The organism is Mesorhizobium humile (assembly GCF_033977215.1).
GTDB classification, from domain to species: Bacteria; Pseudomonadota; Alphaproteobacteria; order Rhizobiales; family Rhizobiaceae; genus Mesorhizobium; species Mesorhizobium humile.
This window is the reverse complement of the sequence record NZ_JAVIIV010000001.1, coordinates 393,176-507,425: the sequence shown is the minus strand read 5'-3', so window position 1 is coordinate 507,425 and position 114,250 is coordinate 393,176. Positions and strand designations below refer to the sequence as shown.

General features: G+C 64.2%; 104 protein-coding genes and 1 tRNA gene (1 of these 105 only partly in view). 51 read left to right on the top strand and 54 right to left on the bottom strand.

The annotated features are described in order from the left end of the window. Positions 1-3 precede the first annotated feature (3 nt). Entirely contained in the window at positions 4-1,152 is a 1,149-nt protein-coding gene (gene dgoD, locus RFM52_RS02415; protein WP_320294247.1) for a galactonate dehydratase, read from the top strand. 28 nt (positions 1,153-1,180) lie between these two features. Here dgoD and RFM52_RS02410 read toward each other — a convergent pair whose 3' ends face one another. The 11 genes from RFM52_RS02410 to RFM52_RS02360 all read right to left on the bottom strand — a co-directional run bounded on the left by RFM52_RS02410 (position 1,181) and on the right by RFM52_RS02360 (position 11,266). Then, complete coding sequence (locus tag RFM52_RS02410) at positions 1,181-1,840, bottom strand: DUF2161 domain-containing phosphodiesterase (protein WP_320294246.1); 660 nt, start codon at positions 1,838-1,840, stop codon at positions 1,181-1,183. A 65-nt stretch (positions 1,841-1,905) separates the two neighbouring features. Further along, the gene (locus RFM52_RS02405; RefSeq protein ID WP_320294245.1) at positions 1,906-3,183 is read right to left on the bottom strand and encodes an L-fuconate dehydratase; all 1,278 of its coding nucleotides are present in this window, start codon (positions 3,181-3,183) and stop codon (positions 1,906-1,908) included. Between the two features lie 52 nt (positions 3,184-3,235). Beyond that, complete coding sequence (locus tag RFM52_RS02400) at positions 3,236-3,967, bottom strand: SDR family oxidoreductase (RefSeq protein WP_320294244.1); 732 nt, start codon at positions 3,965-3,967, stop codon at positions 3,236-3,238. 17 nt (positions 3,968-3,984) lie between these two features. After that, entirely contained in the window at positions 3,985-4,431 is a 447-nt protein-coding gene (locus tag RFM52_RS02395) for a MaoC/PaaZ C-terminal domain-containing protein (RefSeq protein ID WP_320294243.1), read from the bottom strand. An 8-nt stretch (positions 4,432-4,439) separates the two neighbouring features. Beyond that, the gene (locus RFM52_RS02390) at positions 4,440-5,513 is read right to left on the bottom strand and encodes a Gfo/Idh/MocA family protein (RefSeq protein WP_320294242.1); all 1,074 of its coding nucleotides are present in this window, start codon (positions 5,511-5,513) and stop codon (positions 4,440-4,442) included. After that, positions 5,506-5,835, bottom strand: a complete 330-nt coding sequence (locus RFM52_RS02385; RefSeq protein WP_320294241.1) for an L-rhamnose mutarotase — start codon at positions 5,833-5,835, stop codon at positions 5,506-5,508. Before RFM52_RS02385 ends, RFM52_RS02390 begins: the two co-directional genes overlap by 8 nt. A gap of 10 nt (positions 5,836-5,845) precedes the next feature. After that, complete coding sequence (locus tag RFM52_RS02380) at positions 5,846-6,958, bottom strand: mandelate racemase/muconate lactonizing enzyme family protein (RefSeq protein ID WP_320294240.1); 1,113 nt, start codon at positions 6,956-6,958, stop codon at positions 5,846-5,848. 2 nt (positions 6,959-6,960) lie between these two features. After that, positions 6,961-8,058, bottom strand: a complete 1,098-nt coding sequence (locus RFM52_RS02375) for an ABC transporter ATP-binding protein (protein ID WP_320294239.1) — start codon at positions 8,056-8,058, stop codon at positions 6,961-6,963. 4 nt (positions 8,059-8,062) lie between these two features. After that, the gene (locus tag RFM52_RS02370; protein WP_320294238.1) at positions 8,063-8,929 is read right to left on the bottom strand and encodes a carbohydrate ABC transporter permease; all 867 of its coding nucleotides are present in this window, start codon (positions 8,927-8,929) and stop codon (positions 8,063-8,065) included. 2 nt (positions 8,930-8,931) lie between these two features. Then, complete coding sequence (locus RFM52_RS02365) at positions 8,932-9,828, bottom strand: carbohydrate ABC transporter permease (protein ID WP_320294237.1); 897 nt, start codon at positions 9,826-9,828, stop codon at positions 8,932-8,934. A gap of 121 nt (positions 9,829-9,949) precedes the next feature. Continuing rightward, entirely contained in the window at positions 9,950-11,266 is a 1,317-nt protein-coding gene (locus tag RFM52_RS02360) for an ABC transporter substrate-binding protein (RefSeq protein WP_320294236.1), read from the bottom strand. Between the two features lie 165 nt (positions 11,267-11,431). Between RFM52_RS02360 and RFM52_RS02355 the strand changes: the two genes are divergently transcribed. Beyond that, the gene (locus RFM52_RS02355; RefSeq protein ID WP_320294235.1) at positions 11,432-12,220 is read left to right on the top strand and encodes an IclR family transcriptional regulator; all 789 of its coding nucleotides are present in this window, start codon (positions 11,432-11,434) and stop codon (positions 12,218-12,220) included. A gap of 170 nt (positions 12,221-12,390) precedes the next feature. After that, complete coding sequence (locus RFM52_RS02350; protein ID WP_320294234.1) at positions 12,391-13,230, top strand: amidohydrolase family protein; 840 nt, start codon at positions 12,391-12,393, stop codon at positions 13,228-13,230. Here RFM52_RS02350 and RFM52_RS02345 read toward each other — a convergent pair. Genes RFM52_RS02345 through RFM52_RS02335 form a run of 3 tightly spaced genes read right to left on the bottom strand, consistent with a single transcriptional unit; the run spans position 13,227 to position 16,084 of the window. Further along, positions 13,227-14,354, bottom strand: a complete 1,128-nt coding sequence (locus tag RFM52_RS02345) for an extracellular solute-binding protein (RefSeq protein ID WP_320294467.1) — start codon at positions 14,352-14,354, stop codon at positions 13,227-13,229. The genes RFM52_RS02350 and RFM52_RS02345 overlap by 4 nt on opposite strands. 14 nt (positions 14,355-14,368) lie before the next feature. Then, on the bottom strand, positions 14,369-15,529 hold the full coding sequence (locus tag RFM52_RS02340) for a CaiB/BaiF CoA transferase family protein (RefSeq protein WP_320294233.1): 1,161 nt from the start codon (positions 15,527-15,529) through the stop codon (positions 14,369-14,371). 3 nt (positions 15,530-15,532) lie between these two features. Next, positions 15,533-16,084, bottom strand: coding sequence for a MaoC family dehydratase (locus RFM52_RS02335; RefSeq protein WP_320294232.1), 552 nt, complete (start codon positions 16,082-16,084; stop codon positions 15,533-15,535). Between the two features lie 306 nt (positions 16,085-16,390). On the opposite strand from RFM52_RS02335, the gene RFM52_RS02330 reads away from it, so the two are divergent. Further along, positions 16,391-16,720 carry a beta-propeller fold lactonase family protein gene (locus RFM52_RS02330; RefSeq protein ID WP_320294231.1) on the top strand — a complete coding sequence of 110 codons (330 nt, stop codon included), beginning with the start codon at positions 16,391-16,393 and terminating at the stop codon, positions 16,718-16,720. A gap of 13 nt (positions 16,721-16,733) precedes the next feature. Here the strand turns inward: RFM52_RS02330 and RFM52_RS02325 are convergent, their stop codons facing one another. After that, positions 16,734-17,087, bottom strand: a complete 354-nt coding sequence (locus RFM52_RS02325) for a hypothetical protein (RefSeq protein ID WP_320294230.1) — start codon at positions 17,085-17,087, stop codon at positions 16,734-16,736. A 698-nt stretch (positions 17,088-17,785) separates the two neighbouring features. On the opposite strand from RFM52_RS02325, the gene RFM52_RS02315 reads away from it, so the two are divergent. After that, positions 17,786-18,328: a pentapeptide repeat-containing protein gene (locus RFM52_RS02315; RefSeq protein WP_320327829.1), complete on the top strand. Its 543-nt coding sequence runs from the start codon at positions 17,786-17,788 to the stop codon at positions 18,326-18,328. Positions 18,329-18,581: 253 nt separating this feature from the next. On the opposite strand, the gene RFM52_RS02310 is transcribed toward RFM52_RS02315, so the two are convergent. From RFM52_RS02310 to RFM52_RS02300, 3 genes are all read right to left on the bottom strand, one after another. Continuing rightward, entirely contained in the window at positions 18,582-19,013 is a 432-nt protein-coding gene (locus RFM52_RS02310) for a hypothetical protein (protein WP_320294228.1), read from the bottom strand. Positions 19,014-19,243: 230 nt separating this feature from the next. After that, positions 19,244-19,319, bottom strand: a tRNA-Ala gene (locus RFM52_RS02305). Positions 19,320-19,480: 161 nt separating this feature from the next. Beyond that, positions 19,481-19,876 carry a TIGR02300 family protein gene (locus tag RFM52_RS02300; RefSeq protein WP_320294227.1) on the bottom strand — a complete coding sequence of 132 codons (396 nt, stop codon included), beginning with the start codon at positions 19,874-19,876 and terminating at the stop codon, positions 19,481-19,483. A 196-nt stretch (positions 19,877-20,072) separates the two neighbouring features. Between RFM52_RS02300 and aroA the strand changes: the two genes are divergently transcribed. The 3 genes from aroA to rpsA all read left to right on the top strand — a co-directional run bounded on the left by aroA (position 20,073) and on the right by rpsA (position 24,073). Next, complete coding sequence (gene aroA, locus RFM52_RS02295) at positions 20,073-21,431, top strand: 3-phosphoshikimate 1-carboxyvinyltransferase (protein WP_320294226.1); 1,359 nt, start codon at positions 20,073-20,075, stop codon at positions 21,429-21,431. A gap of 100 nt (positions 21,432-21,531) precedes the next feature. Next, positions 21,532-22,182 (top strand): (d)CMP kinase, encoded by a 651-nt coding sequence (gene cmk, locus RFM52_RS02290; RefSeq protein WP_320294225.1) that lies wholly within the window; start codon positions 21,532-21,534, stop codon positions 22,180-22,182. A 193-nt stretch (positions 22,183-22,375) separates the two neighbouring features. Next, the gene (gene rpsA, locus RFM52_RS02285; protein ID WP_320294224.1) at positions 22,376-24,073 is read left to right on the top strand and encodes a 30S ribosomal protein S1; all 1,698 of its coding nucleotides are present in this window, start codon (positions 22,376-22,378) and stop codon (positions 24,071-24,073) included. 121 nt (positions 24,074-24,194) lie between these two features. Here rpsA and RFM52_RS02280 read toward each other — a convergent pair whose 3' ends face one another. The 4 genes from RFM52_RS02280 to RFM52_RS02265 form a co-directional block, all read right to left on the bottom strand. After that, positions 24,195-24,902, bottom strand: a complete 708-nt coding sequence (locus RFM52_RS02280) for an SDR family NAD(P)-dependent oxidoreductase (RefSeq protein WP_320294223.1) — start codon at positions 24,900-24,902, stop codon at positions 24,195-24,197. A 193-nt stretch (positions 24,903-25,095) separates the two neighbouring features. Continuing rightward, complete coding sequence (locus tag RFM52_RS02275; protein WP_320294222.1) at positions 25,096-26,676, bottom strand: 5-guanidino-2-oxopentanoate decarboxylase; 1,581 nt, start codon at positions 26,674-26,676, stop codon at positions 25,096-25,098. A gap of 119 nt (positions 26,677-26,795) precedes the next feature. Next, complete coding sequence (locus tag RFM52_RS02270) at positions 26,796-27,509, bottom strand: TetR family transcriptional regulator C-terminal domain-containing protein (RefSeq protein WP_320294221.1); 714 nt, start codon at positions 27,507-27,509, stop codon at positions 26,796-26,798. Next, positions 27,479-28,351 (bottom strand): dimethylarginine dimethylaminohydrolase family protein, encoded by an 873-nt coding sequence (locus tag RFM52_RS02265; RefSeq protein WP_320294220.1) that lies wholly within the window; start codon positions 28,349-28,351, stop codon positions 27,479-27,481. Before RFM52_RS02265 ends, RFM52_RS02270 begins: the two co-directional genes overlap by 31 nt. A 211-nt stretch (positions 28,352-28,562) precedes the next feature. Between RFM52_RS02265 and RFM52_RS02260 the strand changes: the two genes are divergently transcribed. The 6 genes from RFM52_RS02260 to RFM52_RS02235 all read left to right on the top strand — a co-directional run bounded on the left by RFM52_RS02260 (position 28,563) and on the right by RFM52_RS02235 (position 34,378). Next, a complete protein-coding gene (locus tag RFM52_RS02260) occupies positions 28,563-29,378 on the top strand; it encodes an ABC transporter ATP-binding protein (RefSeq protein WP_320294219.1) in 816 nt (271 codons plus the stop codon). Between the two features lie 57 nt (positions 29,379-29,435). Next, positions 29,436-30,233: a transporter substrate-binding domain-containing protein gene (locus RFM52_RS02255; protein ID WP_320294218.1), complete on the top strand. Its 798-nt coding sequence runs from the start codon at positions 29,436-29,438 to the stop codon at positions 30,231-30,233. 198 nt (positions 30,234-30,431) lie between these two features. After that, the gene (locus RFM52_RS02250) at positions 30,432-31,097 is read left to right on the top strand and encodes an ABC transporter permease (protein ID WP_320294466.1); all 666 of its coding nucleotides are present in this window, start codon (positions 30,432-30,434) and stop codon (positions 31,095-31,097) included. Further along, a complete protein-coding gene (locus RFM52_RS02245; protein ID WP_320294217.1) occupies positions 31,097-31,906 on the top strand; it encodes an ABC transporter permease in 810 nt (269 codons plus the stop codon). Before RFM52_RS02250 ends, RFM52_RS02245 begins: the two co-directional genes overlap by 1 nt. Before the next feature lie 104 nt (positions 31,907-32,010). Then, a complete protein-coding gene (locus RFM52_RS02240; protein ID WP_320294216.1) occupies positions 32,011-33,012 on the top strand; it encodes an Ldh family oxidoreductase in 1,002 nt (333 codons plus the stop codon). Positions 33,013-33,394: 382 nt separating this feature from the next. Further along, the gene (locus RFM52_RS02235) at positions 33,395-34,378 is read left to right on the top strand and encodes a complex I NDUFA9 subunit family protein (RefSeq protein WP_320294215.1); all 984 of its coding nucleotides are present in this window, start codon (positions 33,395-33,397) and stop codon (positions 34,376-34,378) included. A 94-nt stretch (positions 34,379-34,472) separates the two neighbouring features. Here the strand turns inward: RFM52_RS02235 and RFM52_RS02230 are convergent, their stop codons facing one another. Next, a complete protein-coding gene (locus RFM52_RS02230) occupies positions 34,473-35,843 on the bottom strand; it encodes a cytochrome P450 (RefSeq protein ID WP_320294214.1) in 1,371 nt (456 codons plus the stop codon). A 182-nt stretch (positions 35,844-36,025) separates the two neighbouring features. Here RFM52_RS02230 and RFM52_RS02225 point away from each other — a divergent pair, with 182 nt between their 5' ends. After that, positions 36,026-36,598, top strand: a complete 573-nt coding sequence (locus tag RFM52_RS02225; RefSeq protein ID WP_320294213.1) for an NADPH-dependent FMN reductase — start codon at positions 36,026-36,028, stop codon at positions 36,596-36,598. Between the two features lie 240 nt (positions 36,599-36,838). Beyond that, a complete protein-coding gene (gene gyrB, locus RFM52_RS02220) occupies positions 36,839-39,310 on the top strand; it encodes a DNA topoisomerase (ATP-hydrolyzing) subunit B (RefSeq protein ID WP_320294212.1) in 2,472 nt (823 codons plus the stop codon). Positions 39,311-39,386: 76 nt separating this feature from the next. On the opposite strand, the gene RFM52_RS02215 is transcribed toward gyrB, so the two are convergent. From RFM52_RS02215 to RFM52_RS02170, 10 genes are all read right to left on the bottom strand, one after another. Next, a complete protein-coding gene (locus RFM52_RS02215; protein WP_320294211.1) occupies positions 39,387-40,784 on the bottom strand; it encodes an NAD(P)(+) transhydrogenase (Re/Si-specific) subunit beta in 1,398 nt (465 codons plus the stop codon). 1 nt (position 40,785) lies between these two features. Next, a complete protein-coding gene (locus tag RFM52_RS02210; protein WP_320294210.1) occupies positions 40,786-41,205 on the bottom strand; it encodes an NAD(P) transhydrogenase subunit alpha part 2 in 420 nt (139 codons plus the stop codon). Next, entirely contained in the window at positions 41,205-42,458 is a 1,254-nt protein-coding gene (locus RFM52_RS02205; RefSeq protein WP_320294209.1) for a Re/Si-specific NAD(P)(+) transhydrogenase subunit alpha, read from the bottom strand. The genes RFM52_RS02210 and RFM52_RS02205 overlap by 1 nt, the downstream gene beginning before the upstream one ends. Positions 42,459-42,542: 84 nt before the next feature. After that, the gene (locus RFM52_RS02200) at positions 42,543-42,767 is read right to left on the bottom strand and encodes an aa3-type cytochrome c oxidase subunit IV (protein ID WP_320294208.1); all 225 of its coding nucleotides are present in this window, start codon (positions 42,765-42,767) and stop codon (positions 42,543-42,545) included. 150 nt (positions 42,768-42,917) lie between these two features. After that, complete coding sequence (locus RFM52_RS02195; RefSeq protein ID WP_127866594.1) at positions 42,918-43,067, bottom strand: DUF3096 domain-containing protein; 150 nt, start codon at positions 43,065-43,067, stop codon at positions 42,918-42,920. Positions 43,068-43,157: 90 nt separating this feature from the next. Next, positions 43,158-43,976, bottom strand: coding sequence for an N-acyl amino acid synthase FeeM domain-containing protein (locus tag RFM52_RS02190; protein WP_320294207.1), 819 nt, complete (start codon positions 43,974-43,976; stop codon positions 43,158-43,160). A gap of 344 nt (positions 43,977-44,320) precedes the next feature. Next, positions 44,321-46,636, bottom strand: a complete 2,316-nt coding sequence (locus RFM52_RS02185; RefSeq protein WP_320294206.1) for a putative bifunctional diguanylate cyclase/phosphodiesterase — start codon at positions 46,634-46,636, stop codon at positions 44,321-44,323. Positions 46,637-46,786: 150 nt separating this feature from the next. Beyond that, the gene (locus tag RFM52_RS02180; RefSeq protein ID WP_320327828.1) at positions 46,787-50,260 is read right to left on the bottom strand and encodes an indolepyruvate ferredoxin oxidoreductase family protein; all 3,474 of its coding nucleotides are present in this window, start codon (positions 50,258-50,260) and stop codon (positions 46,787-46,789) included. 299 nt (positions 50,261-50,559) lie between these two features. Further along, positions 50,560-51,090, bottom strand: a complete 531-nt coding sequence (locus RFM52_RS02175) for a hypothetical protein (protein ID WP_320294204.1) — start codon at positions 51,088-51,090, stop codon at positions 50,560-50,562. After that, complete coding sequence (locus RFM52_RS02170; protein ID WP_320294203.1) at positions 51,083-51,691, bottom strand: CGNR zinc finger domain-containing protein; 609 nt, start codon at positions 51,689-51,691, stop codon at positions 51,083-51,085. Before RFM52_RS02170 ends, RFM52_RS02175 begins: the two co-directional genes overlap by 8 nt. Before the next feature lie 93 nt (positions 51,692-51,784). Here RFM52_RS02170 and RFM52_RS02165 point away from each other — a divergent pair, with 93 nt between their 5' ends. The 4 genes from RFM52_RS02165 (at position 51,785) to RFM52_RS02150 (ending at position 56,353) form a co-directional block, all read left to right on the top strand. Beyond that, entirely contained in the window at positions 51,785-52,690 is a 906-nt protein-coding gene (locus RFM52_RS02165) for a branched-chain amino acid ABC transporter permease (RefSeq protein WP_320294202.1), read from the top strand. Between the two features lie 233 nt (positions 52,691-52,923). Further along, positions 52,924-53,529, top strand: coding sequence for a TRAP transporter small permease subunit (locus RFM52_RS02160; RefSeq protein ID WP_320294201.1), 606 nt, complete (start codon positions 52,924-52,926; stop codon positions 53,527-53,529). Beyond that, positions 53,526-55,313, top strand: coding sequence for a TRAP transporter large permease (locus RFM52_RS02155; RefSeq protein ID WP_320294200.1), 1,788 nt, complete (start codon positions 53,526-53,528; stop codon positions 55,311-55,313). Before RFM52_RS02160 ends, RFM52_RS02155 begins: the two co-directional genes overlap by 4 nt. An 11-nt stretch (positions 55,314-55,324) precedes the next feature. Further along, the gene (locus RFM52_RS02150; protein WP_320294199.1) at positions 55,325-56,353 is read left to right on the top strand and encodes a zinc-dependent alcohol dehydrogenase family protein; all 1,029 of its coding nucleotides are present in this window, start codon (positions 55,325-55,327) and stop codon (positions 56,351-56,353) included. Positions 56,354-56,517: 164 nt separating this feature from the next. Here RFM52_RS02150 and RFM52_RS02145 read toward each other — a convergent pair whose 3' ends face one another. Beyond that, entirely contained in the window at positions 56,518-57,627 is a 1,110-nt protein-coding gene (locus RFM52_RS02145; RefSeq protein WP_320294198.1) for a TRAP transporter substrate-binding protein, read from the bottom strand. A gap of 256 nt (positions 57,628-57,883) precedes the next feature. Here RFM52_RS02145 and RFM52_RS02140 point away from each other — a divergent pair, with 256 nt between their 5' ends. After that, positions 57,884-58,657 carry a gamma-glutamyl-gamma-aminobutyrate hydrolase family protein gene (locus RFM52_RS02140; RefSeq protein ID WP_320294197.1) on the top strand — a complete coding sequence of 258 codons (774 nt, stop codon included), beginning with the start codon at positions 57,884-57,886 and terminating at the stop codon, positions 58,655-58,657. A gap of 39 nt (positions 58,658-58,696) precedes the next feature. On the opposite strand, the gene RFM52_RS02135 is transcribed toward RFM52_RS02140, so the two are convergent. The 6 genes from RFM52_RS02135 to RFM52_RS02110 form a co-directional block, all read right to left on the bottom strand. Further along, positions 58,697-59,437 carry an outer membrane protein gene (locus RFM52_RS02135; RefSeq protein ID WP_320294196.1) on the bottom strand — a complete coding sequence of 247 codons (741 nt, stop codon included), beginning with the start codon at positions 59,435-59,437 and terminating at the stop codon, positions 58,697-58,699. Between the two features lie 45 nt (positions 59,438-59,482). Continuing rightward, positions 59,483-59,872: a hypothetical protein gene (locus RFM52_RS02130; protein WP_320294195.1), complete on the bottom strand. Its 390-nt coding sequence runs from the start codon at positions 59,870-59,872 to the stop codon at positions 59,483-59,485. A gap of 259 nt (positions 59,873-60,131) precedes the next feature. After that, positions 60,132-61,115 carry a 2-hydroxyacid dehydrogenase gene (locus RFM52_RS02125; RefSeq protein ID WP_320294194.1) on the bottom strand — a complete coding sequence of 328 codons (984 nt, stop codon included), beginning with the start codon at positions 61,113-61,115 and terminating at the stop codon, positions 60,132-60,134. Then, positions 61,112-62,134: a LacI family DNA-binding transcriptional regulator gene (locus RFM52_RS02120; RefSeq protein ID WP_320294465.1), complete on the bottom strand. Its 1,023-nt coding sequence runs from the start codon at positions 62,132-62,134 to the stop codon at positions 61,112-61,114. The genes RFM52_RS02125 and RFM52_RS02120 overlap by 4 nt, the downstream gene beginning before the upstream one ends. 71 nt (positions 62,135-62,205) lie before the next feature. After that, complete coding sequence (locus RFM52_RS02115; protein ID WP_320294464.1) at positions 62,206-63,090, bottom strand: DMT family transporter; 885 nt, start codon at positions 63,088-63,090, stop codon at positions 62,206-62,208. 416 nt (positions 63,091-63,506) lie between these two features. Continuing rightward, positions 63,507-63,914: a DUF2000 family protein gene (locus RFM52_RS02110; RefSeq protein ID WP_320294193.1), complete on the bottom strand. Its 408-nt coding sequence runs from the start codon at positions 63,912-63,914 to the stop codon at positions 63,507-63,509. 44 nt (positions 63,915-63,958) lie between these two features. Between RFM52_RS02110 and RFM52_RS02105 the strand changes: the two genes are divergently transcribed. After that, positions 63,959-64,825 (top strand): AraC family transcriptional regulator, encoded by an 867-nt coding sequence (locus RFM52_RS02105; protein ID WP_320294192.1) that lies wholly within the window; start codon positions 63,959-63,961, stop codon positions 64,823-64,825. A gap of 261 nt (positions 64,826-65,086) precedes the next feature. Here the strand turns inward: RFM52_RS02105 and RFM52_RS02100 are convergent, their stop codons facing one another. Further along, positions 65,087-65,560, bottom strand: coding sequence for a MarR family winged helix-turn-helix transcriptional regulator (locus RFM52_RS02100; RefSeq protein WP_320294463.1), 474 nt, complete (start codon positions 65,558-65,560; stop codon positions 65,087-65,089). Positions 65,561-65,933: 373 nt separating this feature from the next. Here RFM52_RS02100 and RFM52_RS02095 point away from each other — a divergent pair, with 373 nt between their 5' ends. The 5 genes from RFM52_RS02095 (at position 65,934) to RFM52_RS02075 (ending at position 71,861) form a co-directional block, all read left to right on the top strand. Next, positions 65,934-66,989, top strand: coding sequence for a CobW family GTP-binding protein (locus RFM52_RS02095; protein ID WP_320294191.1), 1,056 nt, complete (start codon positions 65,934-65,936; stop codon positions 66,987-66,989). A gap of 271 nt (positions 66,990-67,260) precedes the next feature. Continuing rightward, positions 67,261-68,235 carry a WD40 repeat domain-containing protein gene (locus RFM52_RS02090; protein WP_320294190.1) on the top strand — a complete coding sequence of 325 codons (975 nt, stop codon included), beginning with the start codon at positions 67,261-67,263 and terminating at the stop codon, positions 68,233-68,235. 81 nt (positions 68,236-68,316) lie between these two features. Continuing rightward, entirely contained in the window at positions 68,317-69,693 is a 1,377-nt protein-coding gene (locus RFM52_RS02085; protein ID WP_320294189.1) for an aspartate aminotransferase family protein, read from the top strand. 11 nt (positions 69,694-69,704) lie between these two features. Continuing rightward, positions 69,705-71,111 (top strand): glutamine synthetase family protein, encoded by a 1,407-nt coding sequence (locus RFM52_RS02080; protein WP_320294188.1) that lies wholly within the window; start codon positions 69,705-69,707, stop codon positions 71,109-71,111. 60 nt (positions 71,112-71,171) lie between these two features. Further along, positions 71,172-71,861 carry a UdgX family uracil-DNA binding protein gene (locus RFM52_RS02075; protein ID WP_320294187.1) on the top strand — a complete coding sequence of 230 codons (690 nt, stop codon included), beginning with the start codon at positions 71,172-71,174 and terminating at the stop codon, positions 71,859-71,861. Positions 71,862-72,151: 290 nt separating this feature from the next. On the opposite strand, the gene RFM52_RS02070 is transcribed toward RFM52_RS02075, so the two are convergent. The 4 genes from RFM52_RS02070 to RFM52_RS02055 all read right to left on the bottom strand — a co-directional run bounded on the left by RFM52_RS02070 (position 72,152) and on the right by RFM52_RS02055 (position 76,529). After that, positions 72,152-73,411, bottom strand: coding sequence for a glycerate kinase type-2 family protein (locus RFM52_RS02070; RefSeq protein WP_320294186.1), 1,260 nt, complete (start codon positions 73,409-73,411; stop codon positions 72,152-72,154). Then, the gene (locus RFM52_RS02065) at positions 73,408-73,911 is read right to left on the bottom strand and encodes a heme-degrading domain-containing protein (protein WP_320294185.1); all 504 of its coding nucleotides are present in this window, start codon (positions 73,909-73,911) and stop codon (positions 73,408-73,410) included. The genes RFM52_RS02070 and RFM52_RS02065 overlap by 4 nt, the downstream gene beginning before the upstream one ends. 75 nt (positions 73,912-73,986) lie before the next feature. Then, positions 73,987-75,300, bottom strand: coding sequence for a guanine deaminase (gene guaD, locus RFM52_RS02060; RefSeq protein ID WP_320294184.1), 1,314 nt, complete (start codon positions 75,298-75,300; stop codon positions 73,987-73,989). Positions 75,301-75,302: 2 nt separating this feature from the next. Beyond that, a complete protein-coding gene (locus tag RFM52_RS02055) occupies positions 75,303-76,529 on the bottom strand; it encodes a urate hydroxylase PuuD (protein ID WP_320294183.1) in 1,227 nt (408 codons plus the stop codon). Between the two features lie 277 nt (positions 76,530-76,806). Here RFM52_RS02055 and RFM52_RS02050 point away from each other — a divergent pair, with 277 nt between their 5' ends. The 3 genes from RFM52_RS02050 to RFM52_RS02040 all read left to right on the top strand — a co-directional run bounded on the left by RFM52_RS02050 (position 76,807) and on the right by RFM52_RS02040 (position 80,696). Beyond that, positions 76,807-77,727, top strand: coding sequence for a LysR family transcriptional regulator (locus RFM52_RS02050; RefSeq protein WP_320294182.1), 921 nt, complete (start codon positions 76,807-76,809; stop codon positions 77,725-77,727). A 756-nt stretch (positions 77,728-78,483) separates the two neighbouring features. Beyond that, entirely contained in the window at positions 78,484-79,449 is a 966-nt protein-coding gene (locus RFM52_RS02045) for an LLM class flavin-dependent oxidoreductase (RefSeq protein ID WP_320294181.1), read from the top strand. Beyond that, positions 79,446-80,696: an LLM class flavin-dependent oxidoreductase gene (locus tag RFM52_RS02040; protein ID WP_320294180.1), complete on the top strand. Its 1,251-nt coding sequence runs from the start codon at positions 79,446-79,448 to the stop codon at positions 80,694-80,696. The genes RFM52_RS02045 and RFM52_RS02040 overlap by 4 nt, the downstream gene beginning before the upstream one ends. A 4-nt stretch (positions 80,697-80,700) precedes the next feature. On the opposite strand, the gene RFM52_RS02035 is transcribed toward RFM52_RS02040, so the two are convergent. Continuing rightward, a complete protein-coding gene (locus RFM52_RS02035) occupies positions 80,701-81,531 on the bottom strand; it encodes a PhzF family phenazine biosynthesis protein (RefSeq protein WP_320294179.1) in 831 nt (276 codons plus the stop codon). 225 nt (positions 81,532-81,756) lie between these two features. On the opposite strand from RFM52_RS02035, the gene dps reads away from it, so the two are divergent. Beyond that, positions 81,757-82,245, top strand: coding sequence for a DNA starvation/stationary phase protection protein Dps (dps, locus tag RFM52_RS02030; protein ID WP_320212973.1), 489 nt, complete (start codon positions 81,757-81,759; stop codon positions 82,243-82,245). A 28-nt stretch (positions 82,246-82,273) separates the two neighbouring features. On the opposite strand, the gene xdhC is transcribed toward dps, so the two are convergent. The 4 genes from xdhC to uraH form a co-directional block, all read right to left on the bottom strand. Beyond that, positions 82,274-83,176, bottom strand: coding sequence for a xanthine dehydrogenase accessory protein XdhC (gene xdhC / locus RFM52_RS02025; RefSeq protein WP_320294462.1), 903 nt, complete (start codon positions 83,174-83,176; stop codon positions 82,274-82,276). Positions 83,177-83,290: 114 nt separating this feature from the next. Continuing rightward, a complete protein-coding gene (xdhB, locus tag RFM52_RS02020; RefSeq protein WP_320294178.1) occupies positions 83,291-85,654 on the bottom strand; it encodes a xanthine dehydrogenase molybdopterin binding subunit in 2,364 nt (787 codons plus the stop codon). After that, the gene (xdhA, locus tag RFM52_RS02015; RefSeq protein ID WP_320294177.1) at positions 85,654-87,129 is read right to left on the bottom strand and encodes a xanthine dehydrogenase small subunit; all 1,476 of its coding nucleotides are present in this window, start codon (positions 87,127-87,129) and stop codon (positions 85,654-85,656) included. Before xdhA ends, xdhB begins: the two co-directional genes overlap by 1 nt. A 3-nt stretch (positions 87,130-87,132) precedes the next feature. Further along, entirely contained in the window at positions 87,133-87,507 is a 375-nt protein-coding gene (gene uraH / locus RFM52_RS02010) for a hydroxyisourate hydrolase (protein ID WP_320294176.1), read from the bottom strand. Between the two features lie 186 nt (positions 87,508-87,693). Between uraH and puuE the strand changes: the two genes are divergently transcribed. The 4 genes from puuE to RFM52_RS01990 are packed head-to-tail and all read left to right on the top strand — an operon-like array spanning position 87,694 to position 91,085. Beyond that, complete coding sequence (gene puuE / locus RFM52_RS02005) at positions 87,694-89,118, top strand: allantoinase PuuE (protein WP_320294175.1); 1,425 nt, start codon at positions 87,694-87,696, stop codon at positions 89,116-89,118. A gap of 14 nt (positions 89,119-89,132) precedes the next feature. Next, a complete protein-coding gene (locus RFM52_RS02000) occupies positions 89,133-89,993 on the top strand; it encodes a bifunctional allantoicase/(S)-ureidoglycine aminohydrolase (RefSeq protein ID WP_320294174.1) in 861 nt (286 codons plus the stop codon). Continuing rightward, positions 89,990-90,481 (top strand): ureidoglycolate lyase, encoded by a 492-nt coding sequence (locus RFM52_RS01995; protein ID WP_320294173.1) that lies wholly within the window; start codon positions 89,990-89,992, stop codon positions 90,479-90,481. Before RFM52_RS02000 ends, RFM52_RS01995 begins: the two co-directional genes overlap by 4 nt. A gap of 10 nt (positions 90,482-90,491) precedes the next feature. Continuing rightward, positions 90,492-91,085: a nucleoside deaminase gene (locus RFM52_RS01990; RefSeq protein WP_320294172.1), complete on the top strand. Its 594-nt coding sequence runs from the start codon at positions 90,492-90,494 to the stop codon at positions 91,083-91,085. A 10-nt stretch (positions 91,086-91,095) separates the two neighbouring features. Here the strand turns inward: RFM52_RS01990 and RFM52_RS01985 are convergent, their stop codons facing one another. After that, positions 91,096-91,407: a BrnA antitoxin family protein gene (locus tag RFM52_RS01985; protein WP_320294171.1), complete on the bottom strand. Its 312-nt coding sequence runs from the start codon at positions 91,405-91,407 to the stop codon at positions 91,096-91,098. Then, complete coding sequence (locus RFM52_RS01980; protein ID WP_320294461.1) at positions 91,394-91,648, bottom strand: BrnT family toxin; 255 nt, start codon at positions 91,646-91,648, stop codon at positions 91,394-91,396. The genes RFM52_RS01985 and RFM52_RS01980 overlap by 14 nt, the downstream gene beginning before the upstream one ends. Positions 91,649-91,833: 185 nt before the next feature. Here RFM52_RS01980 and RFM52_RS01975 point away from each other — a divergent pair, with 185 nt between their 5' ends. The 10 genes from RFM52_RS01975 to RFM52_RS01930 all read left to right on the top strand — a co-directional run bounded on the left by RFM52_RS01975 (position 91,834) and on the right by RFM52_RS01930 (position 104,873). Next, on the top strand, positions 91,834-93,819 hold the full coding sequence (locus tag RFM52_RS01975; RefSeq protein ID WP_320294170.1) for a CocE/NonD family hydrolase: 1,986 nt from the start codon (positions 91,834-91,836) through the stop codon (positions 93,817-93,819). Between the two features lie 148 nt (positions 93,820-93,967). Further along, on the top strand, positions 93,968-95,557 hold the full coding sequence (locus tag RFM52_RS01970; RefSeq protein WP_320294169.1) for an ABC transporter substrate-binding protein: 1,590 nt from the start codon (positions 93,968-93,970) through the stop codon (positions 95,555-95,557). Between the two features lie 100 nt (positions 95,558-95,657). After that, positions 95,658-96,617 carry an ABC transporter permease gene (locus RFM52_RS01965; RefSeq protein ID WP_320294168.1) on the top strand — a complete coding sequence of 320 codons (960 nt, stop codon included), beginning with the start codon at positions 95,658-95,660 and terminating at the stop codon, positions 96,615-96,617. A 58-nt stretch (positions 96,618-96,675) separates the two neighbouring features. Continuing rightward, complete coding sequence (locus RFM52_RS01960; protein WP_320294167.1) at positions 96,676-97,497, top strand: ABC transporter permease; 822 nt, start codon at positions 96,676-96,678, stop codon at positions 97,495-97,497. Next, complete coding sequence (locus RFM52_RS01955) at positions 97,497-99,173, top strand: ABC transporter ATP-binding protein (RefSeq protein ID WP_320294166.1); 1,677 nt, start codon at positions 97,497-97,499, stop codon at positions 99,171-99,173. Before RFM52_RS01960 ends, RFM52_RS01955 begins: the two co-directional genes overlap by 1 nt. 231 nt (positions 99,174-99,404) lie before the next feature. Next, on the top strand, positions 99,405-100,994 hold the full coding sequence (locus RFM52_RS01950) for an ABC transporter substrate-binding protein (protein WP_320294165.1): 1,590 nt from the start codon (positions 99,405-99,407) through the stop codon (positions 100,992-100,994). A gap of 81 nt (positions 100,995-101,075) precedes the next feature. Beyond that, positions 101,076-101,915: an alkaline phosphatase family protein gene (locus tag RFM52_RS01945; protein WP_320294164.1), complete on the top strand. Its 840-nt coding sequence runs from the start codon at positions 101,076-101,078 to the stop codon at positions 101,913-101,915. A 279-nt stretch (positions 101,916-102,194) separates the two neighbouring features. Beyond that, the gene (locus RFM52_RS01940) at positions 102,195-102,761 is read left to right on the top strand and encodes a sigma-70 family RNA polymerase sigma factor (protein WP_320294163.1); all 567 of its coding nucleotides are present in this window, start codon (positions 102,195-102,197) and stop codon (positions 102,759-102,761) included. Continuing rightward, entirely contained in the window at positions 102,758-103,426 is a 669-nt protein-coding gene (locus RFM52_RS01935) for an anti-sigma factor (protein ID WP_320294162.1), read from the top strand. The genes RFM52_RS01940 and RFM52_RS01935 overlap by 4 nt, the downstream gene beginning before the upstream one ends. Next, a complete protein-coding gene (locus tag RFM52_RS01930; RefSeq protein ID WP_320294161.1) occupies positions 103,416-104,873 on the top strand; it encodes a S8 family serine peptidase in 1,458 nt (485 codons plus the stop codon). The genes RFM52_RS01935 and RFM52_RS01930 overlap by 11 nt, the downstream gene beginning before the upstream one ends. A 474-nt stretch (positions 104,874-105,347) precedes the next feature. On the opposite strand, the gene RFM52_RS01925 is transcribed toward RFM52_RS01930, so the two are convergent. Both RFM52_RS01925 and RFM52_RS01920 read right to left on the bottom strand, forming a co-directional pair. Then, positions 105,348-106,694, bottom strand: a complete 1,347-nt coding sequence (locus RFM52_RS01925) for an NAD(P)/FAD-dependent oxidoreductase (RefSeq protein WP_320294160.1) — start codon at positions 106,692-106,694, stop codon at positions 105,348-105,350. A gap of 145 nt (positions 106,695-106,839) precedes the next feature. Further along, positions 106,840-107,862: a LacI family DNA-binding transcriptional regulator gene (locus RFM52_RS01920; protein WP_320294159.1), complete on the bottom strand. Its 1,023-nt coding sequence runs from the start codon at positions 107,860-107,862 to the stop codon at positions 106,840-106,842. Between the two features lie 46 nt (positions 107,863-107,908). Here RFM52_RS01920 and RFM52_RS01915 point away from each other — a divergent pair, with 46 nt between their 5' ends. The 6 genes from RFM52_RS01915 to RFM52_RS01890 form a co-directional block, all read left to right on the top strand. Further along, the gene (locus RFM52_RS01915) at positions 107,909-108,226 is read left to right on the top strand and encodes a hypothetical protein (protein ID WP_320294158.1); all 318 of its coding nucleotides are present in this window, start codon (positions 107,909-107,911) and stop codon (positions 108,224-108,226) included. Beyond that, entirely contained in the window at positions 108,223-109,578 is a 1,356-nt protein-coding gene (locus tag RFM52_RS01910; RefSeq protein WP_320294157.1) for an ABC transporter substrate-binding protein, read from the top strand. The genes RFM52_RS01915 and RFM52_RS01910 overlap by 4 nt, the downstream gene beginning before the upstream one ends. Before the next feature lie 166 nt (positions 109,579-109,744). Further along, positions 109,745-110,758: a carbohydrate ABC transporter permease gene (locus RFM52_RS01905; protein WP_320294156.1), complete on the top strand. Its 1,014-nt coding sequence runs from the start codon at positions 109,745-109,747 to the stop codon at positions 110,756-110,758. Position 110,759: 1 nt separating this feature from the next. After that, positions 110,760-111,914, top strand: a complete 1,155-nt coding sequence (locus tag RFM52_RS01900; protein WP_320294155.1) for a carbohydrate ABC transporter permease — start codon at positions 110,760-110,762, stop codon at positions 111,912-111,914. Positions 111,915-111,918: 4 nt separating this feature from the next. Continuing rightward, a complete protein-coding gene (gene bglA, locus RFM52_RS01895) occupies positions 111,919-113,595 on the top strand; it encodes a beta-galactosidase BglA (protein ID WP_320294154.1) in 1,677 nt (558 codons plus the stop codon). 35 nt (positions 113,596-113,630) lie between these two features. Beyond that, positions 113,631-114,250 carry the 5' portion of an ABC transporter ATP-binding protein gene (locus RFM52_RS01890; RefSeq protein ID WP_320294153.1) on the top strand. It continues 493 nt past the right edge of the window, so only the first 620 of its 1,113 coding nucleotides appear in the window; its start codon is at positions 113,631-113,633; the stop codon falls past the right edge of the window.

Below are 114,250 nucleotides of genomic sequence, written 5' to 3'. Positions count from 1 at the left end.
CGCATGAAAATCACCGCCTTGACCACCTACATCGTTCCGCCGCGCTGGCTCTTCCTCAAGGTCGAGACCGATGCCGGCATCAGCGGCTGGGGCGAGCCTGTGGTCGAAGGCAAGGCGCTGACGGTCGAAGCGGCGGTCAAGGAACTGGCCGATTATCTGATCGGCAAGGATCCGCGCCTGATCGAGGATCATTGGACGGTGATGCATCGCGGCGGCTTCTATCGCGGCGGGCCGATCCTTATGAGCGCGATCGCCGGCATCGACCAGGCGCTGTGGGACATCAAGGGCAAGGCGCTCGGCGTTCCGGTGCATGAACTGCTCGGCGGCAAGCTGCGCGAGACGATCAAGGTCTATTCCTGGATCGGTGGCGACCGGCCGGCGGAAGTGGCGGCCGGCGCCAGGGACGTGGTGGCGCGCGGCTTCCAGGCGCTCAAGATGAACGGTACCGAGGAACTGCAGATCGTCGACAGCCATGACAGGATCGATGCCGCGGTCGAGCGGGTTGCCATGGTGCGCGAGGCGGTGGGCCCCAATATCGGCATCGCCGTCGATTTCCACGGCCGCGTGCACCGGCCGATGGCGCGTATGCTGGTCAAGGAACTGGAGCCATACCGGCTGATGTTCATCGAGGAGCCGGTGCTGAGCGAGAACCGCGAGGCGCTGAAGGAGATCGCCGCGCTCGGCTCGACGCCGATCGCGCTCGGCGAACGGCTCTACAGCCGCTGGGACTTCAAATCTGTGTTCGAGGAGGCGGTCGTCGACATCATCCAGCCCGATCTGTCGCATGCCGGCGGCATCACCGAATGCCGCAAGATCGCGGCGATGGCGGAAGCCTATGACGTGGCGGTGGCGCCGCATTGTCCGCTGGGACCCATCGCGCTTGCCGCATGCCTGCAGCTCGACGCCGTGAGCTACAACTGCTTCATCCAGGAGCAGAGCCTGGGCATCCATTACAATGCCGGCAACGACCTGCTCGACTACGCCGCCAACAAGGACGTGTTCCGCTATGAGGACGGCTATGTCGCCATTCCCGACGGTCCGGGCCTGGGGGTCGAGATTGACGAAGACTATGTGAAGGAGCGTGCCAAGGAAGGGCATCGCTGGCGCAACCCGGTCTGGCGCCACAAGGACGGCTCGTTCGCCGAGTGGTAAGCCGGCAAATTATTTCGCACTCGATTGCCTATAACGTCGCCGGCAAAGGTCCGATGGCGGCGAGACCGGCTTCGGTCAGCGCGTAGACACCGCGCTCGGCCCTGGCGAACCAGCCGTAGTAATTATGCAAAAGAATGCTGGCGGCGCGCGGCGAAAGGGTCTTGAGGTCGCGCGGCCGCTTCGGACCGTCGGCCATGGCGGCGGCGCAGGCCAGCGCCTCCTGGCGGTAAGCGGTCATGATCGGCTTCTTGCGCGTGCTGCCGCCGATGGACGGATCGCCCTTGCGGCGGTGATGCTCCTCGACCAGGCGCGAGCGCCGCCTGGGATCGCGGCGCGGCGGCAAGGCGGCGGGACTGAGCAGCAATTCCACCTCGCCCTTCTTGCCGACGCCCAATAGGCCGAAACCTAGACGACGGCAGAGCGCGCGGAAGCGGCGGTCGTGCTCCCGGCCCTTGCCGCGCGCCGACATCAGAGCGGCCAGCCAGACCTCGTCACAGGCCGCCGCACGGTCGACGGCTTGCAGGACGAGCTCGAGGTTGAATTGCAGCTTGAGCTCGCAGATGACGACGACATCCGGCTCACCGGTGCGCACGCCGACCACGTCGCAGCCGCCGATCTCGCCCTTGACGGCGAAATCCATGCTCTCGAGGAACCGCTTCACCGGCTCGTAGAGGGAAGTTTCCTGCATGGGCGATGCATAGCCGATTCGCGGCGGTCCGGTCGCGCGACAGCATGCCGTCGCGGGGATCAATGTCAGGCGCGATGCAGATAATCCTCGATCGATTGCGGCTTCATCTCGATCGAGAACCCGGGCGCCCTAGGCGGCATGTAGGCGGCGTCGCGGATCACGCAGGGCTCCAAAAAATGCTCGTGCAGATGGTCGACATATTCGATGACGCGACCGTCCTTGCTGCCTGACACCGCGACGTAGTCGATCATCGACAGATGCTGGACATATTCGCAAAGGCCGACGCCGCCGGCATGCGGCCAGACCGGCAGACCGAACTTGGCGGCGATCAGCAGCACCGCCAGGACCTCGTTCAGCCCACCCATGCGGCAGGAATCGATCTGCACGACGTCGATCGCGCCGCCGGCGATGAACTGCTTGAACATGATGCGGTTCTGGCACATCTCGCCGGTCGCGACCTTGATCGGCGCCACGGCCTTTCGGATCTTGGCATGGCCGGCGACGTCGTCCGGGCTGGTCGGCTCCTCGATGAAGAAGGGCTTGGCGAAGGCGAGGTCCGTGAGCCAGTCGATCGCCTGGTCGACCTCCCAGACCTGGTTGGCGTCGATCATCAGATAGCGGTCCGGGCCGATGACCTCGCGGGCGATCCTGAGACGCCGGACGTCGTCTTCGCGGTCGCGGCCAACCTTCAGCTTGATGTGGTTGAATCCATCGTCGATCGCCTCCTGGCAAAGACGCCGGAGCTTGTCGTCGGGATAGCCGAGCCAGCCGGCCGAGGTGGTGTAGCAGGCATAGCCCTCGCGCTCGAGTATGGCGATGCGCTCGGCCTTGCCAGCCTCGGCCTTCTTCAGGATCGCCAGCGCTTCGGCCGGTGTGATGGCGTCGGTGAGGTAGCGGAAATCGACGATGCGCACGATCTCTTCGGGGCTCATCTCGGCGACCAGGCGCCAGACCGGCTTGCCGGCTTCCTTGGCCCACAGGTCCCAGACCGCGTTGACTACGGCGCCGACCGCAAGATGCATGGCGCCCTTGTCCGGGCCGATCCAGCGCAACTGGCTGTCGCCGGTCACATGGTGCCAGAAACGGCCGGGATCCTCTTTCACCCAGTCGAGATCGAGCCCGACGACGAGGTGGCGCAGCGCTTCGATCGCGGCGCAGCAGATCTCGTTGCCACGGCCGATGGTGAAGGTGAGGCCATGGCCTTTCAGCGACGGGACATCGGTGTCGAGGATGACGTAGGCGGCCGAATAGTCCGGGTCCGGATTCATCGCGTCGGAGCCGTCGAGGCTTTGCGATGTCGGGAAGCGCAGGTCGAAGGTTCTGAGGTCCGTGATTTTCGTCATTGCTGCCTCTTAGCTGGCCTGCCTCGTAACGCAACTGGCGGCCGAAACGGCCTCAGATCGACCAGCCGCCGTCGATGTTATAGGCCTGCCCGGTCGTGTAGGTGGCGCCGGCCAGATAGACGGCGAGATCTGCGATCTCCTCCGGCGTGCCGATCCTGCCCATCGGCTGGCGGGCGATGAAAGCCGCGCGGGCCGCCTCATAGTCGCCCTGCGCCTGCATGCGGCCGTGAAGCGAGGGGCTCTCGACGGTGCCCGGGCAGATGGCGTTGCAGCGTATGCCCTTGGCGACATAGTCGGCGGCGATCGATTTGGTCAGGCCGATCACGGCCGCCTTGGTCACGCCGTAGGCGAAGCGGTTCGGCACGCCCTTCGGGGCGCCCGCCACCGACGCCATGTTGATGATCGAGCCGTCGCCGCGCTCCAGCATGCCGGGCAGCACGGCGCGGATGGTGCGGATCATGGCGCGTACATTGAGATTGAAGGCAAAGTCGAGGTCCTCGTCCTTCATCTCCAGGATCGAGCCGGCATGGACAAAGCCGGCGCAGTTGAACAGCGCGTCGACCCGGCCGATCTCGGCGAAGGCGGATTTCACCGCCTCGTCGTTCAGCACGTCGAGTTTTCGCGCCGCAATCCCGGGCGTCTTGCCAAGTTCGGCCAGGGCTGCCTCGTTGATGTCGGTGGCGTGGACGATGGCGCCGGCCTTTGCGAAAGCCAGGGCGCTTGCCCGTCCGATGCCCTGCGCGGCCGCCGTGACGACCACGACCTTGCCTGTGATATCAGCCATGTTCTTGTCTCCGTCTTTCAGCCGGGCCGTCGCTCGACGATGTAGATGTGATCCGCCGCCAGCACGACCTCGTCGCGCTGGTTCAAGACCTCGACGCGCTCGATGACGCGCCCGGCGTTTGGCCGTTTCGGGTCGTCCTCCTTGGCAGCGATCGTGGTGCGCGTGCGGATCGTGTCGCCGATGAAGACCGGCTTGATGAAGCGCAGCCTATCGTAGCCATAGGAGAAGGCGACGGGGTTGATCACGCTCGCGGTCAGCCCGACGCCGACCGAGAACACCAGCGTGCCATGCGCGATGCGCTGGCCGAAGGGCGTCGTCTTCATGAACTCGGCGTCCATGTGATGCGGAAAGAAATCGCCGGTATGGCCGGCATGGACGATGAAATCGGTCTCGGTGATGGTGCGGCCGCTGGTGAGGCGGGATGAACCGATCAGGTAGTCCTCGAAATAGGTGGTCTGTTCCATATCCCGCCTTATGGCTTTGCCGCCAGCGGCGTTGCCGGCGCCGCGCTCGATTTATAGGCGGCCTCGACCAGCGCCATGGTGTGCCAGGCGTCCTCGACGGAGCTGACAAGCTCGGCGTCTTCACCGGAAGCGAAGCGCTGGACATTGGCCATGCGGCCGACGAAGGCATCGGGGAACCATTCGCCGGCGAGCGGCACGCTGACCCAGTCCGATCCACCCTTGGGATGGATCTCCAGGATATCCGGCTCGCCGCGCGGATAGTCGAGGTTGAGGCCGAGCTTGACATAGGCAGCACCCTCGGTGCCGCAGATGCGGAACTCGCAGGCCTGGTAGCGGCGCCCGAATTTGTGGTCGTGGTTGATCGACAGCCCGCAGCGCACCGTGTCGCCATAGTCGAGGATGGCGCTGGTGCGGGTCTGCGCGACCTTGTGGTTGGGATGGCCGAGCGTCCTGGCGTGCACGCCCAGCGGATTGCCGAGAAGCTCGCGGATCAGGTCGAGATAATGGATCGAATGCATGGCGATCTCGACGCGCGGCGCCTTGAGCAGGAATTCCCAAAGCTGCCACGGTGTGTCGAGCGCCAGAAGCGCGTCGAAGTCCACCACCTCGCCCAGCCAGCCCTTGGCGATCGCGTCCTTCAGCGCCAGCATCATCGGCGCGAAGCGGAGCTGGAAGTTCACGGCAGCCTTCAGTTGCTTGGCGCGGCAGATTTCGAGGATTTCGGTCGCCTCGCCGAGATAGTTGCCCATCGGCTTCTGGATCAGCGCCACCGCGCCATCGGGCAGTGCCCTCAACACGTCGGCATGGCGACCAGGCGGCGTCGCGAGATCGAAGATCGCGTCCTTCACCGCCGCCGCTTCCTCGACCGAACGGAACGCCGTCACGCCCCATTTGTCGGCAAGCTTCTCAGCCTTCGCCTGATCCGGATCGTAGAGGCCGGAAATCGGGAAGCCGCCCTTGCGGTAGGCGGGAAAATGCGCGTCGCCGACAATCGAGCCGGCGCCGAAGGTGACGATCGGGCGCGGCTTCGAGGGTTTTGGCCAGGACTGTGCCAACGATGCCGGATCGAAGGCATCAGTCATGATGGAAGACCTCGTCCATCGTCGCCCACCACTCGCCTTCCTTGCGCGTTTCCAGCGGCTCCTGGCAAGGCATGCAGACCGACCACCATTCCTGGGTCTTCGGGTCGGCGGCCATCTTGGCCATGTCGGCGGCGTAGTCGGTGCCGTCATATTCGAAATAGGAGAACAGGAGGTTCTCCGGCCGCTTCAGGTAGATCGAATAGTTCTTGATGTTGCAGGCCGAGATCATGGCGAGAACGTCCGGCCACACGGCTGCGTGGAGGCGGACATATTCCTCGACCTTCTCGGGCTTTAAGCCCAGCACCATTCCCATGCGCTGCATATCCGCCTCCCTATTTCACGATCGCCGTGGTGAATTCGGCGATGCTTCTTGCCTTCACGGCGTCCCAGTCCCAGTCGATGCCGATGCCAGGTTCGCTAGGCGCCAGCGCATGACCATTCTCGATGCGCATTTTGGCGCCCGTCAACTCATCGAGTTGCGGGATGTATTCAACATATTTGCCGTTCTGGATAGCGCAGGTGAGGCTGACATGCAGTTCCATCAGGAAATGTGGGCAGACCGGCATGTCGAAGGCCTCCGCCGCATGGGCGACTTTCAGCCAGGGCGTGATGCCGCCGATGCGGCCGACATCAACCTGGACGATGTTGCAGCCGCCTTTCTGCATGTATTCGCGAAAGTGCCTGATGGAATAGAGCGACTCGCCGACGGCGATCGGCGTGGCAGTCGAATTCGACAGCCGCACATGGCCGTCGATGTCATCGGCCGGCAGCGGCTCCTCGATCCAGGCGAGGTCGAGCTCACGCAGCCGCTCGGCGCGGCGGATCGCCTCGTCGACGGAAAAGCCCTGGTTGCAGTCGGTCATGATCTCGTAGCCGTCGCCGACCGCGTTGCGCACGGCCGACAGCCGGGCGACGTCCTCGGAACCGTGCGGCTTGCCGATCTTGACCTTCGAGCCGGTGAAACCCTTGGCCTTCGCGGCGAGCGCGTCGTCAACCAGCGCCTGCGTCTCTATATGCAGCCAGCCGCCTTCGGTGGTGTAGAGCGGGCAGCGGTCCTTGGCGCCGCCGGCGAGTTTCCAGAGCGGCAGGTTCTGCTTCCTGGCGCGCAGATCCCAAAGCGCCGTGTCGATCGCGGCCAGCGCGATCGCCGTGATGGCGCCGATGGTGGTGGCGTGGGTGGCGAATTCGAGATCATGCCAGATCGCCTCGATCTGGTCGGCGTCGCGGCCGATCAGGCGGGGCGCCAGATGATCGGCCAGAAGCCGCATCACGGACGAGCCGCCGGTGCCGATCGTATAACTATAGCCGGTGCCCGACGCGCCGTCGGAATCGGTGATGGTGACGATCGGCGTTTCCTGGCTGACGAAGCTTTGGATGGCGTCCGTGCGCTTCACCTTCGGCACGAGGTCGACCATGCGCAGTTCGATTTTCTCGATTTTTGCCATGCTCAGCTCCTCAGCGACTTGCCGGTTTCGGCGGAGAACAGATGCGCGCGGCTCAAGTCGAAGCTCATGCCGATCCTGTCGCCGGCCTTCAGCGGCTTCGGATTAAGCATGCGCGACACCCAGTCGGTGCCGTTGAACTCGGCGAAGACCAGCGTCTCGTTGCCGAGCGGCTCGGTGATGCTGACCGGCAGCTCGACGCGGTGGACTTCGGTCTCGCCGCCGGAGCTCAGGCCGTGGCCGGTCGGATAGAAATCATCGGGGCGGATGCCGAACACGACCTTGTCGCCGACCGATGTCCTCGACTTGAACTGTCCAGGCAAAGGCAGGCTGTCGCCGCCGTTGAAGACAAGTTTGCCGTCGCTCACCGTCGCCTCGTGCAGGTTCATCGGCGGCGAGCCGATGAAGCCTGCGACGAAGCGGGTTGCCGGCCGGCTGAACACCTCGTCCGGCGTGCCGACCTGTTCGATATAGCCTGAGCGCATGATGACGATACGGTCGGCGAGCGTCATCGCCTCGACCTGGTCGTGGGTGACGTAGATGACCGTCGACTTCACCTTGGCGTGCAGCTTCTTGATCTCGGTGCGCATCTGCGTGCGCAGCTTGGCGTCGAGATTGGACAGCGGCTCGTCGAACAGGAAGACATCGGGATCGCGCACGATGGCGCGGCCCATGGCGACGCGCTGGCGCTGGCCGCCGGAGAGCTGCGAGGGACGGCGCTCAAGCAGTTCGTCGAGACCGAGGATGGCGGAGGCTTCCGCCACGCGCCGGTCCATGTCGTCCTTTGCCGCGCCGGCGATCTTGAGCGAGAAGCCGAGATTCTCGCGCACCGTCATATGCGGGTAGAGCGCGTAGGACTGGAACACCATGGAGATGTTGCGCGAGCGCGGCGGCAGGTCGTTGACCATGCGCCCGCCAATATCGATCTCGCCGCCGCTGATATCCTCGAGACCGGCGATCATGCGCAAGGTCGTCGACTTGCCGCAGCCGGAGGGACCGACCAGCGCGATGAACTCGCGGTCGGCGATCTCGAGATCGATGCCATGCACGATTTGGGTGTTGCCGTAGCGCTTGGTGAGCTTTTTCAGCGAAACCGTTGCCATGAAGTCAACCTTTCACCGCGCCGGAGGTGAGACCGCCGACAAGGTGTTTCTGGACAATGTAGGTGAGGGTCAGCGCCGGGATGATCATCACCACGGCCAGCGCGCACATGCCGCGCCAGTCGATGGTGAATTCGGCCGTGTAGTCGAGCAGCCCGACGGGCAGCGTCTTGGAATTGACGGAGCGGGTCAGCTGCGAGGCCAAGGCGAACTCGTTCCAGCAGGTGAGAAAGGCAAAGATGCCGGCGGAGGCGATGCCGGGCCGGGCCAGCGGGAATTCGACCTGCCAGAAGGCCTGCCAGCGCGTGCAGCCGTCGATCTGCGCGGCCTCGGCGAGGTCCTTCGGCACCTGGCGGAAGAAACCGTCGATCAGCCAGATGGTGAAAGGGATGTTCAACGCCACATAGGCGAGGATCATGCCGAAATGCGTGTCGATGATGCCGAGCCGCGCATAGACGAAGAACAGCGGCAGCGACATGGCGATGCCGGGCACGGTGCGCGTCAGCATCAGGCCGAGGAACATGCCGGACTTGCCGCGGAAGCGGTAGCGCGCGAAGGCGTAGCCGCCGGCCATGCCGATGGCCAGCGCGATCACCGTCGAGGAGACCGAGATGATCAGCGAGTTGCGGAAATAGTCGAGCACAGGAATGCCGCCCTTGCCGATGCCGCTGAACATGGCGATGTAGGCGTCGAAGGACAATTCTTGCGGGATCCACACCGGCGGCTTGGCCATGATCTCGACCGTGGGCCTCAGCGACGACAGCACGATCCAGATGCCCGGCAGGCAGATCAGGAGCATGGCGAGGAACAAGCCGACGCGGTGCGCGACGGTCAGCGCGCGGCGCATCAGGCGGGCGGAGGCGTTCTCGTCCATCGTCACCACTCCGCGCCGATCTGCGCACGCGCCGCGGCGAGCTTGTTGTAGAAGTAGACGGTGAAGGCGATCGAGAGCAGGATCGAGAAATAGGCCATGGCGTTGGCGAGACCCATGCGCGCGTCGCTATAGGCAGTCCGCCCGATCAGCGTCCACAACAGCTCGGTGCGGCCGGCCGGGCCGCCATCAGTCATGATCTTGACGATGTCATAGGCGCGCGCCACGTCGAGCGAGCGGATCGTCATGGCGATGTAGGCAAAGGGCATGACGAACGGCCAGGTCACATAGCGGAAGGTCTGCCATGGCGTGCAGCCATCAACGCGCGCCGCCTCGATCGGCTCCTTGGGCATGGCGAGCAGCCCGGCCAGGATCAAGATGGCGAAGATCGAGGTCGACGACCAGATCTCGGCGATCGAGATGGCGATGAAGGCGAGATGGCTTTCGATCAGCCACGGGATGGCGTCCTGCGTGATGCCCAACGACTGCAGCGCATTGTTCACCAGGCCGATATTGTCGTTGAACATGAACTTGAACTGGAAACCGACCAGGATCGGCGAGAACATCATCGGAAACATCATCAGCGTGCGCAGGATGCGCTGGCCGCGCGTCGCCTTCTCGACCAGCATCGCCAGGCCGAGGCCGAGCAGCATTTCGAGGTTGAGCGCGACGGTGAGCAAAAGCACCGTCCGGCCGAAAGCGTACCAGAAGTCCGGGTTGCTCAGGATCGAGACGTAGTTCCTGAAGCCGATCAGCACGAAGAAGGTTTCGGGCCTGGTCAGGCGAAATGGCGTGAAGCTGGAATAGAGCGACAAAAGCAGCGGCACGAGCACTACCGCCGCCAACACGACGAAGGCCGGCAGCAGAAGCAGTATCGGCGCGGATGGCTTGAAGCCCTTCATCGGGACCCTGTGAGCGAAGTGAGATGACCAAGCCGCGGCCGAAACCGGGTAATGACATTTTGCGCAGGCTTGAGCGGCCGCCTCCCCGGTTTGCGGGGAGGCGGCCGCGGGGGGTGGAAGCTTAGAGCTTGCCGGCGTCCTGGAGGATCTGCGTTGCCTTGGCGGCAGCCTCATCGAGCGCCTGCTTCGACGTCTTGTCGCCGAGGATGGCGGCCTGCAGCTCAGGATAGACGGCGTTGGATATCTCGATCCATTCCGGCGTCTGCGGCACAGGGAAGGCGTTCTTGGCGGCTTCCTGGAAGGCCTGCAGCACTTCGGTCTTGTACGGATCGGACTTCGCCTGCTCGAGGTCCCACTCCCAAACCTTGGTGCGGGTGGGCAGCGGGCCGGCCGCGGCTTCCAGCTTCTGGCTGTCCTCATTGGTCAGCCACCAGACCAGGGAGGCGGCAGCTTCCTTGTTGGCGCAGTTCTCAGTCACCGAGAAGCCATGCGCGCCGGACCAGCCGGAACGCTTGCCGGACGAACCCTTGGGCTGGACCTTGACCCCGACATTGCCGGCGACCTTGGACGACTTCGGGTCGTTGAAGAAGCCGGCCCAGCCCGGCCAGTCGAGGTTGATCGCCACCGTGCCCGAAGCGAAGCCCTGGCCGAGATCGTCCCACAGATAATTGGTGGTGCCGGCCGGCACGGCCTTGGCCTTGTAGAGGTTGACGAACCAGTCGAGCGCCTTGACGCCGGCCTCGGAGTTGAAGGCGGGCTTGCCATCCTTGTCGAGATATTCGCCGCCGTCGGCGATCACCATCTCGTAGAAGCGGCCGTTGATCGCCTCTTCCTTGCCGGCATATTGCGTGCCGTAGAAATCGGGCGGGCTGGCGAAGAATTCGGCCTGCTGCGCCATCTCGTCGAACGTGTCCGGCGGCGCCAGCTCCTCGCCATATTTGTCCTTGTAGGCCTTCTTCTTGGCTTCGTCCTTATAAAGGCTCTTCTGGTAATAGAGCGCCGAGACGTCGAACTGGGCGCGTGGCAGCATCACCAGCTTGCCGTCCAGCGTGCCGGCGGCGACGTTGGCCGGGACGAAGGCATCGATCTCTTCCTTCGGCAACAGCTTGGCGAGATCGGTGTAGATGCCGGGATATTGCGGCGCGAACGAGGTGTGGTTGGAGCCGACGCACCAGGTGATCGAGTTGGAGGCGATGTCCGACTTGATCTCCTTGTCGAGATCGAAGTGGTTCTTCTTCGACAGGATGTTGACCTTGGCGCCGGTCAGCTTCTCCCACTCGGGAATGCGCTCGTAGAGTTTCTCATATTGCTGGCCGCCGATCAGCTTGGCGTCGATCGTCACGCCCGGATATTTGCCGGGCAGATCGGCCGCAAACGCCGTGCCGCTCAGCAGCAGGCCAGCCAGGCCGGCGGAAATGCCTAGAACCAGTCTCGTCATGTTCTCCTCCCAACAGCCTGCGGCGACGGCCCGCCGGATGCGCAGCCGATCGCTCAAGCTTCATTCATATGCAAATAGCATTTTCATTCCCGGGTCAAGCCGATTATGCTTTGAGCGAAATGAAGTTCATGCATATATGCAGATCGAAATTCACTGGAGGGGCAGGTGGCAGAGGAAGAAGATGGGGACCGCTACCGCGCGCCGGCGCTCGACAAGGGGCTGGATATCCTCGAACTGCTGTCGAGCGTGGATGGCGGGCTGACGCAGGCGGAGATCGCCAAGCGGCTCGACCGCAGCCCGAACGAATTCTACCGGATGCTCGACCGCCTGGTGCGGCGCGGCTATGTCACCAAGATCGACGGCGACCGTTATTCGCTGACGCTCAAGCTTTTCGGCCTCGCGCAACTGCACGCGCCGGTGCGCCGGCTGGTGTCCTACGCGACGCCGATCATGCGGGAACTGGCCGAAACATCATGGCAGGCCAACCAGTTGGTGGTGTTCGACCGCGGCGCCGCCGTGGTTATCGCGCAGCAGGAAGCGCCGCGTTACTGGGGCATCTCGATCCGCGTCGGCTCGCATATCAGCCTGTTCGACACCGGATCCGGCCATGTGCTGCTCGCCTTCCGCTCGCCCGAAGAGCGCAAGATGATGATCGCCGAGCATCTGCAGAGCACCGAACAGTTCGCCCTGACGCCGGAGTTCTTCGCCCGCCTCGACCAGGTGCGCGACCGCGGTTACGAGATGATGGCGTCGCTGCAGACCGCCGGTGTCTACAATCTTTCGACGCCGGTGCTGGGGCCGGACGGCAGAGCCATCGCGGCGTTGACCATCCCCTATATCACCCTCGTCAACGCGCCCACGGCGCCCGATATCACGCTGACGATTCGTCATTTGCAGGACGCCGCTGCGAGGCTCTCGCAGCTCGCCGGATCCGATGTGCCGCAATCGCAGTAATTTCTTATTTGAATAATGAATTTTTAGGCGAGATAGTGCCTTAGAGCGGGATGGGTTCAAAAGCAGCCGGCCATCCCGCTCTAAGGCTTTGTTTCTTGGAGCATGATCTTATCCGAAAAGTCTGCAACTTTTCGGGATCATTCTCCAGCGCAACGGGAGGAGACGCCGCCATGATCATCGACACGCATCTGCACCTCATCGACCAGAGCGCGCTTCGCTATCCGTGGCTGGCCGGTGTGCCGGCGCTGAACCGCGATTTCTCCTATGAGGAATATGCCGCCGACGCGCGGCGCTCAGGCATCGAAGCGGTGTTGCATATGGAGGTCGATGTCGACCCCGCCGACATCGCCGCCGAGACGGCTTATGTGAAGTCGGTCGCCGGTCGGGCAGGCAGCCTGCTTAGAGGCGCCATCGCCTCGTGCCGGCCCGAGGAGGCCGGTTTCGAGTCCTATCTGGAATCGGTCAAGGCCGAGCCCTTCGTCAAGGGTTTCCGCCGCGTGCTGCATGTCGTGCCCGACGATCTGTCGGAAGGGGCACTGTTTCGCCAGAACATCAAGCGGCTTGCCGGCACCGGCCTGACCTTCGACCTCGTGGTGCTGCCGCATCAGATCCCGAAGGCGATGGCGCTGGCCGACCTCGCGCCCGACGTCCAGTTCGTCCTCGACCATTGCGGCGTGCCCGACATCAAGGGCAATGCGGAGCATCCGTGGCGTGAGCATATGGAAGCCATCGCCAAGCGTCCGAATGTCGTCGGTAAAATCTCCGGCGTTGTCGCCTATACCGACCCGGCGACCTGGACGGTCGAGACGCTCAAGCCCTATGTCGAGCACGCGATCCAGTGTTTCGGCTGGGACCGGGTGATCTGGGGCAGCGACTGGCCGGTTTGCACGTTGGGCGGTGGGCTGACCACATGGGTTGCTGCTACCCATGCGCTGTTGGCCGGGGCAAGCGACTCAGAGCGGACCCGCCTGCTTTCGGGCAATGCGCGCCGGCTGTGGCGGCTGGTTTAACCGGCGGCGGCCGGCGCGAAACTTTCCTTGAACAGGCGATTGATGTCGGCGACGACGCTCCTTGCGTCCTGCCTGCCGGCAAGGCCTTCATTGATGCGGTCCGAAGCCCGCTGCTGGAACGCCATGTAGCCGTCGTGGCGCGGGCGGACCCAGGCGCCTTCGAGCGTCGCGCGTGTGTCGCGATAGAAGTCGCCCGTCGCGGCGTTGACGGCATCGTCCTCCCAGGCCGCGGCATGACCGGGCTGGCCGCCAGCGGCGGCGTAAGGCCCGCGCTGCACGTCGCCGCTGGCGATCCAATAGGCGAAGTCGATTGCCGCCTCGCGCGCGGCGGAAAAGGCGGAGACGGCAATGCCGGTGCCGCCGAGCGCCGAGCCGACCGGGCTGGTGCCGCCGGCGACAGGCATGTCGGCAAAGGCGAGGCGGTGCGGCCGGAAACCCGCCACCGCATAGGGAACATAGCCGTAGATCAGCGGCGCGCAGGCGATGCGGGAATTGGCTTCCGCCATCCTTTCGAACACCGCGATCGGGTCCATGGTCAGGCATGCGGGATCGACCAGCACCGCGATCTCGCGCAGCATCTCGAAGGCGGTTTCGCCAGTCTCGCCATCGACAAGGTCAGCCGACCCGTCGACCACGCAAGGCCGGCCGAGATCGGCGGCAAGGGTATAGAAGCACATCAGCGAATGCGGTGGCCGGAGCGGCAAGAGCACGCGGCCCTGCTCGGCAAGCGCCAGCACTTCGGTCCAGATCGCCGGCGCGGCTTCGATCAGATCGGGCCGCCAGGCCTGCACCTGGGTGGCGGCATCGATCGGGAAAGCCCATTGCCGACCCTGCCAGGTGTAGCTCGGATAGGACCGGCCGACGCTTGCCCGCGCGAGTGCATTGCGGTCCGCCTCGCGTCCCGGCACATCGAGCGGCGCCAGACATTTTTCGGCGGTGATCTGGCCGACATGCGGATGGTCGATGACGATCAGATCATAGGCGCGGGCGAGCTCTTCCACCGGGAAGGACTCGAAATCCTGCAGCGAGCGTTTTTCCCAGTCGATCGAGATGCCGGTCTTTTCCTTCCACAGCGCCGAGCACGCCACCATCGGGTCATAGCCGCGCGGATGGCTCCAGGTCATGCCTTTCAACCGGATCACAGGCCGAACTCCGCACGGATCCTGTCGCTATGCTCGCCGATGCGGGGGGCAGCGCGATCCACCCTGGCGCGCGCGCCGTCGACGCGCAGCGGCGTGCGGGTGGTGAGGATCGAGACGTTGTCCTCGCGCGTCACGGTCTGCAGCATGTCGAGCGTCTTGAAGCCGTCGCTTTGCATCAGTTCCGGCCAGGTCAGCACCTTGGCGCACCAGACATCGGCGGGTTCGAGAATGGCCAGCCATTCGTCGATGGTTTTCCCGGCTATACGCCCGGCGATGATCGCCTTGATCTCGTCGCGAGCGGTGAACCAGGTCGCGGGCTTGTCGCGGAACGGGTCGAGCTCAGGCAATTCGAGCAGGTCGGCGATCTTCGGGATCGGCGTCATGGCAATAGCCAGATAGCCGTCCTTGGCCGGATAGACGCCGTAAGGCGCCGAGAGATAGGCATGCGCGCTGCGGAAGGACGAGCGCTTCGGCAGGCGGCGACCGTCATTGAGATGCGTGGTCATCACCTCGAACTGGAAATCGACCAGCGCCTCGAGCAGGCTGGTCTCGACGTGACCGCCCTGACCGGTGATGCCGCGCCGCACCAGCTTGGCGAGGATGCCTTGGGCGCACGCCGCGCCCGCCAGCATGTCGGCGATGGCCAGGCCGAACGGCACCGGCCCCTGCCCTTCGTCGCCATTCAGCCACATCACGCCGGAACGAGCCTGGGCGAGCAGATCCTGCCCCGGGCGCTTGACCCAGGGACCGTCCTCGCCATAGCCGCTGATCGAGGCATAGACGAGCCGGGGGTTGATCGTTCTCACATGCTCATAGTCGAGGCCGAGCCGCTCGATCACGCCCGGCCTGAAGTTCTGGATGAGCACGTCGGCCTTGGCGATCAGCGCGCACAGCATGGCGAGGTCGGCCTCGTTCTTGAGGTCGACGGCCAGGCTCTCCTTGCCGCGGTTGATGGCGTGGAAAATTGTCGAATCGCCGCCGATCTCGGTGTCGCTGAGATAGAGCCGGCGCGACAGGTCGCCGCCGTCGGGCCGCTCGATCTTGATGACGCGAGCGCCGAGATCGAGCAGGCGCAGCGAACAATAGGGACCCGACAGGAACTGGCTCATGTCGACGACGACGAGGCCGGTCAGCGGAAGTTCGTTTTCAGCGGCCACGGTTCACTTCTCTGTCTTGCCGACGAAATCGGCCGGGTTCTTGTATTTCACCGTCTGCAGATGCTCGCAGTAGAGCACCAGCTCTCCTTCACCCTTGAAGACTTCATAGCTGGCGCGGATCAGGCCCATGTCCTGGTAGCGCGGCTTTTTGTCGAGGTTGGTGCGGATCGAGTAGATGGTGTCGCCGATGAAGACCGGCTTGATGAAGCGCAGTCTGTCGTAGCCATAGGAAAAGGCGTTGATGCAATTGGTGGCGACCAGCCCGAGCCCGGCCGAGAACACGAAGGCGCCGGCCACCAGCCGCCTGCCGAAGATACCTTCCTTCTCGGCGAACATCTGGTCCTGCACGTAAGGATGGATATCCAGCACCAGCGCATTGAACATATGGCTTTCGCCCTCGGCGATGGTGCGGCGGAGCGAGCGGATTTTGTGGCCGACCTGCCAGTCCTCGTAGAACCAGTTTTCCGAATTCCAGACAGGGATGTCGGCATGCGCCTCGGGCATGTCGGCCGGGTGCGTCGAGGCGACACCGACGGTCGGCGAGAATGCGCTCATGCCTCGCTCCGAGACGTTCCCGCGCGGCCTGCAAGGCGGTTCCGGCCAGGATGCCGGATGGCGAGATGCATGATCGCTTTCCTCCCGTCAATTTTCTTTTGTGAATAATATTTTCACATATGGGATTACCTTGCAAGCGACGATCGGCGAAATTTTTGACGGCCGGTGCAGGCGGAGGGGCCGCCGGCCCTGAGCAGGCAGTCGCGGACAAGCCTACAAATGCCTGCTCAGGGATTGTTGTTTTTCGCAGGTTCTCTTCGCAAACCCGTGGGACACTTTTGCGGAACCTGCCTGGGAGGAAGATCGATGCAAAGCGCCTGTCCTGTCTTTGTCGGCAGCCTCAACCGCGAGGCGCCCTATTTCCAGGGCGCGCGGGGCGTCGGCCTCGGCGTCTACGCTTTCGGCGAGGCGACGCTTGCCGTGCAAAAGCTTGCCGAGACCGACGAGGTCGACAACCCGACCTTCCTGTCGGTGACGCCATCGGGCAGGCATCTGTTTTCGGCCAACCAGAACGCCGACCGCATCTCGATCTTCGCCCGCGACGAGACGAGCGGCCGGCTGACCGGCACCGGCCGTGCCATCGAGATCGGAACGCCGATGTGCGTGCGGATCACGCGGGACCCGCTTCGATCTTAACAGCCAAGCTTGCTTACTGGCTGACCCGGGCGAACGAGCCTGTATAGGTCTGCCCCGCCAACGCATAGGTAACGTTGAGCGTTCCTGGCGACGGCATCGTGGCGGTGATGTCGGCGCCGTTCGGCAGGCGCCCGAGTTTCAACGTGTTGCCGGAAATCCTGCCTGAGCCGTCGGCGACGCCTGGCTTGTTGTCGGCCAGGTTGCCCCATGCGTAGCTGGCCGTCACCTGCCCGCCCGAGGACACGGTCAGGACCGCCAGCTTGCCGTCATACATGCCGTTGAGCTGCCCGGCCCATATGCCGGAGAACGCGGCGTATTTGGCCGGTACGCCCTTGCCGGGCGGAACAACCGCGACCGTTTGATCCAACGCCGCCGAATTCGACAAAGCCGGAGCTTGAGCAGCAATGGCGGCCGGAGCTGGTTGCGGGTCGGCAACAGGTTGCGAGTTAGCAACAGGCTGTGTGTCCGGAGTGGATTGGCAGGCAACAAGAGCGGCCGCGATGCAAAGCATCGGCAAGAGATTGTTTGGTCGCGCAAGCAATCCGGATCGAACCCATCCCCGCGCCAGTTTCCCATCCAGAACCGGAATTCTCATAAGCATCCCTCTGACAGGAAGCCCCTTAGCCTAGTTGCCGCTGCCGGCATAGGGATTTCCTCGGGCGCTATCGTTCGTACCCCAAGCGAACAATCAGGCGAGCAGGTCGTCGCCGCCAAACCCACCGGATTTCGAGACTATCGCGGTCCGCCCCAAGCGCCCGCGACAGCGCCGTTCTCCCCATCCACGGTGCTGTTTTGTCTCCGATCACCAAGACGCCAGCCCCGTTCGGCCGTCGTTCATCCGCCCTATGGAGCCCGAGCTTGTCGAACAGCCGCCGAAGGGTGGTGAATGGGGCCATGAGGTCAAGTTCGACGGCTACCGGACCCAAGTCATCAAGGACGCTGACGGCATTACCAAGAACGGCTTCGACTGCCATGGACAACGCTCGTAATAGAGCACAAGGTGTCAACATATTAGCATCTCCGCATTTATTGACGCCGTCTCCCCGCTGAAAGAGGGATAAAATGATGTCCTCGTGGCTTGCAAAATCCGGTGGGGCTTTGGCCCTTCTCGAAATGTGCCTGTTGGATGCACATGCCTTCGATCAAAACTCCATCGCTTTGCTCAAGACCAACAAATCGTGCCCAGACTGCGATTTGTCCGAGGCACTGTTGGAGAATGTTTATCTGCCGGGAGCAATCCTGACGAATGCAAACCTGACGGACGCCCACTTGAAGGGAGCGAACCTTGGCTTTGTGAATTTCAAGGGCGCAAGGCTGACAGGTGCCGATCTGTCCGGAGTTGTCCTGACAAACGCACTCTTTTCCGATGCCGACCTGTCCGACGCAAATCTGTCGAATGCCTCGCTGCACGGCGCGGACCTCACGGGAGCGAACCTGACAGGCGCCAATCTTCGCGAGGCCCACCTCGAATTTGTGAAATTCAAGGGCGCCAACCTCAATAAAGCCGACCTTACCGGCGGGATGAACGCAGACGCAACTTTGTTGGCCGAGGCGAAACTTTGCGCCACAATTATGCCTGATGGCCACAAGGACAACAGCGGTTGTTAACCGAATTGCCTTGCGATCTCGGAAGGCCCAAGACGCCGAAGGGCCCGGTCTCAAATTAGCGCGGTCGCGCGTACGACAAGGATTGGCCCATCACCTGAGGGTCGCCCGGGAAACGTCGGCGATGTGATTGGCTGCGCTTTCCAGATCGGCTGCGATGTCATGACGGATCATGCCGCACTACCTGACACGGAAGAGAGCCTATGAGGCTTCCAACAACTCCCAAGCCCCACGAACGGGAAACCCTTTGGCGTACCTAGCTTCCCTTAGCGGCGGCCTCGATCTGCTTCGCAATGAAGCTGCGGAACCTTTCATCTGACATGTCAGCTATGTTCCCAACGCTTTCCGCCACCACACCTGGCGCAGACACCGAGACCTCTCCACTTACCGCAACGCTGATAGTGAACGTCCTACCGGCGGGGGCCTGCACCTCTGCGTTCCGGTAAATTTGAAACCGCACGGTTGGCGCTAACGCTTCGTCTTGGCGGAGCGGCTCTGTGTCTACGTCGACCGTTACGTCTTCTGCTACCTCGGCCTTCGCCGCCTCCAGCGCAGCAACCGCAACGTCGTTTAGCCAAGCCCTGGCCTGTGCGCCAAAGTCCACTGGAGCAATTTGCTCTTTCGCAGGGGCGCTTTGACGACCGTCCGCTTGCTTGCCCCGTTCAAGGGCTTCTGTGAATTTCGACATCTAAGCGCCTCCGATTGGTCAACAACGAGCCGGCACTAGGGTGGCCATGGCTCCTCCAATCGATACAACGCCTACAAGCGGCGGACGTTGCGCGGTGGGAACAGAACCGCAACTTCCCGGCCCATAGGGCACAGGAGCCGGCCTACTCTCCCAAAGGGGTCAGAAGTAAGGATCAGGGGGTCATTTCTGACCCTTCTAAGTATTTGATTTTATTAACATAGAGGACTGTTTGGTGGAGCCAATCGGAATCGAACCGACGACCTCTTGAATGCCATTCAAGCGCTCTCCCAACTGAGCTATGGCCCCACTCCCGGCAGTCGGCCGGCGCCGTTTCCGGCGAAGAGATCCGGCGCGGTTGGGAACCGCGCCGTCGTTTAGTGCTGGCGGCTTCTAGCGCCGCCTTCGGTCAAGATCAAGCCTTCAAAGACCGCTTTTTCGTCACAGGCCAAAATGGCCGGCAAACGAAATCAGACCTCGTCATCGTCGTCGCCGACGCCGATCATATCGGCGACGTCGTCGTCCTCTTCTTCTTCGTCGGCAAGGAAGGTGTCGTCCTCATCGTCGCCGAGATCGACATCCTCTTCATCATCGCCAAGATCGGGAAGATCGTCGCCGCCGCCCTTGGCCTCGTCGTCGGCCTCCTCGAGCGAGACGACTTCGGCACCGTCCTCTTCCTCGGCGTCTACTTCCTTCTCGGCGACTTCCTCATCCTCCTCGAGGGCGGAAATCTTGCCCTCGTCGAAATAGGAGCGCGGATAGCTCTTGCCGGTATAGGGCGAGACGATCGGATCCTTGTTGAGATCGTAGAATTTCCGACCCGTTTCGGGGTCGACACGCTTGGTGCCAAGTTCAGCTTTTGCCACAGCAGGCCTCGTCAATAAAAGAGTGGACCCCATAACCGCAGTTTTGAGCGCTGTCAAAGCCAAAAGCCGGCATTGCAAAATGCTCGTATTCGAAGGCCTCGCACAAGGGGATGACCATTGCAACGCACCGTGATACGAGACCGCCGCACCATGACGAACCGAGCCGGCCAGCCGGCATTTCATTTGGAAGACAAGGATGTCTCACTCCGCCGCCGCAAAGCCAGCCACGGCCCGCAAATCCCCTGCCCTTGCCGGCACCGCGCGCGTGCCGGGCGACAAATCGATCTCGCACCGCTCCTTCATGTTCGGCGGCCTTGCCTCCGGCGAAACCCGCATCACCGGCCTGCTCGAGGGCGAGGACGTGATGCGCACGGGCGCCGCCATGAAGGCGATGGGCGCGCATATCGAAAAGAACGGCGCCGAATGGGTGATCCGCGGCACCGGCAACGGCGCGTTGCTGCAGCCCGAAGGTCCGCTCGACTTCGGCAATGCCGGCACCGGCTCGCGCCTCACCATGGGCCTCGTCGGCACCTATGACATGGAGACGACCTTCATCGGCGATGCCTCGCTTTCCGGCCGGCCGATGGGCCGCGTGCTCGACCCGCTGCGCCAGATGGGCGTGCAGGTGCTGAAGGCAGCACCTGGCGACCGCATGCCGATCACGCTGCACGGCCCGAAGCATGCCGCGCCGATCACCTATCGCGTGCCGATGGCGTCGGCCCAAGTGAAGTCGGCGGTGCTGCTTGCCGGCCTCAACACGCCGGGCATCACGACGGTGATCGAACCGGTGATGACGCGCGACCATACCGAAAAGATGCTGAAAGGTTTTGGCGCCAATTTGACCGTCGAGACCGACGAGCGCGGCGTGCGCCATATCTTCATCGAAGGCCAGGGCAAGCTCACCGGGCAGACGATCGCCGTGCCGGGCGATCCTTCCTCGGCCGGCTTCCCGCTGGTGGCGGCGCTGATCGTGCCGGGCTCGGACATCTTGATCGAGAATGTGCTGATGAACCCGACCCGCACCGGGCTGCTCCTGACGCTGCAGGAAATGGGCGGGCGCATCGACATCCTCAACCCGCGCAATGCCGGCGGCGAGGACGTGGCGGACCTGCGCGTGCGCTCGTCGGAACTGAAAGGCGTGGTGGTGCCGCCCGAGCGCGCGCCGTCGATGATTGACGAATATCCGGTGCTGGCGGTGGCGGCGAGCTTCGCCGAGGGCGAGACGCTGATGCAGGGGCTGGAGGAATTGCGCGTCAAGGAATCCGACCGGCTCTCAGCGGTGGCCAATGGGCTGAAGCTCAACGGCGTCGATTGCACCGAGGGCGAGGCTTCGCTCGCCGTGCGCGGCAGACCCGGCGGCAAGGGCCTGGGTGCGCATCCGAACGGTCAGGACACGGTGGTGAAGACGCATCTCGACCACCGCATCGCCATGAGTTTCCTGGTGATGGGGCTGGCGACGGAGAAGCCGGTGACCATCGACGACGCCAACATGATCACGACAAGCTTTCCGGAGTTCATGGGATTGATGACGGGGCTGGGCGCGGAGATCGAGTAGGGGCGATGGGTCGAAGCCAAACTGAGACGCTGGCGGGACAGCGCGAAGGATCACGGCCCTCGTCTTGTTCCTTGCGCCCTCTGTTCAGGCCGACCAGCCAATGACCCACACCTTCACGATCGCCATCGACGGCCCTGCCGGTGCGGGCAAAGGCACCCTGGCCCGCCGGCTCGCCGACCATTACCGGCTGAACCTTCTCGACACCGGCCTCACCTATCGCGCGGTGGCGCACAAGCTGCTGGAACTCGGCCTGCCGCTCGACAATGTCTCGGCGGCCGAAACCGCAGCGCGGCAGGTGAACCTGTCGACCCTCGACCGCACGGTGCTGTCGGCGCATGCGGTGGGCGAGGCGGCCTCCAAGGTCGCGGTCATACCCACTGTGCGGCGTATCCTGGTGGAGAAGCAGCGGGCCTTCGCCAAGGCGCCGCCGGGCGCGGTGCTCGACGGCCGCGACATCGGCACGGTCGTGTGCCCCGATGCCGACATCAAGCTCTATGTCACGGCAAGCGCGGCGGTGCGGGCGCAACGCCGGCTGGCCGAGATCGAGAGCATGGGCGGCAGCGCCGATTTCGCGACGATCCTTGCCGATATCGAGCGTCGCGACGAGCGCGACATGGGCCGCGCCGACTCGCCCTTGAAGCCGGCAGCGGACGCGCACTTGCTTGATACCAGCGAAATGGCTATAGAAGCCGCGTTTCTGGCGGCGATGGCCATCGTTGACGAGGTCCTCACCAAGAGAAACAAGGCCTGATCAGGTTTTTCGGTTGCCGTCGGCGGCGAAAATACCCATATCGGGCACGAACCAGCCTGCCAGCATTCTTCATGCGCCGGACTTGCCGCCTGAACAGCGGCCAAGGGCTTTCAGCCCGGAACGCCGGCAGGCTCACGCAACGCTAACCCACGGCGCCCGCTCCGCCAGCGCGCGGAGCATTCCAGGAGAAACAATGTCAGTTGCTAATCCGTCTCGCGACGATTTCGCGAGCATGCTCGAAGAATCATTCACCGCCGGCCATTCCGGCGAGGGCCAGGTTGTCCGGGGCACGATCACCGCGATCGAAAAGGACATGGCCATCATCGATGTCGGCCTCAAGGTCGAAGGCCGCGTGCCGCTGAAGGAATTCGGCGCCAAGGGCAAAGAGTCCTCCCTCAAGGTCGGCGACACCGTCGAGGTCTATGTCGAGCGCATCGAGAACGCGCTTGGCGAAGCCATGCTGTCGCGCGAGAAGGCTCGCCGCGAGGAGAGCTGGGTGCGCCTCGAAGAGAAGTTCACCAAGGGTGAGCGCGTCGAAGGCGTCATCTTCAACCAGGTCAAGGGCGGCTTCACCGTCGACCTCGACGGCGCCGTGGCGTTCCTGCCGCGCAGCCAGGTCGATATCCGCCCGATCCGCGACGTCACCCCGCTGATGCACAACCCGCAGCCCTTCGAGATCCTCAAGATGGATCGCCGTCGCGGCAACATCGTGGTGTCGCGCCGCACCGTGCTCGAGGAGAGCCGCGCCGAACAGCGTTCGGAAATCGTGCAGAACCTCGAGGAAGGCCAGGTGGTCGAAGGCGTGGTCAAGAACATCACCGATTACGGTGCGTTCGTCGACCTCGGCGGCATCGACGGCCTGCTGCATGTCACCGACATGGCATGGCGTCGTGTCAACCATCCGACCGAGATCCTCAACATCGGCCAGACGGTCAAGGTGCAGATCATCCGCATCAACCAGGAAACCCACCGCATATCGCTCGGCATGAAGCAGCTCGAGTCGGATCCGTGGTCGGACATCGGCACCAAGTTCCCGATCGGCAAGAAGATCAAGGGCACCGTCACCAACATCACCGACTACGGCGCGTTCGTCGAGCTGGAGCCGGGCATCGAAGGCCTCATCCACGTTTCGGAAATGTCGTGGACGAAGAAGAACGTGCACCCCGGCAAGATCCTGTCGACGACGCAGGAAGTCGACGTGGTGGTGCTCGAGGTCGATCCGGCCAAGCGCCGCATCTCGCTCGGCCTCAAGCAGACGCTGGAAAACCCGTGGCAGGCTTTTGCCTCGAGCCATCCGGTCGGCAGCCAGGTCGAGGGCGAGGTCAAGAACAAGACCGAGTTCGGCCTGTTCATCGGCCTGGACGGCGACGTGGACGGCATGGTCCACCTTTCCGACCTCGACTGGACCCGTCCGGGCGAGCAGGTCATCGAAGAGTACAATCGCGGCGACATGGTCAAGGCGCAGGTGCTCGACGTCGACATCGAGAAGGAGCGCATCTCGCTCGGCATCAAGCAGCTGGCCCGTGACTCGGTCGGCGAAGCGGCCAACAGCGGCGAACTGCGCAAGAACGCCGTCGTCACCTGCGAGGTCATCGGCGTGAAGGATGGCGGTCTGGACGTGCGGCTGGTCGACAGCGGCATCGAGACCTTCATCAAGCGTTCCGATCTTTCGCGCGACCGCGACGAGCAGCGCCCCGAGCGCTTCACCGTCGGCCAGAAGGTCGACGCCCGCGTCATCGCCTTCGACAAGAAGACCCGCAAGCTGCAGGTCTCGATCAAGGCGCTGGAAATCGCCGAGGAGAAGGAAGCGGTCGCCCAGTACGGCTCGACCGACTCCGGCGCCTCGCTGGGCGATATCCTGGGCGCGGCGCTGAAGAAGCAGGGCAACTAGAGCATTCCAGGAAAACCGCTACGCGGTTTTCCGTCCGGAATTGCGTAAGCCCTTGCCGTCGAATAACAAAACCCCGCCGGATCGCTCCGGCGGGGTTTTTCTTTGTCGGATATCCGTGCGGTCAGGCGCGGCCGTAGAGCGGGACCAGCGTGCCGCTCATGGCCTGGTTTGCGGGCGAGGCCAGGTAAGCGATCGCTTCCGCCGCGGCTTCGAGGCTGACCCATTTGGCGAAATCGGCGTCGGGCATATCGGCGCGGTTGGCAGGCGTGTCGAGCGTCGAGGGCGCCACGGCGTTGACCAGGATGCCCTTGTGCTTCAACTCCTCGGCCATGGCCACCGTCATCGCCGCGACCGCCGCCTTGCTCGCGGCATAGGCGACCATGCCGGAGCCGCGCCTCGGCTCCAGCCCGGCGCGCGCGGTGACATTGACGATACGGCCGGCCGTATTGGACGACAACATCGAGCGCACAGCGGCGCGGCTGCACAGGAAGGCTGTGCGGGCGTTGGTGTCCATCATCTCGGCGAAGGAGGCCGACTCGATCTTTTCGACCGGCGCCATGGTGAAGCCGCCGGCAAGGTGGATAGAGGCCCAGAGCTCCGGGACCTGATGGTAGAAGGCTTCGACCTTGGCCGAATCCGACAGGTCGACATTATGCGCCAGATGCACGCTGGCGTGGGCTGCGTAAGGAAAATGCGGCGGGGCCGCCGCGTGGGCATTGGGCACGTGGCAGATCGCGCCTTGCTCCAGCAATCTGCCGACAACCGCGCCGCCGAGCGCCCCAGTGCCGCCCGTCACCACGACATGCCTGCCATTCAGCGTTTCCGTCATACTTCGACCGCTCCTGTCACTTTTTATGATTTCTTTTGGTTATGCCGCCCCAGATTGGAACGTCGCGCCTTTCGCGTCGTCACTCAATTGAAATATCGACATGGCAGGCGCCGCGTCTTTGCATGCGTCGAACCATGGCAGGCGGCATCGATTTGCCGGCGCTGCAATGGCAACCGGCAGACGCACCAGCCTTTCAGTCGACGGTGATTTCGATGACGCGCGGCTTGCCGGCCGCCCGCGCGCGCTTCAGCGCCACGGCAAGACCACCGGCCCCGGCCAGCCGCTCGGCCTCGATGCCATAGGCCTCGGCGAGCTTGCAGAAATCGGGCGGCGCCGGCGACACGCCGACCGGCTCGACGCCGACATCGAGCATCGACGTTTCGATCTCGCGATAGCCGCGGTTGTTCCAGACGACGAAGATCACGGGCGTTTCGGCGTCGAGCGCGGCGCCGATCTCGGGCAAGGTGAACTGGAAGCCGCCATCGCCGGTGAGGCACACCACGGGCGCTTGCGGAACGGCAAGCGCCGCGCCGATCGCCGCCGGCGGACCGTAACCCAGTGCGCCGAAACCGGTCGCGGCGTTGAACCAGCCGCCGGGACGGTCATGGTCGTAATAGAGATTGGCGGCGTAGATCGGCTGGGTCGAATCGCCGACGATGATGGTGCCCGGCAGCGCGTCGCGGATCGTTTCCACGGCATGAACCTGCGCCAGGTATTCGGGCTTCAGTTCGGCCAACGCTGCTTTCCGCGCGGCGGCCGCGCGAGCCTCGCCATCCTTCGCTTGAGGATGACCCGGCCCGATCGCCGCGAGCAGAGCCTCGATCGCTTCGGCGCAATCCGCCTGGATACCGACCGTCACCGGCCGGCGCGCGATCTGGTCGGCGCCGATATCGATGCGGATCAGGTTTTTCGGCAGCACGAAGCCGCCGTCGCCATAGCCGTCATAATCGGTCGGTCCGAACTCGGTGCCGGCCGCAATCACCAGATCGGCGTTCGCCATCAACGCGCGCACCGCTTTGAGGCTGGGGCTCGCCGGCACGCACAGCGGGTGGCCATGCAGCAGGCCGCGCGCATTGGCGGTCTCGACGACCGGCGCGCCAAGCGTCTCGGCCAGGCGCCGCAGCGCCGCGTCGGCCTTCCTTGCGCCGCCACCGGCGAGGATCAGCGGCCGGCGCGCCGCCTTGATGAGCTTTGCCGCTTCGGCAATCGCCGCCGGGGCCGGAGCGGGCGGCGTGGCGTTGCTCAGCGCCGCCGCGATATCGTCGGCGGGCTTCACCATGATGTCGGTGGGGATTTCGATATGGACCGGACCCGGACGTGAGGAAGAGAAAACGGCGAAGGCGCGGGCGAGAGCGCCCGGCAGCTGCGCGGCCTCGGTGACACGTTCGGAAAACAGCGCGACCTTTTCCATCATGCCGCGCTGATCCGGCAGCTCATGCAGGAAGCCCAGCCCCTTGCCCAGCGTATCGGTGGCGTTGACGCCCGAGATCACCAGCATCGGCACCGAATCGGCGCGCGCCTGGCCCATGGCGGTGATGGTGTTGGTCAGCCCCGGCCCGGTGATGACGAAGGCGACGCCCGGCCGCCCGCCGGCACGCGCATAGCCGTCGGCCATGAAGCCGGCGCCCTGCTCATGGCGCGGCGTGACATGGCGGATCTTCGAACGCGCCAGGCCGCGATAGAGCTCGACGGTGTGCACGCCCGGAATGCCGAAGACGGTGTCGACGCCATGCGCTTCGAGCAAGGTGATCAGCGCTTCGCCGATGGTGGTCATAGGTTTCCTCCCCTTTTGTTTCTTACGCAATTCCGGACGGAAAACCGCTCTCACTTTTCCTGGAATTGCGAGAGCATGATGCCGAAAAGTGTGAAGCGGTTTTCGGACGACATCATGCTCTATCTCTTTGATTTAGAGCCGGATTCAGATTCAGGTCGATTTGACCTGAAATCATCCGGCTCTAGCGGCCCAAGGCCGAGTTCGGCCTCGACGGCCTTGATGCCGATCGCCGCCAATTCGCCTTGCGAGAACATCTCGCCGGCCAGGCAGCCCTCGATCCAGAGCCCGTCGATGATCGCGTTGATCGCGATGGCGTGGCGGCGAAGCTCAGCCGCGTCAGGCTCGCGCCGTTCGGCGGCGAGCACTTCGGCCACGACCGCTTCCACCTGGTTGCGAAAGCCGAGATAGCCTTCGCGGTGGGCGCGGGCGAGCGACGGATCCGCGCCGGCGCGGCCGATGAAGGTTGCCCAGAGCGAGAAGACCCGCTGGTCGATGATCGGCGCGTTGAGGTTGGCGGTGACGAAAGCCGCAAGGCGTTGGCGTGGCGAGGCGTCTTCCATGACCAGGGCCGCTTTCGCCTGCTCGGTCATGCGGCCCATCAATGCCGCGTAGGCCTCCTGCAGCAAGTCTTCCTTGCCCGGGAAATAGTGCCGGATCAGTCCGGCGGTGACGCCGGCGCGCAAGGCGATGGTGCGCACGGTGGCGCCCTGCAGGCCATGTTCCGCCACGCTGTCCAGGGTCGCATCGATCAGGTCCTGCCGCCGCCGCTCCTCGCCCTCGCGACGGAACTTGCGGCGCGCGTTCATTGGCGCAGGATCGGCCGCGTCAGGCATGTCGGCCCGCCTTCGCAGGCGATGCAGAGCGCGTCCGCCTCGAAAACCTCGACCGCGCAGCCGGCGGCTTCCATCGCGGCCTTGGTCTTGGGAAAACCTGCAACGGCGATGACCTTGTGCGGGCTGGTGGGCAGCACGTTCAGGCTGAGGCCGTTGGAGGCGGCGAACTCTTGCGGATCGCCTTCGACCAGCCGGATGCCGCGCGCCTTCAGCATCTGATAGAATGCGGCCGGCAGAAGCGGCGAATAGACCAGGGCCAGGTCATCGGCCAGCGGGCTGATCACCGACATCAGATGCAGGCACGCCTCTTCGCCCTGCCACAGCGGCAGATCGAAGCCGTAGACCGAAACGCCCAGCGGCTTCAGCAGGTTGGACACCTGCTGGATGCCTTCCTGGTTGGAGCGCACACCGCGCCCGATCGCCAGCGTGCGGGCATCCACCCATACACAGTCACCGCCTTCGACCTGGCCGGGCGCCTCGACGCGGCCGAGGACCGGTATGCCCAGTCTCGTGTAGGTTTCCTCATGCAGCGAGGGTTCCCGGGCGCGCAAGGGCTTGCCCATGGACAGGATCAGCGCGCCGCGGTCGGTCATCAGCGACGGGTCATGCGTGAACACCGAATCCGATAGGCCGTCGGCCTTGTCCTCGATCCACTCGATTTCGGCGCCGGAAGCCGCCACCAGCTCGGCCAGGAGCGCATGCTGCGAGGCGGCCTTCGCCGGGTTGAATCCCGGGCCATAATGCCATGCAGCCCTGTCGGCGTCGCGCATGGCGTTGGCCGCCGAACGCATCAGCACGCGCCGCAGCGGCGCCGCCATGGACTGTGATCCGAAAGCGCTCATCGATGCCCTTTTATGCTGAAAAAAATCGAAAAAATTTCATGAGAGGCTATTTATACACTTGCACAACAACGCCGCAAGTGCCGTAATGAGCGGGATTGACGGGCTCGCGCTGTCGGGTCCATGCTGAAATCTGGAGTGGGCAATACAGCGTAATGTTGATTAGCCGGATAGACGTTCGACGATCTGCCGTCGGCCAGATAGAGGTCACCCGGTGAGCGCGGTGGACGCTGCCGCAGTCCGATCCGGCGAGGCGCAGAACGGCGCCGCAGAAGCCATCCACGTCGAAAACCTGCACAAGAAATTCGGCCAGCTGCATGTGCTGAAGGGCGTTTCGCTGTCGGCGCGCGACGGCGAGGTGGTCGCCATCATCGGCGGCTCCGGTTCCGGCAAATCGACCCTGCTGCGCTGCATCAACTGCCTGGAGAACCCGACCAGCGGCATCATCCGGGTCAATGGCGAGCAGATCAAGCTCAAGGCCGACAGCCACGGCCACACCGTTCCTGCCGACCGCAGGCAGATCGAGCGTATCCGCTCGCGGCTCGGCATGGTGTTCCAGAATTTCAACCTGTGGAGCCACATGACGCTGATCGAGAACGTCATCGAGGTTCCCGTGCATGTGCTCGGCGTCAAGCGCGACGAAGCGATCGCCCAGGCCGAGAAGCTGCTTGCCCGCGTCGGGCTGGCGGAGAAGCGCGACGTCTACCCGGCCTTCCTGTCCGGCGGCCAGCAGCAGCGCGCCGCGATCGCCCGGGCGCTGGCGATCAATCCGCGCGTCATGCTGTTCGACGAGCCGACTTCCGCGCTCGATCCGGAACTGGTCGGCGAGGTGCTGAAAGTGATCGGCGACTTGGCGCGCGAAGGGCGCACCATGGTGCTGGTGACGCATGAAATGAAGTTCGCCCGCGAGGTCGCGACGCATGTCGTCTATCTCTATAACGGGCTGGTCGAGGAGGAAGGTCCGCCGGAACAATTGTTCGGCGCGCCCAAATCCGAAAGGCTCAAGCAATTCCTCCGCAATGTCGGTTAGGTGCCGGCATCAAGCGGAGGGAAAAACCGGGAACAACAACAAACTGGGAGTCATGACATGAAGACTGTTCTCAAGACCTTTGCCGCCGCGCTGCTTCTCGGCGTCGCGGCGATGGGTGGCGCGGCCAAGGCCGAGCAGGTCAAGATCGGCGTCGCCGCCGAGCCCTACCCGCCCTTCACGTCGCCCGACGCCAGCGGCAAATGGGTCGGCTGGGAGATCGACTTCGTCGACGCCGTCTGCGCCGAAGAGAAGCTCGACTGCGTCATCACCCCTGTCGCCTGGGACGGCATCATCCCGGCGCTGACCACCAAGAAGATCGACGCCATCGTCTCTTCCATGTCGATCACCGCCGAGCGCGAGAAGACGATCGACTTCTCGGACAAGTACTACAACACCCCGACCGCGATCATCGGACCGAAGGACCAGAAGTTCGGCGCCACGCCGGACGATCTCAAGGGCAAGGTTATCGGCGTCCAGGTCTCGACCGTGCATGCCGTCTACGCCAAGAAGCATTTCACCGGCGCGCAGGAGATCAAGGAATACCAGACGCAGGACGAAGCCAACAACGATCTGGCCGCCGGCCGTCTCGATGCCGTCCAGGCCGATTCCATTGCGCTCGGCGAATTCCTCAAGACCGACCAGGGCAAGGCCTGCTGCGACCTGAAGGGCATGGTGGCCCCTGACGACGAAGTGCTTGGACCGGGCGTCGGCGCCGGCATCCGCAAGGAAGACACCGCGCTCAAGGAAAAGTTCAACGCCGGCATCAAGGCGATCCGCGCCAACGGCAAATATGACGAGATCTCGAAGAAGTATTTCGACTTCGACATCTATGGCGGCGCCACGCAGTCGAACTGACGAACCTTCCGCCTGAGTTGAGGGCATGGTGTCCGCGCCATGCCCTCGCTACCCTGCCACGCACGCTTGCCGCCGGCCATTGAAGCCGGCTGACCCAGCAATTCGGGGGCGAAACTGATCGACGCGCTTCTTCCGGCCACGGCTGCCGGCATCATCGAACTCCTGTCGCCCTTCTCACCCGGCTGGGGCGGCACGTTGCTGGTCGGATTGCTGCATTCGCTCGAGATCGCCATCGGCGCCACCTGCCTCGGCTTGCTGATCGGCACCGCCGGCGCCTTCGGCAAGCTCTATGGCGGCCCGGTGACGCGCGACCTGCTGGCTGTCTACACCACAGTTGTCCGCGCGGTGCCGGAACTGGTGCTGATCCTGCTGCTCTATTATGCCGGCACCGACCTCATCAACCAGGTTCTGACGGCGATCGGCTACCAGCGCGTCGACATCAGCGGGCTCGCGGCCGGCATCTTCGTACTGGGTTTCGTCCAGGGCGCCTATTCGACCGAAGTCATCCGCGGCGCCATCCTCGCCATCCCGCAGGGCCAGATCGAGGCCGCCCGCGCCTACGGCATGTCGCCGGGCCTGATGCTGCGGCGCATCACGCTGCCGGCGATGCTGCCCTTCGCCATCCCCGGCCTTGCCAATCTGTGGCTGATAGCCACCAAGGACACCGCGCTGCTTGCGGTCGTCGGCTTCTTCGAACTGACGCTGGCGACGCGCCAGGCGGCGGGCGTCACCAAGGCCTATCTTTTGTTCTACCTCGCGGCCGGCGCGCTCTATCTCGCGCTGTCGCTGTTCTCCAACGTGATTATCGGCCGTGTCGAGGCCTGGTCACGACGCGGCATGCCGTCCGTCAAGGAGGCGCGCTGATGTCGGCGGAAGCGAGCACGATCGACCTGGCGGCGCGCGCCTCGATCTGGCTCAAGCCGCATCGCATCGTGCTGATCCTGATAGCGCTGGCGCTGGTCCTCTGCGCCGCCTTCTTCATGCGCTGGGACTGGCTGCCGCAATATTGGGAAATGGGCCTGCTGGGCATCTGGCGGGCGCTCTGGATCCTCGCCGTCACCTGCGCGCTGGGCTTTGCGCTTGCGGTGCCGCTGGGGCTCGCCCAGGCAGGGGGGCCGTTCTGGTTCGCCGTGCCAGCGAAAATCTTCTGCACCATCATCCGGGGAACACCGCTGCTCCTGCAGCTCTGGCTGCTCTATTACGGCCTCGGCTCGATCTTCCCGCAATATCCGTGGATTCGCGAATCCTGGCTGTGGCCGTATCTCAGGCAGGCCTGGCCCTACGCCGTGGTGGCGCTGACCTTTTCCTTCGCCGGCTACGAGGGCGAAGTGATGCGTGGCGCCTTTGCCGGCGTGCCGCGCGGACAGTTGGAGGCCGCCCGCGCCTTCGGCATGAGCCGCTGGAAAATCTTCCGCCGCATCTGGCTGCCGCAGGCCTTCTACCGGGCGCTGCCGACCTTGACCGGCGAAACCGTGCTGCAGTTGAAGTCGACGCCACTGGTGGCGACGATCAGCGTCATCGATATTTTCGCCGTCTCCTCCAAGGTGCGCCAGGACACCTACCTGACCTACGAGCCTTTGCTGCTGCTGGCGCTGATCTATATGACCATCACCGGCATCCTGGTCTTCGTCTTCAGCCGGATAGAGGCTCGGATTCCGGTCAAGATCGGGTAGTAAGTAGTGAGTGGTGAATGGTGAATGGCCGTGGGGCTTCACTTCCCATCACACCGACTACTCACTACTGACTATTCACCATTCACCATTCACCAAGGCTCACCATGCAACTCACTCTCGACCAGGCAACAGGCCTATGCCGGATGGCAGCGCTCGGTGCCGGCGCCAATGAGGAAGCGGCGCAGTCGCTCACCGCCTCGATCATCGCCGCGGAGGCCGAAGGCCTGTCGACGGTGGGGCTGTCGCATTTCATCGACTACCTGGAAGCGCTCGAAGCCGGCCGCATCGACGGCGATGCCGATCCAGCGATCACCCGGCCGGCGCTCGCCGTCTATCTTTCGGACGCGCGCGGCGGGCTTGCCCATACCGGCTTCGACCGCACGATCGACGACCTGGTCAAGGCGGCCAAGCTGTTCGGCGTCGCCATCTTCTCGCAGAAGAACGCCTATACATGCGGCGCGCTCGGTTATTTCACCGGACGGCTGGCCGAACAGGGGCTGGTGTCCTTCGCCGCTACCAACGGGCCGGCGGTGCTTGCCGGCTCAGGCTCGGTGAAGCCCGTCTATTGCACCAATCCGATGTCCTTTGCCTCGCCCGCCGCCGACGGGCCGCCGCTGGTCATCGACCAGTCTTCGAGCGCCACGGCCTTCGTCAACATCCGCAAGGCGGCCGAGGATGGCAAGAAGATCCCCGAAGGCTGGGCGCTGGATGCCAGCGGCAATCCCACCACCGATCCGGCGGCGGCGATGAAGGGCGCGATGCTTGCCTTCGGCGGCCAGCGCGGCGCCAACATCGCATTGATGGTCGAGGTGCTGGCCGCCGGCATTTCGGGCGCAAATTGGTCGCTCGACGCGCCCTGGTTCACCGGCGGGCCCGACAGTCCCGGTACCGGCCTTTTCGTTCTGGCCATCGAGCCAAAGCTGCTCGACCCGGATTTCGAGCAGCGCATGAAGGACCAGCTCGACCGGCTGCGGCGGCGCTTTGGCGTGCATATTCCCGGACGCTCCCGCGCCGAGGCCGCCGAGAAGGCAAAGGCGCGCGGCATCACCACGTCCAGGGCGGTGGTGCAGCGCATTTCGGAATTCGCCGAGCGCTATTCGGCCTGATTTTTCCCGCGCGATTTGAACCTTTTCCCGGCCTGACACGACCCATCTGCGGCACCCCACGCCGCGAGCCGACTTGGTTGGCTTCCTCCGGCTCGCGGTTGGCGGCGCCGCGCCGGGCGTTCAGGGCGGGGGCGGGCGTGCTTGCTTCACGCCACCTTGATACCGTCTCAGGTCAGGCCGCCTCGTTGGACCCTGTTTCGGCGTGGACACTGCCCGGAAAACCCCGCTTCGGCGGGGTTTTCTGCTTCTCCAAGGCGGAGAGAGCAGCATTCCAGGCAAGTTCAAAAACTCCTCGACGGCGACCTCCGGTCGCTCTTTGCCTTTGGCGAGAAACGGATTAAGACACGGCTTCAGCCAAGCATTTACGCGCGCGGAGCCAGTCATGACCGAAATTTTGCAGACCCCCAAGCTCGTCGTCGTCTTCGGCGGCTCGGGTTTCGTCGGTCGCCATGTCGTGCGGGCACTGGCCAAGCGCGGCTATCGCATCCGGGTCGCCTGCCGGCGGCCCGACCTTGCGGGCCATGTGCAGCCGCTCGGCAATGTCGGCCAGATCCAGCCGGTGCAGGCCAATGTGCGCGTGCGCTGGTCGGTTGACCGCGCCGTGCAGGGCGCCGACCATGTCGTCAACCTCGTCGCCATCCTGCATGAGACCGGCCGCCAGAAATTCGGCGCCGTGCACGATTTCGGCGCGCGCGCCGTCGCCGAGGCCGCCCGCTCGGTCGGCGCCGGCCTCACCCACATCTCGGCGCTCGGCGCCGATCTCAATTCGCCATCCGGCTACGCCCGCACCAAGGCGCTCGGCGAGAAAGCCGTGTTCGACACGATCGGCGATGCCGTCATCTTGCGGCCGTCGATCAATTTCGGCCCGGAAGACAGCTTCTTCAACCGCTTCGCCAACATGGCGCGCTACTCGCCGGTGCTGCCGCTGATCGGCGGCGGGCAGAACAAGTTCCAGCCGGTCTATGTCGGCGACGTCGCCGAAGCGGTGGCGCGCTCGGTCGACGGCAAGATCAAGGGCGGTCAGATCTACGAGCTCGGCGGTCCTCAGGTGCTGACCTTCAAGGAATGCATGGAAGAGATGCTGATGGTGATCGAGCGCCGTCGCCTCCTGGTGCCGGTGCCGTTCTGGTTGGCGAATATCCAGGCCTCGATCCTCCAGCTGCTGCCCAACCCACTGTTGACCAAGGACCAGGTCATGCAGCTGCGCGAGCACAACATCGTCTCGGACGAAGCCGCCAAGGCTGAAAGGACGCTCGCCGGCCTCGGCATCCAGCCGCAGGCGATCGCCACCATCCTGCCCAGCTATCTCTGGCGCTTCCGCGCCGCTGGCCAGTTCCAGCAGCGCCGGCCGATCGCCGACCGGTAATCGGAATATTCGTGTTTGTTTTGCGCAATTCCGGACGGATGGCTACGGCGAAGTCGCCGAGCCCGACCGTTTCACACTTTTCCTGGGAATTGCTTTAGCCTCGCCGCGAGACCTGCATCGGCAGACCGCCCTGCGGCTGCGTGGTGAGCTTCTGCACCGGCCATGGCCGGGTCTCGGGCGTCACGTCGAAGCGGAAGCGCGACAAAAGGATCGCCAGGGCGATGATCGCCTCCTGCATGGCGAAGCTGGCGCCGATGCAGACGCGCGGGCCGGCGCCGAAGGGCAGATACTGGAAGCGGTCGATCTTGTCGCGGTTTTCCGGATGGAAACGCTCCGGCATGAAGGCGTCGGGCCTGTCCCAGAGTTTTCTGTGGCGGTGCACGACCCAGGGCATCACCAGCACGGCGGCGTATTTTGGGATGTAGAGGCCGTTCCACGTCTCCGACTCGATCGGCTCGCGGTTGATCGAGGGCGCCGGCGGATAGAGCCTGAGTGCCTCCTCGAAAGCGGCGCGGGTGAGCGGCATGGCATCCAGCCACTTGGTCGGATCGGGCTCGCGCGCCAGCACGGCGTCGATCTCCTGCTCGACCTTGTCGCGTTCCCAGGGCGCCTCGGCGAGGCAATAGATGGTCCAGCCCAGCGCCCGCGCCGTCGTCTCGTGGCCGGCGCCGATGAAGGTGATGATGTTGTCCTCGACTTCGGCGCGCGTCAGCCCGTCCGGCCCCTCGGCGCGCAGCAGAAGGGTCAGGAAATCCTGCGGCACGCCGTCGGGATCGCGCTTCATCCGCTCCTCGCGCATCTTCACGGTGCCGGCGACGATGTTGCGGAAATAGGCCATGGTCTTGCGGCCGCGGATGCGGGTGAGGCGCGGCAGCCATTCGGGCGCGCGCAGCAGGTCGAGCGGATCGACGCGGCCCATCGTCTCGAACAGGCGGTCGATCTCCCTGGCGAAGCTGCCCGGCTCGCCGGCGATCTCGCCGGAAAACAGCGTCTCGGCCAGGATGTCGTAGGTGAGCAGCGTCATGTCATGGGCGACATCGGTCTTGCCGCCAGCCTCGTAGCGGGTGACGAATTCCAGCGTGCGCTTCAGCATCGGCGCGGCGAAACCGAAGATGTGGCGCGGCGTGAACACCGGCGCCATCGCCTTGCGCGAGCGCTTCCAGACCTCGCCCTCGGCGGTCAGCAGCCCGTCGCGCAGGATCGGGCGCAGGATCAGCTGGCGCACCGTCGCCATCTTGTAGTTTTTGGCGTTGTCGATCAGCACGTGGCGGATGAGGCCGGGATCGTTGGCGACGATCAGATGTCCACCGACGCCGTTCGCCGAGACCCACGGCTCGTTGTAGGTATGCTCGCCCCACAATTCGAGCGGGTTGCGGTAGACGATGCGCATCATCTCCAGCGTCGAGGGCGGCTGGGTGCGCGGCTTCGGCGCCGGCGGCACGAAGGGGGCGGGCTTGGTGTCCATGAGGCATGCTCCGCTGACAGCGGCAAATGTAGTGCCCCATGAAGCCGGCGTCCATGTGACTGAGCGGCATATCCGGCTGCCGCACACTCGCCGGAATGTGACCGGCACCGACAAATGCCTGCTTGTTGGCGGTGGAGGCTTGCTTTAGTCACCAACGGATACCGTCAAGCAAGGAGCCGCAAGTGAAGCAACGCCTGGACATCATCATCGGCAGCACGCGGCCGGGACGCGCCGGTCCGATCTTCGGCGAATGGCTCGAGGGCTTCGCGCGCCAGCATGGCAAGTTCGAGCCGGTGCTGACCGACATCGCGGCGTTCAACCTGCCGATGCTCGACGAGCCGCACCATCCGCGCCTGCGTAAATACGAGAACGACCATACCAAGGCCTGGTCGAAGGCGATCGATGCCGCCGACGCCTTCGTATTCGTCGCGCCGGAGTACAACTACTTCGTGGCGCCCGCGATCGTGAACGCCATCGACTACCTGATCCATGAATGGCGCTACAAGCCGGCGGCGATCTTCGGCTATGGCGGCGTGTCCGGCGGCCTGCGCGCGGCGCAGGCCCTGAAGCCGCTGCTCACTTCCGTCGGCGTCATGCCGATCCCGGAAGGCGTCGCGCTGCCGGCCTATGCGACGCTGCTCGACCAGAACCGCGCCTTTCATCCGAGCGAGCAGGTGCAGGGAGGCACCAGGATGATGCTCGACGAACTGTCGCGCTGGAGCGAGGCGCTGAAGGCGCTGCGCGCCGCCGGATAGGCGCGAAACTCCCAGCGAAGGCAAGTTGCGAGGCCGCGTTTCGGCGCTGCTTCCCCGGCCGGACGCGCCAATATACGCGCAGCATCTCGCGCCGACGCGAAGACGCCGCTCGCCAAGCCGGCAAAATGGCCGCAAACCTTGGAAAAGCAGCCGTTTGCGCCTATATCTAGGACATCAAAACGGCGCGATTCGGGGCCGTTTTTCCGCGCCGGACCATCGACATCAATCAGACAGGTTTTCATGAGCGACCAGACCGAAAGCGCCAATGGCGCGGAAGCCGAGTACGGCGCCGATTCCATCAAGGTTTTGAAGGGGTTGGATGCCGTGCGCAAGCGGCCGGGCATGTATATCGGCGATACCGATGACGGCTCAGGCCTGCATCACATGGTCTATGAGGTGGTGGACAACGCCATCGACGAGGCGCTGGCCGGCCACGCCGACCTCGTCTCGGTGACGCTCAACCCCGACGGTTCCGTCACAGTGATCGACAATGGTCGCGGGATTCCGACCGATATCCACCCCACAGAGGGCGTTTCGGCGGCCGAAGTGATCATGACGCAGCTGCATGCCGGCGGCAAATTCGACCAGAACTCCTACAAGGTTTCCGGCGGCCTGCACGGCGTCGGCGTCTCCGTGGTCAACGCGCTTTCGGCATGGCTGAAGATCAAGATCCGCCGCAACGGCGAGATCTTCGAGATGAGCTTCACGCACGGCAACGCCGACGCGCCGCTGAAGGTGACCGGAAGCTACGAGCAGGACAAGCGCCCAGGCACCTATGAGGGCCGCAGCGGCAGCGAAATCACGTTCTTCCCGTCGGCCGAGACCTTCACCATGGTCGAGTTCGACTACAGCACGCTGGAGCACCGGCTGCGCGAGCTCGCCTTCCTCAATTCCGGCGTGCGTATCGTGCTGACCGACGCCCGCCATGCCGACATCGTGCGCCACGAGCTGCATTACGATGGCGGCCTGGAGGAGTTCGTCAAATATCTCGACCGGGTGAAGAAGCCGCTGATCGAGACGCCGATCGCCATCCGCGCCGAGCGCGACGGCATCACCGTCGAAGTCGCGATGTGGTGGAACGACAGCTACCACGAGAATGTGCTGGCCTTCACCAACAACATCCCGCAGCGCGACGGCGGCACGCATCTGGCTGGCTTCCGCGCGGCGCTGACCAGGCAGATCACCGGCTACGGCGAATCGTCCGGCCAGACCAAGAAGGAAAAGGTCTCACTGACCGGCGACGATTGCCGCGAAGGCCTGACCGCGGTGCTTTCGGTCAAGGTGCCGGACCCGAAATTCTCCTCGCAGACCAAGGACAAGCTGGTCTCGTCCGAGGTTCGCCCTGTCGTGGAGAGCCTGGTCAACGAGGCGCTCGGCACCTGGCTGGAAGAGCATCCGAGCGAAGGCAAGGTGGTGGTCGAGAAGGTGATCCAGGCGGCCGCCGCGCGCGAAGCGGCGCGCAAGGCGCGCGACATCACCCGCAAGAGCACGCTCGGCGTCACCTCGCTGCCCGGCAAGCTCGCCGACTGCCAGGAACGCGATCCGGCGAAGTCGGAAATCTTCATCGTCGAGGGTGACTCGGCCGGCGGCTCGGCCAAGGGCGGGCGCTCGCGCCAGAATCAGGCCATCCTGCCGCTGCGCGGCAAGATCCTGAACGTCGAGCGGGCGCGCTTCGACCGCATGCTCTCCTCCGACATGATCGGCACGCTTATCACCGCGCTCGGCACCTCGATCGGCAAGGACGAGTTCAACGCCGACAAGCTGCGCTACCACAAGATCATCCTGATGACGGACGCCGACGTCGACGGCGCCCATATTCGCACGCTGTTGCTCACCTTCTTCTTCCGGCAGATGCCGGAGCTGATCGAGCGCGGCCATCTCTACATCGCCCAGCCGCCGCTCTACAAAGTGACGCGGGGCAAGAGCTCGCAATATCTCAAGGACGAAAGCGCCTATGAGGAATATCTGATCGAGTCCGGGCTGGACGAAGCGTCGCTGACGCTGGCTTCGGGCGAGGTGCGTACCGGACAGGACCTGCACAGCGCCATCGATGATGCGCTGGCGGTGCGCCAGCTGATCAACGGTCTGCACACCCGCTACAACCGCAGCGTCGTCGAGCAGGCGGCGATCGCCGGCGCGCTCAACGCCGATGTGCTTGCCGATCTCGGCCGCGCCAACGCCATGGCCGAGCGCGTCGCCGAGCGCCTCGACATGATCGCCGAGGAGACCGAGCGCGGCTGGACCGGGCGGCTGTCGACTTCCAATGACGGCTCCGGCGGCTATGTGTTCGAGCGCACCGTGCGCGGCGTCAAGGACGTCGCCCAGCTCGATGCCGGGCTGATCAATTCCGCCGACGCGCGCCAGCTCGACCGCTACGCGGCGCGCCTTGCGGAAATCTATGGCGCGCAGCCAACGCTGCGCCGCAAGGAGACCTCTGAGACGATTTCGGGGCCGCTGGCGCTGCTCAATGCGGTGTTCGCCACCGGCCGCAAGGGCCTGACCATGCAGCGCTACAAGGGTCTTGGCGAGATGAATGCCGAGCAGCTCTGGGAAACCACGCTCGACCCGAATGTGCGCTCGCTGCTGCAGGTCAAGGTCAACGACGCGACCGACGCGGACTCACTGTTCTCGCGGCTGATGGGCGACGAGGTGGAGCCGCGGCGCGAGTTCATCCAGGACAACGCGCTGTCGGTCGCCAATCTGGATATTTGAGCAGGCAGGTCGACAATTTCCGCAACAAAAAGGCCGGCAAAATGCCGGCCTTTTTGTTGCGGAAATTGCGGCTGGATCAATGATCCATCGCCTTGACGATTTCTTCGGTCATCTTCTTGGCGTCGCCGAGCAGCATCATGGTGCCGTCCTTGTAGAACAGCGTGTTGTCGATGCCGGCGTAGCCGGAGCCGAGCGAGCGCTTGACGAACAGGCAGGTGCGGGCCTTGTCGACGTCGAGGATCGGCATGCCGTAGATCGGCGAGGACTTGTCGTCGCGCGCGGACGGGTTGGTGACGTCGTTGGCGCCGATGACATAGGCGACGTCGGCCTGCGCGAATTCGGAGTTGATGTCCTCCAGCTCGAACACCTCGTCATAGGGCACGTTGGCTTCGGCGAGCAGCACGTTCATGTGGCCGGGCATGCGGCCGGCGACTGGATGGATGGCGTATTTGACCTCGACGCCGGCGGCCTTGAGCTTGTCGGCCATCTCGCGCAACGCATGCTGCGCCTGGGCGACCGCCATGCCGTAGCCGGGCACGATGATGACCTTCTGCGCGTTCATCATCAGATAAGCGGCATCGTCGGCCGAGCCCTGCTTGACGGTGCGCTCGATGCCGTCATCGGCAACCGCGGCCGTCTCGCCGCCGAAGCCGCCGAGGATGACCGAGATGAAGGAGCGGTTCATGCCCTTGCACATGATGTAGGACAGGATCGCACCGCTGGAGCCGACCAGCGCGCCGGTGATGATCAGCGCCAGGTTGCCGAGCGTGAAGCCGAGAGCCGCAGCCGCCCAGCCGGAATAGGAGTTCAGCATAGACACCACGACCGGCATGTCGGCGCCGCCGATCGGGATGATCAAGAGCACGCCGAGCACCAGCGAGGCGGCGACGATCAGCCAGAAGACGAGCTTGGATTCGGTAGTGACGAGCAGCACGATCAGCACCACCAGGGCGACGCCGAGGGCGATGTTGATGAGATGGCGGCCGCCGATCATGATCGGCTTGCCCGACATGCGGCCGTCGAGCTTGAGGAAGGCGATGACCGAGCCGGTGAAGGTGATGGCGCCGATGGCGACGCCCAAGCTCATTTCGACAAGCGCCTGGGCGTGGATGTCGCCCGCCGTGCCGATGCCGAAGCTTTCCGGCGCGTAGATGGCGGCGGCCGCCACCATGACGGCGGCAAAGCCCACCAATGAGTGGAAAGCGGCGACCAGCTGCGGCATCGAGGTCATGGCGATGCGGCGCGCGGTGACCGCGCCGATGCCGCCGCCGATGGCGAGGCCGAGCACGATCAGGCCGAAGCGGCCGGCCGACGGGGTCGCCAGCGCCAGCGTGGTGGCGATGGCAATGCCCATGCCGATCATGCCGTAGAGATTGCCCTGGCGGCTGGTGGTCGGATGCGACAGGCCGCGCAGCGCCAAGATGAACAGGATGCCGGAGACGAGATAGAGGAAGGAAGCGAGATTGACGGTCACGTCACTTGTCCTTCTTCTTGTACATGGCGAGCATGCGCTGGGTGACCAGGAAGCCGCCGAAGATGTTGACCGAGACCAGCACCAGCGCGACGAAGCCGAAGCCCGCGGCGAGGCCGGAAGCGGCAATGCCGACGGCGAGCAGCGCGCCGACGACGATCACGGAAGAGATTGCGTTGGTGACGGCCATCAGCGGCGTGTGCAGCGCCGGCGTCACCGACCACACGACATAATAGCCGACGAAGATCGCCAGCACGAAGATGGCGAAACGGAAAACGAAAGGATCGATGGCGCCGCCCGAGAGCGCATGCGCCGCGTTGCCTGCCGCCTCGCCGGCGGGTGCGTTGGCGAGATCCTGCACGGCAAGGCGAACGGCGGCGGTCGCCTGATCGAGCTGATCGAGGGCTTTCTGCAAGGCGTCCATTATGCGGTCCCCCTAGGCTTGGCTGCGGCCTTCTTCTTTGCCGCCGGCTTCGCGTCGGTGGCATCGGCAACCATGGTCGTCGCCGGAATGGCCGCCGGTTCGGTGCGCGGCTCTTGCGCCGCCTTGGCGAAGTTCGGATGCACGACCTTGCCGGCGTCTGTCAGCATCGTCGCCTTGACCAATTCGTCGTCGCGCTTGATCGAAAGCTGCTTGGTCGTCTTGTCGACCATGGTCTCGAGGAAGGCGTAGAGGTTCTTGGCATAGAGCAGCGAGGCCGAGGCCGCGACACGGCCCGGCACGTTGAGATGGCCGACGATCTTGACGCCGTTCCCGGTCGTCACGACCTTGCCGGGCACCGCGCCCTCGACATTGCCGCCGCGCTCTACCGCAAGATCGACGATCACCGAGCCGGGCTTCATCGAGGCGACCATGGCCGCCGAGACCAGCTTCGGCGCCGGGCGGCCGGGGATCAGTGCCGTGGTGATGACGATGTCCTGCTTGGCGATGTGCTCGGCTGTCAGCGCCGCCTGCTTGGCCTGGTATTCCTTCGACATCTCCTTGGCGTAGCCGCCGGCGGTCTCGGCCGCCTTGAACTCCTCGTCCTCGACCGCCAGGAACTTCGCGCCGAGCGACTGCACCTGCTCCTTCACTGCCGGACGCACGTCGGTGGCGGTGACGACGGCGCCGAGACGGCGCGCGGTGGCGATGGCCTGCAGGCCGGCGACGCCGACGCCCATGATGAAGGTCTTGGCCGCCGGCACAGTGCCCGCCGCGGTCATCATCATCGGCAGCGCGCGGTCATATTCGGCGGCCGCGTCGATCACCGCCTGGTAGCCGGCAAGGTTGGCCTGCGAGGACAAGACGTCCATCGACTGCGCGCGGGTGATGCGCGGCATGAACTCCATGGAAAACGCCGTGATGCCAGCCTTGGCCATCGCCGCGACGGCGGCGTCGTTGCCATATGGATCCATGATGGCGATGACAGTGGCGCCGGATTTGTAGCCCTTCAGCTCCGCATCGATCGGCCGGCGCACTTTCAGCACGACATCGGCCTTCTTGGCGTCAGCCGCTGTGCCGATCGCGCCGCCGGCGGCGGCAAAATCCTGGTCGGGGATGCGGGAGCCGAGGCCGGCGCCCTTCTCGACGATCACGTCGAGGCCGAGACCCGCCAGGCGCTTGACCGTCTCCGGCGAGGCTGCGACGCGCGGCTCGTTCGGGTCGACCTCACGAGGGATGAATATGATTTGTCCCACCGGACGATCCTTTCGGCTGGAACCTTGATTGCGCAAGGCGTCGGCCGGACGTCCGGCGACGTCGAGGGCAATGGGCTGGGAAGTCTACCGCAGAATGAGAGTGCCGACGGCCATGATCAGGATGAACAGGATGGTCGCCGAGAAGAAGCCGCCGACAAAGAAGCCGAAGGCCATTGCGATAAGGATGGCGGCGCAGAACAGCGAGCCGTATTTGGCAAGACCGAGGAAGCCCTTGTAGGTACGGTCATGCTCGGCATAGTCCATCTGCGCGCCAAGCTCGACAGGACCGGTCGGCGAGTGATCAGCCATGGAAGTACCCCTTCGAAAATGCCTTTGAGGCACATAGCGAAAAGCCGAACCAAGAGCAATGGCGCTATTGCCGCACAGCCGGTGACAACAGCCTCAAATGAAAGTTGAAATTGGATGGCGTGCTTTCGTCCGCGCGGCCGACGTGGGATTTCAGCTGGCGAGATGGGGAAAAAGGCCGAGCAGGCCGACGACGATCAGGTAGAGCGCCACGATGTAATTGAGGAGCCGCGGCATCACCAGGATCAGCACGCCGGCGATCAGCGAGATCAGCGGCGTCAGCGCGAGCGAATGGATGGTCATGCAGAAACCTTTCCTTTGACAGGCGATCGCCCGTCAGACGGGCTGCGGACCGGATAACGGCTCAACCGGCGAAAGGTTCATGGCCTGGCGTCAGGCAGCGGTGCGATAGTATTTCGCCGTCGGCAGAATGGTGAGGGGCGTCAGCCGGTTGATAGCCGGATTACCGAACATCAGCCGCTGCTCCATCGGCGTCGAATTGTAGAACGGGAACCGCTCGAGCGTGCGGCGCATATTCTCGCCGGCAGGGATTTCGAACAGCGCGATCGGAGCAAGAACGCCCGGGAACTGCTTGGCTTCGCTCCTCTGCACGGCATTGAAGAACCGGGCATAGAAATGAGAATGCTCGACCTTGACCGGGGTCAACACCGAGTCCTGGCCAAAATAATTGGAGGCCACCATGGCGATCCGGAGCGTCAGGAAAGGCAGAACGCCGGGCGCCGGCGCGGCATCGGGATCGGTTGCGAAGCGGGTGCCGTCGATGAAGGTTTCCCCCCGGGCGAGCCGCGGAAGCAACACTTCCGGATAGGCGTCAATTGAAGGTGAGTATGGCTGTTCACTGGAAATATAGTGAAAGCGCAATGTGCTGACCAATTCGCCATAACAATAGACGCCGAAGCGGTAGGAATTGGGCAGATTATCCCAACGATCCTCGAACATCCCACTGGCGATCGGACCGCACATGCCTGATTTGAGATAGGACTGATAGCGAAGCCGGTAGATCGCTTCCAGATCTTCGCCCCCGGTAATGAGGCGATATTCGACATGCTCCAGGAGTTGCATCATCGTTCGGTTGAGCAGGGAATCAGCCTTTGAGCTGACGCCAGCCGACGCACCCTTAGCCGCAGCTTCCATTATTGTCCGTCCTCGAATTCCGCCTGTGAACAGGCTATTCGAGTTGAAATGAGACACAAGCTGAAAATTCGAGATTGCTGATTTACCATCTGTTAACCTTAATGACCGCGCTCTTTTGGTCGATCTTTGCACAAGAAAAGAGCAAGGTTCGGCTCTGGCGGTTCACACGGCCTAGAGTCAGGTTGCCAAGATCACTTCGAACTCAGAGCTTGAAAACGCCGAGGCGAGGCGAGTTTAGACTACGCTGGAGCGGTCAGCGTTCTTGAGAACGCGTAACCGCAACGCCGGAGAGCCCTTTGCGCTTTTCTTGGAAACTCTTCTTTTGATCGACGCAATTAGGGACGGGAGGCTACGGCAAAGCGCCGAGCCTAACCACTTCACACTTTTCCTGGAATTGCTTCTTAGCTGGCTGTCCTTTTGCCGGCGATGTGCAGGTCCGCGGCAAATGGCCATGTGACGCTCGACATCGTCTCGATGCCCGACGCGCTGAGTGCGGCGCCGAAGAGAAAGCCCTGCACGAAGTCCGGCTTGACCAGATGGACCAGCGTCTTCAACTGCTCGAAGGTCTCGACCCCTTCGATGGTGACGGAAAGCCTCAACGTCCGCGACAGGCTGACGATGCCTTTCAGAAGATCGAGCGACTGCCGGTTCTGGTTGATATCAGCCAGGAAAGAACGGTCGATCTTGATCTTGTCGAGCGGCAGCTTGTGGAGATAGCTCAGGCTGGAGTAGCCGGTGCCGAAATCGTCAAGCGCGATATGCACGCCGAGCGCCTTCAGTTCCTCGATCGACTCGCGCGTCAGCGACTTGTCGTCGAGCAAGGCGGTCTCGGTGACCTCGATTTCGAGCCGGTGCGCCGCGAGGCCCGATTTGACCAGGGCGTCCGCAACCTTCTGGACGATGTCGCGACTGCGGAAATCCTTGGCTGAGAGGTTGACCGACACGCTGGTCTGGGCCGGCCATTTGGCGCACTCGGCGCAGGCGGCCTCCAGCACGAACGTGCTGATGTCGGAAACGATGCCCATCTCCTCGGCTAAAGGGATGAAGACGCTGGGCGAGATCGGGCCGAGATCGGGATGATCCCAGCGGCAGAGCGCCTCGCAACTGGCAATGCGCATGGTGTTCACAGCCACGATCGGCTGATAGACAACACGCAATTCTCTGGCCTGCACGGCATTGCGCAGATCGGCCTTCATCAGCTGGCGATTGCGGAAGGCGGCGTCCATGGCCGCCTCGAACAGCCGCCAGCTGTTCTTGCCGAGCTCCTTGGCCTTGTAGAGGGCAAGGTCGGCCTTGACGATCATGGCGTCGACGTCGTTGTCCTTGACCTTGGACAGCACCGCGCCGCCGCTGGCCTGGATGCGCAAGCCGTGGCCGGCGACGTCCACTTCGCCCTGCAGGTCCGCGAAGATGCGGTCGAGCAGGGTGCTGAGATGACTCTCGTCCTCGACACGGTCGAAGAAGATCATGAACTCGTCGCCGCCGAAGCGGCTGACCGTGATGCCCGGTCCGGCAATCGCCGCGAGACGCTCGGCCACGGCGTAGATCAGCCCGTCGCCGACGGGATGGCCGAGGGTGTCGTTGACGCTCTTGAAGTCGTCGAGATCGAGCACCGCGAGACCGCAGAGCCGGTCCTGGTCGCCGGAGGCCATGGCCTCGCCGACCAGTTCGTGGAAATAGGCGCGGTTCGGCAGGCCGGTCAGATTGTCGTAGCGCGCCATGAAGCGGATTTTTTCCTCCGCCTCGACGCGGGCCGTCACGTCCTCGAAGGTGATGACGCCCAGTTCCTGGCTGCCTTCGCGGGCGGAGAATTCGTAGTGCTGGCCGTTGGCCAAGGAGACCAGCACCTTGCGGTCGCGGCCTTCGCGCAAGGCGCGCGTCAGCTGCGCCTCGATGTAGCGGCAGTCTTTCGGCGCCAGCATCCCCCCGGCGACGCCGCGCATCAAAAGACCGTGGATCGAGCGTCCAAGCAAGGCATCGCCCGATTTCAGCGACATCAGGCGGGCGGCTTCGGCATTGGCCACCGCGACGCGCCCGTCGGGCCCCAGCATGACCAGGCCATGCGACATGGTGTTGAGCGCGCGATCGAACCGGCGCGTCAGGTTCCTGGCCTGCTTGTGGCCGATGACGGCGGAGAACAGCACGTTGCGGACATGATCGGCGCTGTTGATGGTGATGAAGGTCAGCGGGATGATCATCAGGCCCAGCAGCACCGACGGGAAATCCATGCGCAGCAGAAGTCCGAGCGCCGCGGGACCGATGAAGGTCACGGAGAATATCCGCACCATCTGCGGAGAGCCGTAGTTGCGGCCGACAACCGTGACCAGGGTCGCGATCGTCAGCGATGTGGCGGCCAGCTCGGCGAAGGGGTCGGGATAGACATAGATCGATATGAAGCAGAGCGAACCCAGGCCCAGGCCCTGCAGGCTGCCCTTTAGGATGTAGTTGCGCTCCCACCACTGGGCCTCTTCGACATCGGCTATGGTGCCACCCGCCTTCAGGAAGGCGCGAATGCCGAAATAACGGAAAAGGCTGATGGAGAGCAGACCGAAAGAAAAGGCCAGGAACAGCGGATTGTGCGTCCGCCAATAGATCATGAATCCGAGGATCCAGTAGCAAACGCCACCGATCACCAGCATGTGCGCGTTGTCGAACAACGACCGCACAAACTGGATATAAACATCCGCCGGGATGTTCTCGGTCTTTGTTCTACCCATGCCGTTGGCCCAACACTACGCCTTGTCATGCCACACCCGCCTTAAGAAAGGCTTAGAACGGCGCTCGGCCACGGTTGCGCAGGGTTGCGCTACGAGAGGCAGAACCGGGAAATTCGGGAGTTTTGGCGTGGCGTCAACCGGCCTTCGCGGTCATTCCGCTGCCCGAAGCGCAGACTCCGCGGGGGCTTGGTTCAAACGCTCGATCAGCCGCGCCCGCTCGCCCGCTGCCTTGTCGGCGCTGGCCTGCCGGACATGGCCGTAGCCCCGGATAAGCGCCGGCACGGAGGCAAGAGCCGTCGCGGCTTCCACCCTGCCCGGCGCCAGCGCGCCGGCGATCAGGTCGAGATCTGCCTCATACTGCCTCAACGACTGCCGCTCGGTGCGCCGCTCGGCGGTGTAGCCGAAGAGGTCGAAGGCGGTCCCGCGCAGGCCCTTCATCGCCGCCAGCAGCCGGAAACCCTTCATCATCCACGGGCCGAAGCTCGATTTCCGCGGCTTGCCGTCATTGCCGCGCCGGCCGAGGATCGGCGGCGCGAGATGGAACTCGAGCTTCTCGTAGCTCTGGAACTGCTTGGCGAGGTCGGCGGCGAAAGTGCCGTCGGTGTAGAGCCGCGCCACTTCGTACTCGTCCTTGATCGCCATCAGCTTGAAGAGGTTCCTGGCGACCGCTTCGGTCACCGCGGTCGAGCCGGGCACGGCCTTGGCTTCGGCGGCGCGCAACGTTGCCACGCGGTCGGCGTAGCGCCTGGCGTAGGCGGCATTCTGATAGGCGGTGAGGAAAGCGACGCGGCGGGCAATGACGTCGTCCAGCGTCTCGGCCGGTTTTGACGCCGGCTTGCCGGTCTGGGCGACCAGGCCACGCACGAAATCGGGCTGATGCGCGGCGCGGCGGCCCCAGCGGAAAGCAGCGACGTTCATCGCCACCGCTTCGCCGTTCAATTCTATCGCCTTTTCAACCGCTTCGGCCGAAAGCGGCAGGCCGCCATGCTGAAAAGCGAAGCCGAGCATGAACATGTTGGCGCCGAGCGAATTGCCGAACAGCGCGGTCGCGGTGTGGGTTGCGTCGAAGAAATGCGCCTTGTCGTCGCCGGCAACAGCCCGGATCGCCTTCTTCAGACGCTCGACCGGCAGCGAGAAATCGGCGGAACGGGTGAATTCGCCGGGCATGATCTCGGCGGTGTTGGCAAGGAAGATCGTGTGGCCCTCGCGCACCGCGCCCAGCACCTTCTTGGCGCCGGAGACGACGAGGTCGCAGCCGAGCACGAGGTCGGCCTTGCCGGCCGAAACGCGAATGGCGTGGATGTCCTCGGGCGTCGGGGCGATGCGGACATGGGTGAAGACCGAACCGCCCTTCTGGGCGAGGCCGGCCATGTCGATCATGCCGCAGCCCTTGCCTTCCAGATGCGCGGCCATGCCGAGCACCGCGCCGACGGTGACGACGCCGGTGCCGCCGACCCCGTCGATGATCGCCGCCCAGCCCTGGTTGCCCATGCGGAACTCGGCCGGCGCGGGCACGCCATCCAGCGGATCGGCCCTGCCGGCAATGCCTTCCGCCTTCCTGATCTTGCCGCCATGCACGGTGACGAAGGACGGGCAGAAACCGTTGATGCAGGAAAAATCCTTGTTGCAGCTCGACTGGTCGATCCGGCGCTTGCGGCCGAATTCGGTCTCGACCGGCTGGATGGAGACGCAGTTCGACTGCACGCCGCAATCGCCGCAGCCTTCGCAGACCAGTTCGTTGATGAAGACGCGCTTGTCGGGATCTGGGAAGGTGCCGCGCTTGCGGCGCCGGCGCTTCTCGGCGGCGCAGGTCTGATCGTAGATGAGAACGGAAACGCCTTTGAGCCCACGCAACTCGCGCTGGACGAGGTCGAGGTCGTCGCGGTGATGGATGCTGATGCCGGCCGGGAAATCGGCCTTGCCGGCATATTTGTCCGGCTCGTCGGTGACGACGGCGATGCGGTCGACGCCCTCCGCGCGCACCTGCCTGGCGATCATGTCGACGGTCAGGCCGCCCTCATGCGGCTGGCCGCCGGTCATCGCCACCGCGTCGTTGTAGAGGATCTTGTAGGTGATGTTGGCGTCGGAGGACAGCGCGAAGCGGATCGCCAGCACGCCGGAATGGTTGTAGGTGCCGTCGCCGAGATTCTGGAAGATGTGGTCGCGCTTGGAAAAAGGCGCCTGGCCGACCCATTGCGCGCCCTCGCCGCCCATGGCGGTGAAGCCGACGGTGTTTCTGTCCATCCACAGCGCCATGAAATGGCAGCCGATGCCGGCGGCAGCCAACGAGCCGTCCGGCACCTTGGTCGAGGAATTGTGCGGGCAGCCCGAGCAGAAGAAAGGCGTGCGCGAGCCGATATCGGCGGTGTCGGCGAGCATCGCCTGGAACTGGCGCAGCTTCGCCACCCGCGCGGCGATTTCTTCCGACGGGCCGATGGTGCGCAGGATCCGCTCGCCGAGCGCGATGGCGATCTCGTTCGGATCGAGCGCGCCCTTGGCGGGGAACAGCCAGTCGCCGCGCTCGTCCTTCTTGCCGATGATTACCGGCTGCGTGGCGGTGCCGTAGAGGTTCTCGCGCAGTTGCACCTCGATCAGCGATCGCTTTTCCTCGACGACGACGATGGTGTCGAGGCCGCGCGCGAACTCGGCGATGTGCTGGAAGTCGAGCGGCCATGGGCAACCGACCTTGAACAGGCGGATGCCGATACGGTTGGCGGCCGCTTCATCGATGCCGATATCCTCGAGCGCCTGGCGGACGTCGAGATAGCTCTTGCCGATGGTGATGACGCCGAGCTTGGGATTGCGGCCGCCGGAATAGATGGCGCGGTTGAGACCATTGGCCTGGATGAAGGCGGAAGCGGCGGCGCGCTTGTATTCATGCAGCCGCTCTTCCTGGCCGAGCATGTCGATCTCGTGGCGGATGTTCAGGCCGCCCGGCGGCATTTCGAACTCGGGAATGACGATGCCCAGACGCTCGATCGAGGCGTCGACAGACGCCGTCGATTCGATGTTGTCCTTGACGCATTTGATCGCCGCCCAGGTGCCGGCGAAGCGCGACATGGCAAAGCCGTAGAGGCCGTAGTCGATGATCTCCTGGACGCCGGCCGGGTTGAGGATCGGCACCATCGTGTCGACGAAGAGGAACTCGGTGGCGTGCGCGTTGGTGGAGGACTCGGCCATATGGTCGTCGCCCATCAGGGCGAGCACGCCGCCATTTCTCGACGAGCCGGCAAGATTGGCGTGGCGGAAGACGTCGCCGGAACGGTCGACGCCGGGTCCCTTGCCGTACCAGACCGAAAAGACGCCGTCATGCGTGCCCTCGCCCAGCAATTCGGTCTGCTGCGAACCCCAGCAGGCGGTGGCGGCGAGTTCCTCGTTGAGGCCGGGCTGGAAGACGATGTCGGCTCCGGCGAGTTGTTTTTTCGCCCGCCATAGCTGCATGTCGAGGCCGCCGAGCGGCGAGCCGCGATAGCCGGAGACGAAGCCCGCCGTGTTGAGGCCGGCGCGGCGGTCGCGCTCGCGCTGCATCAGAAGCATGCGCACCACCGCCTGCGCGCCGGACAGGAAGACGCGCTCCTTGCCAAGGTCGAACTTGTCGTCGAGCGCGACGTCGTGCAGCGTCATCAGGTATTTCCTCTGCGGAGGCTGCCTCAAATCAGGCAGCCAACGTCGGGGCGGGACGCCGCAGTCTTTCTTCCCTTGCGGGAGAGGTCAAACAAAATCGCTGAGGCCAAATAACACGCAACAAACGGTCTGGCGAGTGGCCCGCGGCGCATACAAGATCATGCTAACCGCCTTGTGAAGAACAAAAATTTCGCGACAGACTCGTTTTGTTTAGACGCAATTCCGGACGGGAGGCTACGGCGAAGTCGCCGAGCCCGACCGTTTCACACTTTTCCTGGAATTACTCTGACGCCTGCGTTTCAGGTCGCTTTCGAGCAATCCGGCTTCTGGTCCTCGGGCAGCTTGCCGTCGGGATGGCCGGCAAGGTCCGGGTTGAGCTCGTATTTCGGTCCGATCACCAGCGGCCGGTCCGGCAGCATCGTCTGGTCCTCCGATGAGGTCATGGTGGTGTCGATGCTCTGCAGCAATGTGCCGCTCGCATCCTCGATGCGGATCGAGACGCTGTAGGGCTTGTCCTTGACCACGCAGGTGAGCGGCGGGCTGGTCAGCGTGATGTGGGGCAGCTTCGGCCAGATCTTCTGGTTGACGATGAGCGGGTCGCCGCCGGCCGGGTTCTGGAAGCTCACCACCGCGACCTGGCCGTCGACCATCGGGCGCAGCGGCTTCAGCGTGATGACATAGGTGGCGATGGCCAGCCGGTAATTGAACTCGAACAGCTTGCCGGAGATGGCAAACAGCTGGTCCTTGCCGGTGTCGCGGCAGGCGCCGAGCGCGACTGCGGCGATCACGGCGGCGCCGACCAAAACCGAACGCGACAATTTCCTAAACATTGCTGACCTCCCTCGCCGCTGTGCGGCGGCGGTAATGGCGGTTTGCCTTCTGGCGGTTGCCGCAAACGGCCATGTCGCACCATAGGCGGCTGGCGTTGCGGCTGCGGTCGACGAACAGCCAGCTGCAATTGGGACAGATCCTCAGCCTCGCCACCGTTTCGTCGCGCAAAAGCGACAGCGCGGAGACGGCCAAAGCCGCCTCGAAGGCGATCGGCGTTTGCGGATCGCCGAATGGCTGGCCCGGCGTCCCGATCTCGGTCTCGCTGCCGGCCAGGCCGCCGGCGCAGGCCGTGAGGAAATCCGGCAGGTGGCTGGTCGCGAGCGCGCCGTTCGACACCGCATGACGAAACAGGCGATCGGTCGCTTCGCGGATCGAGATGACGGTTGGCTTTATCTCGCCCGGTTCGGGCGCCCGCAGCCGCCTGCCGCCGAGCTCGGTGGCGCGAAAGCCGCTTGCCGCCTCGGCGAAGCGGGCGATCTCGGCCGGGTCGTCGAAACGGTCGAAGGACTTTTGCGGATCGTTGCGCAGCACGACGGTGTTCGCCGTATCGAGCGCAAGGATGCCGCCGGTGAAGCGGTGCGGGGTCCAGGATACCGTCATGACAGAAATCTAACCGATAAAACGCATTTGACAAGTTAGATTCTGAATGCGACGGTCCGGCAGGGTCGCGTCATACGACCTGTGGGATGCCGCATGCTCTATTTCTACCAGCAGGTGCTGAACGGGCTGCATTCGGGCGCGCTCTATGCGCTGCTCGCCTTCGGCTATGTGCTGACCAACGGCATCCTGCATCGCACCAACCTGGCTTACGGCGCGCTGTTCGCCTTCTGCGGCCAGACGATGATCCTGACCGCCGCCTTCGGCTACCAGGCGCTGTGGCTGACGCTTGCCGCCGCGGTGGCGCTCGGCGTGATCGCGGCCATTCTCTATGCGGCGCTGATCAGCCATATCCTGTCGCGCAGCGTTTTCGAACGGCTCGCCGACCGCTCGCCCAACGCAATCGTGGTGACGACGCTCGGCATCTTGATCTTCCTGTCGGAGGCGAGCCGCATCGCCGCCGACACGCATGACCTGTGGCTGCCGCCGATGCTCGCCGCCCCCGTCATTTTCGCCCAAGGCGACGGCTTCAAGGTCACGCTCACCGTCATCCAGTTGCTCGACTGCGCAGGTGTCGTAGCATTGGTGGCGCTGGCGGCCTGGCTGTTTTCCCACTCCAGCTTTGGCCGTTCATGGCGCGCCGTATCCGACGATCCGAAAGCGGCGGCGATGTGCGGTGTCGATGTGCGCGCCGTGTTCCGCCGCGCCGTGCTGTTCGGCGGCTTCTGCGCCGCCTTGGCCGGCGTGCTTGCCGGTCTCTATTACGGCAATGTCTCCTTCGGCACCGGGCTGATCTACGGCCTCAAGATCCTGTTCGTGACGGCGGTCGGCGGCTATCTGTCGCCGCTCAAGGCGGCGCTTGGCGCCGCGGCCTTCGGCATGGCGGAATCGCTCTGGGCCGGCTATTTCCCGCTCGAATGGCGCGACGCCTGGATCTATCTCTTCCTCGTCGCCATGCTGGTGCTGATCGGCGCCGGGCGCGACCAGACCAAGATCGCCTGAACCACCCAGTTTCGTCGCCCCAGACTTTCCTTGCCCAAGCCTTTCGTTGCCCAAGACTTTCGTTGCATGACGTATCGTCACGTGGCGGTATTCCGCCGCTGTCCGGCGTGCCGATCCGTTTGCCGCGACTTTGTCATGTTGACCAACCGGACCACGCACTGCATACCGTTGGGCCAAGCGGCGCGACACCGGAGGGGGAATCGGGCGCGCTGTCGGTATCAGGGAGGATATGCATGGCAGGGCTGCTCGCTCTATCCAGGACGATCGACCGCATCAACGAGTTCATCGGCCGCTGGGTCTCCTGGCTGATCCTGCTCGCGATCCTGGTGAGCGCCGGCAACGCCGTTATCCGCAAGGTGTTCGACATCTCCTCCAACGCGTGGCTCGAGCTGCAGTGGTACCTGTTCGGCGCCGCCTTCATGCTGGCCGCCGCCTACACGCTGAAGCAGAACGACCATATCCGCATCGACATTGTCTACGGCATGTGGTCACGCCGCGTGCAGCACTGGATCGACCTGCTTGGCCACCTGTTCTTCCTGATGCCCTTCGTGGTGCTGATGGTGATCTATTTCGTGCCTTATGTGTCGCTGTCCATCCACAGCGGCGAGATGTCGACCAATGCCGGCGGGCTCATCGTGTGGCCGGCGAAGGCCATCCTGCTCGTCGGTTTCTTCCTGCTGGCGCTGCAAGGGGTTTCCGAGATCATCAAGAAGATCGCCATCATGCGCGGCGACATGGACGACCCCAATCCCTTCGTTTCGGCGCATGACCAGGCCAAGCTCGAGGCGGAGGCGCTGGCCGAGGAAGCCAAGGCGATCGCGGGCGAGGCCCGCCCATGATCGAGTTCATCGCGCAGAACATGGCGCCGATCATGTTCGCCTCGCTGATCATCTTCCTGCTGATCGGCTACCCCGTCGCCTTCTCGCTCGCCGCCAACGGCCTGCTGTTCTTCTTCATCGGCGTGCTGGTCTCGCCCTATTCAGGCGGGTCGATCAACCTTGCCTGGCCGCTGCTGCATGCGCTGCCGGACAATTTCTACGGCACCAGGGTGATGTCCAACGACACGCTCTTGGCGATACCCTTCTTCACCTTCATGGGCATCGTGCTCGAACGCTCCGGCATGGCCGAGGACCTGCTCGACACGATCGGCCAGCTGTTCGGGCCGATCCGCGGCGGGCTCGCCTATGCGGTGATCTTCGTCGGCGCGCTGCTTGCCGCAACGACCGGCGTGGTGGCGGCTTCCGTCATCGCCATGGGACTGATCTCGCTGCCGATCATGCTGCGCTACGGCTATGACCGGCGACTGGCGTCAGGCGTCATCGCCGCCTCCGGCACGCTCGCCCAGATCATCCCGCCCTCGCTGGTGCTGATCGTGCTTGCCGACCAGCTTGGTCGCTCGGTCGGCGACATGTATGCCGGTGCCTTGATCCCCGGCCTCGTGCTGACCGGCATCTACATGCTCTACATCCTGATCATGTCGATCGTCCGGCCGAACGCGATGCCGGCGCTGCCGCTCGAAGCACGTACGCTCGGCCACGGCGTGATCTCGCTGATCGTGGCACTGCTGGTCGCAGTCGCGATTTCCTATGCGGCCTATCGCTATCTCGCGCCGGCGCATGGCGACAATGCCGATATTCTCGGCGCCGCCATTGGCGTGATCGTCATCTACATCGTGGCGATCCTCGACCAGCGCCTCCACATCCACATGATGTCGAAGCTGGCACAGCAGGTGATCATTGTGCTGATCCCGCCGCTGGCGCTGATCTTCCTGGTGCTCGGCACCATCTTCCTCGGCATCGCCACGCCGACCGAGGGCGGCGCCATGGGCTCAGTCGGAGCCTTGATCATGGCAGCGGCCAAGGGCAGGCTCTCGCTCGACGTCATCAAGCAAGCGCTGGCCTCGACGACCCGGCTTTCCGCCTTCGTGCTGTTCATCCTGATCGGCGCACGCGTCTTTTCGCTCACCTTCTACGGCGTCAACGGCCATATCTGGGTCGAGCATCTGTTGACCTCGCTGCCGGGCGGAGAGACCGGCTTCCTGATCGGCGTCAACATCCTGGTCTTCGTGCTTGCCTTCTTCCTCGATTTCTTCGAGCTCGCCTTCATCATCGTGCCACTGCTGGCGCCCGCCGCGGACAAGCTCGGCATCGACCTGATCTGGTTCGGCGTGCTGCTCGGCGTCAACATGCAGACGAGCTTCATGCATCCGCCCTTCGGCTTCGCGCTGTTCTACCTGCGTTCGGTCGCGGCCCGCGTGCCTTATCTGGACCGGTTAACCGGCAAGCAGGTTGCGCCGGTCACCACCGGGCAGATCTATTGGGGCGCAGTGCCGTTCGTCCTGATCCAGGTGATCATGATCGGGCTCACCATCGCCTTCCCGCAAATGGTGATGCGCTACAAAGGTGCTGCGGTCGAACCCAGCACGATCGACATCAAGCTGCCGGACATGCCTTCGCTGTCGCCGCTCGGCACGCCGCCGGCGGACAAGGGCGCGGCTCCGGCCAATGGCGCCGCCCCGGCAGCACCCGGCACGCCCGACCTGTCGCAGCCGCCGAGCTTCGGTGACGCGCCGGCCAAACCCGCGCCGGCGCCTGACCTCTCGCAGCCGCCCAAATTCAACTGAGGTGAACAGCCATGAGAGCGGTGCGACTGGAAGCGGTGGGCAATATCGGGTTGCGCGAGGTTCCCAAGCCCGCTCCCGGACCCGAGGACGTTCTGGTGAAGATCGAGGCCTGCGGCGTCTGCGGCACCGACCGGCACCTCTTCCACGGCGAGTTTCCCTGCACGCCGCCGGTAACGCTCGGCCATGAATTCTGCGGCACCGTCGAAGCCGTCGGCGCGGCGGTGTCGGGCATTGCCGTCGGCGACCGGGTCACCGGCGATCCCAACATCGCCTGCGGGCGCTGCGCCCACTGCCATGCCGGCCGCGTCAATCTGTGCAGCAACCTCAGGGCCATCGGCATCCACCGCGACGGCGGCTTTGCCGACTATGTGCTGATGCCGCAAAGGCAGGCCTTCCGGCTGCCCGCTGGCCTCAAGCCGACGCACGGCGCCTTCTGCGAGCCGCTCGCCTGCTGCCTGCACGGCGTCGACCTTGCCGCGATCCGGCCAGGGGCGTCGGTGGTGGTGCTTGGCGGCGGCGTCATCGGCCTGCTCGTCGTGCAACTGGCAAAGCTCGCGGGCGCCGCGACCATCATCCTGTCGACCCGGCAGGCCTCGCGCCGCGCGCTTGCCGAGGAGCTCGGCGCCACCGCGACGATCGACCCGAGCGCCGGCGACCCGATCGCGGCCGTCGCCGGAGCGAACGGGCTGGCGCCCGGCGGTGCCGACGTGGTGCTGGAATGCGCCGGCGTGCGCGACACGGTTGAGCAGTCGATGCGGATGGCAAGGGCCGGCGGCACGGTCGTCATCGTCGGCGTGATGCCGCAAGGCATGAAGGTGGAAATCGAGCCGTTCGATCTTCTGTTTCGCGAATTGAAGGTGCTCGGTTCCTTCCTCAATCCGTTCACGCATGGAAGGGCAGCCCAGCTCATTGCCTCGGGCGCCATCGAGATCGACAAGCTGATTTCGAAGCAGGTCAGCCTGGAGGAAGCGCCTCAGGTGATCGCCAACCCGCCGGCGCCGGGCGAGGTCAAGGTGCTGGTGGTGCCGGGCCGAGGCTGAGCGCGGTTTTCCCTTCTCCCCTTGTGGGAGAAGGTGTCGTCGATGGCGACGGATGAGGGATGCTCCAGCTTGGCAAGGACGGTGATCCTTCCAACACTCCTCATCCGTCTCGGCGCTGCGCGCCGATCCACCTTCTCCCACAAGGGGAGAAGGCAAGGCCCGGCCTACAGCTTGCCGTTGCGCTGCTGCACCATCATGAAGGTATCGTAATTGTATTCGGCGACCTGGGCCCAGAGATAGTGCTCCTTGCGGAAGGCCTTGATCGATTCCCAGATCTTCTTGAACGGCGCGTTGTTGGATTCCATCTCGTCATAGACCTCGTTGGCCTTGTCGAAGCAGGCCGCCATGATCTCCTGGCTGAAGGGTCTCAGCTTGGCGCCGCCGGCCACCAGCCGACGCACCGCCGGCGGATTCACATAGTCGTATTTCTGCAGCATGTTGGCGTCCGCAGCCTGCGCCGCGGTGCGCACCAGGGATTTGTAGGCCGGCGAAAGTTCTTCGTATTTTGCCTTGTTGAACAGCAGGTGGACGGTCGGGCCGCCTTCCCACCAGCCGGGATAGTAATAGTAAGGCGCGACCTTGTAGAAGCCGAGCTTCTCGTCGTCATAGGGGCCGACCCATTCGGCGGCGTCGATGGTGCCCTTTTCCAGCGCCGGGTAGATATCGCCGCCGGCGATCTGCTGCGGCACCACGCCGAGCCTTTCGATGACCTTGCCGGCGAACCCGCCGATGCGCATCTTGAGGCCTTTCAGATCGGCGAGGCTGTTGATCTCCTTGCGGAACCAGCCGCCCATCTGAACGCCGGTGTTGCCGCCCGGCAGGCCGAACAACCCTTGCGCTCCGAGGAATTCGTTGAAGAGGTCGATGCCGCCGCCATGATAGTGCCAGGCGTTCATGCCGCGCGCGTTGAGCGAGAAGGGCACGGCGGCGCCCAGCGCCCAGGTGGGATCCTTGCCCCAGTAATAGTAGGCGACCGTATGCGCGGCCTCCACGGTGCCGGCGGCGGCGGCGTCGGCCGCCTGCAGGCCTGGCACCAACTCGCCCGAAGCGAAGACCTGGATCTGGAAATTGCCGTCGGTCGCCTCGGACAGCATCTTGGAGAAGACTTCGGCGCCGCCATAGATCGTGTCGAGCGACTTGGGGAAGGACGACGCAAGCCGCCACGTCACTTTCGGGTTGGACTGCGCAATGGCCGGCGTGGCGAGTGCCGCGGCCGCTGCCGCGGCGCCCACGCCGGACGCGCCGGCCTTGCGGATGAATGAACGACGATCCATGCAGTTTCCTCCCTTGCGGATCAGCTGACCGATGTCGGGACATCCTCGGTGCCCGGATCGGTTGGGGGAGAACCATACACAGGCAAGAAGTCGAGTCCAGCGCCGCGGGCCGAGGTTGCCGCCATTCCGCAACTATAGTCTAACATTCCTTTCGCTGGTCCATGCGAGGCGGCCAAACTTGCCATGGAAAAGCCGCGACGGATCGCTTATTTTGTAGGCAGAACAGTTCCTTGGCCTGATGGAAACCAAACCCAAAATGCAGCAACCGCTCGTCGCAGTCTCGACCGACGTCCGCCAGTTCGACAACTACACCTGGCATGCAGCGCCCCAGCAATATCTGGAAGCCGTGATCACGGGCGCCGGCGTGTTCCCGCTCCTGGTGCCGTCCTTCGGCGGTCGGCTCGACTTCGACGAATTGCTGTCCTCGGTCGACGGCGTCATGCTGACGGGTTCGAAATCCAACGTCCATCCGTCGCTTTACGACGGCGACCCGAGCGAGGCCAACGGTCCTTACGATCCGGCGCGCGATGCCACGACGCTGCCGCTGATCCGCAAGGCGCTCGAGCGCGGCGTGCCGCTTTTGGCCATCTGCCGCGGCATCCAGGAACTGAACGTGGCGCTCGGCGGCACGCTGGGCACCGAAATCCAGGAGCGCGAGGGCTCGCTCGACCATCGCGCGCCGGTGAGCGACAATCAGGACGAGCGCTTCGCCATCCATCAGACGATCTCGATCAAACCGGGCAGTTGCCTTGCAGGCGTGTTCGGCGCCGGCGACATCAAGGTCAACTCGCTGCACCGGCAGGGTATCGATCGGCTCGGCTCGAAACTGCAGGTCGAAGCTTTGGCCTCCGACGGCACGGTCGAAGCGGTTTCGGTCAAGGACGCCCGCGCCTTCGCTGTCGGCGTGCAATGGCACCCCGAATACTGGGTGAAGTCGGACAGCAATTCCGCCAAGATCTTCAAGGCTTTCGGCGATGCCGTACGCCTGCATGCGGCGGCAAAGGCCGGCGCACGGGCGGCGGCGGAATAGAAATGGCGGCGCTTCAAGCGCCGCCTTTCGCCAATCAGGTCAGAACTTGTAGCTGAAGCCGACCCGCACGGCGTTTGTGGTCACATGCGTCGGATACAGGAAGCCGCCATCGGTCGCCGGATTGTCGGTGAATTTGCCGAAATCGCTGTAGCGATATTCGACGCGCGTCGTCCAATTCGGTGCGAATGCATATTCGACACCTGCACCCAATGTCCAGCCGGCTTTCGTATGCGAAGAGCTGTCGCTCGTTCCGCCCTCATTGTAGTCGGTATCGAAATGGGCAACCGCCAAACCGCCTGTCGCATAAAGCAGAGCTGGCCCCATCGCATAGCCAAGGCGCGCCCGCAGCGAGCCTTGCACATCGATCTTGGTCTTGATGTTGCCGGCAAACTCCGAATCCACCGAACCTCTCATTCCCGAGGCTTCGATGTCGGCTTCGGCGCCAAGAACGAACTGATCGTAAGCCTGGTTGTAGCCGATATGAATGCCGCCTAGCACGCCGTTGCTGTTCCAAGAGTCGGCCCAGTCGGAAAAGCCAGTGACTATCTGAGAATCGTGACTGTCGACCTTTCCCCAGCCATAGCCGAGCTGGACACCGGCATAGAAGCCACTCCACTCATAAGTTGCGGGAGCAGCAGGCGAAAGCGCGTCCGCAGCGAACGCGCTGGCCGGGAACAAGGCGAGAATGGTCGAAGCGAGTAGAAAAGACTTCATTTGAGCACCCCAAAGCTGCGCCAATTTATTTGGCTTTGGGTGCAATGCCAAGACAGGCACCGGCATCGGGATATTTTCCTAGCCGAAGTTGCAAAAAGACCACGCTCGGGGTCACTGGCTGTCGTTGTTCAGCGCCAGCAGCGGCGCGGCCGGTGCGTAGGATTCGTAGCCGTCGCCATCGGCAACGCCGAAAGTGACGATCGGATCGACGCCGTTCTCGCTGAACGCGACCGAGCCGTCCGCCTGCTCGCGCCAGAATTTGACGCGCTCGATGCCGGGCATCACCTTGCGGCAGTTCGGCGCGACGGAGAGCAACGATAGTCCGTCCGAGACCGGAGCTCCCCGCTGCACGGCGCAGGCGGCTTCGTCGCCATTGGCCGTCAATCGATAGGCGCTCGATGAAGCGGTCTCGACAGCCGTGCTCCGGCCCTCGCCGCCGTACAGGACATGCGCGCCTCCGAACAACGCCGCCGACACAACCAACCCGGCAACCAGCTTCACACCACTTCTCCACACTCAATCAAATATGGAAAATGATTTCAAAGCGTTAAGCGGGAGTTAATGGGACCGCGAAAGCATTAACAAATGTGGCGAAAGCGCCTGGAACGGTTCAACGTTCCATGGGCGGAAAGCTGTTTCCACACCTTCCCCGGAATTGCCTAAAGCAGGTCGCGTGAAATGGATCACGCAACCTGCTTCAAGTTTTTGATTTTAAGCATGCCTTTGTCCCGAAACCGGGCCCATTTTCGGGAGACATGCTTTAGCCGCGCGCCTTGACGTTGATCGTCTCCGGCACGGGCGTCAGCGGCCGACGCTCGGCAAACCAGGCGACGAGATTGTCGACGCATAGATCGGCCATGGCGCGGCGCGTGTGCTCCGACGCCGAGCCGACATGCGGCAGAAGCGAGGTGTTGGGAGCGTCGAGCAGGGCCTGCGGCACGTTCGGTTCGTCGGCAAAGACGTCGAGCCCGGCGGCCGCGATGGTGCCGCTCTCGAGGGCGGCGGCAAGGGCTGCCTCATCCACCGTCGAGCCGCGGCCGATGTTGACGAAGACGCCGTTCGACCCCAGCGCCGACAGGATCCCGGCATTGATTGCCTTCTCCGTGGCGGCGCCGCCCGGGGCGATGCAGATCAGCGTGTCGACGGCTTCGGCGAGGCCTTTCAGCGTGGCATGGTATTCGTAGGACAGGCCTTCGACCTTGCGGCGGTTGTGGTAAGCGATCGGCAGGCCGAAGGCCTCAAGGCGCCGGGCGACGGCACGGCCGATGCGTCCCATGCCGAAAATGCCGACGCTGCGGCCGCGCAAGGTAAGCCGGCTCAGGCGATAATTGCCGTTCTCCACCCAGTCGCCGTCGCGCAGCCATTTCTCGGCGGCGTAGAGTTCGCGCACGGTGTTGATCAACAGGCCGATGGCGGTGTCGGCAACCTCCTCGGTCAGGACGTCGGGCGTGTTGGTGACCATGACGCCGCGCCTCGCCGCGTGATTGGCGTCGACCGAATCATAGCCGACGCCGAAGCTGGCGATAATCTCGAGATTGGGCAGCGCATCGATCATCGCCGCGTTGATGCCTGCATAGGAGGCGATGCCACGCACCGCGGCGCGCATCTCGTCCGTCACCAGCCCGGGGTCGGCGCGTTCGATCCGCACAAGCTTGAACGCCTTGTCGACGCGGCCGACGGCATGGTCGTTGAAATCGCCCGGCACCAGGATGGCGACCGGCAATCTTGCTTCGGCCCTGGTCATGCACGCTCCACCGGCTTGCCGGTGGACTGCCGCACATGCAGTTCCGGCTTGATCAGCTCCTGCGAGGGCCGCACCGCCTGCCCGTTCAGTTTGTCGAGCAAGGCGCTCGCAGCGCGGCGGCCGACCTCGCGCTGACCGTTCCAGACCGTGGTCAGGGCCGGTGTCGCGATTGCCGCCTCCTCGAGATCGTCATAGCCGGTCACGGAGATGTCGACGCCCGGCACGAGGCCGGCGCGCGCGATGCCGTTCATCAGCCCGATCGCGACAAGGTCATTCCAGCAGCAGGCAGCGGTGGGCCTGTCCTTCAGCGCCAGAAACTGCCCCGCGGCCTCGAATCCCGCCTGCTTGGTGCGCGGGCCGGAAATGCGCCAGGACGGCTTCACTTCCAGGCCGGCGGCCTCCATCGCGTTGAGATAGCCCTGGTAGCGGTCGCGGCCGGTCGAGGTCTGGTCGGTGCCGCCGACCATGGCGATGCGCTTGTGCCCCAGCGAGATCAGATGATTGGTGGCGAGCGCGGTGCCATAGGCATCGTCGCCACGGAACACCGGCACATCGGCGCCGGCGACGGTGCGCGCGATCAGCACCGCCGGCAGGCCGTTTTCCTCGGCCATGATGATGTCCTCGGCCGGCGTGCCGATGGCCGGCGACATGATGACGCCGTCGGCGCCGAGCTGCAGCAGCGTGTCGATGAAGGTGCGCTGCTTTTCGAGCTGGTCGTAATGGTTCGACAGGATGAAGGTCTGGCGACTGCGGTCGAGCTCGCTTTCGATCGAGCGCAGTATCTCGGCGAAGAACGGGTTCATGATGTCGTGCACGACGACGCCGACGATGCCGGAGCGCGAGGTGCGCAAGGAGGCGGCGCGGCGGTTATAAATATAGCCGATGGCGCGGGCGTGTTCCTTGATACGCTCGCGCGTCGTGCCGGCGACCAGCGGGCTGTCGCGCAGCGCCAGCGACACGGTTGCCGTGGAGACGCCTAGCGCATCCGCGATCGTCGAAAGCTTGATCTTCTGTGCCAGTGCCCTTCGCTCCCCAGGGTCAGGTCTTTAAATTTTTTAAAACGGCCTTATGCCACCGGATTCGGAGCAAATCAAAGTTTTTTCGCCAGTGCCTCCGCCTCGGTGTCGAGCGAGGCGGAGTTGCGGACGCGAAGCCGGTGCTCGCGGTGGATGATGTAGAGGCCGCTGGCAACGATGATGGCGGCGCCGAGCAGCGTCCAGCGATCGGGGAACTGGTGGAAGATCAGCCAGCCGGAAATGATCATCCACACCATCTGCGAATAGGGATAGGGCGCGAGCTGCGTCGTGGTGGCCAGACGATAGGCGCGGACCAGCAGATAGTGGCCGCCCGCGCCGAAGACGCCCAGCATCAGGACGACGAACCATTGAACGCCGCCATGCGGTAGCGCGTGCGAGAAGGCAAGCATCGGGGCCAGCAAGACCGACGGCGCCAGCGCCGAGAACAGGATCAGGCTTTCCGACGTTTCCGTCGCCGACATGCGGCGCGTCATGATGACGTAGAAACTGTTCGACAGCATCGAGCACAGCGCGAAGAGATGGCCGATGCCGAACACGCCCACGCCTGGCCGGGTGATGATCAGAACACCGACAAAGCCGGTGAGGATTGCCATCCATCGCCGCCAGCCGGCCCATTCGCCGAGCAGCGGACCGGCCAGCGCGGTGATGACCATCGGGCCGAAGAAATAGATCGACGTGGTCTCGGCCAGCTGCAGCGTCTTCAGCGCCAGGATGTTGAACATGGTCGAGCCGAAAAGCATGCAGCCGCGCAAAATATGCGCCGGCAGGTTGTTGGCGCGAAAACGCGCCGGCTCGCGCCAGCCGCGCAGGAAGAGGCCGACCAGCAGCACATGCACGGTGAAGCGGGTCCAGGCGACAATCAGCGCCGAGACGCCGGCCAGCACCAGAAATTTGCTGGAGGTGTCGAGGAAGGTGAAGCAGACATAGACGCAAAGCATCAGAAGCATCGCCGCGGGCGGCGTTGCGCTGTCGTCGTTGTTTTTGGGAGTGGTCAAAATCGGGCCGAAGGAAGATAGACCTCACCCTTCTGCGGCAATCGCCGCTTGCCGGCAAGCCAAAAGCGACTGGCCCAACAAGCGCGCCGGACAGGCTTAGCGCGTCCTCGCGGTCGTCATTCTAGGGCGAAGCAAGGAGCGAAGCGACGCGCGCAGACCCTAGAATCCATGCCGTGACGTCGAGGCGTTGCCACGGTGCAGAATTCTGCTCCGTTGCATTCCTTAGCCAAGGTCACGGAATGGATCCTCGAGTCTACGCGTCCGCTTCGCTCCCGCTCCGCCCGTGGATGACGAACTGGATGGCCGCGGCTAACCCCAAACGTTCGGAATAGCCTTTCCGGCGAAGGAGCATGCCAATTTCAGGCATGCATGCGAGCGCCCTTGGTGATCTTGTCGACGAGCTTTTTGTCGCCGCGCAAGGCGATCCCGACGATCTTGGCGTCGTCCGGGGCGAATTCGGCGAAGACGGCGCGGTTGGCGACGTCGTGGCCGGTCGAAAACATCTCCTCGATATAGGCGGATGTCGCGACGCCCCGCTCCAATGACCGGCGATGGATCGAGCCCAGCGTCGCCGCATCGGCCGACAGGACGATGACCGGCTGGATCGACATCGGGTTGTAGAGGTTGCCGGCACGGTCGCGATAGGGCTCGCCGATGATCTCGGGGAATTGCGCAACGATGCCGCTGGTCAGGAACGCGGTGACGTTGAGCTTCTGCCACACCGGCAGATCTTCACTCAGAACAATTGCAATTTTCGTATCGAACACCAAGATTGAGACTCCGGGACGGCCCATGACGGGCGGGGAATGCGATGGCGCAGGCTCTAGGCGCAGAAGCCAAGGAAGGTCTTGAACGTTCGTGCGCGGATACGGCCCACGGCGACCGCATCGTTTCGGCGCCGGGCGGCCTGGGCCTCGAACGCATCGAAGCGCACTTCCACGGCAACGCCTTCGAGCTGCACCGGCACGACACCTATGCCATCGGCGTGACGTTGGACGGCGTGCAGCGCTTCCATTATCGCGGCGCGCTGCGGCACAGCCTGCCGGGGCAGGCGATCGTGCTGCACCCGGACGAACTGCACGATGGCGGCGCCGGCACGGAAGACGGCCTGCGCTACCGGATCCTTTATCTGGAGCCGTCCCTGCTGCTCGACAGCCTGGATGGCGATCCGCTGCCTTTCGTCCGCGACGCCGTGGTCGACGATCCTGGCTTGCGCGACACGCTGTTGTCGGCGCTGGCGCCGCTGGACGAGGAGCTCGGCGACCTGTTCGTGGCGGATTTCGTTGCGCAGCTGGCGCAGCAGTTGAAACGCCACGCCGGACAGCCGGCAAAGTCGACGGGCAAGACGGCATGGCGCGCGGCGGCGCTTGCCCGCGACTATCTCGAGGAGAATGCCGAACGGGCGGTGCGCTCCGATGAGCTGGAAGCCGTCACCGGCATCGACCGTTATGCGCTGTCGCGCCATTTTCGCGCCACCTATTCGACCAGCCCGCATCGCTTCCTGTTGATGCGGAGACTGCAAAGGGCGCGACGCATGATTGCCGAAGGCGAGTCGCTGGCGGAGATCGCCGCGGCCGCCGGTTTCAGCGACCAGAGCCATTTCAACCGGCATTTCAAGAAGGCGTTCGGATTGACCCCGGGGCGCTGGGCAGCGCTGGTGCGCAGGCGCGACGCGTAGGCGCGATGCGCAGCATCGTCGCTAACCGCGTGACGCCTGATGATAGCGCTCAGGCGCGACGCGCAGCGTCGTCGCCCTTCCGCTGAGCCGTCGATGCTTGGGTGGTGCGTGGAGCGACGATGCTGCGCATCGCGCTTTCGGAACAATGTCGATGTGGGTGCGTGAAGCGACGATGCTGCGCATCGCGCTATGTGCTCGAGACGACGCTTACGCGTCGCTCGTTAGTGGGAACGTCTCGCGGTTGAGCGATGACGCTGCGCGTCACGCCTCATCCAGCTCCGCGTCGTCGTCCATCAGGACCAGGTCTTCGTTCGACAGGTTCGCCTCGATGCGGGCGAGCAGCTTGAACAGCGCCTTCTGGTCCTTCTTGTCGAGGCCCTTCAGCGCCTGCTTCTCGGTCTTCTTGACCGACTTCTCGATAGCGCGGATGGTTTCGCGGCCGGACTCGGTGAGGAAGATGTGGGCCTGGCGGGCATCGGCCGACGAGGCGCGCTTTTCGAGGAAACCCTGCGCCTGCAGCCGGTTGATGGTCTTGGTGATGGTCGGCGGGCGCACGCCGAGCCCGCCGGCGAGGTTGCCGGGGGTCTGGCCGTCCTCGCGGTCGAGCGCCAGCATGATCTGGTCCTGGCCGGCATAGAAGCCGTGGGCCAGAAGCCGCGCGGCGAGCGCGGTGCGCGCCAGCCTTGCCGCCGAATGCAGCCGGCTCATCGTCGCTGTCTTGTCCGCCTTGGCCATGGTCGTTCCCTCTTCGGCCGAACCGGCGCGGGCGAGCATAGAGGCTGTCCGACGGCTGGCAAATGACGATTTAAAGAGTCCGGCTTGCAGAACGCTTTGCCGGCAAGCATTGCGGTGCCCGCGCAGGTGATGCCAGATGTTTATTTCAGTTAGATGACAAACGACTTTTGCGCCGGCGAGATTCACAGCGGAAGCCGGCAAGGGCCATTGGGAGTCCACGCGGCTCGCCCGTACGGGCTGCCTCGGCCGCCGCCGATCGGTCCTCGGCGCCATGCCGGCTGAAGCGGCCGCCTGGCCTATTGGTTTGGCGCGTGCAAAAGCGCGGCACCCATCCTATATGAGGCCGACAAATCCAAGATTTTCGAGGCAAGCCATGAGCGATGCACAGACGCAAATCCCCGTAACCGTTCTCACCGGCTATCTCGGCGCGGGCAAGACGACGCTGCTCAACCGCATCCTTTCGGAGAACCACGGCAAGCGCTACGCCGTCATCGTCAACGAGTTCGGCGAGATCGGCATCGACAACGACCTGATCGTCGAATCCGACGAGGAAATCTACGAGATGAACAATGGCTGCGTGTGCTGCACGGTGCGCGGCGACCTGATCCGTGTCGTCGAAGGCCTGATGAAACGGCCCGGCCGCTTCGATGCCATCGTCGTCGAGACCACCGGTCTCGCCGATCCGGTGCCGGTGGCGCAGACCTTCTTCATGGACGACGACGTGCGCACCAAGACCAAGCTCGACGCGGTGGTGGCGTTGGTCGACGCCAAGCACCTGCCGCTGCGCTTGAAGGATTCCAAGGAGGCCGAGGACCAGATCGCCTTCGCCGACGTGGTGGTGCTGAACAAGACCGACCTCGTCAGCGCGGAAGAGCTCGAAAAGGTCGAGGCGACGGTCCGTGCCATCAACCCGGCGGCCAGGATCCATCGCACGCAGCGCTCCGGCGTGGCGCTTAGCGAAGTGCTCGACCGCGGCGCCTTCGACCTGTCGCGCGCGCTGGAGAACGATCCGCACTTCCTCGACGCGGACGACCACGATCACGACCGCCACGATCATGACCACGACCACCATCATCACGATCATGACGGGCACGATCATCACCATCACCACCATGCTTCCGACATCCATGATGTGACGGTGAAGTCGGTGTCGCTGCGCGGCGGCGAGATGGATCCGAAGAAGTTCTTCCCCTGGATTGAGAAAGTGACCCAGATGGAGGGGCCGAACATCCTGCGGCTGAAGGGCATCATAGCGCTGAAGGGCGACGAGGACCGCTACGTGCTGCAGGGCGTGCACATGATCCTCGAGGGCGACCACCAGCGCGCCTGGAAGGACGGCGAAAAACACGAAAGCCGGCTGGTCTTCATCGGCCGCGATCTCGACGCCGATCGGCTCAGGAAGAGTTTTGAAGCCTGCCAGGCGGCTTGATTCTCGCGCCCTCTTCCTTCTCCCCTTGTGGGAGAAGGTGGATCGGCGCGCAGCGCCGAGACGGTTGAGGGGTGCTCCAGCGGAGTGAGACGTTGGTGTTCCCTGGAACACCCCTCATCCGTCCGAGCTTCGCTCGGCCACCTTCTCCCACAGGGGGAGAAGGGAGAGCCGCACGCCGGCGCCCCCCCGCCCATCGCGTTTCGAGGCGGGTTGAGACCCGCAGCTCAACCGCTTATGGGGAAGGGTAGAAATCTCTTACGGATCTGTTCACATGCCCACAGTCGCCCCGCTTGATCTCGAAGGCCATTGCGTCGCGGCCGTCTTCCTCAACGACGTGCCGCATTTCGCTTTGGCCGATGGCGCGGTCCACCGGTTGGACAACGGGCAGAAGACGGTGCAGGCCAATGACGGCCTGCTCGCCGCATTTCATGATGTGGCCAACGACCGGCTGATCACCGGCGGCGAGGACGGCAAGGTGCTTGCCATCAAAGCCGGCGGCGACGTGGCGGAACTGGCGAGCGCCGGCAAAAAATGGATCACCAGCGTCGCCGCCGGACCGCAAGGCGCGATCGCCTATGCCTCCGGCAAGACCGCCTTCGTGCGTTTCGCCGACGGCAAGATCAAGGAATTTAGCCACCCGCGCTCGGTCGAGGGGTTGGCCTTCTCGCCCAAGGGCATGCGTTTCGGCGTCGCCCGCTACAATGGCGCGACGCTGCATTTCCCGGCAGCCGAAGGCAAGCCTGTCGATCTCGAATGGGCGGGCGCGCATACCGGCATCACCTTTTCGCCAGACGGCGCCTTTCTGGTCACCACCATGCAGGAGAACGCGCTGCATGGCTGGAAGCTCGCCGACGGCAAGCACATGCGCATGAGCGGCTATCCTGGCAAGGTGAAGAGCCTGTCGTGGAGCGTGAAGGGCAAATGGCTGGCAAGCTCCGGCGCGCCGGCGGCGATCGTGTGGCCGTTTCAAGCCAAGGACGGGCCGATGGGCAAGGCGCCGCTGGAGCTCGGCACGCGCGGCAACACGATGGTGACTTGCGTCGCCTGCCATCCGAGCCAGGACGTGGTGGCCATCGGCTATGAGGACGGCATGGTGATCGCGGCGCGCTTCGCCGACGCCAAGGAAGTGCTGCTGCGCCGCCCCGGCAAGGGCGCCATCACCGCCATGATGTGGGACAAGGAAGAGCGCCGCATCGTGTTCGGCAGCGCCACGGGCGATTGCGGCGTGATCGATATCACGGCATAGGCAGTAGGGAAGGGGCAGTAGGGCTTAGGCCGACGGCACCTACTGCCTACTGCCTACTGCCTACTGCCTGAAGGGGGGCTCATGCATTCAATGGACCGGATTTCCATCGGCGGCATCGACATTGCCCGCATCGCCGAACTGCGCGAAACGGAAGCGGCCGCGTTCCGCAAGGCGCGGCCGAAATCCGAGGCGAAATTGGGCAACGGCATTGCGGGTTTCCTCGGCGGCGTGCCGATGCACTGGATGACGGACTGGCCGACGCCATTCCCGATCCTGGTCGACGGCGCCAAAGGAGCCACCATCACCGATATCGACGGCAACAGGCTCGACGATTTCTGCCTCGGCGACACCGGTTCGATGCTCGGCCATTCGCCGCCGGCGGTCGCCCGCGCTATCCGCCGGCAGTCCGCCCGGGGGCTGACCTATATGCTGCCCAGCGAGGACGCGCTGGCGATCGGCACGCTCCTACAGCAACGCTTCGGCCTGCCCTACTGGCAGATCGCAACCACGGCCACCGACGCCAACCGCTTCGCGCTGCGGGTTGCCCGCGCGGTGACCGGGCGCGAGAAGATCCTGGTCTTCAACGGCTGCTATCACGGCTCGGTCGACGAGACGATGGTGCGGCTGATCGACGGCAAGCCGGTGAACAGGCCTGGATTGGCCGGCGAATTCCGCGACCTGACGCGAGCAACCAAGATCATCGAATTCAACGATATCTCTGCTTTGGAAGCAGCGCTCGCGGACCGCGACGTCGCTTGCGTCATCACCGAGCCGGTGCTGACCAATTCCTGCATGGTGTTGCCGGAACCGGGCTTCCACGACGCGCTGCGGCGCCTGACCCGTGCGGCCGGCACACTGCTGCTGATCGACGAGACGCACACGATCTCGACCGGACCCGGCGGCTATACGCGCAAGCACGGGCTGGAGCCGGACCTGTTCGTGCTCGGCAAGCCGGTGGCCGGCGGTGTGCCGGCGAGCATCTGGGGCATGAGCGAGGAAGTCGCCACCCGTTACGGTACCTACAACAGGACCAAGGAGCCCGGCTATTCCGGCATGGGCACGACGCTCTCGGCCAATCCGCTGCAATTCGCGGCGATGCGCGCCACACTGGAAGAGGTGATGACCGAGGGGGCCTATGCCCATATGGATCGGCTGGCGCGCCGGCTCGATGCGGGGCTCTCCGCCGTCATCGCGCGAAAAAAGCTGCCCTGGCATGTCGCGCGGGTCGGTGCCCGCGTCGAGTTCATCTGCGCGCCCGGGCCGCTCGGGAACGGCGGCGAGGCGGAAAAGGCGCACGCGCCCGAGCTGGAAGCGGCCATCCATGTGGCGCTGGTCAATCGCGGCGTGCTGATCGCGCCGTTCCACAACATGATGCTGATCTCGCCGGCAACGACGTCAGCGCAAGTGAGCCGGCTGATCGCCGCCTTCGCTGCGGTTGCGGCCAGGCTTACGGCGTGAGAAAAGCGGCGATGGACAATCCGCACGCCGTAACCACGTCCCCTTCCGGCTCGACGCCTGCCGAGGGGAAGGCCTTTCTCGACGCGCACCCTGAGATCGAGGCGTTCGACATCGTGCTCACCGATGCCAACGGCATCGGCCGCGGCAAGATCGTGCGCCGGCACGAGCTGATGGGCATTTTCGAGAACGGCCGGCATCTGCCCATCTCGATCCTCGGCCTGGACATCACCGGCGAGGACGTGCACGAAACCGGGCTGGTGTGGGACACCGGTGACGGCGACCTGCGCGCTTGGCCGATCCCGGGCACGCTGGTGCCGCTCTTCGGCACCAACCCGCCGCGCGGCCAGGTGCTAATGTCGATGCACCACCTCGACGGCGAGCCGATGACGTCCGACCCGCGGCTGGTGCTGGCACGGCAGGTGGAACTGCTCGCGGCACGCGGCCTGCATCCGGCCGGCGCTTTCGAGCTCGAGTTCTTCCTGCTGTCCAATGAGCGCGACGCCGACGGCAAGGTGCAGCCTGCCCGCGCGGTGCTCGACGGCCGCCGCTCGGCCAAGACCGAGGTCTATTCGGTCGACCATCTGCACGGCATGGAACCGCTGTTTTCCGACATCTACGCGGCGGCCAAGGCGCAAGGCATACCGGCCGAAACCGTCATTTCCGAATACGCGCCCGGCCAGTACGAGCTGACGCTGAACTACCGCAAGGACGTGATGCGGGCGGCCGACGACCTCGTCATGCTGAAGCGTCTGGTCAGGGCGCAGGCGCGCCGGCATGGCGTCACCGCCTGCTTCATGGCCAAGCCCATCGAGGCCTATGCCGGCTCCGGCATGCATTTCCACGTCTCGCTGCAGGACGATGCCGGCCGCAACGTGTTCACCGAGGCTGCCGGCGAAAAGTGGTCGCCAAAGCTGCTCAACGCGCTCGGCGGCCTCATCCACACCATGGCGGAATCGATGCTTGTGTTTGCGCCGCACGCCAATTCCTGGCGGCGTTTCGTCTCGCAATCCTATGCGCCGGTGGCGGCGAGCTGGGGCGTCAACAACCGCTCGGTGGCGTTGCGCGTGCCGGCGGGCGACGCCAAGAACCGCCGCATCGAGCACCGGCCGTCGGGCGTCGACGCCAATCCGTACCTGATCGCCGCGACGGTGCTGGCCGGCATCGTCAAGGGGCTCGACGAGGCCCTGGATCCCGGTCCCGAAACGACCGGCAACGGCTACGAGCAGGCACCGGAGAAGTCGACCATGCCGGCCGACTGGCGCGCCGCGATCGAGGCCGCCAGGGGCTCCGACTTCCTGAAATCGGCGCTCGGCCCCGACCTGCACCGAACCTTCGTGGCGATCAAGCAGGCGGAATATCTGCGCGTCGCGCGCACCGTCAGCGAGCTGGATTATCATCTCTACCTGCACGAGGTGTGAGGATCGGGAACCATCGTCGGTCTCGCCCATTTCAAATTCGAAAGCGGGCGAGACAGAACGATGGCAACAACACCGTCAACAACGGCCTTGCAGCGTGAAGCGGGGCGCCCAGCCAGGCGCATCCCTGCGCCGGAATCAGAGCTGACCGCCGGGGATGACGCCACCTCGATCGAAGAGGCGCGTGAGGCTGCAATGGGCTGCCGCCGCTGCCCGCTCTGGCGCGATGCGACGCAAACCGTATTCGGCGAGGGTCCGGAAAATGCCGACGTGATCTTCGTCGGCGAACAGCCCGGCGACCAGGAGGATCTGGCCGGCAAGCCATTCGTCGGGCCGGCGGGCAAGGTGTTCGACAGCATCCTCGACGATGCCGCGATCGACCGCCGCAAGGTCTATGTGACCAATGCGGTGAAACATTTCAAATTCGAGCCACGCGGCAAGCGACGCATCCACTCGAAACCCAATGCTGGCGAAATCCAGGCCTGCCGCTGGTGGCTGGGCAAGGAGCTCGACCTGATCAAGCCGAACCTCGTAGTGGCGCTCGGCGCGACGGCGGCGCAGTCGCTGCTCGGCAAGGCCGTGCCGATCACCAAGATGCGCGGCGATGTGGTCGAGCGCGAGGACGGGTTGCGCGTGTTCCTGACCATCCACCCCTCCTTCATCCTGCGCATCCGCGAGCCGGAGGACAAGGAGGCCGAACGGGAGCGGTTTTTGCAGGATATGCGGAAGGTGAGGGAGTTGATGGTCTCGTGACCGTTGTTCTGCGCGCCCAAGGAAGGGTTTAACGGACCCTCTTGTATGGAGGTCTCGCGGCCTTGGAGATTAGCCGAAACGCCCATCAGGTCGTCATCCACGGGCGGAGCAAGGAGCGAAGCGACGCGCGCAGACCCGAGGATCCATGCCGTGACTTCGACGTGTTGCAACGGTGCAGAGTTCTGCTCCACTGCACTCCTCGGCTGAGGTCACGGAATGGATTCTAGGGTCTGCGCTCGTCGCTTCGCTCCTTGCTTCGCCCTAGAATGACGATTTTGTGGGTATCCGAGCTACCTAACCAAAATCGCCCTCAAATCATTCACGTTTGTTCCAGTCGGTCCCGGCACAAACAGATCGCCCACAGCATTGAAGGCCGTCCAGGCATTGTTGCCGGCGAGCATGGCCTTGGCGTCGACCCCTACCGCACGCATGCGCGCCACGGTCGAACCGTCGGCGAAGGCGCCGGCATTGTTCTCCGAGCCGTCGATGCCGTCGGTATCAGCAGCCAGCGCGTGGATGCCGTTCACGCCATCGATGCCGATGGCGAAGGCGAGCAGGAATTCCGAGTTGCGGCCGCCTTTGCCTTTGGCGCGCAGCGTCACGGTCGTCTCGCCGCCGGAGAGGATCAGCACCGGCTTGGCGAAGGGGCGATTGCGGGTGGCCACTTCGCGCGCGATCGCGGCGTGGACGCCGCCGACCTCGCGGGCCTCGCCCTCGATCGCATCCGACAGGATGACGGCCTCGATGCCTTGCCGCTTGGCCTCGGCGGCGGCGGCTTCCAGCGACACGCCGGCCGAGGCGGTCAGGTGCACCTCATTGCCGGCAAAGCGCGGATCGTCGGGACGCGGCGCGTCGGCGGCCGGCGAATTGATATGCGCCATGACCGAGGCCGGCAGCTTCATGCCATAGGCGGCGATCGAAGTCAGCGCATCCTCGCGGCTGCCGGTGTCGGGAACGGTCGGACCCGAGGCAACCAGCGCCGGATTGTCGCCGGGGATATCGGAGACGACCAGCGACACCACCCTGGCCGGATGGGCGGCAGCGGCCAGGCGTCCGCCCTTGATGGTCGAGACATGCTTGCGGATGGTGTTCATCGCCGCGATCGGCGCGCCGGAGGCAAGCAGCGCCTCGTTGACGGCGATCTCGTCGGCAAGCGTCAATCCGGGAGCGGGCGACGGCAGCAAGGCCGAGCCGCCGCCGGAGATCAGCGCCACCACCAGATCGTCGGCGGTCAGGCCGCGCACCTTCTCCAGCAGCCGGCGCGACGCCTCGAGACCGGCGGCGTCAGGCACCGGGTGCGCCGCCTCGATGATCTCGATGCGCTCGCATCTGGCGCCATAGCCGTAGCGGGTAACGACAAGGCCGTCGATCGGACCGTCCCAGACCTTCTCGAAGGCCGCCGCCATCTGCGCCGAACCTTTGCCGGCGCCGATGACGATGGTGCGGCCCTTGGGTTTTGCCGGCAAATGGTTGCGGATCGTCTTTTCCGGGTCGGCGGCGGCGACGGCGGCGTTGAAGATCGATGTGAGGAAGCTTTTCGGGTCGGTCATTTTTCTTCCGGCGGCAGCGCCAGCCCGCTCGCGTCGATGCCAAGATGGGCGCAAAGCGCGTCGACGACGACGCCATGATCCTCCCGCTCCGGCAGGCCCGAAACGGCGATCACGCCGATGACGCCGGCGCCCTTGACGGTGACCGGGAAGCCGCCGCCGGCAAGCACATAGTCGGCAATGTCGAGGCCCTCACCGATTTTGAAGGTGCGGTCCGGGCGCTGCTGCTCGAGCACGAGGCGATAGGTGCTTCTGAGATAGCGCTTCACGACATTGATCTTGCGCCGCGCCCAGTCGGGATTGGAGGCGTTGGAACCGGGCATCGCGGCGTAGAAGAGCGGCCGGTCGAAGGTCCTGATGTCGACGATGACAGGCAGGTTTTCCTTCAGCGCCCGGTCCCTGATGGCGGAGCCGATCTTGAAGGCAGTGGCCTCGTCGAAAGCCGGGAAGACCAGCGTGGCTTCCTGTTTCTTGATCAGAGCGATGTCGTCGGCGGTGGCCATGGCGTTCCCCTGTCAAATGTCGACGCACGCTTTGGCCGATGGCTGACGCGGGGTCAAGCGAAGAGCACGTTTAATCTATGCGACAATCGCGCTCTTCGCCGGCCGCCCCGCCACATAGACCTCGCGCACGGCACGGTCGTCGCCCAGCGTCTGCAGCAGGAAGAGCTCCTCGGCCAGCGTTTCCACCGTCTCCATCCTAAGCCGCATTCCCGGCGTCGAACGGGCGTCGAGCACGACGATATCGGCGTCGGTGCCTTCATCCAGCGTGCCGACCTTGTCGGCCACCGACAGTGCCTCGGCGTTGCCGAGCGTCAGCTGCCAGAAGGACTGGAACGGGTTGAGCTTCTCGCCGTTCAGCGCGATCACCTTGTAGCCCTCGTCCATGGTGCGCAGCATCGAATAGTTCGTGCCGCCGCCGACATCCGTGGCGGCTGCGATCCTGAGCGGCGCCTCGCGGCGGCGATAGCGCTGGTAGTCGAACAGGCCGGAGCCGAGGAAGAGATTTGAGGTCGGGCAGAACACCGCCACCGAGCCCGACCGCGACAGCGCATCCGCCTCGCGCTCCGACAAGTGGATGCAGTGGCCGAACAGGCTCTTTTTGCCGAGCAGGCCGTAGTGTTCATAGACGTCGGTGTAGTCGCGCGACCAGGGATAGAGTTCCTGGGTGAAAGCGATCTCGGCGTGGTTCTCCGACAGATGCGTCTGCATGTGGAGGTCGGGATGTTCGCGGCAGAGCGCACCCGCCATCTCCATCTGCTCGGGCGAGGAGGTGATGGCGAAGCGCGGCGTGATGGCATAGAGCTGGCGGCCCTTGCCGTGCCATTCGGCGATCAGCGCCTTGCTGTCGTCATAGCCGGTTTGCGGCGTGTCGAGCACGGCGTCCGGCGCGTTGCGGTCCATCATCACCTTGCCGGCGATGTTGAGCATGTTGCGCTCATGCGATTCGGCAAAGAAGGCTTCGGCCGACGATTTGTGCACCGAGCAATAGGCAGCGACGGTCGTCGTGCCGTGGCGCAGCATCTCATCGAGGAACAGCCGCGCGATGCGGCGGCCGTGCTGCGCGTTCTGGAACTTCGACTCTTCCGGGAAGGTGTATTTGTTGAGCCAGTCGAGCAGCTCCGCGCCATAGGAGGCGATGATCTGCATCTGCGGCACATGGACATGGGCGTCGAGGAAGCCCGGCAGGATGAGATGCGGACGATGGTCAACCGTCTCGACACCGGCGCCCGCCTTCTTCAGGACCTCCGCGTAGGAGCCGGCGGCGACGATGCTGCCGTTTTCGATCAGCAGACCGCCATCCTCCTCGTAACGCCAGGCGGAATGGTCGTCTGTCGCTTCGGGCCAGCGCAGGAAAGACAGCGTGCGGCCACGCAGTAATTTCATTGTCATGCTTATTTTCCGGCGCCCTCGAACCAGGCGACCAGAAGGGCCCGTTCCTGGTCTGTTATGTGGCTGACGTTGGCGGGCGGCATGGCATGCGCCCGGCCGGCCTGGATATATATCTCGCGCGCATGTTCGGCGATGCGCTCGTCGGTATCGAGCAGCACGCCCTTCGGCGCATGATAGATACCTTCATAGACCGGCTCTTCCGTATGGCACATCGAGCAGCGGCCGAGCACGGTGTCGCGCACGGCGGGGAAATGGGCCGAGGCGATATAGACCTGCGCGGCAGCGGAGGCAGCCGAGGTCTTCGGCTCGCCGGTCAGCACCTTCGGCACGGTCGACAGCCAGATGATGATCATGAACAGCACCGCCGCGCCCAGCCAGGTCCAGGTCGGGTTGCCCTTCCTGGCATGCACGGTGTTGAAATAATGCCGGATCAGCACGCCGATGATGAAGACCAGCGAGGCGATGACCCAGTTGAACTGAGTGCCGAACGCCAGCGGATAGTGGTTCGACAGCATCAGGAACAGAACCGGCAAGGTCAGGTAGTTGTTGTGCAGCGAGCGCTGCTTGGCGATCTTGCCGTATTTCGGGTCGGGCTTGCGGCCGGCGATCAAGTCGGCGACGACGATCTTCTGGTTGGGGATGATGACCATGAAGACATTGGCCGACATGATCGTGGCGGTGATGGCGCCGAGATGCAGGAAGGCGGCGCGGCCTGTGAAGAGATGCGTCAGCCCCCAGGCGATGAAGACCAGCACGCAGTAGAGCACCAGCATCAGCCCGGTGTCGCTTTTGCCGAGCGGCGAGCGGCAGAGCAGGTCGTAGACGATCCAACCGACGCCGATTGTCGCCAGCGACAGAAGTATCCCGACCGGCACCGAGATGTTGAGCACGTTGGGGTCGATCAGGAAGAGATCGGCGCCAGCGTAATAGACCACGCAGAGCATGGCGAAGCCCGACAGCCAGGTGGCGTAGGATTCCCATTTGAACCAGGTGAGGTGCTCCGGCATCTCGGCCGGCGCCACCAGATATTTCTGGATGTGGTAGAAGCCGCCGCCATGCACCTGCCATTCCTCGCCGAAGGCGCCGGCGGGCAGGCCGGGACGCTGGCGCAGCCCAAGGTCGAGGGCGACGAAATAAAAGGACGAGCCGATCCAGGCGATGCCGGTGATGACATGCAGCCAGCGGACCGCAAAACTCAACCAGTCCCAGAAAATCGCGAAATCCGTCATTGCACTCGTCCCTGCCGATGAGAGCGACTTTACGGTCTGGCGCGCAAACGAAAAGAGGCGAGGTGCGCGATGACTTTCAAAAAAAAATGGAAAATACTAGGGTTGCTTTAAGGTGTGTAGAGATTCAGGTCAGGCCGAGCCGAAAACGGCGGGTTTCGAGAACCGGAGCGGAGCGTACCTGAAGTACGTGAGCACCGGAAGCGCAGGAACCCGACGTTTGCAAGCCGGCATCACCTGAATCTCCACACACCTTCGCGCAGCCCCATGAGAGCCACGCATGGCCTATCTCGACAACATCGCCGTATTCGTCCGTGTCGTCGAACTCGGCAATCTGTCGGCGGCGGGGCGCGACATGCGCATTTCGCCGGCGGTGGCTTCCAACCGCATCAAGGAGTTGGAGAAGCACCTGGGCGTCAGGCTCTTCAACCGCACGACCCGCCAGTTGATGCCGACCGAGCACGGCACGGTGTTCTACACCGGCGCCAAGCAGGTGCTGGACGCGATCACCGAGGCGGAAGCCGCGGTCGCGGCACTTTCCGGCCAGCCGCGCGGTACCATCAGGGTCACGGCGCCGCTCGGCCTCGGCCGGCGGCTGATCGCCTCGGGCATCCCGGATTTTCACGACAAATATCCCGATATCGAGGTGCGGCTAAGGCTCTCCGACCACAATGTCGACATCATGAAGGAAGGCATCGACGTCGCCTTCCGGCTCGGCATCATCGAGGATTCGAGCCTCAGGATGCGCGGCATCATGGAATGCGAGCGCGTGCTGGTGGCGGCGCCGAAATATCTGGAAGCGCGCGGCGAACCGGCCGAGGCGCAGGAACTGATCGGCAAGAAGCACGATTGCCTGATGCTGCGCTATGCCGGCGCGCGCGAATATGTCTGGACGCTGCAGACGCCGGGCGGCCCGCAGAAGTTCGAGGTGCACGGTCCCTACGACACCGACGACGGCGACGTTCTGACCGGCTGGGCCTTGTCCGGGCGCGGCATCATCAACAAGCCGCGTTTCGAGGTCGAGCCGTTCATCCGCGACCAGAGGCTGAAGGTGATCCTGCCGCAGACGCCGCCAACGCCCGTGCAGTTCGCAGCTGTCTATCCGCACAAGAAGCTGCAGGATCCGAAGGTGCGGCTGCTGCTCGACTTCATGGCCGAGCGCTGCCAGCGGCTTATCAAGGATATCTTGGCCGGGAAGTGATGGGCCGCTAGCGCTGCGTCGCGTCGCGATTGGCCGAAGCCTGCGTGACGTCGTCATCCACGGGCGGAGCGACGCGAAGCGGAGCGCAGACCCGAGGATCCATTCCGTGACTTTGATCGTAGGGTGCTGCGGAGCAGAATTCTGCATCGTCGCAACGTTTTGAAGTCACGGAATGGATTCTATGGTCTGCGCCGCGTCGCTTCGCTCCTTGCTCCGCCATAGAATGACGACGGGATGGGCGTTCAGGCTAATTGCCGAAGTTTATGGCCGCCAACGCAACGTTCGGGCCGTCAAGACCTCTACCTCGATGCACGCGACTGCTGGCGGGCAAGTGACGTTGCGTCGCGATTGGCCGAAGCCTCCGTGACGTCGTCATCCACGGGCGGAGCGACGCGAAGCGGAGCGCAGACCCGAGGATCCATTCCGTGACTTTGATCGTAGGGTGCTGCGGAGCAGAATTCTCACCGTCGCAACGCTTGGAAGTCACGGAATGCATTCTATGGTCTGCGCCGCGTCGCTTCGCTCCTTGCTCCGCCCTAGAATGACGACACGATGGGGCGTTCAGGCTAATCGCCAAAGTATGTGGCCGCCAACGCAACATTCGAGCCGTCAAGGCTTCTACCGGCTGCTATCCGGTGGCTGGCCGGCAAGTGGCAGCCTGGTGGCCCATCCGGGCCGGTTGCCTTACGCGAAAGCCAGCCTAGGTTGGTAACCGGATGGTTGCGCGAGGTCGCCCGCAGCCGAATAGGCTACCCAATGCATCTCGCCGTTTCCCTCAACATCGCCGTCGCCACAGGGCAGACCGGGCTGACATTCGCGGAGATCGCCGGATTCGTACGAAAGATCGAAGCGGCCGGTGTCGACATGGTCATCATTTCCGACTCGTGGCCAAGCGGCGAGCCGTCGACCAGCCCGTTCGAAGCGACCACCCTCATCGCCGCGCTGGCGACGGTGACGGAGAATATTGGCCTCGTCGCCAGCGCCTCGACGCTCGCGCACCAGCCGTACAACCTGGCGCGACGTTTTGCATCGCTCGACATCATCAGCCATGGCCGCGTCGGCTGGAACGCGACGCTGCGGCAGAACCCGCTCGAGGCGGCCAATTTCAGCCGACCGGCAGGCATTCCGAACAATGATTTCCGGCGACGCGCCGAAGAATTCATCGGCATCGTGCAAGGGCTGTGGGGAGGCTGGGACGCGGACGCGTTGCTGTTCGACCAGGCGGGCGGCCGGTTCCACGATCCCCGCAAGATGCACTTCCTCGATCATAAGGGCGAGTTCTTCTCGGTGCGCGGACCGCTGAACATCGCCCGCTCGCCGCAGGACACGCCGCTGCTGGCCATGTCCGGCCTCGCCAGGACCGACCTCGATTTCGCCGCCAGCGTCGCCGATGTCATAGCGATTGAGGAACCCCCGTCGGAAGGCGCTAGAGCGACCTGCGACGATCTCAAGAAACGGGCGCTGGCCGCCGGACGCACGCTTGACGCGCTAAAAGTGCTGACGACGGTTTTCGCCCCCGATCTCACCGCCGCAAGGCTGGAGGTGTGGTTGGGCGCGGAAAGCAGTGACGGCCTGATCTTCGCTTTGCCGGCTGACCGTTCCGCGATCGACGGTTTTACCGATCGCATCCTACCGGAATTGCGCCGTCGAGACCGCGCCCGCCCTGCTCATGGGGCGACGCTGCGCTCCCGTCTCGCGCTTGGAGCGGGAGGCGCAAAATGAGCGCGCGCCAGATGAAGCTAGGCCTGTTCTTGTGGGCGACCGGCCATCACATCGCCGCATGGCGCCATCCGGATGCGCATGTGAAGGCCGGCATCGACATCGACCACTACGTACAGCTTGTCCGCACTGCCGAGGCCGCCAAGTTCGACATGGTGTTCTGCGAGGACGCCGCCGGCCTGCGCGAGGCCGATGTCAACATCGCCAGCCAGACTTCGCGTTCCATCGGCTTCGAGCCGATCAGCCTGCTGTCGGCGCTGGCCGCGCAGACCGAGCGCATCGGCCTCGTGTCGACGGCATCGACCAGCTACAATGAGCCCTACGGGCTGGCGCGCATGTTCGCCTCGCTCGACAATCTGAGCGGCGGCCGCGCCGGCTGGAACCTCGTCACTTCGGCGAGCCCAATCGAAGCGGCGAATTTCGGCGCGACGGGCTTGCGGCCGCATGCCGACCGCTATGCGCGGGCGCGGGAATTCGCGACCGTCATCACCGGCCTGTGGAACCGGCGCGCTGCCGGCCATGACGGCGAAAGCTTTTCGGTGCGCGATCCGCTCGACATTCCGCCCTCGCCGCAAGGCGCGCCGGTGATGGTGCAGGCCGGCGCCTCCGATGACGGCAAGGATCTTGCCGCGCGCACCGCCGACGTCGTGTTCTCGGCGGCGCAGACATTTGAGGAAGCCAAGGCCTTCTATGATGACCTCAAGGGCCGGCTCGCCGCCTATGGGCGACAGCCGGACGACGTCAAGATCATGCCCGGCGTGGCGCCGATCGTCGCCGCCACGAAAGCCGAGGCGCAGGCGAAATATGACGCGCTGCAGGAATTGATCCCCGACGATGTCGGCGTGGCGCTGCTCTCCAGCTATCTCAGCATCTCCGATCTCGGCCGCTACCCGATCGACGGGCCGCTGCCCGAACTGCCGGAGAGCGAAGGCATGAGGAGCCGGCAGGCGCTGGTCATCGAGCAGGCGCGCCGCGACGGGCTCTCGATCCGCGAGCTCGCGCGTTACTTTGCCGGCGCACGCGGCCATTGGCGCATTGTCGGCACGGCCGGAGAGATCGCCGACGAATTGCAGGCCCGCTTCGAAGGCGGCGCCGCCGACGGCTTCAACGTGATGCCGTCCTGGTTTCCGGGCGAGCTCGACGCCTTCGCGACGCTGGTCGTGCCGGAGCTGCAGCGGCGCGGCCTGTTCCGCAAGGACTACGAAGGCCGCACGCTGCGCGAGCATCTCGGCCTCAAGCGGCCGGTTTAAGAGTTCAGTCCATCAGCCGTGCCGTTCCCGACACTCTGATCGAGCTGGCCGGTGTCGGCGGAATATCGGCATGAAGGCGTGAGCGCATGCCCATATCCTCGCCTTGAACGATGTCGATCGCGCCGCCATGCGGCCAGCCGAGATCACGCAGATAGCCGGCAAAGGCAGCGGTCGCGGCGCCCGTCGCCGGATCTTCGTAGACACCGCCGGAAGCGAATGGATTGCGCGTATGGAACAGGCGCGGCGTCTCGGCATAGGCGAGCAGGATCGTGACCAGGCCTTCGCGCCGCATGAAGGACTGGCCCTTTCTCAGATCATAGGCCATGGCGGCCAGCGCCTCGCGAGACTTCAGCGCCAGGACGAGGTGATCGGCGCCACCATGGATCAGCGCCGGCGGAATGGCGGGGTCGAGATCGCCCGGCTGATAGCCGAACAAGGCGAGACCCTCCCCGGCCAGTTCCGACGAAGCAGCCTTGCTTCGCGTCGGTGGCGACTGCAAGGCGGCGGCAAAGTTGGCACCGTCGCGAAACCCTTCGACGGTTATGTCGGCCTGGTTGAGGGTAAGCTTGAAGATGCCGTCGCCGAATTTTCTAACCAGCGCCGCACCGAGCGCTATCGTGGCGTGGCCGCAGAAGGGCACTTCCGATTCCGGCGAGAAGTAGCGGACGCGCCAGCCGTCGCCTTCGGGCGCAGCGAAGGCGGTTTCCGAAAAGCCGACTTCGGCCGCGACACGCTGCATGTCGGCCGCGCCCGGCAAGGCCTCGCCGATCACCACGCCAGCGGGATTGCCGCCGGTGTTCCCATCCGAAAATGCCGCTATGCGCAATACGTCCATGTCGCTCGTCCCGTGTTCACCGCTGGTCAGGCGCGCAGAAAACACGGTTCGACCGCGTTTGGGAAACGAAGAAAGCGACGAGCAGCCGTGAGCTTCAGTCACAGCTGCAATCAGGCTCCTTATTCCAATGCGGAACGAAATTCGGGTCGTCGCCGTTCTGACGACTGGCGGTCGCTCGGGCCGCCTTCAGCTTTCATCACCGACGCAGCGCGACAGGAGCCGACCATGGACGCCATCGTCACCAAGAACGACCTCAAATCCGATGCCAAGAAAGAATCGATCGATCTGCTCAACGCAAGGCTTGCCGACGCCATCGACCTGGCGCTGATCACCAAGCAGGCGCATTGGAACGTGAAGGGCCCGCAATTCATCGCCATCCACGAGATGCTCGATGAATTCCGCGAGGAGATCGACGGCCATGTCGACATCATCGCCGAGCGCGCCGTCCAGCTCGGCGGCACCGCGCATGGCACTTCGCAAGAAGTGTCAAAGGCAACCCGGCTGAAACCCTATCCGACCGACATCCACAAGACCAAGGATCACCTGGCGGCGTTGATCGACCGCTATGCCGCGGCCGCCAAGCTGACGCGCGAGGCGATCGACGAGGCGGACGACGCCGGCGATCGCGATACGGCGGACATCTTCACCGCCTATTCGCGCTCACTGGACAAATTGTTGTGGTTCCTGGAGGCGCACACGCAGGAGAAGGAATAGCCAGACGGCCGCTCACATGGCCGGCTGATCAGCCGGCCATCGCCTTTTCAGCACCGGTGGACCTTGGCGCCTCGACGGCGTGCGACACCAGCGCCGTCATGATCTCGGCGGCGGCGAGTGCTGCGATCACCGGCGGGCGCTTGTCCTTCACCGCATTGCCGCCGATCGGCGAGACGAGCCGGGCGAACTGGGCATCGCTGCCTTCGGCCGACTTCAGGAACCAGTTCTTGAACGTGGCCTTCTTGGTCTTGGAACCGATCATGCCGACATAGGCAGTGTCGTCGCGCTTCAGCGCCTCGGCGACGATCAGGAAATCCAGCGCATGGTCGTGGGTCAGGATAGCGAAGGCCGACCCAGCCGGCGCCTCGCGCACCACGGCCTCGGGCATCGGCGTCAGGCGTGTTTCCACCGTTTCGGGCATGCCTTCCAGCGCATCTGCCCGTGTCTCGACGACGACGACATGGGTCGGCAGGAGCGCCAGCGACGCAGCCAGCGCCTGGCCAACATGGCCACCGCCGAAGAGATAGACATGCGGGAGATGCGCTTCCTCGGCTTCGGCCTTGGCGATCAGCTCGCGTTCAAGCGAAGCATCGACCAAGCGGATGGACACCTCGACGCGGCCACCGCAGCACTGGCCGATTTCCGGCCCGAGCGGGACATCCAGCGTGGCGCAGACCTCATCGACCTCAATCCGGGCTTCGCTATCCGCCCCCGTGCGGGGAGATAAGGGTCGCAGCATCTGCCGGGCCTTGTCGATCGCCATATATTCGAGTTGGCCGCCGCCGATCGTGCCGAAAATCGACGATATCGAGACAAGCATGAAGGCACCGGCCTCGCGCGGCGTCGAGCCCTTCGTCGCCGCCACTTCAACCAATGCAGTCCGGCCGACGCGGCCGAGGAATTCCTTCAGCTCTTGCACTTTCGAGTTCATCGTCTGCATTTTCGTCTGTTTGGCGCATGATCCTTTCCGAAATCGACGCCGATTTCGGGGTCGTGCGCTGGGAAATATAGCGTTTTGCGCCTCGATTTGCACGTTTCGGCCCATTCAGGCCGGCTTCGCAGCTTCCCGCTTCAACCGCTCGATCGCCATCAGCACCCGTTCCGGCGTCGCCGGCGCGTCGAGGCGCGGGCAGATCTTGTGGTCAGCGACACTCGCGACCGCGTCCGACAGCGCATGCAGCACCGACATGCCGTGCGGCAGCGGCGGCTCGCCGACCGCCTTGGAGCGATGGATGGTCGGTTCATAGGCCGACGACCAGTCGGTCAGCTTGACGTTGAAGATCTTTGGACGGTCGGAGGCGAGCGGGATCTTGTAGGTCGACGGCGCATGCGTGCGCAGCCGGCCGCTGTTGTCCCACCACAATTCCTCCGTCGTCAGCCAGCCCATGCCCTGAATGAAGCCGCCCTCGATCTGGCCGAGGTCGATCGCCCGGTTCAGCGAGCGGCCGGCGTCGTGCAGGATGTCGGTGCGCTCGACGACATACTCTCCGGTGAGCGTGTCGACCGAAACCTCCGAGCAGGCCGCGCCATAGGCGTAATAGTAGAAGGCGTGGCCACGGCCCTTGCTGCGGTCCCAATGGATCTTCGGCGTCTTGTAGAAACCGGCCGCCGACAACTGGACGCGATTGATGTAGGCCTGCTTGACCAGGTCGTTGAAGGCGACCTCCTGGTTGCCGACGCGCACCCGGTTGGGCAGGAACACGACCTGGTCGTGCGGGACCTGATATTTGTCGGCGGCAAAATCGGTGAGCCGCTTGCGGATCTGGCGCGCGGCGTCCTGCGCTGCCATGCCGTTGAGGTCGGCACCCGAGGAAGCCGCCGTCGGCGAGGTGTTCGGCACCTTGGCGGTGGTGGTGGCGGTAATCTTGACCCGGTCGAGGTCGATCTGGAACTCTTCCGCCACGACCTGCGCCACCTTGAGATGCAGGCCCTGGCCCATTTCGGTGCCGCCATGGTTCATATGCACCGAACCGTCGGCATAGACATGCACCAGCGCGCCGGCCTGGTTGGCCTCGGTCTTGGTGAAGGAGATGCCGAACTTGACCGGCGTCATCGCCAGGCCGCGCTTGAGGAAGCGGCTGTTGGCATTGAAGGCGCTGATCTCGCGGCGGCGGCGCGCGTAATTGGAGCTTTCCTCCAGCTCCGCCACGATGCGCTGGATGATGCAATCCTCGACCTTCTGGTGGTAGGGCGTGACGCTGCGCTCGCCGATGGCCTCCATCGGGTCGTAGAAGTTGAGCTTGCGGATCTCGAGCGAGTCCTTGCCGACGGCGAAAGCCACCTCGTCGATAACGCGCTCGGCGCCGACCATGCCTTGCGGGCCGCCGAAGCCGCGGAAGGCGGTGTTGGAGACGGTGTTTGTGTAGAGCGGCGCCGACTTCGCATGCACCGCCGGATAGAAATAGGCGTTATCGCAGTGGAACAGCGCCCGGTCGCCGACCGGGCCGGACAGGTCGGCGGAAAAGCCGCAACGCAAGGCATAGGTGAAGTCGACGCCGAGGATGTTGCCCTCGTCGTCGAAGCCGACCTCGTAGTCGATGGCGAAATCATGCCGCTTGCCGGTGGCGGTCATATCCTCGTCGCGGTCGAGCCGGATTTTCACCGCACGCTTGAGCTTCTTGGCGGCGATCGCGGCGATCGCGGCGCACTGGTTGGCTTGAGTTTCCTTGCCGCCAAAGCCGCCGCCCATGCGGCGCACCTCAACTGTCACGGCATGGCTCGGCACGCCGAGCGCATGGGCGACCAGATGCTGCGTCTCGCTCGGCCCTTGAGTCGAGCAATAGACGATGACCTCGTCATCCTCGCCGGGAATGGCCAGCGAGACCTGGCCTTCGAGATAGAAATGGTCCTGGCCGCCGAGCCACATGCGGTTCTTGATGCGGCGGGGAGCGGCAGCGATGGCCGCGGCGGCATCGCCGCGCTTCAGGATCAGCGGCGTGGTGACCTGCTTGTCCTTGACCGGGTCGAGATCCCAGATGTCGATGACGGCCGGAAGCTCGTCATACTCGATCCTGGCCAGGCGCGCCGCGCGGCGCGCTTCCTCGCGCGTCTCGGCGACCACGGCGAAGATCGGTTGGCCGTAAAACTGCACCTTGCCTTCGGCGAGCACCGGATCGTCATGCATGTTGCTTGGCGAAACATCGTTCTCGCCGGGAACGTCGGCATGGGTCAGCACATCGACAACGCCGGGAGCCGAGCGCACCGCCGACAGGTCGACGCTCTTCAGGGCGCCATGCGCGACCTTCGACAGGCCGAGGCCGACATGCAGCGTGCCGGCCGGCTCCGGCATGTCGTCGATATAAACGGCGGTGCCGCTGACATGCTTGTGCGCGGAATCGTGCCGCTGGTCGGTGGCGACGCCGCCGGTGATTTTTTCCGCCTTGAGGTTGGGAGTGGCGTGCTTGTTCATCAGGCCGCCTCCTCACGTGATACCTGGAACGGCGCCTTCGTTCCGGTCGTCTCGATATAGAAGCGCAGCAGCAGATTCCTTGCCGCCAGCGCCCGGTATTCGGCGGTCGCCCGCATGTCGGTCAGCGGCGTGAAATCCTTGGCATATTCGGCCATTGCGGCCTCCACCGTCGCCTCGTTCCAGGCCTTGCCGGTCAGCGCCCTCTCGACCGCCGTGGCGCGCTTCGGCGTCGCCGCCATGCCGCCATAGGCGATGCGGATATCGGTCACCGTGCCATCCTTGGCCAAGGTCAGGTAGAAAGCCCCGAGCGTCGCGGTGATGTCCTCGTCCCGGCGCTTGGTGACCTTGTAAACGGCAAACTTCGTTCCTTTTGCCGGCACCGGCACATGGACGGATTCGACGAACTCGCCGGGCTGACGGTCCTGCTTGCCATAGGCGACGAAGAAGGTTTCGAGCGGTATCGTGCGGCGGGCGTTACCCTTGCGCAGGGTGAGCTCAGCGCCGAGCGCAATCAGCGGCGGCGGCGTGTCGCCGATCGGCGAGCCATTGGCGACGTTGCCGCCGATGGTGCCCATATTGCGCACCTGCTCGCCGCCGATGCGGTCGACCAGCGGTCCCAAGGCCGGGATATGCTTCGACAGCGTTTCGAAGGCTTCGGTGTAAGTGACGCCGGCGCCGATGGTGATCACGCCATCCTTCTCAGACATCGCGCCAAGGCCATCGAGACCGCCGATGAAGATTGCCGGCGAGATGTCGCGCATGTGCTTGGTGACCCACAGGCCCACGTCGGTCGAACCGGCAACGACGGTCGCTTTCGGCTCGTTTTCGAAGATGGCGGCGAAATCGTCGGCATTGGCCGGCACGATCAGCCGCGCCTTGCCGGAGCCGATTTCGACCCTGGCGCCATCGCGTAGCGCCTTCAGCCGCGCGGTGATGTCCTTGCGCTCCAGCGCCAGCGGATCCTTGGCCGCCTTGCCGTAGCTCGAAATGGCGTGCGCGGCGCGCATGATCGCCTCGTAGCCGGTGCAGCGGCAGAGATTGCCCTGCAGCGCCTTCTCGATCGCCGCGTCGGACGGATCGGGGTTCTTCATCCAGAGCCCATAGAGCGACATGATGAAGCCCGGCGTGCAGAAGCCGCATTGCGAGCCATGGAAATCGACCATCGCCTGCTGCACCGGATGCAGTTTTTCGCCATCGCCGCGCAGATGTTCCACCGTCACGACATGGGTGCCGTCGAGCGAGCCCATGAAGCGAATGCAGGCGTTGACGCTTTCGTAGACGAGACCTTCGGCAGCGAGCTTGCCGACCAGCACCGTGCAGGCGCCGCAGTCGCCTTCGGCGCAGCCTTCCTTGGTGCCGCGCAGCGAGCGGTTGAGCCGCAGCCAGTCGAGCAAAGTCGCATCGGGCGCGACGTCCTTCAGCGCCACGTCGGCGCCGTTCAGGATGAAGCGTATCTCGTTGCGGGTCCCGGCCATGTCTCAGCTCCCCCGATAGGTCGAGTAGCCATAGGGCGAAATCAAGAGCGGCACGTGGTAATGCCGCGCCTCCGCCATGCCGAAGCGGATCGGCACGATGTCGAGGAAGGCCGGTTGCGGCAGGTCGACACCCTGGCCACGCAGATAGTCGCCGGCGGCGAAGACCAGCTCATATTCGCCGGTGCGGAAATCGGCACCGGCGAGCAGCGGCGCGTCGCAACGGCCATCGTCATTGGTGGCCACGGTCTTGAGATGCGTGCGGCTCTGGCCTTCGATGCGGAAAAGCCCGATCGACAGGCCCTTTGCCGGCCGTCCAGTCGCGGTGTCGAGCACATGGGTCGTCAGGCGCCCGCCATCGGCTTTCGACGTTTCTGCCACTGGCGCCTCCCATTTCCAGCACGACCGATTGGCCGGTACAGTTTCAGGTCAATTGTGCGCCCATTAAAGGCTATGCATAAGCCCCGGTCGAGCGGAGCGCGGCAAAAAGCACTTTCAAAAATTTTCGGGGGAATGCATGCGCACTCCTTTCGATATCTTCATCTCAACCATCGGGCAGGAGTGGCAATGCGTTACGATAGGGACATGCGCGGTTACGGGGCCAATCCGCCGGATCCGAAATGGCCCGGCGGCGCGCATGTCGCGGTGCAGTTCGTCGTCAATTATGAAGAAGGCGGCGAGAACTGCGTGCTGCATGGCGACAAGGCTTCGGAAGCCTTCCTTTCGGAGATCGTCGGGGCGGCGCCCTGGGTCGGCCAACGCCACTGGAACATGGAATCGATCTATGAATATGGCGCGCGGGCCGGCTTCTGGCGGCTCCACCGGCTGTTCACCGACGCGCAAGTGCCGGTGACCTGCTACGGCGTCGCCACGGCGCTGGCGCGCTCGCCCGACCAGGTCACGGCGATGCAGGAGGCCGGCTGGGAAATCGCCTCGCACGGGCTGAAATGGATCGACTATCGCGACCATGCGGCCGAGGACGAGCGGCGCGACCTCGATGAGGCCATCCGGCTGCATTACGAAGTGACCGGCGCGCGGCCGACCGGCTGGTACACCGGGCGCACCTCGGTCAACACCGTTCGCCTCGTCGCCGAGGAAGGCGGCTTCGACTACGTCTCCGACACCTATGACGACGAACTGCCCTACTGGTTCGACCGCGACGGGCTGGAGACGCCGCAGCTCGTCATCCCCTACACGCTCGACGCCAACGACATGCGCTTTGCAACGCCGCAGGGATTCAATTCGGGCGACCAGTTCTTCGCCTATCTGAAGGACAGCTTCGACACGCTCTATGCCGAGGGCAAAGCGGGCAGGCCGCGCATGATGAATATCGGCCTGCACTGCCGGCTGGTCGGCCGCCCGGGCCGCGTGGCGGCGCTGAAGCGCTTCGTCGACTATGTGAAGTCGCATGACAAGGTTTGGCTGACGCGGCGCATCGACATCGCCAGGCACTGGCGCGAAACGCACCCTTACGAGGCGCCGGCGCTGCGCCCGTCGCGGATGGAGTTCGAAGAGTTCGTGCATGCCTTTGGCGGTGTCTTCGAGCATTCGCCGTGGATCGCCGAGCGCGCCTATGAGCTCGAACTCGGGCCTGCGCATGACAGCGCCGGCGGCCTGCATAATGCGCTCTGCCGCGTCTTCCGCGCGGCGAGCGAAGCCGAGCGGCTTTCCGTGCTCAACGCCCACCCGGACCTCGCCGGCAAGCTGGCCAAGGCCAAGCGCCTGACGCCGGAATCGGCCAAGGAACAAGCCTCCGCCGGGCTCGACGCGCTGACCGACAAGGAGCGCGAGCTGTTCTCGAAACTCAACGCCGCCTATGTCACGACCTTCGGCTTCCCCTTCATCATCGCGGTCAAGGGCAAGACCAAGGACGAAATCCTGGCGGAGTTCGAGGCGCGGATCGGCAACAGCCGCGGCACCGAGCTGGAAACCGCCTGCAAACAGGTCGAACGCATCGCGCTGCTTCGGCTGAGAGACATGCTCCCGCAATAACGCCAGGGATCCCCATGGATATGATCAAGACTGCCGAGCGAACCTATTATGCGCCGCAGGGCGGCCATCCCGGCCAGAACGAGCTTTTGACCGGCAGGGCCGTTTTCACCGAGGCCTATGCGGTCATCCCCAAAGGCGTGATGCAGGACATCGTCACCAGCCCGCTGCCGTTCTGGGACGAGACGCGTGCGTGGATCATCGCAAGGCCCCTGTCGGGCTTCGCCGAGACGTTCTCGCAATACATCGTCGAGGTTCTACCAGGCGGCGGCAGCGACCGGCCGGAACTCGATGCGGGCGCCGAGGGCGTGCTGTTCGTCGTCGGGGGCGAGATCACCGTATCGCTTGCCGGCAAGAAACATGTGCTTGCCCCCGGCGGCTTCGCCTTCCTGCCTCCGGCCAGCGGCTGGACGGTGCGCAACGAGAGCGGCGAAGCTGCCCGCTTCCACTGGATCCGCAAGGCCTATGAGGCGGTCGACGGCCTCGACGTGCCGGAGGCCTTCTTCTCGAGCGATCAGGACGTGGCGCCGAGCCCGATGCCGGGTACGGAAGGGCGCTGGGCAACGACCCGCTTCGTCGACCCGGCCGACATGCGCCACGACATGCATGTCACAATCGTGACGCTGAAGCCGGGCGCGGTCATCCCCTTCGCCGAAACCCATGTCATGGAGCACGGGCTCTATGTGCTGGAAGGCAAGGCCGTCTACCGGCTCAACCAGGATTGGGTCGAGGTCGAGGCCGGCGATTTCATGTGGCTGCGCGCCTTCTGCCCGCAAGCCTGCTATGCCGGCGGCCCCGGCAATTTCCGCTATCTGCTCTACAAGGACGTCAACCGGCACGCCAGGCTTGGCGGCTACCTTGGGGGCAACGCGCGGTGACCCGCATCGTCGCCCGACCGTTGACCCGCGAGACCTTCGCGCCCTTCGGCGACGTCATCGACATGGGCGGCGACAACCGCTACCCGATCAATGGCGGCCGGGCGATGCGCTATCACGACCTCGCCACGGCGGAAGCCGCCGGCCCGAATGCGCGCGTGCTGATCTCGATGGTGCGCGGCACGCCCTATGAGATGCCGCTGAAGCTCACCATGGTCGAGCGCCATCCGCTCGGCAGCCAGGCTTTCATCCCGCTGTCGCCGCGACCGTTCCTGGTCGTCGTCTGCCACGACACCAAGGATGGGCCGGGTGAGCCGCATGCCTTTCTCGCCGGCCCCGGACAGGGCATCAACTACCGCCGCAACCTTTGGCACGGCGTGCTGACGCCGATCGGCGAGGAACAGGACTTCCTCATCGTCGACCGCGGCGGTGAGGGCTCCAATCTCGAAGAGTTCCATTTCTCGCATCCATACGAGATCCACCTCCCCTGAAAGCTTACCCATGACCGACGTTTCGCTGATCGACCGCCTGCTCGACGTCATCGAGCACGACATCGTGCCGAAGACCGCTGAAGGCGTTGCCCATGGCAACAAGCTGTTCGGCGCCGCGATCCTGCGGAAGGACGACCGGTCGCTGGTGCTGGCCGAAACCAACAACGAAATCGAAAACCCGCTCTGGCATGGCGAGGTGCACTGCCTGAAGCGTTTCTACGAGATGCCGAAGGCCAAGCGCGTCGATACCAAGGATGCGCTGTTCGTGGCCACGCACGAGCCCTGCTCGCTCTGCCTGTCGGCGATCACCTGGACCGGCTTCGACAATTTCTACTACCTGTTCAGTCACGAGGATTCGCGCGACAGTTTTGCTATCCCGCACGACCTCAAGATCCTGAAGGAGGTCTTCACCCTCGATCCCGGCGGCTACAACGCCGAGAACGCCTACTGGAAGAGCTTTTCCATCCGCCGGCTGGTGCGGGGGTTGCCCGAGGCCGAGCGCGACCGGCTGGAGGCGCGGATCGGCAGGATCGCGGCGCGCTATGACGAGCTGTCAGGCGCCTATCAGGCAAGCAAGGCAGACAACGACATTCCGCTGAACTGACGCGGGTTGCCTACCTTACCTTCGCGTTTTTCAGCACTTCATTTATCCTTGCCTGCCAGCCTTTGCCGGTCGCCTTGAATTTCCTGACGACATCCTGGTCCAGGCGAATGGAGACGACTTGCTTTGGTTTCTCCAGGGCCGGCCGGCCACGGGAACGCCTTATACTCTCGAAAAGCTCCGGGAGCACTTCCGCGAAAGGCTTGGCTTGTGCCAGCTGTTCGTCTGTCGCCTCCCCGTCCTCGGGATCGGCAGCAATCTGTCTTTGAATTTCGGCTTCCTCGGCGTCGGTAAGCCGCCGAACGCGTGACTTAGTGTTGCTCATACACGGACCTTTCCTTTCGGCTGGCATGACGCATCGAGATCACCGAGATCGCTTCGGAACCAAGCGGCTTGAAGATCACGGCGAGAATGATCTCTCCAAATTCTCCAATCGCCTTCAACCGGCCAGTCTTGGCCGGGAGGACGATTGACGTGGCAAAAAACTCGATATCGAGATCAGCGAAATCGAGACCTCGGTTTGCGAGATTCGTCACCCGTTTTGGCTCATCCCAAACGATTTTCAGGCGAGATCATCCACCGTATCTGCGTCGGGCCACGTAAATAAACGTAATACATAAATTACTGGAGAATGCAAGGAGAAGCCGGATCATCGGAGGGTGCGTTCACCAACGACCCAGGTCGCATTTTTTGATGCTCCAGTCGCGAATGGCGATTGAAAGTCGTCACGCCGCGGAGCGTTATGCGCCCCATGAAAACCGTCACCGAATTCCCCCGCAAGGTCGTCGAATTTCCCGATATGGGCATCGTCATGCCGGATGGCTGCCGGCTGTCGGCGCGCATCTGGATGCCGGAGGATGCGGCTGACGATCCAGTTCCGGCAATCCTGGAGCACCTGCCCTACCGCAAGCGCGACGGCACCATTTTTCGCGATCAGCTGACGCATCCCTATTTCGCCGGGCATGGCTACGCCTCGATCCGAGTCGACATGCGCGGCAATGGCGATTCCGAAGGGCTGATGGACGACGAATATTCCGAGCAGGAATTGCAGGATGCCTGCGACGTCATCGCCTGGGCCGCGGCGCAGCCCTGGTGCAACGGCAATGTCGGCATGATGGGCATTTCCTGGGGCGGCTTCAACTGCCTGCAGGTCGCGGCGAAGCAGCCGCCGGCACTGAAGGCGGTGATCAGCCTTTGCTCGACCGTCGACCGCTATGCCGACGACATCCACTACAAGGGCGGCTGCCTGCTGCTCGAAAATTTCGGCTGGGCCTCGACGATGCTGTCCTATTCGTCGCGGCCCCCGGATCCGGCGATCGCCGGCGGCAATCGCTGGCGCGACCTGTGGCTCAGCCGGCTGGAGAACCAGTCTTTTCTCCTCCCCCTTTGGCTCGGCCACCAGCATCGCGACGCCTATTGGAAGCGCGGCTCGATCTGCGAGGATTTTTCTGCCGTGAAGGCGGCCGTGCTGTCGATCGGCGGCTGGCATGACGGCTACCGCAACACCATCTCCAATCTCGTCACCGGCATCCAGTCGCCGGTCAAGGGCATCGTCGGCCCCTGGATCCACAAATACCCTCATTATGCCGGACCCAATCCGGCGATCGGCTTCCTGCAGGAAGCGCTGCGCTGGTGGGACCGCTGGCTGAAGGGTGCTGAAACCGGCGTCGAAGCCGATCCGGACTATCGTGCCTATGTCATGGACAGCGTGCGGCCGGCGCGCTGGCATCCCGAGCGGCCGGGCCGCTGGGTGGCGGAACAGGAATGGCCGTCCTCGAACATCAAGGTCGAGGCAATCGAGCTCGTTTCGGCAGGTGCAAGACCTTCGATCGTCGCTTCGCCGCAGACCTGCGGGCTTGCCGGCGGTGAGTATTTTCCCTTCACCTTCGGGCCGGAACTGCCGGGCGACCAGCGTCCCGACGACGCGCTGTCGGTTTGCTTCGACCAACCCGAGCTCGGCGAGGCGATCGACATCGTCGGGGCGCCCGAGCTCGAGGTCCGAATTGCCTCCGATCGGCCCCAGGCCAACATCGCGGTGCGCCTCTGCGACGTGCATCCCGACGGCGCCTCGGAATTGATCTCCTATGGCGTTCTCAATCTCACGCACCGCAGCTCGCATGAATTCCCGCATGCGCTGATTCCCGGCGAGACGGTGTCGGCACGCGTCGTGCTCGACCAATGCGCTTACCGGGTGCCGGTCGGCCACAAATTGCGCGTCGCCGTTTCGACCGCCTACTGGCCAATGATCTGGCCCTCGCCGGAGCCGGTGCGGCTCGATCTCGCGAAGGCGACGCTGAAGCTGCCGCTGCGCCCGCTGGCAAAGCAGGATGAGGTTTCGTTTGCTGAGCCGGAAGGCGCGAAACCCTGGGCGACCGAGACGATCCGGCCGGCAAAGTCCGAACGCCATGTCGACCGCGACGAGAAGACCGGCCTTGTCACGCTCTCCATAACCGACGACTTCGGCGAGCTGCGCGACCTCGACCATGGGCTGGTCAATGGCAGCATCGCGCGCGAGACATGGACGATCCATCCCGACGACCCGTTGTCGGCCACCGGAGCCACGCATTGGACGCAGACATTGTCGCGCAATGAATGGTCGGTGCGGACCGAAACTTTTGCCCAGATGCGATCGGACGCCGGCAACTTCATCATCAGCGCCAGAATCGAGGCCTATGAGGGCGAAAAGCTGGTCTTCGAACGCGACTTCGAGCAGGCGATTCCCCGCTCCATGGTTTGAGCCGAGACAAGATTGGTCCAAATGCGACGTGCGATTTACGCCACGGTATGTCGCATTCGGTCTTGCCTGTCGCTTTCCCTTACGGTCATTATCTCCTCCAATAGCAAGAAACGACCCTAAGGTCGGATATCCAGAGTGAGGAACCATAATGTCCAACGAACTCGACTATCTCAGCCGGCGAGTCGCGGCCGGAAAACTTAGCCGTCGCGATTTTCTCGGTCGCGCCGCGGCGCTCGGCGTCGCCGCCACCGTCGCCAACTCGCTGCTCTCCAAGGCCGTGCGTGCGGCCGGTCCGGTCAAGGGCGGCACGTTGAAGGCCGGCCTGCAGGGCGGCGAATCCACCAACAGCCTAGATCCGGCGACCTTCCTTAGCCAGGTTCCGTTCGCCTTCGGCAAATGCTGGGGCGAGACGCTGGTCGAGCTCGCACCGGGCGGCGGCGTCGAATACCGCATCGCCGAAGAAATCGGCTCTTCGGACGACGCCAAGACCTGGACGATGAAGATCCGCAAGGGCGTCCAGTTCCACAACGGCAAGGAAGTGACGCCGGACGACGTGGTGGCGACGCTGAAGCGCCACAGCGACGAGAAGTCCAAGTCGGGCGCGCTCGGCGTCTTGAAGAGCATCGACACCATCAAGACCGACGGCGGCAATGTCGTGGTCACGCTGAAAGACCCGAATGCCGACATGCCCTATCTGATGGCGGATTATCACCTGATCATCCAGCCGAATGGCGGCATGGACAAGCCGGACGCCGGCATCGGCACCGGCCCGTACAAAGTCACCACGAACCAGCCCGGCGTGAAGCATGGCGGCGAACGCTTCGCCAACTACTGGCAGGCCGACAAATACGGCCATGCCGACCAGGTCGAGATCGTCGTCGTCAACGACCCGACGGCGCGCATGGCAGCGCTGCAGGGCGGCCAGGTCAACATGATCAATCGTGTCGAGCCGAAGATCGTCGACCTGGTCAAGCGGCTGCCCGGCGTCACGATCCGCGCCGCCTCGGGCCGCGGCTTCTACCCCTTCAACATGTTCTGCGACACCGCGCCCTTCGACAACAACGATCTCAGGATGGCGTTGAAGCTTGCCATGGACCGCGAGGAGATGCTGACCAAAATCCTGCGCGGCTACGGCGAGGTTGGCAACGACATGCCGGTCAACAAGGCCTACCCGCTGTTCGCCGGCGATTTCGAGCAGCGCAAGTTCGATCCGGAAAAGGCAGCCGCGGCTTACAAGAAGTCAGGCCATAGCGGCTCGATCCTGCTGCGCACTTCCGACGTCGCCTTCCCGGGCGCGGTCGACGCCGCCCAGCTCTACCAGCAGAGCTGCGCCAAGGCCGGCATCAAGATCGAGATCAAGCGCGAGCCCGGCGACGGCTACTGGACAGAAGTCTGGAACAAGCAGCCCTTCTCGCTCTCCTACTGGGGCGGCCGTCCGACCCAGGACCAGATGTATTCGACCGCTTACCTCTCGACCGCGGACTGGAACGACACACGCTTCAAGCGCCCGGACTTCGACAAGATGGTGCTTGCGGCGCGCGGCGAGCTCGACGAAGCCAAGCGCAAGAAGATCTATCGCGACATGGGCGAGATCATGCGCGACGAAGGCGGCCTGATCGTGCCGTTCTTCAACCAGTTCGTCGACGCAACCGGCAAGGGCGTCGAAGGCTGGGTCGACAACCCGGCGCAGGAACTCAGCAACGGCCATGCCCTGATCGAGTGCTGGCTGCAGGCCTGATGAAGGATAAGGGAAGGGCTGGCGCAAGCCGGCCCTTCCCCGTTTTCATGACCCGCCCGAAAGGCGGGCGTCGTCCCTTCTTCACCGTTGCAGGTAGCCGATGTCGTCTCCGATCCTGAGATTGGTCGCTCAGCGCGTCTTGCTGGGCCTGGTTCTTCTTTTGGCCGTTTCGGTGCTTATCTTCGCCGGCACGCAGATCCTGCCGGGCGACGTCGCCCAGGCGATCCTCGGCCAGTCGGCCACGCCGGAGGCGCTGGCGAACCTGCGCGAGCAGCTCGGGCTCAACGACCCGGCGTGGCTGCGCTACGTGCACTGGCTCTGGGGCATCCTGCATGGCGACTTCGGCACGGCGCAGTCGAGCGGACTGGACATTGCGACCTCCATCAGCACCCGGCTGAAGAACACGCTGTTCCTGGCGGCCTGCGCGGCAATCGTCGCGGTGCCGCTGGCGATCATCCTCGGCCTCATTGCGGTGCGCTATCGCAACGGCTTCGTCGACAAGCTGATCTCCGGCCTGGCGCTGGCCTCGACATCGTTCCCGGAGTTCTTCATCGGCTATGTGCTGATCTATTTCTTCGCCGTGAAATGGCAGATCTTCCCCAGCATCTCGACGGTAGACGACTCCACGCCCTTCCTGGAAAGGCTGCAGGCCGTGGTGCTGCCGGCTACGGCGCTGACCCTGGTGGTGCTCGCCCATATGATGCGAATGACGCGCGCTGCGATCCTCAATGTCATGCAGTCGGCCTATATCGAGACGGCCGAGCTCAAGGGGCTGAAGGCCTTCGACATCATCCGCAAGCATGCCTTTCCCAATGCGATCGCGCCGGTCGTCAACGTCGTCATGCTCAACCTCGCCTATCTCATCGTCGGCGTCGTCGTGGTCGAAGTGATCTTCGTCTATCCGGGCATGGGGCAGTATCTGGTCGATCATGTCGCCAAGCGCGACGTGCCGGTGGTGCAGGCGGTCGGCCTGATCTTCGCCGCGGTCTACATCACGCTCAACATCGTTGCCGACATCGCCGCCATCGTGGCCAATCCGCGGCTGAGACATCCGAAATGACGGGGGCATCGAAAGTGATGGGCCGGATGCTAAACGACCAAAGGGGGAATTGAGGCGAATGGCGCTACGACAAATCCCGTTCACCGCCTGGGTCGGGCTGATCCTGACCGGCTTCCTTGCGTTCTGCGCCATCTTCGCGCCCTGGGTCGCGCCGCATGGCAATGGCGAGATCGTCGGCGACGTCTGGGAGCCGATGTCGGCCGCCCACTGGCTGGGCACCGACAATCTCGGCCGCGATCTTATCTCGCGCATGATCTATGGCGCGCGCATCACCATGGAGATCGCGGTGGCGGCGACGGCGCTGTCCTTCTCGCTGGGCTCGATCCTCGGCTTCACGGCGGCTGTGTTCGGCGGCTGGTTCGACACGCTGCTGTCGCGCTTCGTCGACCTTTTGATGTCGATCCCGACGCTGATCTTCGGCCTCGTCGTATTGTCGGTGCTGCCGACGACCACGCTGACGCTGATCCTGGTCATGGGCATTCTGGACTCAACCCGCGTCTATCGCCTGTCGCGCGCCGTTGCCGTCGACATCAACGTCATGGACTTCGTCGAGGCGGCGAAGCTGCGCGGCGAAGGCAAGGCATGGATCATCTTCCGCGAGATCCTGCCCAATGCTTTGTCGCCGCTGGTGGCGGAGCTTGGCGTGCGCTTCATCTTCGCCGTGCTCTTCCTGTCGGCGCTGTCCTTCCTCGGCCTTGGCGTGCAGCCGCCGGATTCGGACTGGGGCGGCATGGTGAAGGAGAACAAGGACGGCATCGTGTTCGGCATTCCGGCGGCGCTGATCCCGGCGGCCGCGATCGCGGTGCTGGCGATCTCGGTCAACCTCGTCGCCGACTGGGTGCTCAACCGCACGACGAGCCTGAAGGGAGGACGCGGCTGATGGCTGAGAACCAGGCAAAGGCAAAGTCCGGGCAGGCAAGTTCAGGCAAGCTCCTCGACATCCGCAACCTGCGCATCGAGGCGACCGTCTATCCGCCGGGCGAGGCGCCGAAGACCATCACACTTGTCCACGAGGTCTCGCTGACGCTCGAGAAAGGCAAGGTTCTCGGCCTGATCGGCGAATCCGGCGCCGGCAAGTCGACCATTGGCCTGTCGTCCATGGCCTATGGCCGCGGCGGCGTGCGCATCACCGGCGGCGAGGTAATCCTCAACGGCCGTGATATCATGAAGGTCGGACCAAAAGGCGTGCGGGCGCTGCGCGGACGCGAGGTGTGCTATGTCGCGCAGTCGGCGGCAGCCGCCTTCAATCCGGCGCACAAGCTGATCGACCAGGTGGTCGAGGCGACGCTCCTGCACGGTACCGCGACGCGCGCCGAGGCCGAGAAGCGGGCTATTGCGCTGTTCAAGAAGCTCAGCCTGCCCAATCCCGAAACGATCGGCGAGCGCTATCCGCACCAGGTCTCCGGCGGCCAGCTGCAGCGCGTGATGACGGCGATGGCGCTCTGCTCGGAGCCCGACCTCATCGTCTTCGACGAGCCGACCACGGCGCTTGACGTGACGACGCAGATCGACGTGCTGGCGGCGATCAAGGACGCTATCCGCGACACCCATGTCGCGGCCCTCTACATCACCCACGACCTTGCGGTCGTCGCCCAGGTGTCGGACGAAATCATGGTGCTTCGCCATGGCCGGCTGGTGGAGTGGGGCGGCACGCGGCAGATCATCAAGGAACCGCGCCAGGAATACACCAACGCGCTGGTTTCGGTGCATGAGATCGAGCACCGGGAACAGCAACCCGGCACAACGCCGTTCCTGTCGGTGAAGAATGTGACGGCCGCCTATGGCGGCGGGCATGTCAAGGTGCTGAAGAACGTCTCGGTCGACATCTATCCCGGCCAGACTCTTGCCGTCGTCGGCGAGAGCGGTTCCGGCAAGTCGACGCTGGCGCGCGCCATCACCGGCCTGTTGCCGCCTGAGCAAGGCACCGTCACCTTTGACGGCAGGCCGCTCGCCAACAGGCTGGCCGACAGGCCGAAGGAGGATTTGCGCCAGCTGCAGATGATCTACCAGATGGCCGACGTGGCGATGAACCCGCGCCAGACGGTGGGCACCATCATCGGCAGGCCGCTGGAGTTCTATTTCGGCATCAAGGGCCGCGAGCGCGACAAGCGCGTCGCCGAGCTGCTCGACGAGATCGAGATGGGCAAGGGTTTCGTCGACCGCTACCCAGCCGAATTGTCCGGCGGCCAGAAGCAGCGCGTCTGCATTGCCCGCTCGCTCGCCGCCAAGCCGAAGCTGATCATCTGCGACGAGGTGACCTCGGCACTCGACCCGCTGGTCGCCAACGGCATCCTGAAGCTCTTGCTCAATCTGCAGCAGGTGGAGAAGGTCGCCTATCTGTTCATCACGCATGACCTGGCAACGGTAAAGTCGATCGCCGATTCGATCGCGGTGATGTATCGCGGCGAGGTGGTGCGCTACGGCTCCAAGAGCAAGGTGCTGACGCCGCCCTTCGACGCCTACACGGACCTGCTGCTCTCCTCCGTGCCCGAAATGGAGATCGGCTGGCTGGAGAAGGCGATCGCGGGACGGCGCATGGCGAGCGCCGGAAACTAGGGCAGGATGACGTTTCGTTGAATCGCCATCCCGCTCTAACTCTTTGTTTGGGCATGATCTTTTCCGAAAACCGGTTCCCACTTTTCGGGATCATGCTCTAAAGCAATTCCCGGAAAAGTGTGAAGTCTGCCGCCTAGGCGGCCGCTGTCATGCGGCTGCAATGGGGAACGGGAAAGATCGGCTGCGGGCAGGTAGAGCCCGCACCAAATCAATCTCAAATGGGGGCAGGACATGCAGACCGAACTCGACCATCTCGCCGCACTCGCCGGCAAGGGCAGGATCTCGCGGCGCGATTTCCTCGGCCGCGCGGTGGCGCTCGGCGCCTCGGCGGCGCTGGCGACGACACTGGCCGGCAAGGCTTTTGCCGCGACGCCAGTGAAAGGCGGCATCATCAAGGCCGGCCTGCAGGGCGGTGAATCGACCAACAGCCTCGACCCGGCGCTTAACCTCAGCCAGGTGACCTACAGCTTCTGCAAGCAGTGGGGCGAATTCCTCGTCCGCCTGACGCCTGACGGCAGTGTCGAGAACCTGATCGCCGAGGAGATCGGCGCGTCGGCCGACGCCAAGACCTGGACGATGAAGATCCGCGACGGCATCGAGTTCCACAACGGCAAGACGGTGAAGGCGGAAGACGTTGTCGCGACGCTCGAGCGCCATGCCGACGAGAAGTCGAAATCCGGCGCGCTCGGCATTTTGAAGAACATCAAGACCGTCAAGGCCGACGGCAAGGACGTGGTGGTGACGCTCAGCGACGCCGATGCCGACTTCCCCTATCTGATGGCCGACTACCATCTCGTCATCCAGCCGAATGGCGGCAAGGAGAATCCGAATGCCGGTATCAGCGCCGGTCCGTACAAGGTCAGCGTCAACCAGCCCGGCGTGAAGCATGGCGGCGAGCGCTTCGCCAATTACTGGCGCGGCGACAAGGCCGGCCATGCCGACCAGATCGAAATCGTCGTCATCAACGATGCGACGGCCCGGCTTGCGGCGCTGCAGGGCGGCCAGGTGCACTTGATCAACCGTGTCGAGCCCAAGGTGGTCGACCTGGTGAAACGCATGCCGGGCGTCAGCATCGAGAACGTCGCCGGGCGCGGCTATTACCCGTTCAACATGTTCTGCGACACCGCGCCCTTCGACAACAACGACCTCAGGATGGCGTTGAAGCTGGCGATGGACCGCGAGGAAATGCTGGACAAGATCCTGCGCGGCTATGGCTCGGTCGGCAACGACTTTCCGATCAACGAAGCCTATCCGCTGTTTTCCTCCGACATCGAGCAGCGCAAGTTCGATCCGGAAAAGGCGGCCGCCGCCTACAAGAAGTCGGGCCATAGCGGCTCGATCCTGCTGCGCACCTCGGACGTCGCCTTCCCCGGCGCGGTCGACGCCGCGCAGCTCTACCAGCAGAGCTGCGCCAAGGCCGGCATCAAGATCGAAATCAAGCGCGAGCCGGGCGACGGCTACTGGTCGGAAGTGTGGAACAAGCAGCCCTTCTCGCTCTCCTACTGGGGCGGCCGGCCAACGCAGGGCCAGATGTATTCCACCGGCTATCTGTCGACCGCCGACTGGAACGACACGCGCTTCAAGCGGCCCGAATTCGACAAGATGCTTTACACGGCCCGCGCCGAGCTGGACCAGCCCAAGCGCAAGGCGATCTATCGCGACATGGCGATGCTGATGCGCGACGAAGGCGGCCTGATCGTGCCGTTCTTCAACCAGTTCGTCGATGCCGCCAACACCAAGAAGGTCGGCGGCTGGGTGAAGAACCCGAACGGCGAGATGATGGACGGCTATGCGCTCAACGAGTGCTGGCTGAGCGCCTGATATCGAGCTATCCAAAGCAGCGCCGCGTGTCCGCGCGACACGCGGCGCTTTTGTTTCGAAGACCAATCACAGGAACCTTCCGTGGCGCTCAAATCCAAGCTTTTGCTCATCATCCTCGACGGCGTGCCCTACCGGAACTGGCGCCGGCTGATGGGCAACCTCGAGGGCTGGGCGCAGTCCGGCGAGGCGCAGGTCTGGAAGATGCGTTCCGTGCTGCCGTCGACCTCGGCCTGCTGCTACGCCTCGATCCACACCGGCGTCACGCCGCAGGTGCACGGCATCCTTTCCAACGAGAACCGTTTTCGCGTCACGCAGCCGGATATCTTTTCCGAAGTCAGCAAGGCCGGCGGCAGGACGGGCGCCGTGACCCATTCCTACTGGTCGGAATTCTTCCGCTCGTACCCGTTCGACCTTGTCGAGGACATGGAGTTCGACGAGCCCTCCGGGCCGATCACGCATGGCCGCTTCCACACCATGACCGGCTACAATCTCAAGAACCAGATGACGCCGAGCGACGTCGACCTGTTCGCGACGCTGACCATGCTGGCGAAGCGCCACGGCATCGACTACGGCATCCTGCACACCTGCACGCTGGATTCGATGGGTCACCGCTTCGGCCATGACTGCCACGAGATGGACCATGCCTGCTATGCGATGGACGCCATGCTGGCAGGCTTCCTGCCGCAATGGCGCGCAGCCGGCTATGAAGTGATGGTGACGGCCGACCATGGCCAGACCGACCGTGGCCATCATGGCGGCCGCGACGACGAGATGCAGGATTTCGCGCTCTATTATTTCGGCCCGGCCAAGGGGCCTGAGGCCGACACGCTGCTCGACCAGTTGCAGCTCGCGCCGACGGTGTTGAGCCGGCTCGGCGTGGAAATACCCGAGACGATGAAGGCGAAGGTATTTTTGAGGTAAGCGCCATCTTCCCCTTCTCCCCTTGTGGGAGAAGGTGGATCGGCGCGCAGCGCCGAGACGGTTGAGGGGTGCTCCAGCGAAGCGAGACGCTGGCATTCCTGGAGCACCCCTCATCCGGCCGCTTCGCGGCCACCTTCTCCCACAAGGGGAGAAGGAAAAGCGCCCCTACTGGCAACCTCCCCTTTCTTCGGTTAGCCTCCGAAAAATCCTTGGCGGAGGGTGAACCTTTTTGGACCGATCAGCGACAGAGCCACGAGGAGCCAGGCGGCTCGACCGGCCATGAACGCGGCGACGGAAACCGATCGCGCGCTTGTGGACCGGGTCGCGAAGGGCGACCGGGCCGCCGTCCGGCTCCTGTTCATGCGTCACCACGCGCGGGTCTACCGCTTCGTGGTGCGCCAGACGGGATCGGAAATGATGGCCGACGATATCGCGAACGAGGTCTTTCTGGAGCTGTGGAAACAGGCGCCCGGCTTCGAGGGGCGCTCTGAAGTTTCCACGTGGCTGCTCGGCATCGCCCGCTTCAAGGCGCTGTCCATGCTGCGCAAGAAGAAGGAAGACTGGATCGACGACGACGATGCGGCGCAAGTTCCCGACAGCGCCGACACGCCTGAGGTCGTGACCATGAAGGAGGACAAGGCCGCCGCCTTGCGCCGCATGATCGACGCCCTGCCGGAAGAGCACCGCACGGTGATCGACCTTGCCTATTACCATGGACAGTCGGTGACCGAGATCGGCGAGGTGCTCGACATTCCGGTCGCGACCGTCAAGACGAGGATGTTCTACGCCCGCAAGAAACTCGGCGAAGCCCTCAAGGCCGCCGGTTACGACAGGGGGTGGCCATGAGCGCCGCTGAAAAGATGTCGCGCCGCGACGAGATGGAAACGCTGCTGCCGTTCTACCTGAACGGCTCACTGGAAGGCGCCGAACTGGAGGCCGTCGAGGAATGGCTGGCTAACGATCCGGCGGCGCTTGCCGCGCTTGGCGAAGCCGAGGCCGAGTTTTCCGGCACCGCCGCCGCCAACGAGACGATCCGCCCGCCGGCCGACGCGCTTTCTCGCTTTGCCCGGGCGCTGGATGCGGAGGCCGGCCCAGCGCGCGCTCCGGCCGGCCAGTCATGGCTGGCGAAAGTCTTCGGTCGGGTCACGGCCATGCCGGCGGGCGTCGCCTGGGCGGCGGCCGCGGCGTTGCTTGCGCTTGTCCTGGTGCAGTCCTTCGAACAGCCGGGCGGCAAGGGCAACGACTTCGAGGTGGCCGGCGCGCAGGACGATCTGGCGAAGCTGCCTTTCGCCCTGGTGAAGTTCAAGCCGGATGCCAGAATGGCCGACATCACCGCCTTCCTCGGCCAGAACGGGTTGAAGATCGCCAGCGGCCCGACCGCGGACGGCGTGTTCCACCTGACGATCCCGGCCAACACGGCCGCCGACTATGACCGGATTGTCGGCCTTATTGCCGCCCAGCCTTTCGCGGATGCTGTGATGCAGGGAAGGAAACCGGTCGATGGCGGCTAAGGCGGTCATTCTTCACGCGGCAATCCTCGCGGCGGCACTTGTCGCCGCGCCGGCGTTTGCGCAGACCAACGATCCCAACCTGACGCAAAAGCAGGTCGACTGCCTCGACCGCACGACAGCCGCAGGCACGGGCTGCGACAAGGACGGCGGCGCCAAGGGCAATGGTGGCGCGCCGGGCAACGGCACGGTCACGGGCGGCGCGGTGTTCCTGCCGGCGCTGATCGTCGACCTGTTCCCGAACTCGCCCGCCGGCGCGGCTCCGCAAACGCCCGCACCGTCCGGCGGAACATCATCGTCGAACGGCTCTCCCAACACGCCCACGCCGGCCCCGACGCCGAGCGGACCCGTCACGGTGCCGCAGGGCCTCAACCTGGCCGAGCCGCCGCGCGCGATTGCCGGCGCGTTCGTGCCGGACGAAGTGCTGGTGACGGTCGATGGCGACGCCGGCGTCGTGCAGCAGATCGCCACTTCCTTCGGCCTGCAGGTGCGCTCGCAACGCCAGTCGCGGCTGCTCGGCACCACGCTGGTGCGCTTCGGCATCACCGACGGGCGCCCGGTCGGCGTGGTGCTGGCGCAGCTTGCCGCCGACGGGCGTACGCAGCGGCGCGAGCCCAACCACATCTATACGCTGCAGCAGGCGGCCGGCATCGTGAACTATGCCTTCGACCGCATCGCGCTCGATTCGAAACAGGCGAGCGGCGAGAATGTGCGGGTCGCCGTCATCGACACCGGCATCGACGACACCAACCCGGCGCTTGCCGGCGTTATCGCCGAGCAATATGACGCGATGCCGAACGTGCCGATCGAGAAGCGCGACCACGGCACCTCGGTCGACGGGCTGATTGCCGGCGTCGGTCCGCTGGAAGGCATGGCGCCGGGCGCCAGGATCTATCATGCGCGCGCCTTCGAAGGCGGCAAGTCGACCATGGACGTCATCCTGTCGGCGCTCGACTGGGCGGCCGAACAGGACGTGCGCATCATCAACATGAGCTTCGTCGGGCCGAAGAACGACCTGCTTGGCACCGCGTGCCGCAATGCGCGGGCCCTCGGCGTCGTGCTGGTCGCGGCCGCCGGCAACAACGGGCCGAAGGCGCCCTATGGCTATCCGGCTGCCTTCGACGGCGTCATCGCCGTCACCGCCACCGACGCCAAGGACGGGCTGATGCCGCAAGCCAATCGCGGCGCCTACGTCTTCATCTCGGCGCCGGGCGTCGAGATGGTGGCGCCGAGCGGCGCCGGCTCCGACGTCGTGACCGGCACCTCCTTCGCTGCGGCGATCGTGTCCGGTGCCATCGCCAACCTGATCCATGCCGCGCCCGACCGTTCGGCCGACGAGATCGAGAAGGCGCTGGCGGCAACCGCCAAGGATCTTGGGCCGAAGGGGCGGGACAATGATTTCGGCTATGGGTTGATCGACACGAAGGCGGCGGAAGCGGCGAAGGAGTAAGTCCAACTAGTGACACTGCACGGAGATTTTGACCGGTCGGCTCTGTTTGCGTTGGAAGGTGGCATGCCTTGGAGATTGGCCGAAACGCCCGTTGCGATCGTCATTCTAGGGCGGAGCAGGAGCGGAGCTCCGTCGCGAAGACCCTAGAATCCATGCCGTTACCTTCGCCAAGGCGTGCAGCGGAGCAGAATTCTGCACCGTAGCAGCGCTTCCAAGTCACGGCATGGATTCTATGGTCTGCGCCGCGTCGCTTCGCTCCTTGCTTCGCCATAGAATGACGACGTTGGGGCGGCTTTCGACCAATCCCCGGCGTTTGCTCTGGTTTCACGGATCTGAGTGAAAAATCTTGCGTCAAGACAAACGGCAACCTTTCAAAATCCCTGTCGGGGAATTAGTCGGCCATCCCAATTGCCGAGAGGGGAGCAATCAGCGGCCCGTTGCCGTGACGATCGAGAACGCACTTCGAGCAGCTATTCAAAGCGCCGGCCCTAACCGGACAGGGCTTCCATCGTAGAAGCGCGGCAGCCGGAAGCGGCTGAGGTCGTGCCCAGTTTCGTTTCCCTGGATCATGTCGGAGACGACGCGGCCTATGCCGGGCCCGATACCGAAGCCGTGGCCGCTCATTCCGGTCGCGACGAAAAGACCGCCGATCGCCTGGACCCGGTCCACGACGGGGACGACATCCGGCATGGCGTCGATCATGCCGCCCCAGCCGACCTTCAGGCGAAGTTTGTCGAACTGCGGAAAAAGCTGTTTGAAATTGCGCTCGATCCTACGAAGCCGGGCCGGTTCAGGGGCCGGGTTGAGCACCCGCATTCTCTCGAAAGGGCTCGGCGAATCCGGCGCCCAATCGCGCGGCGTCGACCAGCCATCCGGGTAGCCTGACGGAGCGAACGGAAAATAGCGCGCTCCGAACGGATCGTTCCTGAGGGCGGGAATATACTTGGTGGCGTGCCGGAATGCGTCAGGCCCCAGGTAAAGCAGATGGCTGCTGCCTCCTGCGAGCGTGTATCCGCCATCCTGCCTGCGCCTGAAAGCGATGTGATTGTCGGCGGCCGCACCTGCATAGATCTCGGCCAGGGGTTCCGTTGCGGCCACAGTCACCCGAACGCTGAGCTGGGGGATGGACACGCCGTGCCGCGCCAGGAACAGGGACGACCAGGCGCCGCCCGCGACCAGCACGGTGGAGGTCTCGATATATCCCGCCTCGGTCCACACGCCCTTGATCCTGCCGGCCGCGATGTCGAGGCCTCGCGCCGCGCAGTTCTCGACGATCCTGGCGCCTTTTCGCACGGCGAGCCTGGCCAGCGCTGGCACCGCCAGCCAAGGTTCCGCACGCATGTCGGAGGGCGTCGTCATCGCGCCCGCGAACCTGCGCGACATGCCGGTGATGAGTTTCGCGGTCTCGTTCGCGTCAAGGAGGCGCGTGTCGAGATCATGGATCGCGGCGATCTTCATGAACGCTTCGAAGCCGGCCATGTCCTTGTCGGCATTCGCCAGATAGGTCACGCCGGTCTGGTTCAGCCCGATGTCTTCGCCGCATTCCTCGGCCAGTTGCCGCCACAGACGAATAGCCTCGATGACAATCGGCAGCTCGTCCGCGTCCCGTCCCTGCTTTCTGATCCAGCCCCAGTTCCGGGAGGACTGCTCGGCCGCGACGCGGCCCTTCTCCAGCAGCGTCACCGGAATGTTGCGGGAGGCAAGGAAGAGCGCCGTGGTTGCGCCGATGATGCCGCCACCGACAATCACCACCTGCGACGTCTTCGGCGGCGGCCCGGGGTATTGGATTGGATCCGCTTCGGTGAACGGGAACGTGAGCAAATGGCGCACTCTGAAGGACTGGTTGACGGTTATGGCTTACCGGTTGTCACCGTCCGAGATCAGGAGCAGCCGAAGGCGGATCGTTGTCCCACGACGACAAAGGCAGTCCAGAAGGGAGCGCTCGGCGAAGCTGTCGAATCGTGACCTAGACCGGCGCGCCGGCCACCGATCCCCGCACCACCAGATCCACCGGCCAGACCTCGCCGCGCGCGCCCTCTTCCAATCCCGATATCCGAGCCGCCAGGCGCTCGGCGACGCGGGCGCCGGCAAGGCGGATCGAGGAGCGGGTCGTCGACAGCGGCACGGGAAAATTCTCCGGCCGCAACCAGGGGAAGACGTCGTCATGCGCGACCAGCGACAGGTCGCCCGGAATGGTCAGGCCAAGGTCGCGCACTGCGCGCACGACGCCCAGCGCCATGATCAGGCTGGAGCAGACGATAGCCGTCGGCGGCTCATCTTCCTCGAGCAGGCGGCGGGCGGCGCGATAGCCGTTTTCCTCGGTCATGGTCATCGAGCGGATGTGGCGTTCGCCGAGCGTCAGGCCGCTCGCGGCGAGCGCGCGGCGCATACCGCGCTCGCGGTGGATGGCGAAGGTCTCGCGCTCGTTGCCGTTGATCAGCGCCAGGCGCTTGTGGCCGAGCTGGATCAGCAGCCGCGCCGCTTCGTGGAAGGCGCCCTCATTGTCGATGTCGAGATAGGGATAGTCGAAGTCGAAGCCTTCGCTGCGGCCATGGACGATGAAGGGAATGCCCAGCGTGTTGACCAGCGCCAGCCGCCTGTCGGCCGGACGCGGCGAGGAAAGGTAGACGGCGTCGACCTGCCGGTTGGCGACGATGCGCCGGTAGGTGGTTTCCTCGTCGTCGGCATCGGCGGGCGAAAGCACGAGGTCGAGCTCGTGCGCCCGGGCATAGTCGCCGAGGCCGGAGAGGAATTCGACGAAATGCGGATCGATGTCGACGGCGGCGCCCGTCGGCAGCACATAGCCGATCATTCCCGACTTGCCGGTGGCGAGCCGGCGCGCGCTGGGGTTCGGCCGGTAGCCATGGCGCTTGGCGGCGTCCATGACCCGGCGCCGGGTTTCCTCGCTGACCTCGGGATAGCCGTTGAGCGCCCGGCTCACCGTGGTCTGCGAAAGCGACAGCATGTGCGACAGTTGCTTGAGGTTCATCGGAGGCCCTCCAGCCTCAAAGCGCTTTCAAATAGGAATCGATCCGATGATTGTTGGCGTGATCGCCAAGCATCATGACCTTAGAGCGCGATCAGCGCTGTTTGAAGCAAAATTGCTGCTGCGGTGCCAAAAAACTATGCTGCAGCGCACTTTTTTACCCAATCCGGTCGGATTTAAATCGATTAATGAACTCCCCTACTTGACTCCCAGGCAATTCAATGGCGAGATCAAAGCAGCCAAAGCGCTTTGGAAGTCTCTTCGAAAGGTTGCGGTTGCCCTTTCGCTGAGTCACAGTTCCGCGGGCGTCGGCGGACGAAATGGAGGTTTCGTCCGAACTGTTTCAACACTGGGAGGACTGCGATGAAGAAAATGCTTCTCTTGGGTGCCGCGTTCGCTGCGCTCACCCTTGGCCTGCCGGCACATGCCGAGCTGAAATTCAAGCCGGGCGAGGATCCGAAGTTTCACTGGGCGAATTACGACGACCTCAAGAAGGTCGACCTCAAGGGCGAGACGCTGACGATCTTCGGACCGTGGCGTGGCGAGGACGAGACGCTTGTGCGGTCCGTTCTCGACTATTTCCAGGAAGCGACCGGCGCCGAGGTCAAATATTCCTCGTCCGAAAATTATGAGCAGCAGATCGTCATCGACACCCAGGCCGGCAGCCCGCCCAACATCGCCGTCCTGCCGCAGCCCGGCCTCATCCAGGATCTTGCTTCCAAGGGCGTGCTGACCCCGCTGGGCGACGACGTTGCCGCCTGGATCAAGGAAAACTACGCCGCCGGCGACTCCTGGGCCAAGCTCGGCACCTATAATGGCAAGGACGGCAAGCCGGGCTTCTACGCCTTCCCCTACAAGATCGACGTGAAGGGCCTGGTCTGGTACTCGCCCGACAACTTCCAGGAAGCCGGCTACAAGGTGCCGAAGACCCAGGAAGAGCTCGCCGATCTCGAAAAGAAGATCGTCGCCGACGGCGGCAAACCGTGGTGCATCGGGCTGGGCTCGGGCGGCGCCACCGGCTGGCCGGCGACCGACTGGGTCGAGGACATCATGCTGCGCACGCAGCCGCCGGAAGTCTACGACAAGTGGGTGAAGAACGAGATCCCGTTCACCGACCCGGCGGTGGTCAACGCCATCGACATCTTCGGCAAGATCGCCACCGACGACAAGATGGTGGATGGCGGCGCCAAGGCGGTCGCGGCGACCGACTTCCGCGACAGCCCGAAGGGCCTCTTCACCGTGCCGCCCAAGTGCTACATGCACCATCAGGCATCGTTCATCCCCTCCTTCTTCCCGGAAAACGTGAAGCTCGGCCAGGACGCGGACTTCTTCCCCTATCCGCCTTACGCCTCCAAGCCGGAACTGGGCACGCCGCTGGAAGTGGCGGGAACGCTGGTGATGATCACCAAGGATTCCAAGGCCTCGCGCGAGTTCATCAAGTTCCTCGAAATGCCGCTCGCGCATGAATTGTGGATGGCGCAGAAGAGCTTCGTCACCCCGTTCAAGTCGGCCAACAAAGACGCCTATGGCAGCGACGCGCTGAAGAAGCAGGGCGAGATCCTGGTCGGCGCAACGACGGTCCGCTTCGACGGATCCGATCTGATGCCCGGCAAGGTCGGCGCGGGCTCGTTCTGGACCGGCATGATCGACCTGGTCGGCGGCAAGTCCGCGCAGGACGTCGCCGCCGACATCCAGAAAAGCTGGGACGCCATCAAGTAGGCGTCCTGAAATCCTCCTAATCCTCCACCTGGATCCGGGCTACGGCCCGGATCCGACCGGCGGTCGACGCCGGAAGCCTTCGCGTTTCGATTGTTCCGAATAACCGAAAGTCGGTGCATCCGATCGGCAGCCTCGGCTGGCCGGTCATGCGCAGGGAGAGGGACCCATGGCGGCTCAGATTTTCTCGGCCATATTCGTCATCATCATCGGCGTCGGCGGCTGTGTCGCCTATTTCTGGGGCGCCAACAAACTGCTCGACCTCGTCTTCCCGTCGCGCGGCGTCTCGGGGACCGCCGCCGTCGACAATTTGCGCCGGCAGGGACTGGTGCGGCCCTGGCTGTTCGTCGGCCCGGCGATGATCATCCTCACCATCTATCTGATCTACCCGGTCATCGAGACGTTGAGGCTCTCCTTCCTCGATCGCGGCGGCACGAATTTCGTCGGCCTCGCCAATTATGAATGGGCGCTCGGCGATCACGATTTCCGCAATTCGATCCTGAACAATGTGCTTTGGCTGGCGGTGGTGCCGGCGGCCTGCACCTTCCTTGGGCTGATCATCGCCGTACTCACCGACAAGATCTGGTGGGGCACGATCGCCAAGAGCCTTATCTTCCTGCCTCTCGCCATCTCCTTCGTCGGCGCCAGCGTGATCTGGAAGTTCATCTACGAGTATCGCGGCGAGGGCCAGGTGCAGATCGGGCTGCTCAACGCCATCATCCAGTATTTCGGCGGCCAGCCGCAGGTGTGGATATCGCTGCCGTTCTGGAACAACTTCTTCCTGATGATCATCCTGATCTGGATCCAGACCGGCTTTGCCATGGTGATCCTGTCCTCGGCGCTGCGCGGCATTCCCGAAGAGACGCTCGAGGCCGCGGTGATCGACGGCGCCAACCCGTTCCAGATCTTCTGGAAGATCATGGTGCCGCAGATCTGGGGCACCATCGCCGTTGTCTGGACCACCATCACCATCCTGGTGCTCAAAGTGTTCGACATCGTGCTGACCATGACCAACGGCCAATGGAACAGCCAGGTGCTGGCCAACCTGATGTTCGACTGGATGTTCCGCGGCGGCGGCGATTTCGGCCGCGGCGCCACCATCGCCATCATCATCATGATCGCGGTCATCCCGATCATGGTCTGGAACATCCGCCAGGCCAACAAAGAGACGGGAGGGCATTGAGATGGCTGCGTCCACCGGAAAGTCCTTCGCCGGCCGCTTCGGCGTCCATATCGCCGTGTTCGTCTTCGTGGTCATCTGGACCATCCCCACGCTCGGCATCCTCGTCTCGTCGCTGCGCGACAAGGACCAGATCGTCGCATCGGGCTGGTGGAACTCCTTCGCCAGTTCCAGCCAGAGCGAGGCCGGGCGACTTCCCGCGGCATCGGCGCAAACCCAGAAGGACGGCAAATACGTCATCGAGGGCAACATCTTCGGCGACGGGCCCAAGCGCGAGATCAGCGCCTTCGGCGTGAAATCGTCCGCGCCGACGCAGTACAAGGCCGGAACGGCTGCCGATCTCGGCGACGGTGTCGCCTTGCAGATGAATGCCGACGGCACGTTTGTCCTGTCCTCCGCGAAAGCCTTCGAGGGCGACCGCGGCCAGCGCGTCTATTTCGCTTCTTCCGCGCCGCCGAAATTCACCACGGACAACTACGATGCCGTGCTGTTTTCCGAAGGCATCGGCCGCTCGTTCATGAACTCGCTGACGGTGACCATCCCGGCAACGATCATCCCCATCCTGATCGCAGCCTTCGCGGCCTATGCATTGGCCTGGATGCGGTTTCCGGGCCGGGCGCTGCTGATTGCCGTCATCATCGGCCTGCTGGTCGTGCCGCTGCAGATGTCGCTGATCCCGCTGCTCAAGCTCTACAACGGCGTCGGCACCTTCTTCGGCGTGCCGTCCAAGACCTATCTCGGCATCTGGCTGGCGCATACCGGCTTCGGCCTGCCCTTCGCCATCTACCTGCTCAGGAGCTACATTGCCGGCCTGCCGCGCGAGATCATGGAATCGGCGCGCATCGACGGCGCCAGCGACTTCGAGATCTTCGTCAAGATCGTGTTGCCGCTGTCCTTCCCGGTGCTTGCCTCGTTTGCCATCTTCCAGTTCCTGTGGGTATGGAACGATCTGCTGGTGGCGATGGTTTTCCTCGGCACGGCGCCCGATCAGATCGTGCTGACGGCCAAGCTCAACGCGCTGCTCGGCTCGCGCGGCGGCAACTGGGAAATCCTGACGACATCGGCGTTCATCACCATCATCGTGCCGCTGATCGTCTTCTTCTCGCTGCAGCGCTATTTCGTCCGCGGGCTGCTTGCCGGCTCGGTGAAAGGAGGTTGAAGATATGCAATCGGCTTTGAAGGCGACTTCCAGACCAGACCCCGCCCCAGACCCTGCCATCGACCGCGACTGGTGGCGGGGCGCGGTGATCTACCAGATCTATCCGCGCTCCTACCAGGACTCCAACGACGACGGCATCGGCGACCTGAAAGGCATCGTGCGGCGGCTGCCCTACATCGCCTCGCTCGGCGTCGACGCCATCTGGATCTCGCCCTTCTTCAAATCGCCGATGAAGGATTTCGGCTACGACGTGTCGGATTATTGCGATGTCGACCCGATGTTCGGCACGCTCGCCGATTTCGACGCGCTGGTGACGGAAGCCCATCGGCTGGGCCTCAAGGTGATGATCGACGAGGTGCTGTCGCACACCGCCGACATCCACCCCTGGTTCAAGGAAAGCCGCTCCAGCCGCAACAATCCAAAAGCCGACTGGTATGTGTGGGCCGACGCCAAGCCCGACGGCACGCCGCCCAACAACTGGCTGTCGATCTTCGGCGGCTCGGCCTGGCAGTGGGATACCAGCCGCCAGCAATATTACATGCACAACTTCCTGGCCGAACAGCCCGACCTCAACTTCCACAACGCCGAAGTCCAGGACGCGCTGCTCGACATCACCCGTTTCTGGCTGGAGCGCGGCGTCGACGGCTTCCGCCTCGACACGATCAATTTCTACTTCCACAGCCTGGGGCTGGAGGACAATCCGCCGCTGCCGCCGGAACAGCGCAACGACCAGACGGCGCCGGCGGTCAATCCCTACAATTACCAGGACCATCTCTACGACAAGAGCCGGCCGGAGAACCTCGGCTTCCTCGAGCGCTTCCGCGCGCTGCTCGACGAATATCCGGCGCAGGCCGCCGTCGGCGAGGTGGGCGACTCCCAGCGCGGCCTGGAGGTGGTCGCCGCCTACACCGCCGAGGGCAAGCGCGTGCATATGTGCTATTCCTTCGATTTCCTGGCGCCGGAGAAGATCAGCGCGGCGAAAGTGCGCGCGGTGCTGGAGGCCTTCGGCACGGTCGCCAGCGACGGCTGGTCGTGCTGGGCCTTCTCCAACCATGACGTGATGCGGGTCGCCTCGCGTTGGGCCGCCAACGAGGCGGATCCGACCGCCTATCTGAAGGTGATCTCGGCGCTTCTGATGTCGCTGCGCGGCTCGGTGTGCATCTATCAGGGCGAAGAGCTCGGCCTTGGCGAGGCAGAGCTGAAGTTCGAAGACCTGCAGGACCCCTACGGCATAAGGTTCTGGCCGGAGTTCAAGGGCCGCGACGGCTGCCGCACGCCGATGGTGTGGGACGTTGCCGCCAAGAATGGCGGTTTCTCGAGCGCCAAGCCGTGGCTGCCGGTGCCGGGCAAGCACCTGTCGCAGGCCGTCAACGTGCAGCAGGGCGACGCAAGCTCGCTGCTCGAACATTACCGGCGCTTCCTCGCCTTCCGGCGCCAGCATCCGGCGCTGGCCAAGGGCGACATCACCTTCATCGAAAGCGATGGCGATACCGTCGCCTTCACGCGCCGCGAAGGCAATGAGCGGATCGTCTGCGCCTTCAACCTCGGCGGCAAGCCCGCCGAGGTCGATCTCGGTAAAGGCTCGCTGCAACCCTTGCCCGGGCATGGCTTTTCGGGACAGACTGGCACCGGGCCGGTCCGCCTCGGCGGATATGGCGCCTGGTTCGGGCGCATCGACTGAACTTCTAAAACAGAGATCAACGGGAGAGGAAAAACATGGCCGATGTCACGCTGAACCAGGTGAAGAAATCATACGGCAACCTCAACATTCTCCACGGCATCGACCTCGATATCAAATCGGGCGAGTTCATCGTCTTTGTCGGGCCGTCGGGTTGCGGCAAATCCACCTTGCTGCGGTCGATCGCCGGCCTCGAGGAAATCACCTCGGGCGAGCTGAAGATCGACGGCGAGGTGGTGAACGACGTGCCGCCCTCGAAGCGGGGCATCGCCATGGTGTTCCAGTCCTATGCGCTCTATCCGCATATGACGGTCTACGACAACATGGCCTTCTCGATGAAGATCGGCAAGGAAAGCAAGGCCGAGATCGACAAGCGCGTGCGTCAGGCGGCGGAGATCCTGCAGCTGACCAAATATCTCGACCGCCTGCCCAAGGCGATGTCGGGCGGCCAGCGCCAGCGCGTCGCCATCGGCCGCGCCATCGTGCGCAACCCGAAGGTGTTCCTGTTCGACGAGCCGTTGTCGAACCTTGACGCGGCACTTCGCGTCGCCACCCGCATCGAGATCGCCAAGCTCAAGGAATCGATGCCGAATACGACCATGATCTACGTCACGCACGACCAGGTCGAGGCGATGACGCTGGCGGACCGCATCGTGGT

What these genes read in the sequence shown, in the direction of transcription:
- rpsA (WP_320294224.1), top strand. Translation starts at nt 22,376, where the DNA reads ATGTCAGTTGCTAATCCGTCTCGCGACGATTTCGCGAGCATGCTCGAA.
- xdhB (WP_320294178.1), bottom strand. Translation starts at nt 85,654, where the DNA reads ATGAACAAGCACGCCACTCCCAACCTCAAGGCGGAAAAAATCACCGGC.
- RFM52_RS02095 (WP_320294191.1), top strand. Translation starts at nt 65,934, where the DNA reads ATGAGCGATGCACAGACGCAAATCCCCGTAACCGTTCTCACCGGCTAT.
- gyrB (WP_320294212.1), top strand. Translation starts at nt 36,839, where the DNA reads ATGAGCGACCAGACCGAAAGCGCCAATGGCGCGGAAGCCGAGTACGGC.
- RFM52_RS02410 (WP_320294246.1), bottom strand. Translation starts at nt 1,840, where the DNA reads ATGCAGGAAACTTCCCTCTACGAGCCGGTGAAGCGGTTCCTCGAGAGC.
- RFM52_RS02090 (WP_320294190.1), top strand. Translation starts at nt 67,261, where the DNA reads ATGCCCACAGTCGCCCCGCTTGATCTCGAAGGCCATTGCGTCGCGGCC.
- RFM52_RS01930 (WP_320294161.1), top strand. Translation starts at nt 103,416, where the DNA reads ATGGCGGCTAAGGCGGTCATTCTTCACGCGGCAATCCTCGCGGCGGCA.
- RFM52_RS02100 (WP_320294463.1), bottom strand. Translation starts at nt 65,560, where the DNA reads ATGGCCAAGGCGGACAAGACAGCGACGATGAGCCGGCTGCATTCGGCG.
- RFM52_RS01970 (WP_320294169.1), top strand. Translation starts at nt 93,968, where the DNA reads ATGTCCAACGAACTCGACTATCTCAGCCGGCGAGTCGCGGCCGGAAAA.
- RFM52_RS02115 (WP_320294464.1), bottom strand. Translation starts at nt 63,090, where the DNA reads ATGCTTTGCGTCTATGTCTGCTTCACCTTCCTCGACACCTCCAGCAAA.
- RFM52_RS02310 (WP_320294228.1), bottom strand. Translation starts at nt 19,013, where the DNA reads ATGTCGAAATTCACAGAAGCCCTTGAACGGGGCAAGCAAGCGGACGGT.
- cmk (WP_320294225.1), top strand. Translation starts at nt 21,532, where the DNA reads ATGACCCACACCTTCACGATCGCCATCGACGGCCCTGCCGGTGCGGGC.
- dps (WP_320212973.1), top strand. Translation starts at nt 81,757, where the DNA reads ATGGACGCCATCGTCACCAAGAACGACCTCAAATCCGATGCCAAGAAA.
- dgoD (WP_320294247.1), top strand. Translation starts at nt 4, where the DNA reads ATGAAAATCACCGCCTTGACCACCTACATCGTTCCGCCGCGCTGGCTC.
- RFM52_RS02315 (WP_320327829.1), top strand. Translation starts at nt 17,786, where the DNA reads ATGTCCTCGTGGCTTGCAAAATCCGGTGGGGCTTTGGCCCTTCTCGAA.
- xdhC (WP_320294462.1), bottom strand. Translation starts at nt 83,176, where the DNA reads ATGAACTCGAAAGTGCAAGAGCTGAAGGAATTCCTCGGCCGCGTCGGC.
- RFM52_RS02390 (WP_320294242.1), bottom strand. Translation starts at nt 5,513, where the DNA reads ATGACTGATGCCTTCGATCCGGCATCGTTGGCACAGTCCTGGCCAAAA.
- RFM52_RS02400 (WP_320294244.1), bottom strand. Translation starts at nt 3,967, where the DNA reads ATGGCTGATATCACAGGCAAGGTCGTGGTCGTCACGGCGGCCGCGCAG.
- RFM52_RS02395 (WP_320294243.1), bottom strand. Translation starts at nt 4,431, where the DNA reads ATGGAACAGACCACCTATTTCGAGGACTACCTGATCGGTTCATCCCGC.
- RFM52_RS01965 (WP_320294168.1), top strand. Translation starts at nt 95,658, where the DNA reads ATGTCGTCTCCGATCCTGAGATTGGTCGCTCAGCGCGTCTTGCTGGGC.
- RFM52_RS02175 (WP_320294204.1), bottom strand. Translation starts at nt 51,090, where the DNA reads ATGTTTAGGAAATTGTCGCGTTCGGTTTTGGTCGGCGCCGCCGTGATC.
- RFM52_RS01955 (WP_320294166.1), top strand. Translation starts at nt 97,497, where the DNA reads ATGGCTGAGAACCAGGCAAAGGCAAAGTCCGGGCAGGCAAGTTCAGGC.
- bglA (WP_320294154.1), top strand. Translation starts at nt 111,919, where the DNA reads ATGCAATCGGCTTTGAAGGCGACTTCCAGACCAGACCCCGCCCCAGAC.
- RFM52_RS02385 (WP_320294241.1), bottom strand. Translation starts at nt 5,835, where the DNA reads ATGCAGCGCATGGGAATGGTGCTGGGCTTAAAGCCCGAGAAGGTCGAG.
- RFM52_RS01990 (WP_320294172.1), top strand. Translation starts at nt 90,492, where the DNA reads ATGACCGACGTTTCGCTGATCGACCGCCTGCTCGACGTCATCGAGCAC.
- RFM52_RS02330 (WP_320294231.1), top strand. Translation starts at nt 16,391, where the DNA reads ATGCAAAGCGCCTGTCCTGTCTTTGTCGGCAGCCTCAACCGCGAGGCG.
- RFM52_RS01910 (WP_320294157.1), top strand. Translation starts at nt 108,223, where the DNA reads ATGAAGAAAATGCTTCTCTTGGGTGCCGCGTTCGCTGCGCTCACCCTT.
- RFM52_RS02165 (WP_320294202.1), top strand. Translation starts at nt 51,785, where the DNA reads ATGCTCTATTTCTACCAGCAGGTGCTGAACGGGCTGCATTCGGGCGCG.
- RFM52_RS02370 (WP_320294238.1), bottom strand. Translation starts at nt 8,929, where the DNA reads ATGGACGAGAACGCCTCCGCCCGCCTGATGCGCCGCGCGCTGACCGTC.
- RFM52_RS02350 (WP_320294234.1), top strand. Translation starts at nt 12,391, where the DNA reads ATGATCATCGACACGCATCTGCACCTCATCGACCAGAGCGCGCTTCGC.
- RFM52_RS01905 (WP_320294156.1), top strand. Translation starts at nt 109,745, where the DNA reads ATGGCGGCTCAGATTTTCTCGGCCATATTCGTCATCATCATCGGCGTC.
- RFM52_RS02185 (WP_320294206.1), bottom strand. Translation starts at nt 46,636, where the DNA reads ATGGGTAGAACAAAGACCGAGAACATCCCGGCGGATGTTTATATCCAG.
- RFM52_RS02235 (WP_320294215.1), top strand. Translation starts at nt 33,395, where the DNA reads ATGACCGAAATTTTGCAGACCCCCAAGCTCGTCGTCGTCTTCGGCGGC.
- RFM52_RS02335 (WP_320294232.1), bottom strand. Translation starts at nt 16,084, where the DNA reads ATGAGCGCATTCTCGCCGACCGTCGGTGTCGCCTCGACGCACCCGGCC.
- RFM52_RS02170 (WP_320294203.1), bottom strand. Translation starts at nt 51,691, where the DNA reads ATGACGGTATCCTGGACCCCGCACCGCTTCACCGGCGGCATCCTTGCG.
- RFM52_RS02265 (WP_320294220.1), bottom strand. Translation starts at nt 28,351, where the DNA reads ATGAGCGCTTTCGGATCACAGTCCATGGCGGCGCCGCTGCGGCGCGTG.
- RFM52_RS02160 (WP_320294201.1), top strand. Translation starts at nt 52,924, where the DNA reads ATGGCAGGGCTGCTCGCTCTATCCAGGACGATCGACCGCATCAACGAG.
- RFM52_RS01950 (WP_320294165.1), top strand. Translation starts at nt 99,405, where the DNA reads ATGCAGACCGAACTCGACCATCTCGCCGCACTCGCCGGCAAGGGCAGG.
- RFM52_RS02280 (WP_320294223.1), bottom strand. Translation starts at nt 24,902, where the DNA reads ATGACGGAAACGCTGAATGGCAGGCATGTCGTGGTGACGGGCGGCACT.
- RFM52_RS02105 (WP_320294192.1), top strand. Translation starts at nt 63,959, where the DNA reads ATGGCGCAGGCTCTAGGCGCAGAAGCCAAGGAAGGTCTTGAACGTTCG.
- RFM52_RS02080 (WP_320294188.1), top strand. Translation starts at nt 69,705, where the DNA reads ATGGACAATCCGCACGCCGTAACCACGTCCCCTTCCGGCTCGACGCCT.
- RFM52_RS02210 (WP_320294210.1), bottom strand. Translation starts at nt 41,205, where the DNA reads ATGGACGCCTTGCAGAAAGCCCTCGATCAGCTCGATCAGGCGACCGCC.
- RFM52_RS02085 (WP_320294189.1), top strand. Translation starts at nt 68,317, where the DNA reads ATGCATTCAATGGACCGGATTTCCATCGGCGGCATCGACATTGCCCGC.
- RFM52_RS02075 (WP_320294187.1), top strand. Translation starts at nt 71,172, where the DNA reads ATGGCAACAACACCGTCAACAACGGCCTTGCAGCGTGAAGCGGGGCGC.
- RFM52_RS02140 (WP_320294197.1), top strand. Translation starts at nt 57,884, where the DNA reads ATGCAGCAACCGCTCGTCGCAGTCTCGACCGACGTCCGCCAGTTCGAC.
- RFM52_RS02195 (WP_127866594.1), bottom strand. Translation starts at nt 43,067, where the DNA reads ATGACCATCCATTCGCTCGCGCTGACGCCGCTGATCTCGCTGATCGCC.
- RFM52_RS02000 (WP_320294174.1), top strand. Translation starts at nt 89,133, where the DNA reads ATGGATATGATCAAGACTGCCGAGCGAACCTATTATGCGCCGCAGGGC.
- RFM52_RS02055 (WP_320294183.1), bottom strand. Translation starts at nt 76,529, where the DNA reads ATGACGGATTTCGCGATTTTCTGGGACTGGTTGAGTTTTGCGGTCCGC.
- aroA (WP_320294226.1), top strand. Translation starts at nt 20,073, where the DNA reads ATGTCTCACTCCGCCGCCGCAAAGCCAGCCACGGCCCGCAAATCCCCT.
- RFM52_RS02050 (WP_320294182.1), top strand. Translation starts at nt 76,807, where the DNA reads ATGGCCTATCTCGACAACATCGCCGTATTCGTCCGTGTCGTCGAACTC.
- RFM52_RS02150 (WP_320294199.1), top strand. Translation starts at nt 55,325, where the DNA reads ATGAGAGCGGTGCGACTGGAAGCGGTGGGCAATATCGGGTTGCGCGAG.
- RFM52_RS02365 (WP_320294237.1), bottom strand. Translation starts at nt 9,828, where the DNA reads ATGAAGGGCTTCAAGCCATCCGCGCCGATACTGCTTCTGCTGCCGGCC.
- RFM52_RS02045 (WP_320294181.1), top strand. Translation starts at nt 78,484, where the DNA reads ATGCATCTCGCCGTTTCCCTCAACATCGCCGTCGCCACAGGGCAGACC.
- RFM52_RS02270 (WP_320294221.1), bottom strand. Translation starts at nt 27,509, where the DNA reads ATGCCTGACGCGGCCGATCCTGCGCCAATGAACGCGCGCCGCAAGTTC.
- RFM52_RS02135 (WP_320294196.1), bottom strand. Translation starts at nt 59,437, where the DNA reads ATGCCGGTGCCTGTCTTGGCATTGCACCCAAAGCCAAATAAATTGGCG.
- RFM52_RS02360 (WP_320294236.1), bottom strand. Translation starts at nt 11,266, where the DNA reads ATGACGAGACTGGTTCTAGGCATTTCCGCCGGCCTGGCTGGCCTGCTG.
- xdhA (WP_320294177.1), bottom strand. Translation starts at nt 87,129, where the DNA reads ATGGCCGGGACCCGCAACGAGATACGCTTCATCCTGAACGGCGCCGAC.
- RFM52_RS02125 (WP_320294194.1), bottom strand. Translation starts at nt 61,115, where the DNA reads ATGACCAGGGCCGAAGCAAGATTGCCGGTCGCCATCCTGGTGCCGGGC.
- RFM52_RS01900 (WP_320294155.1), top strand. Translation starts at nt 110,760, where the DNA reads ATGGCTGCGTCCACCGGAAAGTCCTTCGCCGGCCGCTTCGGCGTCCAT.
- RFM52_RS01940 (WP_320294163.1), top strand. Translation starts at nt 102,195, where the DNA reads ATGAACGCGGCGACGGAAACCGATCGCGCGCTTGTGGACCGGGTCGCG.
- RFM52_RS02375 (WP_320294239.1), bottom strand. Translation starts at nt 8,058, where the DNA reads ATGGCAACGGTTTCGCTGAAAAAGCTCACCAAGCGCTACGGCAACACC.
- RFM52_RS02155 (WP_320294200.1), top strand. Translation starts at nt 53,526, where the DNA reads ATGATCGAGTTCATCGCGCAGAACATGGCGCCGATCATGTTCGCCTCG.
- RFM52_RS02230 (WP_320294214.1), bottom strand. Translation starts at nt 35,843, where the DNA reads ATGGACACCAAGCCCGCCCCCTTCGTGCCGCCGGCGCCGAAGCCGCGC.
- RFM52_RS02245 (WP_320294217.1), top strand. Translation starts at nt 31,097, where the DNA reads ATGTCGGCGGAAGCGAGCACGATCGACCTGGCGGCGCGCGCCTCGATC.
- RFM52_RS01975 (WP_320294170.1), top strand. Translation starts at nt 91,834, where the DNA reads ATGAAAACCGTCACCGAATTCCCCCGCAAGGTCGTCGAATTTCCCGAT.
- puuE (WP_320294175.1), top strand. Translation starts at nt 87,694, where the DNA reads ATGCGTTACGATAGGGACATGCGCGGTTACGGGGCCAATCCGCCGGAT.
- RFM52_RS02040 (WP_320294180.1), top strand. Translation starts at nt 79,446, where the DNA reads ATGAGCGCGCGCCAGATGAAGCTAGGCCTGTTCTTGTGGGCGACCGGC.
- RFM52_RS02345 (WP_320294467.1), bottom strand. Translation starts at nt 14,354, where the DNA reads ATGACCTGGAGCCATCCGCGCGGCTATGACCCGATGGTGGCGTGCTCG.
- RFM52_RS02070 (WP_320294186.1), bottom strand. Translation starts at nt 73,411, where the DNA reads ATGACCGACCCGAAAAGCTTCCTCACATCGATCTTCAACGCCGCCGTC.
- RFM52_RS02255 (WP_320294218.1), top strand. Translation starts at nt 29,436, where the DNA reads ATGAAGACTGTTCTCAAGACCTTTGCCGCCGCGCTGCTTCTCGGCGTC.
- RFM52_RS02380 (WP_320294240.1), bottom strand. Translation starts at nt 6,958, where the DNA reads ATGGCAAAAATCGAGAAAATCGAACTGCGCATGGTCGACCTCGTGCCG.
- RFM52_RS02065 (WP_320294185.1), bottom strand. Translation starts at nt 73,911, where the DNA reads ATGGCCACCGCCGACGACATCGCTCTGATCAAGAAACAGGAAGCCACG.
- RFM52_RS01920 (WP_320294159.1), bottom strand. Translation starts at nt 107,862, where the DNA reads ATGAACCTCAAGCAACTGTCGCACATGCTGTCGCTTTCGCAGACCACG.
- RFM52_RS02275 (WP_320294222.1), bottom strand. Translation starts at nt 26,676, where the DNA reads ATGACCACCATCGGCGAAGCGCTGATCACCTTGCTCGAAGCGCATGGC.
- RFM52_RS02035 (WP_320294179.1), bottom strand. Translation starts at nt 81,531, where the DNA reads ATGGACGTATTGCGCATAGCGGCATTTTCGGATGGGAACACCGGCGGC.
- guaD (WP_320294184.1), bottom strand. Translation starts at nt 75,300, where the DNA reads ATGACAATGAAATTACTGCGTGGCCGCACGCTGTCTTTCCTGCGCTGG.
- RFM52_RS02405 (WP_320294245.1), bottom strand. Translation starts at nt 3,183, where the DNA reads ATGACGAAAATCACGGACCTCAGAACCTTCGACCTGCGCTTCCCGACA.
- RFM52_RS01985 (WP_320294171.1), bottom strand. Translation starts at nt 91,407, where the DNA reads ATGAGCAACACTAAGTCACGCGTTCGGCGGCTTACCGACGCCGAGGAA.
- RFM52_RS02180 (WP_320327828.1), bottom strand. Translation starts at nt 50,260, where the DNA reads ATGACGCTGCACGACGTCGCGCTCGACGACAAGTTCGACCTTGGCAAG.
- RFM52_RS01960 (WP_320294167.1), top strand. Translation starts at nt 96,676, where the DNA reads ATGGCGCTACGACAAATCCCGTTCACCGCCTGGGTCGGGCTGATCCTG.
- RFM52_RS01935 (WP_320294162.1), top strand. Translation starts at nt 102,758, where the DNA reads ATGAGCGCCGCTGAAAAGATGTCGCGCCGCGACGAGATGGAAACGCTG.
- RFM52_RS02240 (WP_320294216.1), top strand. Translation starts at nt 32,011, where the DNA reads ATGCAACTCACTCTCGACCAGGCAACAGGCCTATGCCGGATGGCAGCG.
- RFM52_RS02145 (WP_320294198.1), bottom strand. Translation starts at nt 57,627, where the DNA reads ATGGATCGTCGTTCATTCATCCGCAAGGCCGGCGCGTCCGGCGTGGGC.
- RFM52_RS02200 (WP_320294208.1), bottom strand. Translation starts at nt 42,767, where the DNA reads ATGGCTGATCACTCGCCGACCGGTCCTGTCGAGCTTGGCGCGCAGATG.
- RFM52_RS01915 (WP_320294158.1), top strand. Translation starts at nt 107,909, where the DNA reads ATGATTGTTGGCGTGATCGCCAAGCATCATGACCTTAGAGCGCGATCA.